This is a genomic window from Ruminococcus bicirculans (ex Wegman et al. 2014), from assembly GCF_000723465.1.
In the GTDB taxonomy this organism is placed as follows: Bacteria; Bacillota; Clostridia; order Oscillospirales; family Ruminococcaceae; genus Hominimerdicola; species Hominimerdicola aceti.
In genome coordinates this window covers 576,714-692,056 of sequence record NZ_HF545617.1, presented here as the reverse complement: position 1 = coordinate 692,056, position 115,343 = coordinate 576,714, and the positions used below count along the sequence as shown (strand labels likewise).

Genomic DNA, 115,343 nt, shown 5'->3' with positions numbered 1-115,343 from the left:
ATGACTTCGGCAAAATCACGCACACGCCTTAAAAAGCGGTTTGCTATTCTCGGCGTTCCTCTTGAACGCTTTGCTATCTCCTCTGCACCGTCATCATCACAAGCCACGCCAAGCAAAACTGCGGAACGCTTTACGATATCGGAAAGCTGTTCTGTATTGTAAAGCTCCAAACGCTGGATAACGCCAAAACGATCTCTCAGCGGTGCAGAAAGCGAGCCTGCTCTGGTGGTCGCTCCGATAAGGGTAAACTTGTTAAGCTCGATTCTTATAGACCTTGCCGCAGGACCTTTGCCCATGATTATATCCAAGGCATAATCTTCAAGGGCAGGATAAAGAACTTCCTCCACCTGTCTTGAAAGGCGGTGAATCTCGTCTATAAAAAGCACGTCGCCTTTTTCAAGGTTTGTGAGCAAAGCCGCAAGGTCTCCCGGCTTTTCAATGGCAGGTCCTGATGTTATCCTGATATTCACTCCCATTTCGTGAGCGATTATGGCAGAAAGAGTGGTCTTGCCCAGACCAGGCGGGCCGTAAAGCAGAACATGGTCAAGGCTGTCGCCCCTGTTTTTTGCCGCTTGTATATATATTTTCAGGTTCTCCTTGACCTTTTCCTGACCGATATACTCGTCAAGTGTTTTAGGTCTAAGGCTCACCTCGAAATCGTCAGTTGTTTCCGCCTGAGTTTCTTTCGGGGTGACTATCCTGTCTATATCAAAATCTCCTTTTTCGATCATTTATGGAGTTCTCCTCTCAAAATTTCGCAAGTCCGATAAGGGCTTTCTTTATAAGCTCTTCAACGCTCAAATTCGGGTCAAGCTTTGATATCACTGACATTGCTTCGCCCTCGGTATATCCAAGCACCACAAGGGCTGTGACAGCTTCTTCGACAGCTTCGCTTGGAACAGCCGCAAAGCCCTGAGCCGCATTTCCTCTGACGGATATGGTATTCTCTTTTGCCACCTTATCCTTAAGCTCGAGGACTATCCTTTGTGCTATCTTTGTACCGATACCCTTTATCTTTGTGAAAGCCTTTGAATCCCCTGTTGCAACCGCAAGCGCAAACTGTGACGGAGTGCAGGCTGAAAGTATGGCAAGACCTGCCTTCGGACCTACTCCGCTGACAGATATGAGCATACGGAAGCTTTTAAGCTCCTCCTTAGTTGCAAAGCCGAAAAGCTCCACCGCGTCCTCCTTTACGGCAAGATGTGTGTAAAGCTTTACTTCGCTTTTTCCTGCAATCTGCTGCAAGGTAGAAAATGTTGTTTTGCAGGCATAGCCAACGCCTGCACATTCTATTACGGCAAGGTCGCTCTCGGTATGAACGAGCTTTCCGCTAAGTGAATATATCATATTATTTCTCCTCAAAATTTTTCATAACACGCCTTGTGTTCACCGAAAGCCCGTGAGTTATAGCGATAGCCACTGCGTCCGCTGTATCATCAGGCTTTGGGATAGCTTTAAGATGAAGCATGGTCTTTGTCATTTCCTGCACCTGCTTTTTCTCGGCACGTCCATAGCCGACTATGGAGCATTTCACCTGCAAAGGCGTATATTCATAGATTGGAATATTTCTTATTATGGCAGGAAGCAGGGTCACTCCCCTTGCCTGTGCAACGTCAATGGCGGTCTTTTCATTGGTATTGAAAAAAAGCTTTTCTATTCCCATTTCATCAGGCTTATAGGTGGTTATTATCTCAGTCATATCATCATAGATGACTTTCAGCCGTCTGTTGAAATCCATATCCGAAGAAGTGGTTATTGCACCGTAGTCAACAACAGTGAATTTTCCGCTGTTGTATTCAAGCACTCCGAATCCCACAATGGCGTAGCCCGGGTCGATACCAAGTATTCTCAAATCCACTCCTCCGTTCAATTTCAACGCTATCCTATAATGACCCTATTATAACAACTAATTATACCATATTTTTCGGTCAAATGCAAGCAAAACGCTGAGTTTTCACCTATTTCTCACAAGGCGAAAATGTAGAAATGCCACTTTGTGAAAAGTCTGTTTTTGGCTAAACTGACTATAGAACAAAACAGCGGTCATCAGGTATGCCCATGACGCCGCTGTTATCTTTTTATGCTGTATTTTCTAAGCGGCGACTTCCACAATCTTTGGAGGATAAGACCATTGAGCGTGCCTGTGAGAATGCCGCTTATTATGAGATAAGGCAAAAGGCTGAACACCGCCCATGTGCCTGATATCACTGCCGCCGCACAAAGCTGACCTATGTTATGGAAAAAGCCACCAAAAACTGATGTCACCCAAAGCTGGTTTTCACCAACTCTCGAAACCGCAATGCACATGGCGAGATACGCTAAAATTCCGCCTGTGAGTGAGAACGCAAAGCTCACCACAGTTCCGTAAAGTCCTGCCGCAAGGATTATCCTCAAAAGCAGTACCAAGCCTGCCTCTTTTCTGCCGATAAAAAGCATTGCTGTCATTGTGACGATATTTGCAAGCCCAAGCTTCATGCCGCCTATGGGCATAACAGGGAATTGTGCCTCCACCATGAAAATGATAAGTGACAAGGCGGTAAAAATTCCTATAAGGGCGATTTTTTGTACTGATATCTTCATGCTTCCACCCCTATATCACAGCGTCGGCAGAGGTCTCACCGACTATTTTTATCACAAGCTTGTGCGGTGCACAAATGACGGTCTGTCCTGCGTGGGATATCTTTCCTGCATGAACACAGGTCTGGTTCGAGCAATCTGCGACAGACACCCAAATGCTTCCCTCGCCAACGGTTATGGTATTAGTGCCGTTTTCTGTTTTTATCTCAAAGGAATACTCCTTATCGGGGGAAAGGTCAGAAATAGTCTTTATGAGCTTGCCGTTTTCATATATCTCGGCAGAATTTTCTCCGCTCTTTCCACCTGTGAGGAAAATAAATATCAGGCACGCAGCGATAACAGCCGCAAAAGCTGCCGCCCATGTGAGATTCTTTCTTTTTACCACTGCCGCACTCCCCTTTTTACAGTATATCTGTTGTTATGAGTATACCACAGCCGTTCTTTTTCGTCAAGACAAACGGCAAGTGTCTGATTTTTTGTACTTAAATATTACACTAAGGTTACAATAAGGTACAAGATTTCGTACAGTTGTAACATTGCTGTAATTATCACCGAAAAAGCTGAAAAAATTGTCGAAAATTTATCAAAATATCCTTATTCACTATTGATTTTTTGAATGGGGTGTGTTAAAATATAAGAGTTGAATATTCTATTGTTAAGAGTATGTGAACATTTGTTCTTTTTATAGACCGCCATAGCCTGCATTATATGGGCAGATTTAACGATTGCTTGGGTGTATGTTAAATGATTTTAACCAAATCGTTGAAATTCTTGCTTTTTGCTTTTATTTTGCCTGTGGCTGTGGTATAATAATCTGAGCGTCGGCAGAGAGAAGCCGACAATCTCGTTAAGGAGTGTGTAAACTTGGAGAAGTTTGTTATACATGGAGGTAAGCCGTTGCATGGTACTGTGCAGATAAGCGGTGCAAAAAACGCTGCTGTTGCATTGGTTGCGGCAACTATCCTGTGCGACGAGCCGTGCGTTCTTGAGAACGTGCCTGAGATAAGCGATATAACTAAGTGCATGAAGATCCTGCGTGAAATGGGCGCAGAGGTCAGACTTTTAGATAAAAATACTATATATTTTGACACAAAGGGCATTGAAAAGCCTGAAGTGCCATATGAGCTTGCAAGAACCATGAGAGCGTCATGCTATTTTCTTGGCACGCTGCTTGGAAGATTTCACGAGGCTTTTGTTCCGATGCCGGGCGGCTGTGATCTTGGCGACAGACCTATAGATCAGCATTTGAAAGCTTTCAAGGCGCTTGGTGCGTCTGACGAGATAGTGAACGGAGCTAATCATGTCACAGCAGACGAGCTTGTGGGCAATCAGATATACTTTGACTTTGTTACAGTTGGCGCAACTATGAATGCAATATTTGCCGCTGTAAAGGCAAAGGGGCTTACTATAATCGAAAATGCGGCAAAAGAGCCTCATATCGTTGACCTTGCGAACTTCCTTAACTCAATGGGTGCTGATATCAGAGGCGCAGGTACAGACGTTATAAAGATAAGAGGCGTTGATTACCTCAAAGGCGTTACCTATGCGACTATCCCTGACCAGATAGAGGCAGGCACTTATATGGTAGCGGCGGCTGCCACAAAGGGCGACGTTGTTATCGCAAATGTTATCCCTAAACACCTTGAGTCTATCACGGCAAAGCTCCGCAAGGTAGGCGTAAACGTTGAGGAAAGCGACGAGAGTGTTCATGTTTGGGTGGACGGTCCGCTCATGAAAACTTCTATAAAAACTATGCCGCACCCTGGCTTCCCTACTGATATGCAGCCGCAGTTCTCAACACTGCTGACGCTTGCAGAGGGTACGAGCATCGTTACAGACGATATTTTTGACAACAGATTCAGATATGTGGCTGAGCTTAGAAGAATGGGCGCTGACATTTCTGTTGACGGCAAGGTGGCTGTTATACAGGGCGTTGGCAAGCTCAAAGGTGCTCCTGTTGTGGCAACTGACCTGAGAGCAGGCGCTGCCATGGTGATAGCAGGACTTGCCGCAGAGGGCACTACTGAAATAGACAATATTTTCTACATCGAAAGAGGATATGAAAAGATAGATGAGAAACTCAGAGGGCTTGGAGCTGACATTCAGCGTGTTTACAAGCCTGACGCTAACGAAATGGAACTTAGCGGCTGATAAATATCGATAACACTGCGGCGGCATATTATTTGCCGCCGTTTTTTACAGCATTTGAGAGGACATGATATGGAGCTTTTTATTTCCGACCTTGACGGAACGTTGCTTAACGGCAATGCAGAGGTGACGGAGTTCACAAGAGACACTTTGAACAGGCTCATGGCAAAGGGGCTTAACTTCACTGCCGCCACTGCAAGGACGCTTGCTTCCGCAGGAAAAATACTTTTAGGGCTTGACCTGAAGCTTCCCATTATACTTATGAACGGCGTGCTTATATATGATATGGCGGAGAAAAAATACGTCAAGATAAACAGCCTTTCCAGTGAGCTTTGCGGTCTTATCATAGGTCTTTCAAAAGGACTTGGTTTAGAGCCTTTTATGTACTCGGTTTCAGATAACCAGCTTTCCACAAGATATGAGAGGCTTATTTCACCTGCAATGAAGAGCTTTTACAAAGAACGCAGAGAGAAATATTACAAGTCTTTCACGCAGGTCAGTGGCCTTTCTCAGTACATCGACAATGTGATATACTTCACATTTATTGCAGAAAAAGAAAAACTTGTACCGCTGTATGACGCTCTTAAAGAAAATGAAAAGCTGAACATCACATACTATTATGATGTTTATGACCCCAAGCTTTGGTATCTTGAAGTGTTCTCTTCGATGGCTTCTAAGGAGCAAGGCGTGAGGTATCTTCGTGAGAATTACGGCTTTGACTTTGTCACGGCTTTTGGCGACAACACCAACGATTTGCCTATGTTCAAGGCGGCTGATAAAAGAGTGGCGGTAAAAAACGCCTGCAAAGAGGTGCTTGAAGGCTGTGACGAGGTGACAGGCACAAATGACGAAGACGGTGTTGCAGAGTATCTTCTGAAAACTTTTGAAAGGAATTAGTTATGGCAAGGATATATCCACTTTTTTCATCAAGCAAGGGCAACAGCTCTTTTATCGGCAACAGTGACGGCGGGATACTTGTTGACGCAGGAGTATCCTGCAAACGTCTTTGTGAGGCTTTGAAAGCTAACGAGATCGACCCTACTGTGATACAGGGAATTTTTATCACACACACACATTCAGACCATGTTTCTGGGCTTAAAGTTCTCACGAAGAAATATCACATCCCTGTATTTGCCCAAAAGACCAATCTTGAGATACTTGTATCTGACGGCAAAATAGACCCAGCCTGTGATGTCAACGAGGTGGACGGCAATGAAGTCTGCATAGGAGATTATGCCGTAAAAGGTTTTACCACATTTCATGATACCCCTGCAAGCTGTGGATATCAGATAAAGACCCCTGACGGCAAGCAGGTATGCGTATGCACCGATCTTGGCACTGTTACAAATGAGGTGGATATGCACCTAAGCGGTTCTGACCTTGTTTTGCTGGAGTCAAATTATGATGAGTCAATGTTAAAAAATGGACCTTATCCATACGAGCTGAAAAGGCGCATTGCTTCAGACCACGGCCACCTTTCAAACTCTGCCTGCGGAGAACAGCTAAAAAAGCTTATGACAGCAGGTACATATAAATTTATTTTAGGGCATTTAAGTCAGGAAAACAACACGCCTTTGCAGGCTGAAAACTCGGCTGTGGGAGCACTTGGGGATTACGAGCGCAACAGCGACTATATTTTACATATAGCAAAGCCTGAGGGCAGCGGAATGGCGGTGGCATTTTGATAAGGATAAATCTTATTACAGTTGGAAAGCTGAAAGAAAAATACTGGCGTGACGCAGCGGCGGAATACTCAAAGCGGCTGGGGGCGTTCTGCAAGCTTGAAATAGTTGAGCTGAACGAGTCGAGGTTATCTGACAACCCATCCGAAAAGGAGATAGCAGCGGCGCTTGAAAACGAGGCGAAAGCCATGAAAGGCTACACTGACATCAAGGGTGCATACAATATTGCAATGTGCATTGAGGGCAAGCAGCTTTCAAGTGAAAAGCTGTCCAAAAAGCTCAGCGAATGCGGTCTAAACGGATTCAGCACAGTGAATTTCATAATAGGCTCGTCATTCGGCATTGCCCCTGAGATAAAGGCGAAAGCTGACCTGCGCTTATCAATGTCAGAAATGACATTTCCACACCAGCTTGCAAGGATAATGCTTTTGGAGCAGGTTTACAGGGCGTTTCAGATAAGTGCTAATACTAGGTATCATAAGTGAATTTCGGATATGACAAAACCGCCCTTTGTGCCTGTCATGTAGTAATGAACATCAAGATCGAACATCTTATTGTAAAGTTCAAACAGCTCACTTTCGGTCTTGCTGGTCAAAAAATCATTGACATTGATCATTTCAAGGACAAGCTTAAAACGGCTGATAAAAATATCGTTCAGCTTGTATGCACAGCTTTTGCTGTCCATAGAATCATCTGTAATTGAAATATGAGGATTTCTTGACTTAGTATAATAATATTATAATTCAGTATGCTGCGGAGGTATAACATGAAAAAAATATCAATGGTAATAAATGCAGACGACAGGCTCGGACATATCTCTCCCGAGATATACGGACATTTTTCCGAGCATCTCGGAAGATGTATCTACAATGGTATATATGTGGGTGAAAATTCACCTATTCCGAATACAGACGGAATAAGGAATGATATCATCGAGGCGCTCAGAAATATAAAAGCTCCCGTTTTCCGCTGGCCCGGCGGCTGCTTTGCAGAAGAATATCACTGGCAAGACGGTATCGGCGAAAAATCTCAGCGCCGAAAGATCGTGAACACGAACTGGGGCGGAGTTACGGAGGATAATTCTTTTGGCACGCACGAATTTATGCACTTCTGTGAGCTTGTTGGCTGCAAGCCTTATATAAACGGCAATGTTGGCAGCGGCAGTGTTCGTGAATTATCCGAATGGATAGAATATATGACCTCAGATGCGGAATCACCTCTCACAGAGCAGAGAAAGAAGAACGGCAGAGCCGAGCCGTGGAAACTCGAATACCTCGGTATCGGCAATGAAAACTGGGGCTGCGGAGGAAATATGCGTCCCGAATATTACGCCGACGTTTATAAAAGGTATCAGACATTCTGCCACAATTATTCGGGAAACAGACTTTACAGAATAGCCTGCGGTTCAAGCTCTGCCGACTATAACTGGACAGAAGTCATGATGAAAAATCTTGACAGCAATAATGTTGATGCTATCGACCTGCATTATTATACGATGCCGGTATGGCCCGAAATGGAGTCTGCCACCGATTTTGACGATGAGCTTTATTATAAAACTATAGCTGCAGCGAACTTTTCCGATGAGCTTATCACAAGACATTCGGAGATAATGAACCGCTATGATCCCGAAAAGAAAATAGGACTTGTAATAGGAGAGTGGGGCTGTTGGCATAAGGTAGAAGAGGGTACGAACCCGGGATTTTTATATCAGCAGAATACAATGCGTGATGCTATCGTTGCTGCAATAGAGCTGAATGTTTTTAACAGACACAGCGACCGTGTTGTAATGGCAAACCTTGCGCAGGCGGTGAATGTTCTCCAATCTGTCATTCTTACAGAGGGCGATAAGATGATAAAAACGCCTACATATCACGTTTTCGACCTTTTTAAAACACACCAAAACAACGAGGCAGTTTACTTCTATACGCAGAACGAAAATATGTCGGAAGGTAAAAATGCTCCGATGATCTCGGTTTCCGCATCGGTGAACGAAAAGAGTATGACCGTTACCGTCGCAAACTGTTCGCTTACGGAAGAGGCTGCTGTTGAATGCAGCATTTTCGGTTTTAAAGCATCATCAGTTTCTTGCAGGATACTTACAAATGAGGCACACAGCTATAACGACTTCGACTGTCCCGACAGAGTGAGCATTACCGAGCATACGGCAGTCATCAAGGACAATGTGTTAAAGCTGAATATTCCGCCTTGTGCTGTTGTGGAATGTGTTGTTGACTAAATATTGTGGCATATTCACAGTGCATTTCGTCTTTATAATAAAAAAATAAGCATAAGAGCTGCGTTTCATTAAAGAAGCGCAGCTCTTTGCTTTATAAAGCCATAATATGTTGGGCATTGTGCTCGCAAAAAAAATAATGCGCAAAAGGGGCTTCTGTTGATAAAATGTGAATGTGTTCACATTTGGGGATTTTCTCCTTATGTGCTGCAATTCAGCAAGGAGGAAACCAAAGGATTTGTCAACATGACAAAACCGCCGCAACCAAACTCGGTTGCGGCGGTAATTTTATCTGCTATGAATTATTGTTCTTGCTGTAATACTCTGTCTGCTTATCGTAGACCACTTTCGGTGTGTAACGCTTTATGGCCTTGTTGTTCACCTTGATGTCAAGCTTTTCTACCCAGCTTGTTAATTTCTTCTGAAATTCATCGCTCTTCATTTCTTTTAGAAGATCTTCATGATTGTCCTTGGCATATTCTGTATCTCTGTCCTTAACATCGCCCTTGATAAGAATGTAATATGCGTTATCGTCCTCATAAGCTGTTGCAACGTCTGTGCTCATACCGCTTACTTCTTTGAGTATCTTGCCGTTTGTAGTGTCTTTCTGTGAATCGTCCATTTCACCATAGTTCACCATTTTCTCATTTGCATATGGGTCTGGCTCTGATGATGAGCTGTCTGTTGACGAGTCACTGTCTGCAGCGGAGCTTGATTCTGCTGTGCTGTCAGATACAGAAGATGTATCATCGGAAGCTGTAGAACTTGTGTCGCTTTCTGCTACAGAAGAAGTGTCGTCAGAAGTCGTGCTGCTGTCTGAGGCTGATGAATCGCTGTCAGTGGCGGAGCTTGAATCTGCGGCTTTCTTTGAAGCAACATAGTCGTTGTACTCGTCTATAATGCTGTCGAAATCGTCAAACGAAACGCCCTGAGCCTTTTCAAGGAACTCATCTCTTTTTGCCTTGGCTTCCTCATTTGCAGCGTCTGCTGAGTCTGTAGAAGAATCGGTGGCTGATGATGAAGAATCAGTTGATGCTTTAGTTTTTGCAAAGGAAATGGATTTATATCTCAGGTAGTTATCATCAAGATACTTCACCATTTCATCGTCTGAAACGGCTTCCTCGCCGCCCTCTGCATAGTAGTGATCAAAAAGCTCTTCCCTCATTTTCGAGCCTTTGAGTGCAAGCTTTACAGATTCCTTTGAGATACCCTCTGACTCGTAAAACTCGCCCTGAGAATCCCATGTGCTGCTTATGCTGTCATTAATGGACTTTATATCCTCATCTGAAAGAGTAAGTCCAAGCTCGTTGAACTTGTCAACTACAGCCGCATACTCCTTAGTTGCAGTGAGAGCATAATCTGAAAGATACTCGTCAAATTCCTTTCCGTCTACCTTCTGATCGAAATAGTCCTTTTTGATGCCTTTCTGATAATACATCATCGTCATTTGATATGACATTTCTGTAAGCTCATTATAAATGTAGATACCTGCGTTTATCTTGCTGTCACCTGCTGTCATCACATAGCTTGTGTCTGAGCAAGAGGTAAGGCTTGCAGTACAAAGCAATGCGGCAGTAAGAGCAGCCGTTATTTTTTTAGCTTTAGCCATTTTATTATCCATTTCCTTTCCGAAAAAATCGTCTTACTAACAGGCAGAAAACCGCCTTAACTTTTACATTATACTACATTTGAGCCTATAAGTCAAGTGGATATGTGTCTCTCACACGCAAAAACGGACGATCACTGACCGTCCGTTGTAATGCACTGATATTTTATCTATTGCTATTTCCTGTTTTTATGTCTTTCCAATTTACTTGCGTACATTATCTTATCCGCCTGTGTAAACATATCTTCAAGCTCGTGGACATCTGTTATATGTTTACAAATACCGCCTATACTAACGCTGACCTCAAACTCGTTACCTGCAAACTTGTTATATACCCTAAGCCGGTCGTTGACCCTTGCAGAAAATCGTTCAGGATAGTTGTCGTTATAGTCGTTACAGCCTATCACCACAAACTCATCGCCGCCTACCCTTGCACATATCTCGTTATTTTTTGTCGATGCCAAAACTGCGTCTGCGATCGCTTTTATTGCAATATCACCGCAGTTATGGCCAAAATTATCATTTATCTTTTTAAGGCAGTCCAGATCGCAGACAGCGATAAAAGCCTTATTTTTCGGATTTGACATTCTGTCAACAACAAACTGGATATTTTTCTCAATGCCTATTCTCGAATAAACACCTGTCATAGCGTCACGGACTGCAAGATTAGCTATGGAGTTTCGTATCCGCATTGATTCCAGAGCATTGCTTACATGATTTGTCCAATTACGATAAGTGATATCTATCGATTTTATTTCGTCACCGTAAGACAATACAGCATAGCCATAGCACCGATCTATAAAATGTACCGGAGTGATAAAGAATGCACAAGGGCTTTCTCTTTCTTCATCCAGATCAGGAAATATCTCTTTGAGTTCAAAAGGATCATGAAGAGTTCTGCTTTTGCCGTCAACATTTCTTATATAAAGCACCATATTTTCTGTATATTCCTTTGGAACAGTGGAGATCTCACCGACTATCTCATGCTCTCCAAGGCAATCCTCATTAAGGCAGAGATAATATCTCTTCTGACCAATGATAAGATAGAGAAAATATTGTATCCTGGCCATCAGATCATCGGGATCTTTAGAGCAAGCCATTATATCGGTCATACTGCTGTCCAAAAAGTCATGATAATTCATCTTGTTCTGAGATGATAAAAGATCACGCTTTGTATAGCTGTAATCCTCATGACAGCCGCAGGAAGCACCTATCTCCACCTTGCCGCCGTCCTCTATAATGCCCTGCGGTTCAACGCCTTTGATCCTTGCCTCAATGGTCATTACTGCGTTCACGCCAGTTTCAAAGATCGGCGGTGAGCAAGAGGTTATAGCTGGCACGCAATGGATAGCCTCGTCTATTGCGTCATAACCTGCAACTATCATATCCTCAGGCACGCTCAAACCGTTTTTCTGATATTCATGTACAACGCCTATAGCCATATAATCTCCACAGCAAACGATAGCGTCAGGCTTTTTACGTCTGCCATAGATGATATTATTTGCCACCTCTGCCGCTTTATCATACCAGAAGCCTCCGTCAAAGCAGACAAAGTCCGGATCATACTCTATGCCATGCTTTTCAAGGGCACGCTTATATCCCGCAAGCCGTTCACGAGTGGTGGCAGTCTCCAGCGCACCGCTCAGAAAAAGTATCTTCCTGCATCCATGGACCTCGATAAGGTGTTCTGTCAATTGCATAAAAGGTATTTCGTCACGGGTATAAATACTTTCATAGTCCTTATAGCTTCCATCTATAAAAACCACAGGAACATGACATTTCTCATCTATATCCCTGCATATTTTGTCAAAAAGCCCAGGCATTTTTAATGTATCTGCCAAAACGATAACGCCATCGAGCTTATCATAATTTATAGCGTCATATATCTGCATTTCTCCAGCAGACACTGCTTTTAAGAATGACACTTTGACAAAGCTTGTGAAGATAAGCACATCATAGTCAAGCTGAAAAGCCTTTGTCATTACGCCTCTCAGCAATCTTTCCTGATAATAGCTTTCTGCCTCAGACAATATCACTCCAATGCGTTTTCTTCCCAAAATGTCTCACCTTCTCTATAATGTCGCATTTAGACGCACTTCACCCTACAGTCATTCAAATATTATACCACATTTGCCTCGAGTTGTCAAAGGCATTTTGTGAATTTTCGTAAACTTTTTAAAGACTTTTTTATTTTTGTGGTAAAATTATTAAGATATTTTCAATATTACCAATACATATATTTGATTAAATTTGTTATAAATCAACCAAATGATTTGCTTAATCGTTTTCGAGATTGCGAAAATTTTCGGTAACATGTTCATATAGAAAATAAAATGAAAACTTTTCAGAATATTGTTAATAAAGCATCGCAGAGAAAACTTTTTTTACACAGTAATTCTGAATAAGAAAAGAACAAAAAAGTTTCAAAAATGTCTTGACAAGTAAAAGATCATATGGTATAATATTAAAGTCGCTTAGATAGTGTGACACATATAAAAAATGATAAACTGGAGAAGTCGCCTAGCCCGGTTTATGGCGCACGACTGGAACTCGTGTATGGGTTAATAGCTCATCGAGGGTTCGAATCCCTCCTTCTCCGCCAAAAAATCTCGTAAACACGTTGTTTGCGAGACTTTTTTATTTTCTAAAGATATGACACGAAAAAAACTTAATAAGCAAAAAAAATCGGACAGCCCGAAGACTGTCCGATTGAATGTTTTTGTGATTATTCTATGGTCGTGATGTCGCTTCCGAACCAAGTTGTTGATATCTCAGCGAGCTTGCCGTCCTGCTTCATTTCGTGAAGGATCTCCTCGATCTTGTCGCAAAGTGCCTGATCACCAAGTCTGAAGCCGATAGCGTACTCCTCTGGGTCAAGGCCGTCAGGAAGCACCTTGTAATCCTTGCCTGATGTGGATATCTCGTAGTTTGCAACTACTGAGTCAAGGAACGCTGCGTCTACCATGTTAAGCTCCAACTGCTGGAGGGCTTCAACATTTGTTGCAAGCTCCGTTGTTGTCGCACCATTTGCTACAACGTCAGATGCAAGAAGTGTTTCCTGTGCTGTTGAGCCGTTCTGCACGGCAATGTTCTTGCCTGCAAGATCAGCCTGTGAAGCAACGTCGCTTGAGCCGTTTACAACGAACACCATTTCATTCTTCATGTAAGGCTCGCTCATGAGCATTACTTTCTTTCTCTCATCGCTGACAGAAAGGCCGTTCCAGATACAATCTATTGTGCCTGCATTAAGATCCTGCTCCTTTGTATCCCAGTTTACAGAGTAAGTTTCAAGTTCTACACCAAGTCTTGAGCAAACTTCCTTTGCAACGTCGATATCAAAGCCTACGATGTTGTCGTTCTCGTCCGTGTAGCCCATTGGCTTGAATGTTGGGTCAAGACCAAGCACAAGCTTGCCTGAATCAAGAACTTTCTGAAGTGAGTTATCCTCGCCTGTTGCAGCGGCTGTGCTGTTTGTGCCTGCTGCTGATGAAGAATCAGATGTGCTTCCGCAGCCTACAGCCAAAAGCATCATGGCAGCAGCGGAAAGTGATGCGATAGTCTTAAAAATAGATCTTTTCATTATTAACTTCCTTTCGGGTATCGTCAAAATACCATTTCATACGTTTTAACACTTTAATATAATAACATATTATAACGTCACTGTCAATTATCATTATTGCCCAAACCTTTGCAGGCTGTGGGTGCTTTTTCATAGAAAATGACCGCAGATAGGCGAAAATCAGCACTTGCCCAGCTTTTTCGCTCTTTCCATAAACCTTGCATACTTGCCTATTACCGCTTCTCCCTGTGTGATACCTGCATTTTTCAGTATCTCCAAAGGCTTTTCGGGATAGTCTGCTGTATATTCAAGCTCCAACTCATAGTCGGTCACGCCGAGATATTCGCTTTTGTCTAGGCATATCTCAACATGGTCGAAATCGGTGCAGAGCTTGCGCTGAGTATGCAAAGAGCCTGTAAGGTCAGCGGCAGGGAAATCTCTCCCCACAAGCTTTGAAAGCTCCTGTGCGGTGAGCTTTTTAGGCAGGCTGTCAAGCTGTTGTTCATACTCTTTTTTCACATGAAGCGCACCATTTTCGGAGATAGGTGCTTTAAGCTGCAAAAAATACTTATCCCCTATTTGTCTTACCCTGATACTTGTCATGCCTGAATCTCTTTGCGGGATATAATAAAAATTGGTCTGCTCTATTATTTTGCCCCACTGAAAAAGCTTTACAGCGGTGTTATATTGTTCTTTTGTGAGAGAAATTTTTATCTCACGCTCTATATTTTCGCTCATGATATCCTCCTGCTTTAATACTTTAGGCAACACCGCACAAAGCCCGCCTGACGGCTTTGCACGCCATCTGCTTGCAGATTTTCCGTCATATCACACAAAAATCCCTTGACATACAACAGTATGCCTGCGGAATTTTTATGCAATCTGACAAAAAATCTGACTACGCATCTGACGCACAATCTTTGTGCGGTATTGCCTTTATTTTATTATAACAATATCACAATATAATGTCAACATGAATATGGTTGACAAATTCCCATAAAAATAGTAGAATTTAATTAGTAATTTGATTATTTTAAGGAGAGTTTGAGATGTCAAGAATATTGACGCCACAGCAGAAGATAGAGCGGAGCATCGTTACTGATTTTCGCAGAGATATATGGAACAAGTTCGTTATGGGATATGAGCGTTACGATATGATAAAGCCGGGGGACAAAATAGCGGTGTGCATATCAGGCGGCAAGGACTCAATGCTCCTTGCTAAGTGTATGCAGCATTTGCAGAAATATCAGGGCATGGATATCGGGCTGGAGTTTATTGTGATGAACCCCGGCTACAGCGACGCAAACAGGCAGAGGATAATCGACAATGCGGCGCTTATGGGAATACCCATAAAGATGTTTGAAACAAAGGTCTTTGACATTGCATACAACACAAAACGCAACCCATGCTATCTTTGTGCAAGAATGAGACGTGGCTGGCTTTACAAATTTGCGCAGGACCTTGGATGCAACAAGATAGCTTTGGGACATCATTTTGATGATGTTATAGAAACCATACTCATGAGCATGGTATACGGAGGACAGATTCAGACTATGATGCCGAAGCTACACTCGAGGAACTACGCAGGCATGGAGCTTATCAGACCACTGTACATGGTGAAAGAGGCGGACATTATCCGCTGGGTGGAGCAGAACGATCTGCATTTTATCCGCTGTGCCTGCCGTTTCACTGAGAGCTACGAGGGGCTAGAGAAAAAAGGTGAAGTATCAAAGCGGCAGGAAATGAAGGAGCTTATAGCAAAGTTTCGTGCCACCAATCCCAACATCGAAAACAATATCTTCAAGAGCGTTTACAACGTCAATCTGCGCACTGTGATACAATACGAATACAAGGGCAAGAAGTACAATTTTATGGACACATATGATGATTACGACCCAAGTGTTCAGGCAGATGACGATGATGATGAGGGAATAGAGTAAAAAAGTTGTGAAAAGGGCTTGACAAAGCGGCAGAGATAGTGTATAATATATTACTGTAATTGGTTTGCTGCTATGGCTCAGTAGGTAGAGCACGTCCTTGGTAAGGACGAGGTCACCGGTTCAAGTCCGGTTAGCAGCTCCATATTGGTGATACCAAATGGATATTCACCTGAAAAAGCCCGTATTTACGGGCTTTTTTGATGTTTAGAAAGCGGAAAATTTTAGTGTAAAACCGTGGATGCTTTTCACCGGTTTTCACGAAAAAAGGGAGTCGAACCCTACACAACAAAAAATATCGAACATAACGGCAGACTTTGAGCAGATTTCGCTCTGAGCCTGCCGATTTGTTATGAAAAAATAATCACAAAGTTTTAAAGGCTGTTTTGTCTATTGTCACGAATTTAAGTGACGATGATAAAACAGCCTTTTTTCATTTCTAAGGAAAGGTTGTGATACCAATGTGGCAGCTATACTATTAAAAAACAAAAAACTATACGAACGGAGGAATGACAATGAATGAAAAACTTGTGATCAATGCAAATCTGCTCCGCAAAGAGCCAGAGTTCGGTACAAGAGTTTGCGTGGTGGAAAAGGCAGAAGCAGTCACCCATGACAAATTTGAACGCCTGAAAAGGCATCCGATGCAGGACAATGATCTGATCGCAGAAAACACAGACCTTATGTTCTGCGACGTAAATAATCAGTATCATTGCCTGCTCATATACGATGACGATCAGGGCGACGGACTGCTGATCGAATCAGAGGGCGCACCTTATGCACGATATGCTCAGTATATTCCAAATGCAAAACTGCTTTACGAAAATCATATGCAAATGCATTTGCAGGAAATGAAATTTTACTGCCCTCTTGAGATCAGCAGATGGGACGATGATGAATACAATGAAATCTCACCCAATGAGGCTTCTGCTTACGAATCGGAGATAAATTATTTTATCAGCGATTTTAATCTGCCTGAGGAAAAAGAGCGAGGTCTGATGCATTGGTACAATAGAGGAAATTCTGTTGACCAAAAGGTGTTTTCGGCATTTATGTCTGTCGAAGAAAATGACGAAGAACTTGTGGGAGTTGTTACAGCAAGCGTTTACGGTCAGCTTACGAAAGATGAACTTGAAGATCTCCGTGAATATTTTATCGGTCAGCTCAGCGACGGTGCAGGAGAGAGTCTGGAACAAAGACCGATAAAAACTCCTGACGGCGAGATCTATGTCAGCTTTTGGAGTTTTGATGACAGCTGGTCATTGCAAACGACGGAGGAAATGGATCGCACTCAATCCAAAGAGCTGACCGAAGAACCTGAAATGACATTGTGAGGTGATTTATGATGTATTACGAAAAGAAAGTAGAATGGCTGAAAGAACGATATCCCGAAGGAACTCGCATCTGCCTTGACAGAATGAATGATGACCCGTTCCCTGTTGAGTCGGGGACTCTTGGCAGGGTCGATCACGTTGATGACATAGGCACTTTGCATTGTGTCTTTGACAATGGCAGAATGCTTGGCGTGCTCCCAGGCGTGGACGATTTTCACGTTATCAGAGAAGAATCGGAACAAACAGAGGGAGAAGAAATGAATATGTCAATGTAACAGTCAAGTTAAGGAAGCTTGGCCGTTTTTTATTGCGGAAAGGAACGTGGTAAATGATAAAATATTTCGATATCTTTGCAGGTATCGGCGGATTTCGCTCAGGGCTTGAAAAAGCAGGCGGATTCAAGTGCGTCGGTTATTGTGAAATAGACAAATATGCAAAGAAAGCATACGAAACGTTGTACGATACAAGAAACGAGGTGTATTACGATGACGCAAGAAAGATCGACCCAAACGAGCTGCCTAATCTCGACCTTATATGCGGAGGCTTCCCTTGCCAAAGCTTTTCAATCGCTGGAAAAAGGGGCGGATTTGACGACGCAAGAGGAACTCTGTTCTTTGAAATTGCCAGAATCGCTGCCGTTAAAAAACCTAAATATCTGCTGCTTGAGAACGTACCCGGATTGTTATCGCATGACTCAGGCAGGACGTTTGCGACCATCCTTGGTTCGCTGGACGAATTGGGGTACGATGTCGCATGGCAGGTGCTTAACAGCGCAAATTTTAGAGTCGCCCAATCCCGAAAAAGAGTGTATATTATCGGATTTCATAGAGAAAAGTGTTCCGGAAAAGTATTGTCTTTCACAGATGCAAATCCAAAAACTCTTGTCAAAAGAATTTCAGGCAGAGAGGGCAACAGAGTATATTCAGCCGACGGACTGAGCATAACCCTTACAAGTCAGGCTGGCGGTTTCGGAGGAAAAACAGGCCTTTATGAGATAATCGGCCTGCCGATAAAATCAAAAACTAAGTCGGGCTATCAGATCGCTCTGCCCGGCGACAGTATTGATCTCGCCTACCCTAACATTAATTCAAGACGAGGACGTGTAGGTCACGATGTAGCACACACGCTGACAACAAGCTGTAATCAGGGATATTACGCTATGTGTATCGATATGAATCCCGAACCGAAAGTTACAGAGCTTGCGAGGTGCATAACGTCAAGGCAGGACAGCGGTATAGGTCACCATAAAGGAGAAAAGTCGGGGGTGATCGTGATTAGCGATCCGATTGCGGTGCTTACTCCCGAAAAGGAGAAAGTTCGTCAGCAAGGGCGAAGATTTAAACTCCCAAACGAACCGATGTTTACGATAACTGTCACCGATAAACACGGGGTGATCTACTGCGGATATATCCGCAGGCTCATGCCTTTGGAATGCTGGCGTTTGCAGGGGTTTACAGACGAGCAGTTCAACAAGGTGGCGGCAACCGGAATGTCCGACGCACAGCTTTACAAGCAGGCAGGAAATGCCGTTACTACGAATGTTATTGAGGCTCTTGCAAGGTTTATTTTAGAAATTGACAAGGAGAATGCAAATGAATAATATGATAAAGATATTTGAAAATGAGGAATTTGGTTCGCTCAGAATTTTAAAGGAAGATAACGGCAGAATCATGTTCTGCGGCAAGGATGTGGCTTCTGCATTGGGCTACAGCAACACAAAGGACGCAATAAGGCGGCATTGCAGGTGGGGCGTGAAACACGACCTACCTCATCCGCAGTCCCCAAGCAAGACCATTAAGATGATTTTTATTCCTGAGGGCGATGTTTACAGACTTGTCGCACACAGCAAACTGCCAAGAGCTGCGGAATTTGAGTCGTGGATATTTGATAAGATCCTGCCTCAAATCAATCAAACAGGCGGCTACGTAGCTAACGAAGATATGTTTATCGATAACTATCTCCCATTCCTCGACGAGCCGTATCAGAATCTTTTCCGTCTGCAGATGATGGCGATAAATCAGCTCAACGAGCGTATCCGCCACGACGAACCGTTGGTGGAGTTTGCGAAACAGGTTTCTGATACAACCAATCTCATTGACATGAACGCTATGGCGAAGCTTGCGAGAGCCGAAAATATCCCTGTCGGCAGAAACAGGCTCTATAGTTGGCTGAAAGGAAAAGGCGTGCTTATGGCAAACAATCTCCCCTATCAGACTTTTATCGACTGCGGATATTTTGCTGTTAAGGAGTCGGTTTTTGAAACTCCGACTATGACAAAGACCTATCAGCAGACGTTTGTTACGGGAAAAGGTCAGCTTTTTATCATAGGTCTGCTGAGAAAATATTACGGAAAGGAGATGTCGTGATGTCCAAAAAGCCAAAATGTCCGCTGATAGGGCAGGACGGAAATATCTTTAATCTTATGGGCATAGCCTCAAAAACGCTGAAAAGGAACGGAATGTATGATGAGGCAAAGGAAATGTGCAGCAGAATAACATCTTCGGGCAGTTACTATGAGGCCTTGAATGTTATCGGCGAGTATGTTGAGATCACGTCGACCGATGATGAACAGACAGAAGATGAGGATATGGAAATGGAGATGATGTAAATGACGTATTTGTTCATTGGAATGATGATAGGTGTTATCATCGGAACAACGATAGGTTCTCTTGCCGTGGCTTTTAAGTCTGCTGAAAAAGAGATCGCACGTCTTGATAAGGAGGTCAAAGATGCACACAAACAGAGTTAAAGCCAAAGTAGACTTCAAGTTCTGTATGGGTAATATTCCTGCAATGCTGAGAGCAACAAAGCCTGTGCTTTCGGAAAAGCAATACAAGGAGCTGTGTAATGAGGTAAACAAAGCCGACGGCTACCTTGAACAGAAACGCATCATATTCAGCTATGTTGACCCGATAATCAAGGGCTGAAAACAGCGTAAAATCTAATATTTATTAAGGTCGTTTTGCCAACAGCAGATCAAAAATCTGGTGCTTGCAAAGCGACTTTTCTGCTGTTGGTTCTAACGGCAGAATAGGAGTAAATTGAAAGCAAAGCTTTCAATTACGAGTTTTGTGCTTTGCACAAAACATCGGAAGGAGGTGTGCCTCCTTTCGGAGGCAAATTATATATGAACAGTTTTATGTCATGGGTAGGGGGAAAGAAGAATCTTCGTGACGAGGTTCTTGCAAGATTTCCACCTTACTATGAAAGGTATATAGAGGTTTTCGGCGGCGCAGGCTGGGTGCTGTTTCACAAGCCGCCCGGTGCAGATTTTGAGGTGTACAATGACTTCAATTCAAATCTTGCAAATCTTTACCGCTGCGTTCGTGACAAGCCTGCAAAGCTGAAATACAAGCTTAGGTATGTGCTTGATTCAAGAGAAGATTTTGAGTATTTAGCCCTACTTCATAAGCGTGGCATTTTGCCAAGACTTTATGACGTTGACAGGGCGGCTAAGTTTTATCAGCTTATACGTTACAGCTATGCAAGCGGTCTTGACAGCTTTGGAAGTCAGCCGCATTCGATATGGTCGGACTTCCCTATGATCGACCTTGCCGCAAGAAGATTGCAGAAAGTAGTTGTTGAGAACAAGGATTTTGAAAAGCTGATTAAGCAGTACGATAGACCAGTAAGTTTTTTCTACTGCGATCCGCCCTACTTTGCTACCGAAAGTTACTACAAGGACGTGGGATTTACGGCAAAGGATCATATCAGACTGCGTGACACACTTTTAGAGATCAAAGGCAAGTTCTTGGTTTCATACAATGACTGTCCGGAGATAAGGGAGATATGGGACAAGCCTAATACCCACATCGAGGAGATAAGCAGACTTAACAACTTAGCACAGCGTTATGACGCAGGCTGTCAGTACGGCGAACTGCTTATCTCAAATTATGACACAAGCGAAAGGGCAAAGGCAGTTCGTCAGCTTTCGCTCTTTGACAATTAAACGATCACGGAGGTTTGATTTATGAAAAATGGTATATGTACAAAAGGATTTATCAATGAGTTGGGAGACATAGAAGTACCCGGTGTGTTCTTTGAAGAGGGAGCGGAGGTGGATCTGAAAATATGGGTCGAGAGAGGAAGATTTGAGATCGCCCTTTTTCCTTCAGAGAATGAGAGTAAGCACCATGACTGCGGCATCTCAGAGGAGGAGATACAGCGTACCTGTGCAATGTTTGATGACTGCGGCGATTGTCCGCTGAAAGAGTATTGTGAAAGTGAGGCAAAAGAATGAGGATACTTGTGTTTGAACCTCTGAAAGAACCGTATGTGAAAGATATCGAGGACGATATCCAGGCAATGCAGGAGGTGGTCGGAGGAAGCATTGAACCTATATATTTTGAGCAGACAAATGACGCACTTTGCTGGTGCAATGATGAGTTTCTGCTGAACGGTTCAAAGCCTAACAGGATAGTTGGAAATACTCTTGTTCACGGCACTTTCTATATTTCTGGCAACTGTCTGAACGAATACGGAGAGTGGGATTCTTGTTCACTTGCTGATAAACAGATAGAAAAGTACAAGCAGCAGTTTGATCATATCATAGTGGATCTGCCCGGTATCGGGCTGGTTGCTGTTAGAGAAACAAGACCTGAAGTGATCGAACCGCTTGAAGAATTTGAAGAGTCACCGGAGATAAGTATGTAGTTTGCTAAAGCTTATGCTGTGCAAATTGTGACAAAGGTAGAACTTCAATAAAAAGTCTGGATTTTAAAGTATTAGTGTGATATATTGCTTGTCAAGGAGCGTGATAATATGAAAAAAGCAATGGTCATATCAATATTCTGTGCGGTATTTTTATCAGCCTGTGGAAATATATCGGAATCCACAGAAAGCGAAAACTCTTCAGTAGCTAGTCAAACTGCGGCCACGGCTATAGTTTCCGCAGAAACATCGGCAAAGGAAGAAATGGATACAAGTGAAACCACAGCGACCATTAAAAAGAGTTCGCAGACGGTATCATCTTCCTCAAAGCCGACAGATACTGAGGTAACTGCGGCTAAGAAATCAAGCACTTCAAATACAGGCGGCAATTCGGTTCAGGGGCAGAATAACGCTGTACAGGGTAATAACCAAGCTGTGCAGAATAATACTCCATCCAACAATTCTCAGGATAATAACTTAGCGGAGCAGAACGCCCAGCCGTCCAATGAGAAGCCTCAGAATGCCACCAAATCAACAACGGCAAAGCCGTCAGCATCGGCAGTACCTACGGTAACAAATCCGCCTGTCGCAAGGACAAAGCCTGAGACTACAACAGTGCCGCAGACTCAACCACCCTCGCCGATGCCTACTGAGGAAGAAAGATATATGGATATCGGCAGAAGCTTATTTCATAACGGCTCTGATTACAGCAAGGCAGAGGCGGTATACAACTGGATGACTGAAAACGGTTCGGGAACTTGTGTGAATTATTCGTGGCAGACCTACTATTTGTGCAAAGGTACAGACCTGGAATGCTATCTTACATGGATGCCGTCAAAACTGTATGGTCATGTAGCAAATGTTGTTAAGGTAAACGGAACATGGTTTGTTCTTGATACGCAGGGACAAGGATTTCTGCTGAATAACGACTGCGGATTCAGCGAAATAATAGATATTGATGAATCATATGTATCAGGGGCGGATTTGATAAGCAACCAAAGATATGATGAAATATATTAAAATGTGCAAACGAAAGAGCTGAAATCCGGCTCTTTTTCTTTGCAAAAATGAAAAGGAGAAATGCACTTTATGTTCAAAAAATCGAAAATATTAAAGAAGCTCGGTGCAGGGTTCATGGCAGGACTCTGTGCTTTTTCTATGTTCGGCTCATCTATGAGCGGAGTTATTACGGCAAATGCCGCAAGTTCATCGACTGAAAACGCAGCATTCCCGTCGGCAGATACGGTGATCGCAAAAGCGGCGAATTTGCTGGGTACGCCGTATACCTATGGAAACAAGGGCTACTGGTATGCGTATGATCAGGGACAGTACACTCCGCTGTCGGTGCAAACGATCAACAACCTCGGTATCGACTGTTCGGGTCTGGTGTACTATACGCTTACACAGCTTGGCTACAGCACTTCGGGATTTTCATGGAACAACCCTGTGCCTGTTGACACAGATCATTGGCTTACAGTCAATGATAACTGCACCATAACTTACGACGGAAAGACTTCAAAGGTTGAAGTCGAAAAGAAAAACATCAAAACAACAGACCGCCCATATTGGGAGTGTGCTGATGGTTCGGTTATTACAGCAGGTTCTGTGGTGGTCGCTCAGAATCCGAGTGGTGAGGATCACGCTTGGATATATATGGGCGAATTTGATTCAAGAAACGATGTGGTAAGCTACCTTAAGTCTATCGGCGTTTCGGAAAGTCTTATCAATTCCAAAACAGTCGGGGACGGCACAGGCGCAGGAGGTACACACTGGAGAATCGAATCAAACGGTTCTGAGGGCGTTGTTATCAACAACAAGACTGACGGTAAGACCGCTACCGCTATGAATATGTCGGCGTTCAGGATCACAAAAAATGATGTGAAATTTGAAATAACCAAGGTTCTTGCTTCGGACAAAACGGTTAAAATTTCAGGTACAAGCAAGGTGGACGGCACGGTTGCAAAATACGGAGTATATACCGATAAGGCTTGTAAAAACAAGGTCGGCGAGATCACTATCGGCAAGGACGGAACAGGCTCCATTCAGTTACCCGAAAAGCAGTATTACGTTAAGGAGATCTCCGCACCGACAGGTTACAGTATCTCTGAAGAAGTGTTCGCATTAAAGGCTGACGAAAATATATTTGTGACCGAAGATTTTACGAGAGGCACAATTAAGGTCAACAAGACCGCCGAAGATGGAATCGTAAGCGGCAGAGAGTTCAAGGTCACAGGAAACGACGGCAGCAGTTACACCAAGAAAACCAATGCAAACGGCGTTGCCGAATTTAACGGATTAAAGGTATACAACACATCTACGGGCAAAGCGATCACCTACACCGTATCCGAGATCAATGTAGATACAAGATACGAAGTTCCTAAGGCTCAGAATGTTACGCTTACAAGCGGAGATGTTGATCTGACTGTGAATGTAAAGTTCAACAATCAACTTAAAACGGGCTCGATAAAGATAAATAAGCAGTCTGAGGATAATCAGAACGGTGATAGGGAGTTCACTATTACGGGCAACGGTAAGACCTACACAATTAAAACAGGTTCGGACGGTGTTGCAATTCTTTCCGATATTCCCGTTTACAACAGCAGAAACGAGAAGATCGTGTACACCATTTCCGAGAAAAATGTTCCAATAAGATATGTAGTTCCTGCGGATCAGACAGCAACTCTTACTGCTGACGCAACCACAACTAAGACATTCAAAAATATCCTCAAGAAATTTACTGTAGAGGTGAAAAAGCAGGATTCCAAAACAGCATCAGCACAGGGCAATGGAACGCTTGCAGGAGCAGTTTACGGACTGTACAAGGACGGCGAGCTCGTAGATACCTATACGACCGATGAAAACGGATATTTCAAGACAAAAGAGTATGTCTGCGGAAACTACACTGTTCAGGAAATTTCGCCAAGCGAGGGCTATCTGCTTGATGAAACAGTTTACTCAGTTGGTGCAGAAGCTGAGAATTATTTCATTGAGCATAACCCACTTTCTATGACAGTGACTGAGGACGTTATCAAGGGAAATATCGCAATGATCAAGCATTCCGATGACGGCTCTACTCAGATAGAAACTCCCGAAGTGGGAGCTGAATTTGAGGTGTATCTGAAATCTTCGGGGTCTTATGCAAATGCTGTTGAAACAGAACGTGATTACCTGACGTGCGATGAAAACGGATTTGCACAAACCAAGGATATGCCATACGGAATTTACACCGTGCATCAGACCAAGGGCTGGGAAGGTACTGAGTTTATGGCTGATTTTGATGTGAAAATTTCGGCTGACGGTCAGACCTATCGCTACCTCATCAACAATGCAGAATTTAAAAGCTATATCAAGGTAGTAAAAGTGGATTCCGAAACGGGAAAAACCATTCCTTACGAGGGTGCAGGCTTTGAGATCTATGATTCAAACGGTCAGAAGATCTCAATGACTTTTGCATACCCTACCCCAACCACAATCGACACTTTCTACACAAACAGCGAGGGCTATCTGATCACTCCCGAAGTTCTTCCCTACGGTGAATATTCGCTTGTTGAGGTTCAGGCTCCTGTGGGTTATGTTCTGGACAGTACGCCTGTGTCTTTCACAGTTTCTGCTGATAACGCAGAGGAAGAAAATGCCCTGACGGTTATTAAAGTCCGCAAAGAAAACACCGCTCAGAAAGGAAAAATCAGCGTTCGGAAAACAGGCGATATTTTCACAAGCGTGGCAACGGCTTCCTCCGCATACACCAATGAAAACGGTGAAATGATCGTGAATCCAACAACTTACACTCCCGTGTTTGCAGACGGAGATCTCAGCGACGCAGTATTTCAGGTGATCGCTGTAGAGGATATCGTTACACTCGACGGTACAACAAGAGCTTATGCAGGAGATGTTGTTTCGGAGATCACGACAGACGAAAACGGCTATGCCGAAACCGAGCCGCTTTATCTCGGCAAGTATGAGGTCAGAGAGACCAAAGCTCCATACGGTTATGTGTTGAACAATAAGCCTAAAGATGTTGAGCTGACATATGCAGGGCAGGAATTTGAGGTGAGAGATACTGTGAATACAGCTTTTGAAAATGAGTATCAGAGCGTGAGGATATCGCTTTCTAAGGTTATGGAAAGTGATGAACTGTTCGGGATCTACGGCAAGGACTACTATACGAGCGTTCGTTTCGGGCTATTCACCGCAGAAGATATTACTGCCGCTGACGGTACGGTTATTCCTGCGGACGGAATGATTTCAGAAGTTTCACTTGATGAAAATATGACCGCAAAATTTGATGTACAGATACCTTTCGGCAGGTATTATGTTCAGGAAATTGCAACCGATGAACACTATGTTCTCAGCGGCGAAAAGTATCTTGTAAACTTCGAATATATGGGACAGGACATTCAGACTGTGGATATTGACTGCGGACAGTTTGTAAATCTTCTCAAGCGTGGCAGGATAGAGGGTCACAAGGTAGATGATAAGAGTGAACCTCTTGAAAATGCTGTGTTCGGGCTGTTTACTGCCGACTGCGTGAAGTTCAGCAGAGATACTGCAATAATGACTGCCGCTTCAGATGAGAATGGCTGTTTTGAGTTTACAGATGTTCCTTTCGGACAGTATATCGTTCGTGAGATAGAAAGTCCGAGTGGATATATTCTTAGCGACAAGGAATATGCTGTCAGCATTTCAGAGGACGGAGAGGTTATTGAGATAACTACGGAAAACAAACCTATTACTGTTGAGATCTCCAAACGTGATGTGTACGGAAACGAACTTGTGGGTGCTGAAATGGTGCTTGAAAATGCTGACGGTGAGAAAGTTGATAAATGGACTTCCGACGGCACAAATCACATTGTTTCAAAGCTTGGTGCAGGTGAATATGTGCTTAAAGAAATTGCCGCACCCGACGGTTATATTATTGCGACAGACATTAAGTTCAACGTTGATGTTTACGGCAATGTTACCGTAGAAAACGTTGATTCAACAGCCGTTTCAGATAACGGCTATCCGCTTATCGTTATGGTGGATGATACCACTAAGGTTCGTATTTCAAAGCGGGACATTACAACAGGTGAGGAACTGCCTGGTGCAACGCTCCAAATCATTGACGAGGACGGAAATGTTGTTGAGGAATGGGTATCCACGGACGAGGCTCACTTCATCGAAGGAAAGCTGATCGCAGGCAAGGAGTACACGCTTCGTGAAACTATCGCTCCCGACGGTTACGAGATTGCAAATGAAATCAAGTTCACGGTAAACGCTGACGGCAGCGTGACCGAAGTCGTTATGTATGACGAGCTTACACCTAAAACCACTACTCCGTATACAGGCGATAACCACAGTGATTTTGCGGCATTTGCACTTATGGGCGCTTCGCTCATAATCTTTCTTGTGCTGATCATTAGCAGAAAGAAAAATGATGACAAGGAGCCTGAAGATCATTCAGCTCTTTGCCCCGAATTTATTGAAATTGATGAGGATTGATCTATGACTAAGAAAACCAAAGCTATTCGCACTATTGCGGCTGTGACCGCAGCCGCCCTCCTCGGAGGGGGAATTTATCTTCTGGTGAAAAACGACGTGGCTCAGAAAATCAATTGGCAGGATATTCTGATCTATGCTCCTACCCCGATAGCGAGAGAAACGCTTGATGAGGCAGTCAACAATAGTTCTGACAAGCCATCGGCGGACAGAGTTCCCGAAGATACAAAAAAGGAGCTTACAGCACAGGTACGGCAGCTTTCCAACGAGCATAGTGACTCCGTGGCCTGGCTGTATATCCCCGGTACAAATATCGATTACCCGGTCATGCAGTCGGAAGATAATGAATATTACGCTCACAGGGCGGCGGACGGAAGCTATCTCTATGCAGGCTCGCTGTTTATGGACTACCGCTGTTCAAGTGATTTTTCGGACTTCAACAGCGTTATTTATGGTCACAATATGGGCAATGGAACGATGTTTGCAGATATTCCGAATTACGAAAACGAGGAATATTTCATGGAACACAGCTACGGCTGGCTGACTACCGATGACAATGTTCGGTTGATAGATTTCTTTGCGGTTGCAAGAACTACAGACACAAGCGGACTTTATCTTGCTGATCCGACCTTTGAAGAGTGGGATTTACAGCTCAGAAACTGCGCGAGTATTTACAAGGAGATCGGCATTTCCGAAGAAGATAACCTGATAACGCTGTCAACTTGTACTTCTGCAGAGGGTAACAGCCGCACAATTCTGGTAGGGAAAATTATCGAAAACAGAGAGGATGATGTGTAATGAGATCAAAAAAGAAAATCATTGCGGCGGCAGTAAGCGCATTTTGTTTTGTGCAGATGATGTCAATAACCGCTTATGCTTCGGGCGATGTTGCGGGGGCGGTGACAAGCACTTGGACTACAGCAAGAGCACAGGTCGTTTCAGTCGTAAACAATGTGGTGTTTCCCGTGATAGACGTTATACTTGCAGTTCTGCTGTTTGTGAAGATAACACTCGCATACCTCGATTATCGCAAACACGGTCAGCTTGAATGGACGCCGATCGCTATCATTTTCGGCTGTTTGATCTTTTCCCTGACCTGTCCGCTGTACATCTGGAGCATAATCTGATAGGGGGGAAAATGAATATGAAAGCAAAAGCATTGACTGCAATTTTAGCAGCGTTTATGCTGACAATGACAGCTTGCGGAACGATCAGTCCGCCGATCCAGAATGCTGTTACGGAAACAACTACTACAACCACAGCCGAGTCCATACACGACTCGGCTGCCTCTTCAGGGGCTGAAAGCAGTTTAGAGGATGAAAAGATAAAGACGGACACCTTTATTGCCGAATTTTTCGATTCCGATATATCCTTTGTGGATACAAGTGAATTGGTAGCGGAAGCTATGAAAGGCTGTTCTTTTGATAATGAAATCGATGATTCAAATGGTGTGCAGAAGATAACGCTTAAAGGCACAAACGGAGGTGGTTCTGTTGAGGTGATGTGTATTGATCTGAGTAAAAGCGGTCTTTCTTACGATATGGAATATATCCTTGAAAATTTAGGGGATCATTACTTCAGGCAGACTGCTGCTCAGATGAACGGTATCACAGCGGACGATTTTGTGTCCGATTACAGAATGACAAGCAGCGTTGTATCAAAGGGAAAATATCAGCGTTATGCGTCAGTCCAGAAAACTGATGGAATGGCGTCGCAGTTTGGATACACTGAGACCTACGCTGTTCTTAGTGAAAACAAGCTGACCGTTGCGTCGGGTGCTTTTCTCAGTTCGGATATGATGGAGAGGCAGAGTTTTTCGCAGCTGATGAGTAAGTTTGCGGAGAATGTCAAGTATTAAGGCGGTGATAAAGTGCCATATATCCCATTTACAGACGAACAAAAAGTCCTTGCCAACAGCGTAGACCTTGAGCAGTTTCTCAGAATGCGAGGAGAAAAGCTTGAACGTGTTGGCAGAGAGCATAAGCTCATTTACTGTGACAGCTCCGGCAGGCACGACAGTATAACTATCCGTGGATCAAAATGGTTCGACCATAAAAATCAGACAGGCGGCGGAGCAATAAAGTTTATGCAGGAGTTTTATGGTATGGACTTTCAGACTGCGGTTCAGGAACTGCTTGGTCGGAGCATATCTCCGCTGTCTAACAGCCCACCGAAAGCGGATAAACAAGAGCAAAAAACAAGAGAATTTAAACTTCCAGAACCGAACAGCGATATGCACAGGGTATACGCCTACCTCATAAAACAGCGGTTTATCTCGGCTGACATCATCACACACTTTGCCAAACAGCATACCCTCTATGAGGATAAAACCCACCACAACGCAGTATTTGTCGGACTTAATGAAAATGGCGAGCCTAAGCAGGCACATAAGCGGTCAACAAACAGCGTTGGAGGTACGTTTCGTATCACTTGCGGCGGTTCTGATACCCGTTACAGCTTTGCACATTTCGGAGAAAATGAACGACTTTATGTATTTGAAGCTCCCATAGATATGCTGAGTTTTCTTACGCTTTATCCGAAAGATTGGCAGAAACACAGCTACATCGCTATGAACGGAGTTTATGAAAATGCTGTTTTGACGGCTTTAAAAAACCATTCTAACCTGTCAGAAGTCATTCTCTGCGTTGATAATGACGAGGGCGGTATCGAGGCTGTTGACCGTTTAAAGGATATTCTAAATGAGAACGGATATTCAAACGTAAAACGCCTTGCGCCTCCGTACAAAGATTGGAACGAGGTACTAAAAGCAAAGAATGGCGTTTATGCTCTTCCTGCTGTCCCTAACCAACATAAAGAAGAATATCATCGTCAGTCGAAAAATTTGCAGTATCTCAAATGCCGTCCGGATAAGCTGACGTCTCAGATCTATGCCACCTTCAAGAACGAACAATACAAATATCTCGCTGAGTATGCGCTGGCTGGCTCGGCATTTTTCATGCCCAAAAGTGAGCGAATTAACAGCGAATGTAAAGCATTTGAAAGGCTCCAACACAAACTCAAGGGTAGTTACAAGCCTTACACCGACAAGGGCAAAAAATCACAGAAACAGAGGAATTTGCAGGAGTGTGTTCAGACAGTGCTAAAGGACTTGCGACAGACCGCCCGTACCCGTGAGCAGTCGGTAAATACGGCAAAATTGCTGTATCAGCTCGCCGACAGCGCTGTAAGACTGTCTGTTGAGGAAACTTTAAATGCTCCTATGCAAGAGAATATTGAATCAGAAGATATAGTTTCAGAACCCGAACCTTGTATGGAATTCAGCTGATCAAGTTTTTTGGTTTTGTAAAGCAAAATTGAGGACATTGTCCTCAAAGAAAAACTTGCAGCAATAGCCGTTTGCGGCTATTGCTATACCCTCCGCCTCACAGCGCAATACCTTGAAGATAACAAACTAACTATCTTATTAAATACAAAAGATAGAATATTCTATGATTGGAAGTGAAAAATTGAATGAAAAACAAATGATTTTAATAGGCGTGCTTGCAGTGATTTTTGTTGCATTTTTAGTAGTTGTAAATCTGCTTGACAACAAGTCGCTTAACGGAATTAAGGCGAAAAAGGTCGGCAATGGACAGCACGGAACTGCGAGGTGGGCGACAAAAGCTGAGATAAAACGTACTTTTATCCCTCTGCCATTCGAGCCTGATAAATGGCGTAAGGGAGAAAATCTTCCGCAAAGCTCTAACGGAGATGTTATTCAGGGAACTGTGGTCGGGTGCAGAGGTTCAGGAAAGAAAACTGTTGCACTTGTGGATACCGGTGATGTCCATACGCTTATGATAGGAGCGGCAGGAGTCGGCAAGACCGCATACTTCTTGTACCCTAACATCGAACTCGCTTGTGCAAGCGGAATGTCGTTTATCTCGACGGATACAAAGGGAGATGTGGCACGAAATTATGGTACTATCGCAAGCAAGTATTACGGCTACAATGTTTCTGTGCTTGATCTGCGTAACCCTACACGCTCAGACGAAAACAATATCCTGCATCTTGTAAACAAGTATATGGACATTTATCTGTCCGATAAAAACAATCTTTCAGCGAAAGCAAAGGCTGAGAAATATGCTAAGATCACAGCAAAAACAATAATCAACATCGGCGGCGGTGACAGCCACAGCTACGGACAAAACGCTTTTTCCTACGATGCGGCTGAGGGTCTGCTTGCTTCCGTTATTCTTTTACTTGCGGAGTTCGGCGAAAAGAACGAACGTCACATCGTTTCGGTGTTCAAGCTGATACAGGACCTTTTGGCAAAGTATCAGCCAGACCCGAAAGCAAAACCTAAAATGTATTTTTCAAAGCTTATGGACAAGCTTCCAAGCGAACACAAAGCCAAATGGCTTGCAGGAGCGGCTCTGAATGCGTCCGACCAGTCTATGCTTTCTGTAATGTCGACTGCACTTTCAAGGCTCAACAGTTTTCTTGATTCTGAACTTGAACAAATGCTGTGTTTTGGAACGGCGATAGACGCCGAGAAGTTCTGCAATGAAAAGTCTGCTATTTTTATTGTTCTTCCCGAAGAAGATACGAGCAAATATTTTATGGTTTCACTTTTGATCCAACAGCTATACCGTGAGATATTAGTCATTGCAGATGAAAACGGCGGAAAGCTTAAAAACAGAGTTATGTTCTACTGCGACGAGTTTGGAACTTTTCCTAAGATAGAGGGTGCTGAATCTATGTTCTCCGCAGGACGTTCAAGAAAAATATCCATTGTGGCGATAATACAGTCCTTTGCACAGCTTGAACAGAACTACGGGAAACAGGGTATGGAGATAATAACTGACAACACTCAGCTTACTGTGTTCGGCGGATTTGCACCAAACAGCCAGAGTGCAGAGGTGCTTTCAAAAGCTTTGGGCGAACAGACTGTATTGAGCGGTTCGGTATCAAACGGCAGGGACAGATCTCAGTCATTGCAGATGATAGGCAGACCGCTTATGACTGTGGACGAACTGAAATCTATGCCGAAAGGACAGTTTATTGTTATGAAAACAGGAACGCACCCGATGATAAGCAAGCTAAAACTGTTCTTCAAATGGGGTATCAAGTTTGAAGAAGAATACAAACTTCCCGATAAGACCGCCCGTGCCGTTTCATACAAAGAGCGTGATGAACTGATAAAAGACGTTGAAGTGAAATATCCGCAGAAGAAAAAAGAGATCACGTTAGAATATGAGGAGCTGACGGCAAAGAAAAAGACAACTGTTAAAACGTAAAGGAGCTGATGCATATTGATATTTCCAAGAAGGATCTACGACTTAGGACTAAGTCACAAGGCGGTGGCTGTGTACTGCTATCTGGCAAACCGTGCGGACAAAAACGGAGAATGTTTTCCCTCTGTACGAAGGATAGCAGAAGATCTGAGCATACACAAAAGCACGGTGTATCGTGCATTTACAGAACTTGAAAACCGTGGATTGTTAGAACGAATACCTCGCTATCATATCCAAGGCGGACGCCGCAGCTCGCTTTACAGAGTAAAGGGCGAGATAACAAAGGCAGGAGGTGGTGCGGATGTTTGAATGGATCTCAGACGCCATTGACTGGATAAGCGACGGTATCTCATCGCTCTGGGACAACACAGTTGGTGCTGCCGCCGATGCGATAAGCGACGCTATTTGGGATATTATGTTTGAATGGATCTTCAATAAGGTGTATGGACTGATAGCGGAACTATTCACATTTATTAATGAGACTGCAACGGATATTTTTGCTCTGTCCTGGGTACAGGTGTTTGTCGGACTGTTTGGCAGTTTTGCGTGGATGCTTTTTGTCTGCGGACTTATCGTAGCTGTGTTCGATACGGCTGTCGCTTATGAATCGGGGCAGGCAAACATCAAGAACACCTGCATAAATGTACTGAAAGGTTTTATGGCAGCAAGTCTTGTGACGGTCGTTCCGCAAAGGCTTTATTCATTCTGCGTCAATATGCAGGGTACCTTTGCAACTGAACTGCTTGGAAATTTCATATCCGGAACGAGCGACACGATGGCGGACACCGGACTTGCGGTCATATTTGCCCTTGCTTCAGATATTTCGCTGTTCAGTCTATTTTTTATGATCTTATTCGGTTACTGCACGGTGAAAGTTGTGTTTGCAAACATCAAGCGTGGCGGCATAATGTTATGCCAGATAGCTGTGGGGAGCTTGTATATGTTCGGAGTTCCGAGGGGCTACACAGACGGATTTTACAGCTGGTGCAAGCAGGTCATAGCAACCTGCCTGACGGCTTTCTTGCAGACAACGATCTTGTATATCGGACTTCTGACTTACACTCAGCACCCATTGCTTGCGGTAGGGATATGTCTGTCGGCTAACGAAGTGCCGAGGATAGCTCAGATGTACGGGCTTGATACCAGCGTTAGAGTCAATATGATGAGTGTTAGTCATACTGTTTCTATGGGGGCTAAGGCGGTGAATATGATCAAGGGAAAAGCTTGATTTTACGTTAAACGTATGATATAATGACATTATTATTTCAAAACAAAAAGTGGTGTACGCTATGTTATTTGTTCAGCAAATTGAAATTGAATACAGAAAAAACGTCAGGTATGCAAATTTTGCACAAGCAAGAAATGCCATAAAGTTCTATCCTGTAAGAATCAATCCTGATGAAATACAACAAAATGTATTGTTTCATTCTGCTTTTTTTATCAGGATACTAACGGGATGCACAATAGAGGTACAAAAAGTCGGCAGTTTACAGAAAGTCAGCTGTATGATGGAAAATTCAATCGTTCTCCCTTTGGTAAAAAGATAGGGGTGAAACCGATCGGTGATAATCAGTACGAAGTTCATTTTTATGGAGGATTTGATAAAACTGCTTTTGTTTTGAGAAAAGATCAATATGGACGGATTGTTTTTAATGAAAGAAACACCTATTATGACACGGGTGAGTGGTACTATCAGTTTTTCGTTTTCAACATTGTCTGTTGTGAAAAAGATAATTTCAAAGAAAAAATCTTCTTCAATAAGAATCCGGACTATGAATTTAATGGTATGAAATATTTAAGATACTGCTAATACAGTCAAGCTAAAGTTTGGCTGTATTTTTATACCCCAAAGGAGGTTTGATAAAAATGAAAACCTACATCTACCCCGAAAACCTGAGAGCAAACGTAAAGCTGTGGTTCTGGAGCGTTCGGGATTTTATCATAATCTGCGGCGGAATAATTCTGTCGGTTGTGATTCTGGTGAACTTCTGGAACGTCCTGCCCTTTGCTGCGACCGCCTGCTTTGCGTTTCTCTCTCTTCGGGTCGACGAAACTTCGATCATAGACTATATTTTTAACGCTGTGAAGTTTTTTCTGACTTCGCAGCAATTGTATTTATGGAGGAAATTTTAAATGACAAAGAACAAAAACAGCGTTCAGGGTCTTATCGGTCTTGAACGCTTTACTCGTTTCGGCGTAAAAACCGACAAAGCTGAGATAACATTTTTCAGCGTAGAGCCGACCAATATTTCCGTGCTGTCTGCGGCTAACATCGACGTGAAGATACATCATCTTATGATGCTGTTAAGCACTATACCTGACCTTGAGATACTTGCTCTTGACTCCTGCGAGTGTTTTGACAGCAATAAAAATCATCTTAGAAAAAGGCTTGAAAAAGAACAGAACGAGGCGGTCAGAAAACTGCTGCAAGCTGACTATGATTTTCTCGACGAGATACAGATTGAGATGTCCACGGCAAGGCAGTTTATGTTTGCGGTGCGTTTCAGACGTGAAAAGGACGAGCAGATATTCAGCACGCTGAATCGTGTAAATAAGGCAATATCGGAGCACGGTTTTGCGGCTAGGAGAATGAGTAAGCCGGAGATCAAGCGTATGCTGGCTTTGTACTTCGGGACAAGCATATCCGGAGATGATATACCCGATATTGAGGGAGAGAATGAATTTGATCTAGAAAAACAAGAGGTGACTGTTAATGAGAAGTAGAAAGCAAAAGAAAAAAGAACTGTCAGAAGAACAGCTTGAAATTATCGATACAAAGGACTTTTTTGACCGCATTGCACCGGGCATTATGCGCTTTTACACAGATCACTACATCTGCGGAAACTTCTACAAGTCCTGCTGGGCGGTGACGGAGTATCCGCCAAGTACGGAAGAAACGGCTATACTTGCTCACCTTGCGGACAGGAACGGTGTAACGCTCCGTATCTACAACCGACTTGTTACAAGCATGGAGCAAAGGAAGATCGTTCAGCAGGCAATGCGTAAGAACCATATGATGACCACCACAAATGACGTCAACGAAAGCATCAAGGCTCAGAACAACATCGACGATGTGGTAGAACTGCTGTCGGAGCTTAGAAGGAACAAAGAGCCGCTCCTGCATACAGCCGTGTTTATCGAGCTAAAAGCAAGTACTGAGGATAAGCTGAAAGAACTGCAGGCTGATATTCAAATGGAACTGACACGTTCCAAAATATCCGTTGACCGTTTGCTTTTACGTCAGAAAGAAGGATTCTTGTCTGTTCATCCTGCGGGCAATAACGTATTCGCAAGTCAGTTTGAACGTGTTCTTCCTGCAAGCTCGGTGGCTGATCTTTATCCCTTGAATTACAGCGGCAAGACCGATGAGAGCGGCTTTTATGTTGGAAGAGATAAGTACGGCACGAATATTCTTGTTGACTTTGACAAGCGAACTGAGGACAAAACAAACTCCAACATTCTTATACTCGGCAACAGCGGTCAGGGTAAGTCGTATCTGATGAAACTGCTTTTATGCAATCAGCGTGAATCAGGCAAATCTATACTTTGCTTAGACCCTGAACACGAATATGAGGATCTGTGCAATAACCTTGGCGGCACTTACATTGATATGATGTCGGGTGAGTTTATGATAAATCCGCTTGAGCCAAAAGCGTGGTCAGAAAATTCTCGCTTTGGAAATCAAGAAAAGGAAACCGATGACAGCCCTGAAACATTCCGAAAAGTAACCCGTTTAAGTCAGCACATCAGCTATTTGAAAGACTTTTTCAGAGCGTACAAGGATTTTAGTGACGCCGAAGTCGATACGATAGAAATTATGCTGATGAAGCTGTACGCAAGATTCGGTATTGATGACTTCACGGATTTCAGTACGCAGAAAAACGAGGATTATCCGATTATGAGCGATCTATACGAACTCATAGAAAAGGAATTTATGGCATTCGATCACGAGAAGAAACATCTCTATACCGAAGAAATGTTACAGAACATCTGTCTTGGACTGCACAGTATGTGCAAAGGAGCAGAGTCGAAGTACTTCAACGGATGCACCAACATCAAGAACGGCGAGTTTATCTGTTTTGGAGTGAAAGGTCTTATGGACACGAACAAAAGGCTGAAAGATACTCTGTTGTTTAATATTCTGTCGTATATGAGCAATCAGCTTTTAGGGTGCGGAAATACTGTTGCGGCAGTTGATGAGCTGTATTTATTCCTCACTAATATGACGGCGATAGAATATATTCGTAACGGTATGAAACGTGTGCGTAAGAAAGAGTCCTCGTTTATTCTGGCAAGTCAGAATATCGAGGACTTTCTGCTGCCTGAGATAAAGGAGTTCACCAAGCCGCTGTTTTCTATTCCGGCACATCATTTTCTGTTCAATCCCGGTAATATCTCTCCGACTGCATTTATTGATACCCTACAGTTGGAGGAATCGGAGTACAGTCTTATCAAGTATCCTGAAAGAGGAACTTGTCTGTATCGGTGTGGTAATGAGAGGTATCTTTTGCAGGTCATTGCTCCTGCCTACAAGGCGGCACTGTTTGGTTCGGCGGGAGGAAGGTGATGTAATGTCGGCGACAGTTGCGGCGGCTCTTAAAAAGGCAGCCGTATATATTCTTGGTGATGAAAAAAAGCGAGGCAAGCTTGTGACTGTGGTGCTTAGTGCTGCGGTGGGTTTGCTCCTTTTGCTGTGTGCTCCTGCGGTGATGCTTTCTTCTCTTGGGGAGGTCGGCGAGGAAGCTCAAGTGCCTGAACTTCACATTAATGCCGATGATTTTTACAGCTCTCTTGACAGTGAAAGCAGGCAAAGGCTCGATGATATCCGATCAGCAGGTAATGACATTGCAAACGCTATGGACGAAAAGGGTGTCAAGGTTCAGACCATAAAGGCTCAGCTGATATATATGTCTTACTTTGAAGATGTTCAGAATTTTAATGCTGAGTCATATGCTGATCTCTTTGCTACTGCTCAGAATGACAGCGATCTGATCTCAGCGATAAACTCGACTTACGGTTTGGATATTGACTATGACGAATTTGTCCGCACATACACTTTTGTAATGAACAGCACCATAAATGCGTTTATGTTTACTGATACAAGCACGAAAAACTGTGCTGATCTTGCGGCTTGGGCTGATAATGCTTACATCTCAGGCTGGGGATATATGAACGGGTTTATCGGTGAAAGAAATGAAACAGACAGGATACGTTATGCGGATAATGCAGGGCTTGTGCTGGGGTATCTAAACTACGATCCTATGGAAAAGGTGTTTGATTCTGCTTACAGCACATTGGTTTATACCGAACAAGGTGGTCTTGATACCATGCCGGAAGTCGCAGGCGTGGGACTGTTCGATGGCAGTAAACACGGGATTTATATCGGCAATAATGAAATGATTTACAGTTCGGAGGCTGTTGGATATATTACAAAAGACTTTGTTTCAAACGGCGGTTGGTCAAGCTGGTGTACCTATGAGGGAGTGGATTATCCGCAGGAGGTGACTGACGCTATTGAAAGTTTGAATGAGGACAGCTCATCAGAAAATTAATTTTATTGGAGTGTGATAGGTTGAAAAAATCAGTTACGGTAAGTGTAAACGAGAAAAAGCTCTCTGCGATAGAGATGTATCTGGAGCAGAAAAACACAACTCTTGCGGCGGAGCTTGAAAAGTATGTGGATCAGCTTTACGGCAAGGTCGTTCCGCAGAATGTGAGAGATTTTATTGATATGATGTCGGACAGAAAGCCTGCGAGAAAGCAGAAGATCACTGCTCCTGCCGAAACGGAAAAGCTGTCCGAGCAGTAACTCGCCACGGTTCGCACCGTGTGCCCTCGTGTGGCGTTTTCAGAGCATGGGTGGGGTAACTTTACCCTAAAGGCAGCTGGGGCGAATTTGGGGCATTTTGTTGCAAAGTTTGAGAATGGCAGGGATCAGATGATTTCGGGTGGGTTTGAGGGAAATTTAATATATTGCAGGTTAAAATTTTGGCGTCAAAGCCGCCAAAATGCTCACAACGGACGAGCAAAGCTCGCCGTGTTTGCGAGAGTTTTGAGAGATCTGAAAAATGGAGTCAGAAAGCGAAGGTTGAGTTTTTTATGGAGTCAAAGAACAGAAGATCAGCAGAAAATAGCGAACGTTCAGGCGTTTGTGATGATGTCAAGGTGAAATTTCCGCTTTATGTTTTCCCAGAGACGATGCAGAAAATTGATATGCTTTATGAGGCTGACAACTGCAAGTCGAAGACGGAGTTTATAGAGAAGGCGATACGTTTTTACTGTGGGTATCTGCTTAACAAGGACAGTGTGGCAGCGGAATATGCCGCTCCTCAGATCACTGCAATAACTGAGGGCATAGTAAAAGGCACGGAGCAGAGGCTGTCCCGTGCCTTATTTAAGGTTGCTGTCGAACTTGGTGCAGTATCACATATGCTTGCGGCGATCAATGATATTGATGATGAAACGATGGTGAAGCTTAGGGCTATGTGTACTGACGAGGTCAGGAAGATAAATGGGGTTATTAATTTTGAAAGGGCGGTGAGGTATCAACGGGCGGACTTATGAATATCATTATAGTTTTATCACAGAATTCGCCAAACGTTTTTCGTTGCCGATTTCTGTAGTATAGTATCGTTGTTCAATTCCGTATATTAATTCTTTTAATTCTTTTTCCGAACCTATGTCAAATGTGTTTTTATCCTCATTTGTTTTAAGATTCTTGCAGTATTTAGAAATGTACTTAACGATTTGTTTCTTTTCTTTCGGATTAAATTTCTTAAGTGTCTCTAATGCCATTGTAATACGTTTTCTATTTGCGGTTTTAACTTCTAAAGTTGAGTATCCACTCGTCAGATTAATAAATGACGAATTGAGGAATTCAGTTGTTTCTTCATCCGTTGCTTCACGATATAGTTCCTCTATACCTTTAAATATTTTCTTTAATTTTGATAGGCTTTGAAAATAAAGTGTGTCATTATTTTTCTGATATATTGCGTCTGGAGTCACATTAATATTAATGCTTTTACTGTTTTCTTCATAAGTAAAATCATCTCCTATATGTATAAATCTACGAGGTTTTAAGTTTGCTTTGCTTATATTTTGAAAATAGAAAATGTCATCTTGTATTGAGCAAAGATAATCAATAGAATCAACTTCAGATTTGCTGAGCTTTTCATAATTAACTGATGAGAAGTCTTCTTTTAGAAGCTCAATACAAAATGTGGTTTTTGAAAATGAAGTAATCATATACCATTCATTTTCTTCGTGTAATGTTGATGACGAATATTCAATTGCATCATCTAAATTAGACGGAAACGAGTATACATCTTTTCCACTAATCATTTTTTTGTAAGTTGGTGTTCTTTTTCTGTCCTTTACTTTAACGATTAGGCATTTCATTTTGTTCCTCCAAATTCTATAAAAGCAGTATCACTAAGTCGCTTAAGATTTTCAGTTTGTAATTCTTTAGCGTTTCGATATGTTTGTCTAGAAATAATCATTATTTTTGTTCCTTTGTCGGTTGTTATGTAATAGTATTTGTAGCCAATTAGTAAAAGCATTGGATTAAAAAACTGTGTCTGTGATGCGAATGTAAATATAAATACGATTATGTATATACAAACTAATGTATGACAATTATCAAGTCCAATGCCAATAAAAAAATAACCAAGATAATTTGCAAGGAAGTCATTATTTACTTCATCAATGTTTTCACAATTAGATACATTATCACTAGAACAGCCAGCCTTTGTGATAATAATCCAAAAAGCAATCAAGATGAAAGGCATAGCAATTAAGCAAACATCTGTAAGAAAAATTGATTGGTTCAGAAAGTTCCATTTTTGATCTATTCCATATATGATTACTATCCATATGGTTGATATAAGAGTAAAAAATAACTTGTGTATGATTTTTATCATAGAGAAAAACTCCTTTATATTGAGATTAATAAATGATAACTCTTTATTATCAACCGTTAGAGGAGGAAGTAAAATGGAAAGATATATAGTATTAATTACGATGCACGCCGATCCGGCAATGGCTCCTGGATATGATGAATGGGGAGGAACTCATACGTACATGAAAGAGTTGCTAGATGAGTTCGGAAAAAGAAAAATTAGGTGTCTGATGTTTACAAGAAGATCCATGCAGTACCTTCCTTACGAAGAACAGTATAATGAATATTGCACAGTCTATCGTTTAACAAATGGTGACAATGAACCAATGAGTAAAACGCTTTTAAAGAAATATCATTCTCAAAACGTGGAACAAATTCTTGAAATAATAAAGAAGCAGGGTAGACTGCCTGAAAAGCTTCATAGTGTATATTGGAACAGTGGAAGAATCGCAGCTGATTTAAGTGAAAAATTAGAAATTCCTTTTGTTCATAGCATCATATCTAATTCAAGGGGAAGAGTAAAGCGTGGAGCTTATGAACCAATGCCCGAGCGTGAATTTTATGAGCAAGAAATTTACGATAAAGCACAATGGCTTATTTGCGTTTCCGATGATGAGGCAGCGGATCTTATGACCCTGTATAATGTTGATAAAGATAAGATCGTAGTTGCGGGACAGTATATTCATGAATCATTTGTTATGCCCTCCCATGATCCAAATGATTTCCCTAGACTCAACTCTACGATTTCACGCGGCAGTCAAATAGCAGCGGCTGAGAAATATAATAAAATTGCTCAGCCCAAATCATACGATACATTCTGGGCGCAAAAAGCGTTTACATATATCGGAAGAATGGATAGGAATAAGGGGTTGAAACACATTTTTTCCTCTTGGAATATGCTGTATAATAAGTATAAAAATCTTTGCCCGCCATTATGGCTAGCTGGAGGTAGTTTGCCGGAAATTGAAATGATCAGAAGTGATTTCAAAGAAATAAATCCTGATTTAACAATACTGGAACAATACGGAAAAATCGTTTGGTGGGGCTGTATTGATCCTTATGGATTAAGTACTGTTCTTCTCAGAACATCGGTATTACTGACACATTCACTGTACGAACCCGGCGGACGTGTTGCTGTTGAAGCGATGTGTGAAGGTGTTCCCGTTATAGGGACACCAAACGGGTTTGCCAAAGATACTATAACCGACTGGTATAATGGTTTTCTTGTTAAATTCGGTGACGTAGCGGAATTAAGCGCTCGCATGGAACATTTCATAAGGCAACCATATTTAAGCAATACATTAGGACAAAATGCGATAGCTGCTGCAAAAGAACTAATGGGTTCATGGCGGTTTATTGAAAAACATTTAAAGTGCTACTTTGATTGTGAATCATCGCCTAAAGATGAAAATAATGCAAAACCTGTACTATCACACAAGAAAATTAATCTTTACCCTTATTGCATCAGCAGATATTCTGATGAAACAATAAAACAGTTTTTCCATAAATGCAGTGGCTGTACTGCAGAACAGCTACATATACTAACAAACCAAAACAACTCGTCAGATGTTTATATGGTAAAATGCAATAACAATCAATATGTTATAAAAAGGACTTACACCCGCCTTGCAATAAGTCCTATGTATAATCCTGTTCGTAAAAATGAGTATGCTCGTAATGCCGGTAAAATGTTTAAAACTGAATTACAGGCTTATAAGAGAATCAATAGCCCATTATTGGTAGGATATGATGAGTTTCATGCTCTTCTCCTGCTAAAAAAAGCAGAACCTTTCTATGTATCAAGTGTTGACAGACTTAAGTTGTGCATAAAAAATGTCCTGAACAACTGTCAGATAAGCAAAGATGAACGAGAAAAATACATTGACATAATATTATTGAATGATACTCCCGACAAAACAATTGAGAAGCTGAACAATGAAATTGAAGATTTCTTTTTTGACCCTTCTTGCCGTTTCTCAGGTAAATTATGTTGGCAAACTGCAGCAGAAATGCTTAATTATAATAGATCAAGCATACCAAGCTGTATCTTCATGGTCTTAATTGATTGCGTAAAACATTTTTCCTCAACTGATGAAGAAAACACTTTGGAAAGGCTATGTGCTGTGAATACCGATCTGACATTTGACCATGTTTATTTCTTCGATGGACAAATCTGCATGATAGATCATGAAAAAACAGCGGTTGGCGAACCCGAAGCCGGTGTAGCCAGGTTAATCCATGATTTTATTATACAGCAAAAATTAGAGAAATCAATGCTGCCGGAATTATTTCTTGCGATGAACGAAATAGATGGGTTAAGAGTCAGAAATTTAATTTCATTTGTTGCTTTTGGCTTTTTTCATGATATAATAGAAAAAAATGTAATCTATTGTACCAATGATACTGAAAATCTCAAAATTTTGCAGGAACTTATGAGGTTGTAAAAATGAATCTTCTTGTAATTGCTCCACATCAAGATGATGAGATTCTAAGCGCATTTTTACTGATGCATAATGTGCTGGAGAAAAATGGAACTGTAAACATACTGTATGCGACAAACGGAGATTACAGGGGAATAGACTATGCATATACACGTTATTATGAAAGTTTGAATGCGCTGTCATTACTTGGTATATGTGAAGATCATATGCTGTACTTAGGATATGCAGATACCGGAATGAGCAAAGAAAAAAGCTTTCTAATGCGCTTAAGAAGCACTCCTGAACAGCAAAATTCTCCTGTATCATCTTGTACATATCATCCGGCGAATAAGGAAACTGTCCATTCTTTGCATACGGAAACTCAAGCTGAATACACAAGTCAGAATTTCCTTGACGACTTGGTATACGCAATAAGATCATGTTCGCCGAGTTTAATCGCAGCCCCGTCAATATTTGATTTGCATGGGGATCATTATGCCTGTGCAATGTATTTATATGATGCACTAAGAATCATTAATCATCCCATAAAAGTTCTTTCTTATTTGATACATACTGAAAATGAAGATGTTTGGCCAAATAGAAAAAGTGATATTTTCCAACCGCCTAAAAATCTTACCACTTTTCACTGGATCTATGTTTATGGAAACAAAGAAGCTGTTTCCGCCAAAAGAAACGCTATTTCAGCTTTTTCTTCTCAATCACCTTCGGCTGATAACTGCTTTTTGTATTCATTTGCAAAGCAAAACGAGCTTTTCCTTTTAGAATCTATCCAATAATAAAAATATCTCCATTATAAATATAAATGCTTTTCAGTTCAAGCTGTTCGTGATGATTAATGAGCTGATTTATTGTCTTGAGGTAATGTTTTTTTATTTTGTCAGGAAATCTGAATTCATCAGCTATTTTTTCAGCCGAGATATAATCTGCTCTTTGACTTGCTTTTGTGTCAAATAATAGCTGGCTGCACTTGCCTACAACAAGAAGCACCAGGTATTCCCTACTGGAGATAAAATCATCACATGATTCAATTAGGTTTTGAACTTTTGTAATTAATCCGGATTTAAAAATGCTGTACGCATCGTATAGCATTTTTATTAATTCTTCTTTGTTTCCAGAAGTGATAAAATAGTTTACATAATTTAGTTTGCTACGCCAACTATAGTGCTTATATCCTGAATACTCCATTATTTCTGTCGCTTCTTTAAAGCATTTTACAGCTTCCGATACTTTGTCAGCCAGTAAAAAAGCGCAGCCTTTTATATTAAGTATTCTTCCAACTTCATCAAATACGCCGTGCGATTCAGCATATTTGATGCCAAGGTCAGAATGAGAGACGGCCTTATTAACCTCTTTCAAAAGCACTTTGCACATAGCCTTGTCCCCATATTCGTGAAAGGGGAAGCAGTAGAAGGTTTGGCTGTTGTTTACTTTTTCTATTATTTTACTGTAATATTCATATGACTTTTGGGGTTCGTATGACAATGAAATGCAGGCAAGATGACTGAGATGTTCAATATACAGGGTCTGGGAATTAGGTAAAGCCTTCAAAGCTGCACCAAAAACTTCCAGTGCCGCAGAATTGCCCTTGGTTTCTTTTATGTAGATTGCGTAATTGCTGCACACCTTTCCAAGATAATCATCCGGATTATCTTTCATTAATCCATCTATGCAGTTTTTAAAGTACTTATAATGTTCATTCAGAAGATCATCTGAAAATGCATAGTCTTTGAGTGCGATAGTACCCTTAAAATAGCAGATTGCTAATTCTGAATAGGATTCATCAAGTAAGTCCAACTGTCCCGAATTCACCAATGTTTGCAAGTGGTCTAATGTCAATCTTGCCTTGTCCAACATAAGTGATTTAATGATTGCATATACTTCAAGCTTTTTTATTAAATAGTTTGACAGTGCGTGAGCATTTTTGTTATTTTCAGAAATAGTTATTGCAAGTTCAATGAATTCCAACATTAACGTGAAATTGCGCTTTTGACCAAGTTCTTTGATTAACAAATCTATTTCTTTTGTAGCTTCCTCCAGTTTGCCTGCGTAAAATAAGCCATATATTATGACATCTTTATATTTTCCAGGATTATGGGTACAGAAATCTAAAATCAATTCGGAAATATTTTGCTCATTTACCAAATCAGACGTTTCTTTCATTACAGCCTGTTTAACAAATTCATTTGAGACAAATATATAGCGATCCTCTCTGACGATGATTCCTTCTTTTAAAAGTGAACTGTATGATAAATTCAAATATGAACACAAATCAATGGGAATGCGACAGTTCAACATTTTTAGCAGATAAAATAGTTTTTTATCTTTTTTCTTACAAGAGTTGATTATTTGCGATGTTATATCGGACAGATCGTTTGGTGTCAACATATCCAATAATTCCATTGCTTTTTCGAAGTTTGGCGTATGCATTCTTCTTTTTAGATTTTGGGAAATGAATTTTATATTATAAAATCGCGTACCTACTCTTTTTACAATTTGATTCGCAGTTTTTTCTGTGATATTCAATTCCTGGATAAACCAAGTTTTTGCTTGCTCTTCAGTGAGAGTGGCAATATCTATAATGGCATATTTATTAATTATTTTGTTATAAGCCATCAGGTTCTGCTTTTGCAGGTCATATTCTGATAAATCATATTCAATTATACATGGAATGTCTTTTTCCGAAAAAAGATTGATCAAATATACAAAGAAATCATTAACTTCCTGATTAGCGGAATGAAAATTATCAAAATATACAACGTACTTTGTTTTAGGATAATGGCGTTTCATTATACATACTAAATATTCACATAATATATAGTTTGCCTCTATTTTTATAGAAAGAGAGGTTTGGTTTAATATGTATTTTATAAATTTACAAGTTTCCATAGAATAATTGTCATTGATAGTACGAGTTATGTAATCAATATCGTCTTCCTCAAACATACCTAAAAAACTATTGTCCGGTAATCCCCAAATATTGCGAATCAAATGAAGAATGACTTGTTCCTGATTCTGACACACATCCGCATTTAACCTTATACACATACAGTCGACAGTGTTTAATATTTTTCTTACAAAAGCACTTTTGCCCATGCCAATATAGCCTTGAACAATAAAGCTTTTATTATTTTTGAGTAGTGAAACGGCTCTATTAAGCTCATTTGAATAAACCTGTGCAATAAAATCTGATTCTTTATTATCAGAATTAACTTGTGGTTTTTCAATAATCTGCTTGCATATATTTTCGGAATCAGTGTTTAAAACAAGTGATGATATATGTTTGTTTTTTCTGCTTTTATTATTATCTTTTAAAAGCTCAGCCAACTCTGTACTTACAGGTATATTGTTATTCTGGATGACATTTTCAATATCTGATCCTATTAATACTTTTATATTCAATTGACTTGAATCTCTAAAACGCAATAATTGTTCTTCAAGTTGTGGAGTGAAATACTGATTAATCATAAAAACTAAGCTGTCGGTACAATTGTTATAGGCAATAATGACGTTCGCTGCAATATCTCGTAAGTTAACATTTTTCCCTCGGAGTTTGCATTCGAATAATACGCTGTACTGTTTATTTTTATATTTTATTGTTGCATCAATATCATATCCTCCATCTTTTGATGGCTGCGTTTTTTTTATTTTATTCAATGAATTTCCTAAAAGTTTTTTAACTATTTTTAAACACAGATCTTCAAAGTTACTTGAATTTTTTTGGAAATCAGACATTTTATTTCTCCTAAGTTGATAATAAAGAGTTATCCTTCAATAACCCTCGTCACATATAACACCATATCACACTTTCCTAAAAAAGTCAATCAACTTTTGAAAACTTTGTAAAAATTCACAAATCGTCTAAATTTGTCGAACTCAAACAACTCTGATATAATATAAGGTAGGTTTAAAAGCAAATTTATTCGTAAGCATTTGTGCTTTTGTGAATGTTGACCAAATTGCTTTGCCTAAGTATTTTTAAGGAGCTGTTTTGATGTTTGAATATAGACCTTTTGTAGACCAATTTCTCGATTACTGCCGTTACCATAAAAAGCTTAGCGAAAAAACTGTGCGTGCATACAAAATCGACCTTTCGCAGTATGCACTGTTTTCCGATACGCTTTCAAAACAAGCATTGTGGGATTATATCGAGTGCCTGAATAAAAAGTACAAGCCGAAAACCGTAAAGCGTAAGCTTGCTACGCTAAAAGCTTTTATCCATTTTCTCCTGTTGCAAGACTACATAGATTTTAACCCATTCGATAAGCTTGAAACTTCGATCAGAGAGCCTGTGCTGCTGCCCAAAACGATACCTCTCGACGTGATCGCTAAGATAATTTCCTTTTCTTATCAGCAGATAGGTTCAGCCCAAAGTGCCTACCAAATGAAATGTGCCGTCAGAAATGCCGCTGTAATTGAATTGCTTTTTGCTACAGGTGCAAGGATAGCTGAGATATGTACTCTTAAACCGGAAAATGTTGATCTTTTAGGACGATCCGTTAAGTTTTACGGCAAAGGTTCAAAAGAACGCCTTATACCCGTGGAAAATATGGCTGTTCTCAGCATACTTAAAAGGTACAGACTTCTTTTTGAAGATAATATCTCCGTGTCAGGGTACTTCTTCGTCAATAAGCTCGGCAGAAGAATGACAGAGCAATCGGTACGAAATATGCTGAGTTCATATTGCAATCAATGCGGTGTTGAAATGCACATAACGCCACATATGTTCCGTCACTCGTTTGCGACTCTGCTTTTGGAAGAGGACGTGGACATTCGTTACATACAAAGAATGTTGGGCCACAGCTCGATAACCACGACTCAGATCTACACGCACGTCACATCATCAAAGCAAAAGGAGATCTTAAAGACTAAGCACCCAAGAAACAAAATGGACTTTCAGTGATATGTTATAACTAATAATATTATATCATATAAGAATACATCGTGCTGTGAAATGTCAAAATTATTTGGTGAAATGTAACTTTGTGGTGCTTATTATCATAAGGAAGGTGTAAAATGTCGCAGCTTATCGTTACGAGCCGTTATCTGAAAAGCGGAAATCAGAAAAATAAAACAAAACGCAGAAATTATACAAAGTATATTGCTACCCGTGAAACTGTCGAGATACGAAGTCAAAAATTTGTTGACAGAAATGCCAATGCAACTAAAAATCAAGAGCAGCTTATTAACGACCTGATAAACGACTTTCCTGAATCCAAAAGATACCTTGAGTATGAGGACTATGAAAGAGAGCCGACCATTGAGAATGCCGGTGAATTGATAAGCACGATAGTAGAACGCAATGCAGACGTGGTTGGAAACCGACAGAATTTTGTCGGATATATGGCTATGCGTCCGGGCGTTGAAAAGAGAGGTTCGCACGGCTTGTTTAACGAAAAGAACGAGCCTATAATTCTGAATCAAGCGGCAAATGAGATAGCTGAACATAAAGGCAATGTTTGGTCACACGTTGTTTCACTTCGCCGTGAGGATGCTGTAAGGCTTGGCTTTGATAATTCAGACGCCTGGCGTGAGCTTGTGAAAAGGCATATTTCAGATATTGCCAAAGCACAGAATATCCCACTTTGCAATTTGAAGTGGTACGCCGCTTACCACGATACTACTCATCATCCTCATATCCATTTGCTTGTTTATTCAACAAATCCAAAGCAAGGCTTTCTGACAAAGGCTGGAATAGATAAAGTGCGTTCGGTATTTGCAAACGATATTTTTCATGATGATCTGCAAAGCATTTATCAGGAACAGACAGTAAGCCGTGATGAATTGAAAGCGGTTTCCAAAAACGAATTTGAAAGCATTGTAAATATGATCGCAAGTAATGATCATACAGATCCACAGCTTGAAGAACTTATCAGAAAACTATATATCCAATTACAGAATGTGAAAGGCAAAAAAGTTTACGGCTATCTTCCAATGGAGATAAAGGAAACCGTCAATAAAATATTTTCAGAGCTTGCAAAAGATGAAAATATACAACAGCTCTATGAGAAATGGTGCGGTCTTGAACGTTTGAAATACAAGACGTATACCCAAAAGGAAACAGAACTTCCAAAACTAGCAGATAACAAAGTTTTTCAGCCGGTGCGGAATATGATAATTCGTACAGTACTTAATATGAAACCATTTGATGCAAATACTGAAATTGAAGGATCTGAACCAAATGATGAATACTTTGATAACACACCTCAGAGTATGTCACCTCTGTTTGATGAAGCAGAACCGTTGGCAGAGACAGAAACAGATGAATCGGCTGCGGCAATAAAATACTATATCAAATGGAACGATCAATACAAAAAAGCCTGCAAGCTTATCTATGGCAAAGACGCTAAGCTCAATGATTTTAAGAAAGCTGAACAACTTTTGTTATCTGAATCACAGCGTGGAAATGTTTTGGCTGTTTACGATCTTGGAAAGCTTTATTCTACCGACAAGCTTGGCGAAAGGAACGAAGAAACGTCTATTGCAAAATACACACGGGCTTTGCAGGGATTTTTGCAAATAGAACCAAACTCAAAGAAAATAAAGCCATATATTCAGTATCGTATAGGTAAAATGTTTTGCTATGGTCTTGGTACGGAGCAGGACTATGAAAAAGCCTTTGAGTGGTTTGAAAGATCGGCAAAACAGAAAAACAAGTTTGCTCAATTTAGCCTTGCAAATCTGTATTACTATGGCAGCGGTGTGGAGAAAGATCTGTCACAGGCTTTTCTTTGGTATCAGAGATCATCCTCTCAGGGTCAGCCCTATGCGGCTTATTCTATTGCTCAAATGTACAGATATGGAGAGTATGTCACCAAAGATAACGATACAGCACAGAGATATTACAAACAAGCTTTGTCGGGATTTTTGAAAATCGAAAACGATGATATGGCGAACGACGATCTATTTTACAAATTAGGGCAAATGTTTAAGTTTGGACTTGGAACAGACTCAGACGTTACAAAAGCGATCGAATACTTCAGACGTTCAGCTGAAATGAATAACAAGAACGGCTTGTTTGAGTATGGCAAAGCACTTTTGATAGGTGAACACATTCCGCAAGATACAGATAGTGCATTAAAAATCCTTGAGAAAGCTGTCAAACTTAAAAACAGCAATGCAAAAAGATTCCTCGCCCTTGAATATATTTCAGGAGAGCATTTGGAACAGGACTTTGAAAAAGGAATAGCCTTGCTTACCGAGTGTGCGGACAGCGGAGATGTCATTGCTAGTTACAGACTAGGCAAAATTTATTTGCAGGGGGAGATAATGCCTCAAAATCTGGACAAAGCAGAAAAGTATTTGCTCTTGGCAGAAGATAGCGAGTATACGCAGTATGCACTTGCAAAGCTGTATTTGCAGGAAGAAAAGTATGATATACAAAAAGCTGTCAATTATTTTGAGAATTGTGCTGCCAAAAATCATTGGGCAAGTTATCAGCTTGGCAGGATCTATCTTTTCGGTGCAGCGGAACTTACAAAGGATAAGGAACAAGCTATCGAATGGTTTACAAAGTCCGCAAACGATGGCAACGAGTATGCACAGGCTATGCTGGACAACATATCGAAGTTTGAGAATGATCTGCTTGCAAATACGATTTTTAGTTTGTTTGTTAGTCTTAGTAGGTGTATTCAGGATAGTTATGACAACGATCATAAGGTCCTACAAAGCAGAGTTGACAGAAAACTGATGAGGGTTATTCGCAAAAAGAAAATGGAGTTGGGAGAGAAAGAAGAAAATCATATGGATATACAATAAAGAAAAACAGCTGATCTGTGCTTGTGAATGCATAGATCAGCTGTTTTTCTTTCGCAAAATCTGCACCTTTGCGAATAAGATTTTTTATAAGTCGTAATTTTTTAACCCAGAAGGAAGTCATATTTGTTTTTTTGTTAAAATTACGATTAATATTGAAAAAGTTAGAATTTTGTGCTAAAATATAATTAGGGGTGTTTTTATGAGAATCGCTATTTGTGATGATGAAAAATCTTACATAGAAAAGATAAAAAAAGATATAAAATCATTTCAAACGCACGAAAATGAATTTGAATTTTCAGAGTTTGAAAGTGGAGAAGAATTTATTGCAGAGTTTTCAAATGATAAATATGATCTGCTCATTCTTGATATTGAGATGAAAGATCTAAATGGTTTACAGACGGCAGAGTTTATAAGACAACTTGATAAAAATGTGATCCTTATTTTTATGACCGGTTATGACAAATTCGTTTATCAAGGCTATGAAGTTAAGGCGTTTAGATATATATTAAAAAATCAACCTGAACCTATTTATTTTAAACAGCTCAGCGATACAATCCAAGAGTATTATAGAAATAAAAAATACATAAAAGTCATTGACGATGGTATTGAAAAGGAACTTCTTACAGTCGATATTTTATATATAGAGGTTTATTCACATCAGATCGTCATCCATACCTTTAACAAAGAATATTATCAGAAAGGTAAATTATCAGATTATGAGAAAATGTTAGAAGAATGTTTATTTGTACGTTCCGATAAAAGCGTTCTGATAAACGTTACTAATATTGACTACATTAAAAAAAATCAAGTATTTATGAAGAACGGCAAAATCTTATATGTCAGCAGAAATCATCTTGAAAAAATCACAAGAGCTTTTTTGAAATTTAGCAGAAACAGGTGGGGATAATGTCCATTAGTGAAGTAATTATAGAAAGTCTGAATTGTCTTGCGGAGAGCATGGTTATAGTTTTCTATTTGTACAATATGATGAAAGAGGATTATAGATTCCGAAAAAAATCATTGGTCCCGGCAGTGATACTCTGTTTTATTTCACTTGATTCGGTAACTTTATTTCTTGAGTATCCATGGGTTCATTTGATTGCTACTTTTATATTGATGATGGCAATTTCAAGCATTATGTTTGAATGTAAATTCGGTACAAAAATATTTTGTTCATTAATATTTTTAATAGTAATACTTGCTTCAGAATCACTTCCCATGGGAATTTTATATATGCTTAATTTTGGAAGTCCTTTGGAGCAGTTAACTTCAGGAGCAGGAAGATATATCGGCATGTTTTGCTCTAAATTGTTTTGCTTTTGGTTTTCAGTTTACATAATAGAATATTCCAAAAACAAGCAGAAAGATATTCCAATCAAAAACTGGCTGTCGATTATACTAATACCTATTTTAAGCGTGTTTATTCTCAATGGTATTTTTGTATCATATGGTTTAAATCACAGACAGACGATAAATTATTTGATTACTGTGATTGGATTACTGGCGCTCAATCTGTTCGTATTTAACTTTTTTGATACATATGCAAACCAACTGAAAATGAAAGTCATGGAGCAAAGGCTAAAATCAGAAGAAGAAAATTATATGCTCATTGAAAACAAGTACAATGAGATAAGGCAGTTAAAGCATGATATAAATAATCAGATATCTGTAGCAAAATCCATGTTTAGTGATGGAAATCCAAAAGAAGCAATAAAGCATCTGGATAAGTTAGCAGACAGCTTATCAGACGCGGGCAGAATATGCTACACAGGTATTTCAGCCGTTGATGCTATTATCAATATGAAATGGCAGGAGGCGTTGAATAAAAACATACAATTTACAACTAAAATTAATGTGTTCGAATCAGTGCCCATAGATAATATGCTGCTTTGCCGGATACTTTCTAATCTTTTTGATAATGCAATTGAGGGAGCTGAACGATGTTCGTATGTCAATAAATATATCTACATTTCATTGATACAAATTGATAATAAACTTAGAATTTGCGTTATGAATTCATCAGATGAGGTTGATACACAAAACCTTAAGTCGAGTAAATCGGGAAACGGATTACACGGTATAGGTGTAAGCAGTATAAAAAAGGCAGTGACTCAGCTTAATGGGGTTACATCTTTCGAGTGGGAGAATGGTATATTTACTGCTGATATATTAATAGAGTATTAACGAAGGTGACATTTAATGTCATAAAAAGTACTTTGGCGCAAAAGCCTTGAAAAAGATAAATAGTATACGCTATACTGAAAACTGGGAACATCCAGTAAAAGTATAGCGTATTTTTTTATCTTGGAGAGTAATTGATCGATGAAGAAACTGAATCAGGAAACAAAACGAGGACTTATTATAACGTTAATTCTCAGTGCAATCTACGGCATAACGACATTAGTAACAGGACAAGCCTGCAGTATAACATATTGTCAGCCGAAAGAGCCTGAGAATTTGCATAAATTTTTTAAAAAGGAAAGGCGGTGAAAAATATGAAGGCAATTAAAAAGCTCATGTTGAAATATGGTTCATCATTGGCGGCACTTGCACTGATGATAGGCGTCAGTTCCAGTTCTCAGGCTTGCTGGTGGTGGTACAATCAGCCAAAAGAGCCTGAAGGTATGAAGAAATTTGTAAAAGAAGACTAATAAAAAAGCGGTAATGGAGCGCTTCGGCGCTCCGATACTGCGGAACGGAGGAGAAGTTATGCAAGGAAAAAACAACTTCAAACGAATACTTTCCGGCATAATGAGTGTAGCTATGGCAGCAACTCTTTTGCCGAGTTTGCCTGCAGTTGCAGAGGATGCAGCAGAAAAGTATCCCTATACAATGTTTGCCGCTTCTGATACAGAAGGAGCTATCACCATTAATGCTAATAATTTCTGTGTGAATGGAAATATAGCGACAAACGGCACAATTGTTTCAAGCGGAAATATGAATGTCAACGGTACGAAAACTGAGAATGCTGACGAAGAAATGATCTACATTCTCAAAAAACTGAACTACTCGTATTTCAGTGGCGATAACGTTGAAACATATGCTGACGATTACAGCTTTGAGGACCTGAACATCAACATTAATAATCCCATGGATGTTAACGGCACTCTAGAACTTACGGGAAATATTAATCTCAATTCAGGAATTAAAGCTGTTGAAGATGTTACCATCAATGGAGAGGTTAAGAATACGAACAATTCTGTTATTTGCTCCGAAACAGGAGATATCAATATCGAAACAAGCAACGTTAATTTCAGCGGCTTGATTTATGCTCCTTACGGAGATATCAACATCGATACAGATAACCTTAACCTCAACAATGTTATCATTATCGGACAAACTATCACCATCGACTGTCCTAGCATTAATGCTAATTACAGCAACAGTATGGCTGAACTTGTCGGAACAGAATCTGACATTGAGGTTGAGCTTTATGCTTTCGGAGAGTATAACAGCGATGCGAACAGCATAGATATGGAGTGGTACACCAATTACAAAAACAGCAGCTATGAGATATGGAGTTCAGATGATAATGTCAACTATACATCCGTAGCTGTCGTTTCGGATGCAACTACCTATCAGTACCCGATCACCGATGACTTTGAAACAAAATACTTCAAGGTTTCCCTTATCACCAATTACGGCGAGAGAATTGAATCAGTACCTTTTGTTGTAACAAAAACAGAAGATGGCTATTCTGTTGATTTTCTTGACAGCGACGGTGACGGGCTTCCGGACATTTATGAGAATATGATCGGTACAGATTTGAATAATCCCGATACTGATGGCGATGGACTGACCGATTATCAGGAAGTATACATAACAGGAACAGATCCTACAAAGTACGATTCAGTAACCGAGGGTGTTTCGGACGCTGATGCAGATTCTGACAGTGACGGATTGACCAATGCCCAGGAAATAGAGCTTGGAACTGATCCAAGAAATGATGATACGGACAATGACGGACTTTCAGATTACGATGAAATTAATATTTACGGAACTGATCCTCTCGTTCCGGACACAGACGGTGATGGCTTAAAAGATGGCGATGAGCCGTATATTGGACTTGACCCGACAAATCCTGAAACATTTGACGTTCCCGATGCGGAATATGTAAGCAATCAGACTATTGCCGAGAACAGCGAGGCTCTTAGGGAGATCAATACTGACGATAGTCCTTACAAAATGTCTATTGAAATTGAATCGACAGGTTATGTTGAGGGTAATTTAAAAGCAAAGGAAACAAGCTACTCAAAAGCAATAAGAAATGACGCCATTCTTGGCATTGCACCGGAGTTAACTTGTGGCAACTCTTGCAATATCAGCAAGGTTGTGTTAAAATTTAATATAGCTGATGAATCCGTAGACAATGAACTTAATCTATTCCCTGATGAGCCGGATTTACAAGGATTAAAACGTCTTACAATCTTCAAATACTTTGAAGATATGAATATGCTTCTGCCCATTGAAACAAAGTATGACCTTGAAAACAATACAATTTACACGGAGGTTGACGAACTTGGCACATACTGTATAATGGACATGGAGAAATGGCTTGCCAACCTTGGAATCGGCATTAACGAAGCTGAACCTATGTTGATGTCCTTTGAGGCTGAAGCGGTAGAAGATATAGCTGCTGAATTCAATGAAGAGTCTACACGTGTAGAATTTTCTGAAGAAACACTCGCTGAAATAAATGACGAGGAAGATACTCTTACTGAAGAAACTTTTGCTCCTGCAATGTTTGCTGCTGCTCAGACCAGAGGCGCTGTTACCGTTCAGACACCCGTTGATATTGCGTTCCTTATTCAGACTTCCGGTCAGCTTGAGGATACATTTAATTCACAATGCGAAATGATTGGTAATTTGATGGATTCCCTAATTGCTCAATACGGGAATGGTAATGTACGTTTCTGTCTTATTACTTATAATTTGAATGGAGCACAAGCTCTGAAATTTACATCTGACGGAAATATATGGTTTACCAACAGTGTGGCTGTTAAAATGGCTCTTAGCGCACAGCAATATGTGTACACTTCAGGTTATACTGATAGAGGTAATGCGTTTAAACTATTACAAAATAATGTTATTTTTAAAGAAACATCGGCAAAATTTATTTTTCAGGTAATGAATGGTTCTACGAATGTTGGTTCAATGTATTTTGATCAAATAAATACATGTGCGAAATTAGGCATAAATTATTCCGAGTTAATGCCGGCAGGTTACAGTTACATTGATCCTTCTTATGGACAGCAGGTAGATAATGCGATAAAGAGTACTGGCGGACTTAATCTAACATATGGTACAAATTCAGAGAGTAGTGTTTATAATCATATTGTGGGTAATGTTGCTCCACCTCATGTTGAATTTAAAGCCGTATTGCCAACAGGTTGGGAAACTATTAACCTAGTCAATGTGTTAGATCCTAATAATGGAGCAAAATCAGATAATGATGATTTAACCGACTGGGAAGAAGTTGACACTGAAAGTGGGCTTATTACATGGGATAACGATGGCAATATTCAGTTGCCTACCTTTGAACAGTGTTTGAATAAAGTTCATGATCAGGGTTTTTCTTATGTGTTGAATGAATACAGTGATTCGATTCCAAGTTATATGCATCGATATTTTTATGGCGTTGAGATTCTTCCAATTAAGTCAAATCCCTGTGAGGAGGATTCGGATGGGGATGGATTAAATGATGGTTACGATCCTAATTCACTTTCAGCAAATAATTATAGTTCACAGATGATTGCTCTTGACAATACTGAAACTGTTACAATTATTCAAAAATGCCTTGAGTATTTGGGATATCTTGATATGCAAAATCAGGCTTACGGTACTTTTGGTGGTTTGTCAATTGCTGCTACACAACTTTTCCAATTAAATCATCGTACATTTTCAGATGGTATTTCGTTTAAAAAAGATTCAAATGATTCATATTTTATTGATCTTAATACATATTATGCTATTTTATTAGAAGCAAAAAATAACGGATTCACAGATTTAGTTGAAGACATAGTATGGTTTAATGAAAATTACACTCCAAAGACAATGCCGTTGGAAGAATTTAATGCAAGTTTAAATCCTAATAATCCAGTGTTTATATCATCTGTTAAACGGAGTGATTTTGATAAGGATAATGTATATAACGATAAGGTGGATATTTATGTATATGATTATACGCCAATATTAAATGGAATTCTCAGATATGGAGCACAGGAATTTCACTTCCATTATTATTCGTGTAATCCTTCACCCGTAGAAAGTCTTAATTATCCTTGTCAAAAATATGATAACACATCCAATAAATGTGCTCGTTTAACAGGAGATTATTCCTGGATGATTAGTCAAGTGAAAAATAATGCTCCATATGATGTAAAAACAAGCGGAAGTTGGAATAATTTCATGAAAACTGTTAATGCGAATATTCGTTTTTCGACCAGTTCATTTCCATTTTTATATTCTGACATAATTATAAATGCTGAGATATTCGGAAACATTCTCTTCGGATATGCAGGACATGCTGGTGGCTTTACGAAAAAAGAATTAGAGAGTGGTGGTAGCTTATATTCATTCGTGACAACGGGAGAATTTGATAATACAGAGGATTCAACATACGTAAGATACGGATATGATCTTTACAATAATGTGATTAAAGATTATGATTACATTCATATTTCACAGTAAGATATATCCGGGGTAATTACTATGAAAAAAAATATATTATTGTGCTGATAGTATTAATTCCTGCTTTGTTTTTCATAATTAGTTTTATTTACAAGGAAAAAGTACATCAAGAGTATGTTAAAAACTGTTATAAGAATAACAAACAATATATGGAATCCATTGTTGATTATTTTGAAAAATATAAATATGATTCAATCCCTATGATTATATATTCACAAGATGACCATATAATCGAGAAGTGTTTAGGGAAAAATAGTGAATATATTGATTGTGGAGAAGAAACTTTTGATAAATATTTCACTTATATGCGGAATAAATACCAAAAAGACAGCCCTTATAATGTGTTTTCCTTTATTCGTGTAAACTATGATAATCAAGGAAATATGCTGATGTACTTTATAGTAAAAAACAGAAAAATTGAGAATGATAAGATACGAAATTATTACCTCGTGTATATTGATAATGAGTATAATGGACATGGTTCAGATTTAGCTATCGACAATTCCACAATCAAAAGCAAACCATTTTCAGGAAATTGGTATCTATGGTCTAAAGATGTTTTAAACGGATAATTTCAGTAATTTATTATTGCAATTAAAAAAAATAATTGCTTAATTATATTCAAAACCAAACAAGTTAAAATCGCCACTATATCTCATATCACAATAGGCACACTCTAACTGTTTAACAGGCTCTCAAAAAAACGATTTGGGAGCCTGCTTTTTAGAGTGATTGTATTTCCCTCATAATCATTGAGAACAGCTCTCTAAGGGCTTCTCCGCTTCTCTGACGGCTATAGTTAAGCAGAAGTCGGCTTGCAATGCCGTTGCGGATTTCATATACACAAAGGCAAATATTCCTTTTTAAGCGATGGATGGTTGATTTTTCGGAAACGATGTGGTATAAGTTTAATGAATTCGAAGAATATAATAGTTATACAACCCAAAATGGAAAATATACTATTTCATTAAGAAATTGCAGTGAAGCAGGTTTATCAGGTTCAATAAGATTAAATGTGTATTTGGTGCATAATGACAATGGATCAATCGAATATATTTGGAAAAAACGTCTTGATTATTACGATGATTTCACTCCATATATTAAATTTGCGGAACTCAATAATGAGGTAATTGTAAAATTTCATAAAAATATTTAACCAGCGAATTAGAAATCAAATAAATCAGAAAGAATCTATATATGAACAAATTATAAAAATAGATGAGCTTTAACGTCAAGAAATGTCATTTGACGTAAAACTATTGAAAAAAATAACTTAAACACGCTATACTAAAAGCGAGGTGATGAAAAATGATTTCAAAACTCGCAAAAGGTACGGCGTGTTTTTTTGTCGACAATAAAATAATAGAAGTGGAAGATTCTGAAGTTTATGCTTATGGAATAGAATTATTGTTATCTACAATCTTCAACTTAATTATAGCTATTATTATTGCTTTAATTTCCAATGAATTTATTCCTTGTGTTATTAATTTGACAGCGTTTGTAACTATAAGAATGTATGCCGGAGGATACCATGCTGATACGCATTGGGGATGTATGCTGACACTTGTGTGTGTACTTTCTGCTTTTATTTTAATAATAAAGACTTTTAGTACAGCTACGATAAGGTTTTTATCTCCGATTCTATGGGTTTTATCAGTATTAATTTTATATAAATTTGCACCGGTTGAACATCCAAACAAACCTATATCAGAGAAAAAGAAGATGAAGTTAAGAAAAAAATCTTTGATTTCATTTTTTATATGGACAATATTCTGCATTATTTTCTATTTTGTTAAAACAGAAGTATGCTTTTATGCAGTAACAGGAATATTTACATTAACTTGTGCAATGGTTGCAGAAAAAATAAAACTACTCATAAAATCATATTCATAACGTTGATTTTCAGTGCGGTCTACGGCATAACGGCAATAGTAACGGGACAAGCCTGCAGTATAACATATTGTCAGCCGAAAGAGCCTGAGAATTTGCATAAATTTTTTAAAAAGGAAAGGCGGTGAAAAATATGAAGGCAATTAAAAAGCTCATGTTGAAATATGGTTCATCATTGGCGGCACTTGCACTGATGATAGGCGTCAGTTCCAGTTCTCAGGCTTGCTGGTGGTGGTACAATCAGCCAAAAGAGCCTGAAGGTATGAAGAAATTTGTAAAAGAAGACTAATAAAAAAGCGGTAATGGAGCGCTTCGGCGCTCCGATACTGCGGAACGGAGGAGAAGTTATGCAAGGAAAAAACAACTTCAAACGAATACTTTCCGGCATAATGAGTGTAGCTATGGCAGCAACTCTTTTGCCGAGTTTGCCTGCAGTTGCAGAGGATGCAGCAGAAAAGTATCCCTATACAATGTTTGCCGCTTCTGATACAGAAGGAGCTATCACCATTAATGCTAATAATTTCTGTGTGAATGGAAATATAGCGACAAACGGCACAATTGTTTCAAGCGGAAATATGAATGTCAACGGTACGAAAACTGAGAATGCTGACGAAGAAATGATCTACATTCTCAAAAAACTGAACTACTCGTATTTCAGTGGCGATAACGTTGAAACATATGCTGACGATTACAGCTTTGAGGACCTGAACATCAACATTAATAATCCCATGGATGTTAACGGCACTCTAGAACTTACGGGAAATATTAATCTCAATTCAGGAATTAAAGCTGTTGAAGATGTTACCATCAATGGAGAGGTTAAGAATACGAACAATTCTGTTATTTGCTCCGAAACAGGAGATATCAATATCGAAACAAGCAACGTTAATTTCAGCGGCTTGATTTATGCTCCTTACGGAGATATCAACATCGATACAGATAACCTTAACCTCAACAATGTTATCATTATCGGACAAACTATCACCATCGACTGTCCTAGCATTAATGCTAATTACAGCAACAGTATGGCTGAACTTGTCGGAACAGAATCTGACATTGAGGTTGAGCTTTATGCTTTCGGAGAGTATAACAGCGATGCGAACAGCATAGATATGGAGTGGTACACCAATTACAAAAACAGCAGCTATGAGATATGGAGTTCAGATGATAATGTCAACTATACATCCGTAGCTGTCGTTTCGGATGCAACTACCTATCAGTACCCGATCACCGATGACTTTGAAACAAAATACTTCAAGGTTTCCCTTATCACCAATTACGGCGAGAGAATTGAATCAGTACCTTTTGTTGTAACAAAAACAGAAGATGGCTATTCTGTTGATTTTCTTGACAGCGACGGTGACGGGCTTCCGGACATTTATGAGAATATGATCGGTACAGATTTGAATAATCCCGATACTGATGGCGATGGACTGACCGATTATCAGGAAGTATACATAACAGGAACAGATCCTACAAAGTACGATTCAGTAACCGAGGGTGTTTCGGACGCTGATGCAGATTCTGACAGTGACGGATTGACCAATGCCCAGGAAATAGAGCTTGGAACTGATCCAAGAAATGATGATACGGACAATGACGGACTTTCAGATTACGATGAAATTAATATTTACGGAACTGATCCTCTCGTTCCGGACACAGACGGTGATGGCTTAAAAGATGGCGATGAGCCGTATATTGGACTTGACCCGACAAATCCTGAAACATTTGACGTTCCCGATGCGGAATATGTAAGCAATCAGACTATTGCCGAGAACAGCGAGGCTCTTAGGGAGATCAATACTGACGATAGTCCTTACAAAATGTCTATTGAAATTGAATCGACAGGTTATGTTGAGGGTAATTTAAAAGCAAAGGAAACAAGCTACTCAAAAGCAATAAGAAATGACGCCATTCTTGGCATTGCACCGGAGTTAACTTGTGGCAACTCTTGCAATATCAGCAAGGTTGTGTTAAAATTTAATATAGCTGATGAATCCGTAGACAATGAACTTAATCTATTCCCTGATGAGCCGGATTTACAAGGATTAAAACGTCTTACAATCTTCAAATACTTTGAAGATATGAATATGCTTCTGCCCATTGAAACAAAGTATGACCTTGAAAACAATACAATTTACACGGAGGTTGACGAACTTGGCACATACTGTATAATGGACATGGAGAAATGGCTTGCCAACCTTGGAATCGGCATTAACGAAGCTGAACCTATGTTGATGTCCTTTGAGGCTGAAGCGGTAGAAGATATAGCTGCTGAATTCAATGAAGAGTCTACACGTGTAGAATTTTCTGAAGAAACACTCGCTGAAATAAATGACGAGGAAGATACTCTTACTGAAGAAACTTTTGCTCCTGCAATGTTTGCTGCTGCTCAGACCAGAGGCGCTGTTACCGTTCAGACACCCGTTGATATTGCGTTCCTTATTCAGACTTCCGGTCAGCTTGAGGATACATTTAATTCACAATGCGAAATGATTGGTAATTTGATGGATTCCCTAATTGCTCAATACGGGAATGGTAATGTACGTTTCTGTCTTATTACTTATAATTTGAATGGAGCACAAGCTCTGAAATTTACATCTGACGGAAATATATGGTTTACCAACAGTGTGGCTGTTAAAATGGCTCTTAGCGCACAGCAATATGTGTACACTTCAGGTTATACTGATAGAGGTAATGCGTTTAAACTATTACAAAATAATGTTATTTTTAAAGAAACATCGGCAAAATTTATTTTTCAGGTAATGAATGGTTCTACGAATGTTGGTTCAATGTATTTTGATCAAATAAATACATGTGCGAAATTAGGCATAAATTATTCCGAGTTAATGCCGGCAGGTTACAGTTACATTGATCCTTCTTATGGACAGCAGGTAGATAATGCGATAAAGAGTACTGGCGGACTTAATCTAACATATGGTACAAATTCAGAGAGTAGTGTTTATAATCATATTGTGGGTAATGTTGCTCCACCTCATGTTGAATTTAAAGCCGTACTGCCAACAAATTGGGAAACGATAACCCTAAAAAATATTTTAGACCCTAATAACGGAGCAAACTCAGATAATGATGATTTAACAGACTGGCAAGAAGTTGATACTGAAAGTGGGCTTATTACATGGGATAACGATGGCAATATTCAGTTGCCAACTTTTAAGGATTGCTTAGAGAAAGCAAGCAATAAATTTTATGTTAGAAATGTTTTAGAGACATATTTAAAATATGCTCCAAGTACAATATGGAAAGTTTTTTTAAACGCTGAAATATTGCCGATTCATTCCAATCCTTGCGATGCAGATACAGATGGTGATGGTCTTTTAGATCACGAAGAAGTGATATATACAGGTTATACCGATCCATTAATACTATATGTATCATCACCATTTTCTAAGGATTCTGATGGAGATGATATTTATGATAAGTATGACTTAGAACCTTGGATTGTAAATGAATCATATGATAGAAATGCCGTATATGATTACATGAAGAAGTGGTCCGGAGATTATGACACAGTTGGTGAAAAGTACAATTATAGTGAGTATCCTAACTTTTCAGAATTAAGCGATAAAATGACTGATTGTACTAATTTTGCTTCTCAATGTTTATGTGCAGGTGGATTTAAAATGAATAATGATTGGTATTTTGGGAAAGCTGAAGGCTTAGCATCGCATATTCATGGATTATTTTCTCATACAGGAACATGGGATTATGGCTGGACTAAATCATGGTCTGTTGTAGTTGATAATTATAACTATTTTCGTTCTGAAGAATACGCGATGTATGAGGTATCTATAGGTAGAGATGAATCTATTGAGGAAGCTATATCCAAATATGATATACGTATGGGAGATTTGATTTACTTTTGTAAAGAAAAAGGACCAACACATACAGCAATAATATCCAGTGTGCAGAAAGATGAGATTCTTTATGCTGGTCATACCAAACCAAGATGGAACAAGAAACTATCAGAAACATTTGACGAAAATGAAGATTATACAAATGTCATCATTGTTTGCTTAAACGGTAGGGTTCCAGCATGAAGAGAAAAAACATAATTTGTGTAGCCTCTAGCATTTTTATTATAATCTTATTGGTATGTGTAATAATCAAATTAACTTGTATCGTTAATCTAGATGATGGTTCATCAACATCGATATCTGATGCTGAATATCTTGAAGTATCGGACTTAAGAAAATTATATATATTTATAGATGACGATGAAAAAAATCTTTTAGAAGAATTAGCAAAAAATATGATTTTGGATTCCTATTATAATAATGGATTTAATGATCAATATACAACCATTGTTTCTAATGATATTTTTAAAAGACTGAATCCAAATAATACAGGAAATAAGTTCGATTTTGAATTAATCAGCGTGGATGTGCAATGCCTATGTAGTGAAGATAAGGCTATTGTATTTTTTACTAAGGATTGTTCTATGCAATCGAGCAGCAATAGAATTGAATGTAAAATAGTTACAGACGGATCCATCCTTGATAGACTATACTTTGAAAAAATTAATGATGAGTGGAAAGTGGTATCTTTTTTACAATCGGCATGATTTTTGACTACCTAAAAATATCATATTAATATGCATAATCATGGGACTGCTGCAGCGTGTGCTCAACAGTCCCATTTTTCTCTCACTTGAAACTAAGAATATTACTGCGAATTTTCATTATTTAATTACAAAAAGAAAATATTAATAAATCAAGAACAAGCCTTACAGTTTACGTCGAATAAATTTATTTCGGGTAAAGAAGTTGAATATATTGTCTTAAAATGGTATGATACAATTGTTAGAGTGTAATAAAACAAAAAAGTGGTGATATATATGTTAAAAGAAATTATGGCACGAATTGCAGGAATAGTGGTAATAATTATTATTGCAATTATAGTAAATTTTGTATTAAAAAGAATTCCAAACGATTCAAACATCAAAAGATTTACGGAAATGGGGTAGAATAATAACCAATGTTGCTACAACAGTAATAACGATTTTAACATTTATATTTCCGTGGATATCTTCTCCGATATTTGATGAAGATACTGAAGAATATTATGACGAACCATCATATTCTGAGGTCGTAACAACATCAAGCACTACTAATAAGACTACCACCGCTTCAACAACGAAAACTACTACCACTACTACTAATAATACCACTACAACTGAACCCCCTACAGAAAAAAGCGGTAATACTTACATTGATGCTATATCGCTGACAATAGGTGAAACATATGAAAAAACTTTTACATATTCAGAGGATAATGATAATTGTGTTTGGTATATTATAAATATTTCCGAAGACGGTTTATTATCATTAACGTTAAATGCTTCTGCTGGAGTGTATTGCAATATTAATTTAATATGTATCAATGGAAATGATAGACTTAATTATGATTGCGGACAGGATCGCATACTAAATCTTAACACGCCTATCCAAGCGGGTGAATATTATATAAAAATATCCTATGAGCAATCAGGTACATATTCTTTAAATAGTCAATTTAGTACAAGCGGATATAGTAAAGATGAGGAAATAAATTCACCATATCAAAATGCTAAACTGATTGAATCCAATACTTTAAATGGCCATATAGGATATAAAAGTAACCAGCCTAACGAAACCGATACTGATGATTTTTATAAACTAATTTTGAATTCTTTTCAATTATATACCTTTAATCTTACTATGGATTCAGATTTAAAAGCAAAGATATTTGTCATTGCTTCTGATGGCGCAACAGAAATATATAGCGATTACGGCAAGAATAAAGAAATTAAGCTTATTTGTCCGCTACAATCAGGAACCTACTATATTCGTATAGAGTGTTTGGAAAACTATGGCGGCTATCAATTGCAGATGAATTCTGTTGAAATAAAAAATTTGGACAGTGAACCTAATAATACATATCAAAATTCAATTGAAACAAAAGCTGATGAAACAATTAATGGTTCTATAGGCTTTGTAAACGATAAAAAAGAATACGATCAATATGATTGGTATATGTTTAATATTAATGAAAGGAAGCATATCATAATAAACACAAATTCACCAGAGCCATTTCAATACGAAATAAGATTGATTGGTACAGATGGAGAGCAAACTCTATCTTATACTACCTGTCGTGGTGAAATAGAAACTATTGAGTACGATTTAGAACCTGGTAGGTACTATATAAGAATTTATTCTTCCAATTATGGGGAATATGAGTTTAGTTATAATTTAAATTATGATTTTAACGATGGCTAACTTATTGGAATAATATAACATGAGGAGTATAACAAAAGCTTTTAAAGCCGAAAGTTATACTCCTTTTTCTTAACAGACCTTTTTGTTTTAAAAGCAGAAAGGTCTTTTTTATGCCCATTTTTAATTATTGGCAATGTTTTATTGCCAAATACCCATAAGCCTTCGTTTTGATTCAGAACGAAAAATCAAAACGGAGGTAAAAATATGAGCTATAATCATGGCTTGGAGGAAAAGAAATTTAAAGAACAGTGGCAGAAAACCGCTGAGGAGTACAGAAAAGCAGGGATGACTGAGAAACAGATAGCGGAAATTTATGAGTTTGACCGTGAGGTTTTCAACTCCAATCGGCGTTACAGAGAAAAAACAGTTGGACTGTTTGATAATTCAAACAGCAGAACGCTGACGGTTTATGATGATTATTCGACAAACAATCGTTATGGCTGGATCGATGAGATTGAGGACATGGAAGTGTATTCGCAGATCATGTCCTTGCCGGAAATCTGGCGTGAAGCTTTTACAATGTACATATTTGACGGGTACACTCAAAATGAAATTTCGTCAATTTTACTAAGAAATCAGTCGAATATATCCCGCGTAATTGATAAAATTGCTGAAATTTTAAGAAGTCAATTTTCAAACGCATAAAAAGGGTGTTCTCATCGGCTACAAGGTGAAAGGGAAAAAGGAGCGATCCAAATCCCTGAGAATCTTGACAACAGAATAACAGCATCGGGAAAACGTTAATCCTGCGGCCGGTATAAAATCTCGGCAGCCGCATGAACCATACGCCACGACCTCAGTTGAGCGAGCGATCAATATGACGTTCAGACCTTTGGACAGCAACCAAAGCAGGCGATGAAACGCAGGAGGATAATGATACTTCCGCCCAGCCACAGACTCAAGCAATGGGGGCGGCTCTATGAGAACCATAGTGGAGTGAGAGGCTCATGAGATGAATAAGCTGTTCATCGTTCCCGATGTTCCGCCGTGACGGGTATCTAGGATAAATATCACGGAAATTCGTCTGAAACTTACGAATCAGACGAAGGCAAAACGAATTAATAAGGCGGTTTGCATTCTTTTGCAGACCGCCTGTTACATATAAAAATAAAAGGTCAGGAGGCTGATATATGAAAGATAACGATATTCCTGAGAAATCAGATTTTTATAAATTTGGAGTAAACATTCCTGTACCAACAGTCAGGTTATCAAACAAACACCCATGTTATGGTTGTGTGTGGTATGACAAGAATGCTGATGTTCTTTTCTGCCCGTTTCATAACTGCGTTAGGAACAAAAAAGGCTTTGAAGTTCCGCAAAAGGTGGCGAAATGAAATGCTGATCAAACGAGGAGATATTTTTTACGCAGATTTAGATCCCGTAGTCGGTTCTGAGCAAGGCGGTGTTCGTCCCGTGCTGGTGGTTCAGAACAATATCGGAAACAGGCATAGTCCCACGCTTGTGGTTCTGCCGCTGTCAACAGTTAAGAAAAACAAGCTTCCTACGCATATCTGCATAAGAAATTCAAAAATACTGCCTAAAGATTCGGTCATTCTTGCCGAGCAGATTAGGACAATAGACCGCAGCAGACTTCGGAGCTATATAGGCTCATTGGACAGCGGGATAATAAATAAAATCGATGAGGCAATGAAAATAAGTATAGGAGTGGATTTTGATGACTAAATTCGGACAAGCAGAATACGGCGATTTTATGGCAAGAATGTTTGCCGATAAGCTTGATGAAATTCTTGAAACTACCGAAAAACAGAATTTCAACCGCAGAAACACAGAAGATATTTACAAAGAATTTGTATCGTCAAAAGATGCAGCTTAAGGAGGTATTAAGATGTTAGGATTTTTTATTGGCTTGTTTGTCGGAGCTTTTATCGGCATGACCGCAATGTGTCTTTGCACAGCGGCAGGGCAAGCAGACAAACATGAAAACTGCACAGATTCGGACAAAGAAATTCATTGAGTTTGATGATACCATTCCTAAAAAATTTGTGGTATCCTTGTTGGTTGAAAGGAGTGTGAGGAAATGCCGACAGTAACGGTAATACAGCCGACAATCACAGAAGAACAAAATACGAAGATCCGTTGTGCCGCATATTGCAGAGTAAGTTCAGACAGCGAAGATCAGCTTAATTCCTTTATGGCTCAGACAAGATACTACAGTCAGTTTTTTGAGAACTCCGAAACGGAAGAACTGATCGATCTGTACGCCGACGAGGGTATAACAGGTACCCGTGAGGACAAGCGTGACGAGTTTCAGAGAATGATAAAAGATTGCCGCAAAGGGAGGATAGACAGGATATACACCAAGTCTATCAGCCGATTTGCCCGAAACACTAAAGATTGTCTGAAAAACGTTCGTGAACTGAAATCTCTTGGTATTACGGTGTTTTTCGAGAAAGAGAATATCGATACAGCTAATATGACCGATGAAATGATGATAACAATAATGGGCGGTCTGGCTCAGGAGGAATCGACTTCGATTTCGCAGAATATGCGGTGGAGCATAAAAAAGCGAATGGAAAACGGCACAATGAAAATGTGCAACTCGGTGTTTGGATATGAACTTGTCAACGGTGAATTGATCTTAAATCAGGATGAAGCCCGGATAGTCAGAAAAATATTTGATTGGTATCTGAACGGATACGGAAGTGAAAAAATCGCTCAGATGTTAAATGAAATGGGAATTGGAAAAAGAGGTAGATCATGCCACTGGACAGGACCTACCGTGAGAGTTATGCTTAAAAATGAAAAATACATCGGAGATCAGCTGTTTCAGAAACGGTTTACAACAACCGTTTTGCCTCGTAAAAATTTGCCGAACAGAGGAGAATTACCTCAGTATTATTACACCGGATGTCATGAAGCCGTCATTTCAAAAGATGTATTTGACAGAGTGCAGGAATTAATACGTCTTCGGGGTGAAAATAAGCGGAATGAAAGCCGCGGTAATATACTGTCCAAGAAAATCAAATGCGGTGAATGCGGAACTACTTTCCGTATGAAAAATTGCAGAGGAAAAATATATTGGGTTTGCAGACTTCATACCGATGAAATAGAAAAGTGCTCGGTAAAACCAATAAATCAAGATAATATCCACTCTGCTTTTATCAGATTATGCAATAAACTTTGGTACAATTACAAACAAATCCTTGTACCTTTTCAAACAGCGCTGCATGATCTGAAACTCCGAAAACTCAGCAGTAAAACTCAGGTAATGGACATTCACAAGCAAACCGCCAAGCTTCGTGAACAGACACACGTCCTTGCAAGACTGAAAACCAAAGGGTTTCTGGACGAGGTAAAATACATTGAGCAGACTACGGAGCTTACAGCAAAAATCAATAAGCTGCAGGCCGAACTGAAAAAGCTTACCCGTTCCGATGACGAGGACGAAACAATTGACCAAATAGAAATGCTGATAGACTTTTTTGAAAAACAAAGTAATCCAATAACAGAATTTGACGAGTCGACGTTTGAGGGCATAGTTGAAAAGATCGTTGTGATAAATCAGCATGAGCTGGAATTTCACTTAATCGGCGGTTTAAAATTTAATGAGAAGATAAAATAGACAATTTCTACATCATAAATTTATTGCCTTTGGATATAGCTATTTCAAAGGCTTTATGGTATTGTTGTTTTCGGAGGTGAAATTAATATGCTCAAAAACAGAGTAATCCCATTCGGCTACTGCATGAAAAACGGCGAAATAACCACCGAGCCTAAAGAGGTTTACGCAGTTGCAACAATTTTCAGCGAATATCTTAATGGCAAAAGTCTTTTGCAGATTGCAAAGCTTATGGAGTCCGAAAAAATCCGATACAACAGTGATTCCGATCATTGGAACAAAAACATGGTCAAGCGGATCATAGAAAATGAAAAGTATCTGGGAACTGACAAATATCCGCAGTTGATCGATGAGGATATCTTCAGACAAGCAAATGAAAAGCGAGTGAGAAAAGCAAATTCACTTTGCACAATTTCAGAAGACCTATCGGAAATCCGAAAGGTTACATACTGCGCCGAATGCGGAGAAAAGGTTTTCAGAAAAACCAACGGCAAGGGTCGTGAATACTGGAATTGTGAAAACCCCGACTGCTTTAAATTTGAATATCGCATGACAGATCAGATGATAATGGGAGCAGTGATCACTGTTCTGAACTCTGCTGCTGCAAACCCAAGTTTAATTGAATGCGGCGGAGAGGTCAGCACATATTCCCCGACATCAGACATAGTCAGTCAGCAGAATGAGATAAATCGGATGACCGATGTATCTCAGATCAATTTTGAAAGAATAAAATCTGAGATCTTCAAGCTTGCCGAAATGAAATACGACTGCTGTACCTACAGCGACAGTCCGCAAAAAACAGAGAAAATCAAGGCTGTTCTTAAAGACCACGAGCAATTAAATACATTAGATATTGGCTTATTCAAAGCGTGTATTTCACGAATCTGGATAAGCCATTTTTGTACCATAGAGGTTGAATTTATCAACGGAGTACACATCAAAAATATCACAGAAAGGAATGACAAAAATGTCCACAGCTCCGAATGTAACGGTAATCCCTGCGAAAGTGCAGACAACGGAAAACCGTGATAAATATCACCAATTAAGAGTTGCCGCATACTGCCGTGTCAGCACAGAACAAGAGGAACAGCAGAATTCATATCAGGTACAGATCGCCTATTACACCGATTTGATCAACCGAAAAAAGGAATGGACGCTTGCCGGAGTTTTTGCCGACGAAGGGATCAGCGGAACTCAGACAAAGAAAAGGACAGAGTTTAACCGAATGATAAGAATGTGCAAAAACAAAAAGATCGACCTTGTGATAACGAAATCAATTTCAAGATTTGCCCGAAATACGGTGGATTGCCTTGAATATGTTCGACAGCTTAAAGACTTGGGTATTGGCGTGATTTTTGAAAAGGAAAACATAAACACGCTGACAATGACAAGCGAGTTTATGATTGCTTTGTACGGTTCATTCGCACAGGCTGAAAGTGAATCCATAAGCAAAAATGTTTCATGGGGAAAGGAAAAAGCCTACCGTGAGGGCAAGGTGTCCTTTCAGTATAAATATCTGCTGGGTTACAAAAAAGGTGCAGACGGCAAGCCGGAGATAGTTCCCAATGAGGCTGAAACTGTACGGTTGATCTTCAGTCTTTATCTTGACGGATATACCTTACATAACATCGCTCAGACCTTAATGAATCAAAAAAGAATTACCGCAACTGGTAAAAGTGAGTGGTCTAAGGGTGAAATTCAGAGAATTCTGAAAAATGAGAAGTATGTGGGAGATGCACTTTTGCAAAAAACTTTCACGGTCGATTGCATTACACACAAAGTTGTGAAAAATAACGGAGAGCGCCCGATGTATCTTATTACAGATCATCATACTCCCATAATCGATCGTGATACCTTTAACCGAGTACAGCAGGAAATTGCAAGGCGAAGTTCAAAAAGAAAAATATCCGATCATACCAAAACAGAGCAAGGAAAATACAGTGGAAAATATGCATTGTCCGAATTGTTGATATGCGGAAATTGCGGAACTCCGTACAGGCGCAGAATATGGACAAAAAACGGGAAAAAGCAAGTGGTCTGGCGGTGTATCAGCCGTCTGGAACACGGTAAAAAATACTGCCCCGATTCGCCTACGATCAAGGAAGAAAACCTGCACCGTGGAATTATTCGTTCGATAAATAACTACTATTCCTGCCGTGACGATATTGTTCGGATATTAAAAGCTAATATCGGATCGGTGTTGGAGTGCCAGGGGCAGGAGGAAATACTTTCGATTGAAAAGCGACTGAAAGAGATCGACCAAGCAAGAACGGATCTGGTCGGACTGATAGTTTCCGGCGGCTGTGACGAGGACAAGCTTGACAGTGAGTTTGCAAAGCTTTATGCCGAGGAACAAGAGTTAAGCGAACGATTGGAAATGCTCAAATCGCAGAATAAAACTTCTGCCGAAACTCAGCAAAAGCTTGATAAGATCACGGACATGATAGAGCATGAAAAATTCGAGTTGGAAACCTTTGATAATGTGTTGATCAGAAAGCTCATCGAATGTGTAAAAGTCTTAAGTAAAACCGAAATACTGGTGATCTTCAAGGGCGGGTATGAAGTCAGAACGGAAATTGAATAATGTGAAAACAGCTTGCGGAGAAATCTGCAGGCTGTTTTTTTCGGAAACGAGGTGAAAATTAAATGGCGAAAAATTTTGAGGGAATAAAAAACCAACGTTACGGAGTTGAAATTGAATGCACCGGCTTAACAAGATCGTCAGCGGCAAAGGCGGTGGCAAAGGTTTTGGGCGGTTCGCCGGAGCATTACGGCGGCAGTTATGACAGATATGATGTTAAAGACAGTAAAAACAGAACATGGAAGATCATGTCCGACGCAAGTATACGATGTACAACGAAGAACGGCTCTTCGGCTTCAAAGCTGTATTCTGTGGAGCTTGTAACTCCGATTCTGGAATACGAGGATATGCCGACGCTTCAGGAGGTCGTTCGTTCTATTCGCCGAAGCGGAGGCATTTGCAACGAGTCCACAGGAATTCATATTCACATTGATTTTTCTCCGTATGACGCGCAAAAGCTTAGAAATCTTGTAAATATTTTTGCAAGCAAGGAGGATATTGTTGCTCGCCACGCAAAATCCGAAAAACGCAAAAATGCGGAATAACTCGGAATTAGCATAGAAAACCCACGAAAGTGGCGCAAATGCGGCGGTTTGAATATGCAAAAAGTTGACGTGCTTTGCGGATAAGAAAATTGAATGTCAAAAAAATAAGGTCTTAAAATGCAATTTTAAAAGCATTTTAAGACCTTTAAATTTTACCTTTTTAGAACGTTTTAGAACTGTTTTCAAATTTTAAAATTGTCACAAAACAGCGTATTTACGCATTTTAAAGCTATAACGTTTATAAAATAGTTTGAATGTTCAATTGAAAAATCTCATTGAAAGATTTCCATATTTTATACGGGAATATAGGAACTAAAAATTCGATTAATGGGAACTAGTTCCCATTAACTTATCAATGTCCCACTGTGCGGCTCGAACAATCACTACAGTCGGAAGATCAAGCACAAGTTGCTTAGTTTCATATTTTTATATCATACAGTTCCAATAACCTTTCCCCGGCAATAGATACTATCATAATCATGCAGCGGAATATCATCATAATCCGGGTTAAGGGAAATCAAGCGATCTCCGCCGAACTTCTTTATAAATCCTTCCCCGTTAAGTATAAAAATGCCTATCTCGCCGATCTCAACAGATGGCTGCGAGGCTATCAGAACTACGTCTCCGTCGTGGAATACAGGCTCCATGCTGTTGCCAGACACTCTTAGAGCAAAATTAGCCTCAAGAGTGAGCTGCGTTTTCTTAACCTCCAACATACCTTTTTCGCAGCCATCCAGATCAACGCCAGTTCCGGCACTGACAGGCAACGAATAGTACTCTATGAAAACACTGTTTTCAAGCTCTTTTAATGGTATTTTTGACTGCTCAAAAAGGACCTTGGCACGTTCGAGGACTTGACCCTTTTTCATTAAATCTAATTCCTTATAATATGTAAGTAACTCCTGCTCATCAGCGGTCAACTGTTCCGCTAGTGAGCTTTTTTCTTTGCCGTAAACAAGGTAATCTATTGAAACATCAAAAAATTCAGCAATTTCAATTAGATATTTTCTATATGATTTGCTTTTCCCAGACTTCCATTCTGAAAAAGCAACATTATTTAATTTCAGGTAATTAGTCAATTCTTTTTGCTCTCGATTGCCTAAAAGCATAGTTATTCTATCCAAAATATCCAAAATTCAATCATCTCCTTTGTTACTTATCACAAAATTAGCGTTTTTCTAATTTCGAGTTAGAATTTCACTTGGCAATTAGAAAAAATCTAGTTATAATTTACTATAGGGTAACCTCTAGGGCATAGTTACCCCATGATAAATTAAGTTTAACACAAAAAGCGTTAAACGTCAATCGAAAAAGGAGGAATTTTAATGAATAAGTATAAGATTAAGGAAACCGATGTGAATATGTATGAGTACAGAGGCTATACGATATCAGGTAACGATAGGATAGGCTATGTTTGCATATCACCTTACGGGGCTTTCTCGCCAAAGGCTTATAATACAATCGAGGATGCTAAGGCAGCAATAGATGATGATCTTGATTGCATAGCTGAAAAATACGGCGAGCAGCAAACAAGGGCGGAACAAACTCCGCCAATAAGAGGATATATAATGAATAAAGCTTTATTCGTAGAAAAAGAGCTCTACTTCCTGCTCCATGCCGCCAATGATGATGTTGATGATATAACTTACTGCGAAGACAACGGAGAAGAGTGGGTGCTTGTAACCATGAAGAACGGTCATGTGTATGATATAGGCATCACAGGAGACAGTCCGCTTGCTGCCGCTAAAGACGTTATCACCGTTATGATGTATAAGTAAGGAGGGTTTATTATGAAAAAACTTACGGACGAGGGAAAGGTGCTTACCATGTTTGCCATTATCATGCTATGGTGTGCCATAACAAGTCTTAGCGGACATTCCGAGTTCTGGATCATACCGTTGCTTACACTATCCGGATTGATCTGTATGCACCTTATCCTCTCTCTTATCAGAGATATATACTTTGCTAAAAGGAGGGAACGCCTTTATGAGCGCAGATATTGGGAAAAGCATAAAGCAGATTAGAGAGCAGCGTGATCTTAATCAGAGAGAGCTTGCTAAGTATGCGGGGATCAGCAATGTGACCGTGTGCAAGATAGAGCAGGGCGTTTTGACGCCCTCTCTTAAGACTACGATCAGGATAGCCAATGTGCTGCAATGCAGTCTTGACGATCTGTGCGGCAGATCACGAAACAGCCGAAACAGCCGACAGTAACTCGGCTGTCTGCCGGGGACGGTCTCCCGGTACTGATGATGGCAGACCAAAATATGCAGGTGCCGTGCTTGCCCGCCATAGGGGATATAGTGAATCACCTGCAGCTTGCAAGCTCAGAGGTAACGACTTAGATCTTGAACCAAGCCTGTCATACAGTCTGTAAACCGAGGACATAAAATATCGGTAGCGTATGACTTAAAAACCACGTGTTCTGGCTACGTGTCGTCGGGTTGAATTAGCCGAGGTACAGGTTTTGTTATAAGGGTTCCGACTTTCCTTAAGGTGCGAACTCGTAAATGCAAGCTGAGAGCGCATGAGCTTAATGTTTGCACCAGCTGGAACGTTTTTTGTATTTTTATAACACAGTCTAAAGACAACATAAAGATACCGCCCGTCTGAGCGTATCAGACCCACTTAGGATAACTTTTTATCCTATCTACCTTGCCGTTTCGGTAATAATCGGGGCGGCTAAATGTTCACGCATGGTGCTAGGTTCGCAAGCGTAAGCCTATCAGGTGCAAGTCCTGATGTGAAAGCCAACTCAATCAACCTAGTCGACAAGGTTGTGCAACGCAGTATAAGTGCGCAGGGTACTCTTTCGGAAGGAGTAGACTTATACATTCCGATTTTTCTAGCCGAAACCGAGCCGCAACAGGCGGTTCGGTCTGCCGGGGACGGTCTCCCGGTACTGATGATGGCAGACCGAGAAAGGAAGTGTAACCAATGAAATACAAGGAATTTAAAACACAAGTACTGTCTCATGCGGTGGGACAAGCCCGGCTTCTGGCTCAGGCAAGCTGCCTTGAGGACATAAAAATAGAGCCTGAACAGCTCCGCAGGAATGTTGCGACCATTCTTGCAGTATTGACCGAAACAGAAGATTTTCTGTCCGACCTCGTAAACAACCGTTCTGGCTCTGATACTTAGTATATCAGAAAACATTAGTTTTGTCAAGTAACTTCGGGAGGTGATGATGTGGAATATTTGACGGTTGCCAAAACTGCTGATCTTAAAGGCTGCAGTGAACGATATATAAAGAAACTGTGCAAGGACGGAAAATTGTCATGCAATATCGAAATCAACGACAGGAACCGTCCTAAATATATGATCCCAATATCATCACTCCCCGAAGGCCTGCAGGCAAAATACTATGCTCAGAAAAGAGCGGAAGCGGGCTTAGAACTTGTTGCACAGCCTGTTAAAAATGCGTTAAAACAGCCCAAAAAGCCTGTGAAAACGTCAATCGAAGAGTTTTCCGAAGATGAGCGTGATGAAATCGCACTCTGGGTAGATATCCTCAGAGACTGGCAGCGTTACCGGGATCAATACCCCGGAAAGAAAACCGAAGTGGATAAGCTTTACGTCGGCAAGTGTCAGCTCGAGCATAATGATATCAAAGTGTCGGTGGATATACTATACCGCAAGTATGCAGCCTACAGAAATAATAATCTGCAGGGGCTTTGTGAAAATCGAGGCGGAGCCAATAAGGGTAAGAGCAGTATCCCACCGGAGCTGTGGGAGCAGTTTTGCTATTTCTATCTTTCCGAAAACAAACCTACCGTTTCGCGTTGTTACGACCTAACGCTTGAATGTGCAAAAGAGTGGTATCCGTCAATGGTATCAAACTTCCCGTCAGACAATACTTTCAGGCGGCATATAAAGTCGGAAATACCACAAGCCGTGCTTACATATATGCGCGACGGCGATAAGGCTATGAAAGATAAATGCCTGCCATATATCAGCCGTATGTACGACGGTCTCCACGCTAACGACGTCTGGATCGCAGATAACCACACGTTCGATATACAGTCCTACGATGAAGATAACGGCACGATCCACAGGCTGTACCTTACAGCCTTTTTGGATGCCAAAAGCGGAGTGCTGGTCGGCTGGAATATATGCGACAGTCCGAACTCCCAGTCAACAATCATCGCATTAAGGCATGGAATTATGCGGTTTGGCATTCCGAAAGCCGTATATTTTGATAACGGTCGAGAGTTTTTGACCCATGACGTTGGCGGAAAAGGTCATCGAAGCAGGAAAACCGATAACCCTGAGATCGAACCACCGACAATACTCCAAAGGCTTGGAATCACGATGCATAACGCAATCGTCCGTAACGCTAAAGCAAAGCCTATTGAGCGTACATTTAGCACGGTCACAATGCAGTTTGCAAGAATGTTTGAAGGTTACTGCGGCGGCACTATTATGCAGCGACCTGAGAGCCTTAAGCGTAGAATTAAAGAAGGCAAGATTCCCTGCGACTTTGAGATTAGAGAATATATTGATATGTATATTGACGGTGATTTTAATATGCAGGAATATGGCGGAGCTGAGACAAAGTACAAAGGAATGAGTCGTATTGACGTATGGAATATGGATATAAAGTCTGTAGGAATACGCAAAGCTCCGGAAGCCGAACTTAATCTTATGCTTATGAGATCAACAAGGGTGCAAAAGATCAAGCGCAACGGCGTATTTGTTGAAATATCCGGCGAAAAGGTCTGGTTTATGGACTATGAAAACACTTACCGTCACCTGGGCGAGGAGGTCTATGTAAGATACGATCCCGCCGATCTTAGAAGCGTAAGGGTTTACGATAAATCGGACCGTTACCTTTGGACTTGGGAATGTGCGGACAAGCTGCTTATAGATTACATCACCGAAAGCAAGGAAGAGATTTCCGATGCAATGGCTTTACAGCGCAGAGTACAACGGTTTATTAAAGCCGAGGCTCAGAATATCACAGATGGCTTAAACTCAGAGCATAAGATCGACCTTATGGAGGCTGCCGCTCTCAAGGCAGCACATGGTAAGCAGAGCTTTAAGATCGTTATGCCGTCCAATGTGATTATGATAAGAGCTGATAATGAACCGGAAAGTATATCAAAGGCTTCCGGAGACGATATTGTGGTCAATATAGATAAAATGAACGAAAACGCCGAGAGGCGGAAGAATAAATGGAGGAGTGATTAATAAATGAAAAAGCTAACAGCTAAACAGGAGTGGGCATTGGAACAGATAAAACAGCTGCAGTACTCGGAAAATCTATCTGCGGCTGCAGTCTGCAAAAAGATTGGTATATCCGATAGCTCATACTCTGCAATTAAGTCAGGTACCTACAACGGCGATGTAGATAAGCAGATGAAAAAAGTAATTGAATACTTTGAAACCAAGCAGGCTGCAGCTGAAATCTATGTCGGCACAGACTATAAGGAAACGTCAATATCGTCTAACGTGTACAAGATCATACGTAACTGTCAGCTTCAGGGCGGTCTTGCCATAGCCTGCGGTGACGCAGGTATAGGCAAAACACAGGCTTGCAGGCAGTATTACCGTGAGCACGGCACAAACTGTACATACATAACGGTAAATCCGTGCATCAAGTCATCAAAATCCGTGCTGGAACTTATCGGTTCTAAGCTGAACGTATCCTCCGGCTCTGTGAGCAGACTCTGGTTGGAAATCTCGTCAAAGCTTTCGGACGGCATGGTGATAATCGTGGACGAAGCCCAGCATCTCACCAGAAATGCCATTGATACTCTCCGAAGCCTTTGCGACTGCTTTGACGAAAAGGGACAGACCCTTGGAATATGCTTTGTCGGCAACGAGACCACGGTAAGCAGACTTGGCGGAAAGCAGAAAGCGGAGTTTGCACAGATACGCAACAGGACGAAGAATACCCGGTTTTACAGCGTTAAGCAGATAAAGAAGAGCGACATCGAAATGCTCTTTCCGGATATCAGAGAGGACGCTGCTGCTGTTGAATTTTTACTGCGTATCGCTCAAAGTCCACAGGCTATCAGAGGAGCGGTCAATCTATACTCCAACGCCCTCGATAACGGCAATGTGACCGCCAAGGGATTGTCTGCAATCGCTAAATATATGGATATGGCGGTATAAAAAGTGAAACGGAGGACAAAAAGAATGAAGCACGGAAAAAATCCCACCAAAGCTCAGAAACGAATAATAGCGTATTACAAGCTTGATCCTGCGGACTGGATGGTTTCGAAGGCGACGGACAAGCAGCTTTGCCTTGTACATAGATATACTGATAAGATACGCTGGATAGACATGGTACGCATCGAGGAGCCGAGGAAAGTAAAGGCGACTAAATATGCATAATAATTTTGAATGTTTTATGAAAGGCAGCGCAGAATGTGCCTTTTTTATGAAAATGTGTTGTGATGACTGTCCGTACTGCGATAAATGCGGCTATTGTGATAATATTTGCAACAGTAACGGAGAATGCAATGAATGCTCAATTGTAGACAAGAAATAATAAGTATCAGAGGGGCTGTGCCCCTCCTGTAATGCAGCCGCCGATCGGCGCAGGTCACAAGCCCTGATAAATGCAGAGTGCAGAAAAACAAGGAGGTAAAAACGCTATGGAAACAAAACATAAAAAGCTTACAAGCAAAGCTGGATTGACGATCCCGAAGGACATCAGACTTGCAGCGGGCTTTGCGGGAGGCATGGCTGTTGACATCGAGAAGACAGCGGACGGTATCATGATTCGCAAGCACAGACCTACCTGTTGCTATTGTGGCAGTGTTGATAATGTGCGCTCTATCAAGGGACGTGATACCTGCAGAAACTGCGCCGAAGAAATCATAGAGGAGGTAAAGACGGCTTATGGATCTGTCTGAAAAGGTAAAACGTTATGCTGAGATCAAGGCGGAAATTTCGGAGCTTAAATCAGAGGCAGACGGCATCGAGGCTGATATCCTTAAGGCTTCGGAAGCCGACCTGCAGGATACAAAGTTTAAATCTGCTGTCTACAGCGACAATGCTGGCAATGCAATCACAGTCACCAACGCCGACAACGTTAAGCTTGTGTACCCAACAATGCTTAAGGAGATCTTTGGTAAAGCGTACGGCGACGTTGTAAAAGAGGACGTAACCTACACCTTGTCAGAATCTGCAAAACGCTTGCTTTCCGCCGTTTACAACAAGGAGTACATAAAGGACGGCAGCGTTGCTAAGATACTGGATGGGCTTGGGCTTGACGATAAGAGCCGCAAAGTTCTGGAGAAAAAGCTTAAGGGTGCGAAATATGAGACCGACGTAAAAAATCTTATGCAGCTTGGCGGTCTGGATGAAAAGGCGGCGCAGGAGAACGCTTATCTGGTATCCGAAGCCGTCGCTTGGCAGAATCTTAAACGTCTGCTTATGATTAATAACGAACAGCTTACCGATGAGATTGTGGAGCGTGCTGTGGATATGATTGACAGCGCGGTTGTAGTTGAAAGAACGCCGAAAACGAAATTCACGGCTAAAAAATAAGGACAGGAGGATTTGGATATGGCAACAAAGGAGCAGATTAAAAGAATTTACGGTCTGGGAGCAGGTCTTGGTATTGTCGGCAAAGATAAAGATGATATGCTGCACGAATTGATCTTTAGCATTACCGGTAAAGATTCGGTAAAACAGCTTGACGATAGCGAATTCAAGGCTGTTCAGGCGGAACTTATCAATCGCATGAAGCTTGCCGATCCAAACCATCTGCTGCATAATACCAAATCTAGAAACAAAAAGAAAGAAGCTGAAGAGATCGGCTGCAACGGTATGGCTACGCCTGAACAGCAGCGGCTGTGCTGGAGATACTGCTACAGGCTCAAGGAACTTGACACTAATCCAGAGTCAGCTGACGTTGGAGACAGGCTAATTGGCGTGATAGGCAAAGTACTGGGCGTTACGGCATCAAAAAAGCAGCCGTTTCGGTGGATAGATCAGGAACAGTGTTCTAAGCTTATCGAACAGCTCAAGCGTTATGTTAATTCGGCAGAGCGGCGGGCGAAAAGGCAAGGTGAGAAATATGCCGGAACTTGATATATACGAAGAAGACCTTACTCCAGAGCAGCGGGATATTTACGACTGCATCGGCTCACAGGCATACGAAAAGCTTGTGCAGCGTTACGGTGGTTTGTCAATTTACATTGCAAAAGCTGATTCTGTTATCCGATCGGCACGTGACGAAAAGATACGCAGGGATTTTAACGGATATAACTTCAAGTTTCTTGTCAATAAATATAATCTGTCTGAGCGCACGATCCGCAGCATAACGGCTGAGATAAGGCAGGAAAAGCAAAACGCTCCTATCGAGGGTCAGATTACCTTTGATGAAATATAATTGCAGAAACTCGCTGAAACGCTTCATCTGTAACACCCCCAATATATATGGTACAGTTATTATAACGGATAACGGTACTAAATATATTGGGGGTGTTTTTATGACAAGTCAGCAGATATTTACGATAGTATTTCAGCTCGTTCTTACAGGCGGTATAGGTATTATAACCTACTTTTTAAAGCGGACTATGGACGACATCGATAAATGCAAAAGCGGTCTGGATAAGGTCAGAGAAAATTACGTCTCTAAAGACGAGTTTGACAAGTGCAAGACCGATATTACCGACGTCAAGCAGAACTATCTTACCAAAGAGGATTTTTACAGAGAACAGCTTAAGACTGAACAGAAGCTGGACAAGATCATGGATATCTTGATGGAAATGAAGGGAGAAAAATAGCATGGATATGGAAAAGCAGATGCAGCTTATCAGAGCAGGCAATTTTAAAGAAAATAACGGCTCTGTTATGCGCACTATAAATATGCTCAGATATCAGTATCATAAGCTTAAGAGCGTTGAGTATGCTCTTCCCGATATAACAAAGGGCGAAATTACCGACAGCGTGAACTATCTTTATGAAGCCGGATACATACATCTGAGGACGGTGTTGTCCAAAGAGCCGTCTACGCTGGCAGACAGCGATTTTGACGATCTCGAGGCAAAGCTTACGGCAAAGGGGATCAGCCTGCTTGCCGGAGGTATCAACGACCCCTGCATAAAGCTGTAGGGGGTGCGGATAATGGCAAGAAAGCGCAGAAAGCACTCTAAAATAGACAAGCTGTCGCCGGAACTTAAAGCAACGGTCGAAGATATGATGAAAGCCGATTTTACATATGCGGAGATCGCAGACTATATAAAGGATCAGACCGATCAGCCCATATCAATATCCTCGGTTTGCAGATACGCCGCAAATCTGAATGAATCTGTTGAGACCCTCAGAATGGCTCAGGAGAATTTCAGGGTCATAATGGAGGAGATAAACAAGTATCCGGCTCTCGATACCAGCGAGGGAATAATCAGGCTGCTGTCGCATAACGTGTTGGAATCTATACAGAACACTCCCGAAGAAAAATGGAAGAACATAGACCCGGAAGCCTTGCTCAAACAGGCTACCAGCCTTGTAAAGGCTGCGGCGTATAAAAAGAATATGGATCTGAAAAACGAGGATATCCTTAACGCGGGCTTTGAACAGGTCAAGTCAATGGTGTTCGAGGCAATGGCAAGGGAACGTCCCGATCTTTACAAGGATGTGGCTAAGTTCCTTGAGGAGAAAAGGAGCGATATATGATCTACGTTATTTATGTTCAGAGCGGCAGAGAGCATGACGTTGTTGCCACTCTCAGAGATAAAAATATTAACGCCTATGCGCCTGCTCACGACCTGTTGGAACGTAAAGGCGGCGTGTGGCGCATGGTACGCCGGATGATATTTCCCACATATGTTTTTGTTAACAGTGAAGGCATCACAGACGAGCTTTACTACACCGTGAAAAATACTGTCGGCGTATTGAGATTTTTGGGCAGACCGCCCACTCCGCTGCCGATGAGCGAGGAAGTCAGACTTCGGTGGATACTTGATGTCGAAAATCTTACCGTCAGCCGTGGTTACATAAACAGCGGAAAGGTGACTATCACAGAGGGACTGCTCAAAGGCAGAGAACACTGCATTGTTAAATACAGCAAGCGGCGTAAACGCTGTACGCTGTACTGTGAGATAAACGGCAGGCGTCATTACTTTGACGTTGCTGCAGAACTGGAAAAGATCTGATCATAAGCGTAAGGTTGATTCGTCCCCTGCGCTTAAGCTCAGATTACATAGCGCCGGACATCAACGGAATTTTGAAACAAAAATATCCGAATGGCGAAGCATTGCTATTTGATTTCATTTTAGCGGCGTTTAACGGCGTTATAGCACGTTTTGAAATAATTCTTAGGATAATTTCACACTTGAAAGAGAAAACCCTTAAAACGGGCGTGTAGTTTGAGTTTGAGCGAACGGAGGTGTTAATGTGAATGTAAAGAGAAAACAGGCTATCGACACGCTGTCGGCAGCTGTAAGCAACATTAATGATGTAAAAATACAGACGGATATACAAAGCCTCGGCGAGCTGTCGGAGGCTTTTATTAATACCTCCGACAAGGCAGAACGGAAAAAGCTTGCCACAGATTATAAAAAGCGGCACAAGGAACTTCAGGATTTTTTGGACGACAATCCTGAACTTGTAAACTCCGAAGTGGAGAGAGCTTTGCTTGCGGCGGCTCTGGGCGGCGAATATGCAGAGGAAGAAGTTAGAGTTGACGCCAGAGGGCGCAAAACGATCAGGCGCAGGGTAAAAAAAGTCGCTCCCAATCCGTCCGCCGCTCTGAGCTATTTGCAGAATAAAGACAAAGAAAACTGGTCACCGAATCCCAAGGCTGATCCTGAGCTGGAGGACACGTCGGAAATTGAGGAGGATATCTATGGCAAGGACAACTAAGCCTGAGAAACGCAAAAAGACCATACCCTACAATTTTGGCGATAAGCATAAGGCATATATCCGAAAGTCACAGGACTGCATGATAAACGTTGCCGAGGGAGCGGTAAGAGCCGGAAAGACAGTGGACAACGTTCTTGCTTTTTGTCACGAGCTTAAGACTACTAAAGACAAGATACATCTTGCATCGGCGTCAACACTCGGCAATGCGAAAATCATTCTTGGCGACTGTAACGGCTTTGGTATTGAGCATTTCTTTCGAGGTCAATGCCGCTGGGGTAAGTACAAGGGCAATGAGGCTCTTATCATAAAGGGCAAGGATACAGGATTTAAAACAAGGATCGTCATCTTTTCCGGCGCTATGCTTGCCAGCAGTTATAAGTCCATACGAGGCAACTCTTATGGTATGTGGATAGGTACTGAGATCAATCTGCATCACAAATCATTTGTGCAGGAGGCTTTTAACAGATCTATCGCCGCAGATAAGCGTAAGATATGGTGGGATCTTAACCCGGACAATCCAAAAAGCTGGATATACACCGAGTACATTGACAAGTACCAGCAGGACGCCGCCGATTGCAAATTCCTCGGCGGATACAACTACGCACATTTTACTATTGACGATAACATAAATATCTCAGATCAGCGTAAGGCTGAGGTAAAATCTCAGTACGATCCGACATCTATCTGGTACAAGCGAGATATACTGGGGTTAAGGATAGCGGCAGAGGGTCTTATCTTCCAGAGCTTTGCCAACGACCCCGAAAAGTATATAATACCCGAATCACAGCTTGACAAAAGCAAGATCACATCAATACAGATAGGTATCGACTTCGGCGGCAACAAGTCAAAGACCACATTCGTGGCTACGGCTTTTATTGAGGGCTTTAAAAAGCTTGTCGTTATTGCAGATCACAAAATAGACGGCGGCAAGGGCGAGGTCGGTCCCGATACTATTTACACTGCTTTTATAAAGTTTGTAAAGACGTTATATATGCGTTTTAATCCGCTTTTAATTAAATTTGCATGGGCGGACAACGAAAACCAAGCGGTAATAAACGGTCTGAGAGTAGCCTGTGCCAGAGCAAGACTGATGGTCAAGATCGTGGACTGCTACAAAGCTCCACGAAACGACAGAATATCTATGCTTACGTCTTTGATGGCTCAGGGCAGATTTTGGGTGCTTGACATTTGCAAAAATGTTATCGGAAGCTTGTCGGAGCAGATATGGGATCCTAAAATTCCGGACAGAGACGAGCGTCTTGACGACGGTACTTGCGATATAGATACCGCTGACGCTCTGGAGTACAGCTTTAGCAAATTTATCAAGCCGCTAACGCTGGCAGGAGGTGAAAACATTTGAACAGTGAGATAATAAACTGGCTGAATAATAACTTCGGCTATAACATTTCGACCAACTATTATAATAATATATCCGTATGGAAAGACTGGTGGAAGGGTTTTCATGAACCATTTCATAGGATAACTTTTGAAAACGGAGAAAAACGCAAGAGTCGTGATATGTATACCATGAAAATGGCCAAAAAGGTGTGCGAGGACTGGGCAAGCATATTAATAAACGACAAAACGTTTGTAAAAGTAGATGATGAATACTCGGAAAAGTTCATCGTTGGCGATACCGACAACGGCGGAGTGTTCGGCAGCAACAACTTCTGGGATCAGGCTAACGACCTCATGGAAAAAATGATGTATTCCGGCACTTGTGCCGTTGTGATACGTCTTAAAAATGCTGTGGTAAGCTCAGACGGCAGACTTCTGCCGTCACCGGACGCATGGATAGATCTAAATTACCTTGAGGCGGATAGGATAATAGTCCTATCATCGGACAACGGCATTATCACCGAAGCAGCGTTTTGCTCCGATATCTGTACAAAAGGCAGCAACAAGCTGTATCTTGAGATACACCGTCTGGAAAAAGGCGAATATGTCATAGAAAATCACATCTTTGGAATAAAAGATAAATCGCTGTTGAGCGAAGAACCTCTGCCGGACGGTGTTGCAAGAATAATGCATACAGGATCAGACAAGTCTTGGTTTACCATATGCAAACCTGCTATCGTTAATCCCATTAACGGCAATAATGGGATGGGCTGTGCGGTTTTTGCCGGAGCGATTGACAACTTGAAGGGAGTTGATCTTGCATATAATAATCTTAACTCTGATTTTTGGTTGGGACAGAAAAAAGTGTTTTTAAACAAAAATATGCTTGAAGATATGTCTGGAGATAAAAAGGTTGCTCCCGATGAGGTAAATCAACAACTGTTTTATTATATCGGCGAGACTATGGACGATGGCACGGGTAAGAGTATGGTGCAGGAGCATAATCCCGATCTGAGAGTTGCAGACAATACGGCGGGTATACAGGCACAGCTTGATTATCTCAGCTTTAAGGTGGGATTTGGTACTAAGCATTATCAGTTTAATGCAGGCTCTATAGTAACTGCTACCCAGTACACAGGCGACAAGCAGGACTTGATCCAAAACGCACACAAGCATTTTATAAAAGTTGAGAGCTTTTTGCATGGTCTTGTTAAAACGCTCCTCTGGATAGGCCACAGCTTTATCGACGCACAGGTCAAGGAGGACGCACATATATCCATAGTCTTTGACCAAAGTCCACTGGTAGACGAAAATGCCGAGCGACAACGTGACAAAGATGATGTCACAGCAGGTTTAATGCAGAAGTGGGAATACCGTGTTAAATGGTACGGCGAATCGGAAGAGGAGGCAAAGGCACGTCTTGCAGACGGTGAACCTACCGACGATGAGCTTATGGGCTTTGAGGACGGTGAGGAGTAATGCTTACCCCTCAGACGTTACAAAAACTGCCAGATGACTTGATTGATCTTGTAAGCGAGGTACAGACTGATATAATCAAGTCTATTGCCAAAAAGCTTGTTAAAGCGGACTATCTTACTCCCTCGGCAGAATGGCAGTTGTACAAAGCAAGCCAGTTGAAGATGTCTACAAAAGAGATCACTGCTATGCTTGCAGAATTTACAGGCAAATCAAAGCGGCAGATATCAAAGCTGTACACCGATGCCTGTAAGGAGGCAATCAACAACGACGCCAAGATATACAGAACTTACGGCAAGGACTGCTCCGCCGCTCTGAGGTCGGTGGCATTATCCAACACGCTTAAGGCAGGCGTTAAAAATGCAAATGGTATGACAAAAAATCTGTGTAAGTCCATGGTAGAGTCCTCGCAGGCAACTGTTACTCATCTTATGGACAAGGCATGGTTAAAGGTACAAAGCGGTGCTTTTACATATCAGGATGCTATTTACGACGCAGTTGTCGAGCTTGCTAAACAAGGTATTGCGACTGTAACTTATCCATCGGGTAAGACCGACTGGGCAGACGTTGCAGTGCGGCGTGCGGTAATGACGGGCATAAGTCAGACCGCAGGTCAGATGCAGCTTGATCTTGCCGCAGAAATGGACTGCGATCTGGTTGAGGTCACCGCACACATGGGCGCGCGTCCCTCACACGCTTTATGGCAAGGCAAGGTTTACAGCATTTCGGGCAAATCTAAAAAATACCCTAAACTCAGCACCGCCACAGGCTACGGAACGGGTGACGGCTTGAAAGGCTGGAACTGCCGACATGATTTTTATCCGTTTTTCGAGGGAATTTCCGAACGTGCTAATCTCCCTGTTGACGTGACCGAAAACAACAGACAGTATGAATTATCGCAGAAACAGCGTGCTATGGAGCGGTCTATACGAGCTACAAAAAGACGTTTAGCTGCATATGACGGTGCTATCTCTGAGACGGAAGACGAGGTGCTTAAACGGAGACTGCAAAATCAGTTTGAACGCCACTCGGCTATACTGAAAACTAAGGAAAAACGGCTGTCTGAGTTTTGCGATACGAACGATCTTTATTCCGAAAAGGACAGAGTTCGGGTTGTTGGATTTAACAAGAGTGTTTCGCAGAAAGCGGTATATGGGAATAATCGTTACTTTGTTAAGCAAATGAAAAGCTACGGCATAGAAAATCCGCCGAAAAGCCTTGACATTTTTGAAAATATGAAGTATAATAACTCTCCTGAGTGCAAATTGATGAATGCATATATTACTTCTGTAAAAAAGGGAAAATTTTCTCCGCTTGTAGGTTACGATCATTATAAGAAGTTGCACAATGAGATTAACAACAGTCTTGTTGGTTTAACTACAACTAACGGTATTGAAATAACTGGGCAATCGGATCATTTCATTGAACGTGTTATTGGTGTAATCAAAGATCCTGATACGGGTAAGAAACGTCTTGGCGTTGAACTTCAAGATATTCAGGATGCTTTGACCAATGGTAAAGCAATGAAACCCAAAATTAGCAGGGATAAAAACGGTAACATTTTATATGATGAAGATGGTAAACCTAAAATATCTCAGCTATTTGTTACAGATAAATGTGCAGTATCCATAAATCCTGAAACGGGCGTGCTTATTCAATGTAATCCAAAGTGAGGTGTATTATTATGATATTCAATTTCAAAAAAGATGAATATGAAATGCTTGTCAAATATGGCGATTTTGAAGATTTGGAATACCCATACAAGCTCTTCCCCGAAACAAGTCAGATAGAAATAAATAATAAAGATGTTTCTATGTTTCAATGCATAATTAGCAACATATCAGTTGTTTATGGCATGGACGAAAATCAGAATAATATGACAGATTTCGGATATAAAGCATTGGATATTTATGATAAGGTTTATTTTCAAATTCATAATGAATAAGCTCCCAGCTACTGGGGGCTTTTAATTTTGCAAAAAGGAGCTGATAATTTATGCTTTCAACCCTCATATTGCTTTACGCCCTCGATACAGGGCAAATCCCCGTTGGCTGTTATGTAGCCGCATGGGTCTTCACAATAATAAAAGGTATTTGTTTGGTTATTAAATGCCTTGTAGATTTATCAGATGATTAAAACTGCATTTTAACGATAGTAAAACGCTCTTTCAAGGGCGTTTTATTTATCCTCGTTTTTGCGGAGCAAAAATCCGAGCCGCTTGCGAGGAGATAAATTTTATACTCAAAATTAAGGAGGAAAAATCCCTATGGAACTGAAAGATTTAACAGCTCTCGGTATTACCGAGGAGCAGGCAAACAAGGTGCTTGAACAGCACACAGCGGAGCTGACCGCAGAACAGCAGAAGTACACAGACCTTAACGCAGAACTGGAAACGGCAAAAGGCACGATCTCAGAGCTTACTGATAAGGTCAAAGCATTTGACGGCGAGGACATTGAAGGACTTAAGAAAGCGGCGTCCGACTGGGAAAGCAAGTACAATGCAGATATTGCCGCACTTAAGCTTGACAAGGCTCTGGAACTGTCCCTTGCCGGAGCAAAAGCAAGAGATGTGGACATTGTCAAGTCTCAGCTTGACTCGTCGCTCCTCAAGCTTGACGATGACGGCAAGATCACAGGTCTTACCGAACAGCTTGACAAGCTTAAGGCCGACAAAGCATTTCTCTTTGCGGATGGTGATGAGCCTACCGCAAGGATAGACACCGGTCTTGACCACGGTTCGGCAACAGAAACAACATCAGACGCACAGGCAAGAGCCGTAATGGGTCTGCCTGCGACTAAGTAATTTTACGGAGGTAAAATATTATGGCAAACGCAATTACAAAATTTAAAACCTACATCGCACTGCTTGACGAGGTTTACAAGCAGGCATCTTTGACCGCCGATCTCGACAGCGATCCTACTCTTGTTAAAGCGGGCGCAAACGCAAATGAGATCATAATCCCTAAGATCTCTATGGACGGTCTGGCGGACTACTCCAGAAACAGTGGCTATGTAAAGGGCGACGTTACTCTTACAAACGAGACTGTTACCTTTAATTACGACAGAGGTCGTAAATTCAGCGTTGACAATATGGACAATGAGGAGACTGCAGGACTTGCTTTCGGCAGACTGTCCTCAGAGTTTATCCGCGTCAAGGTTGCTCCCGAACAGGACGCATTCAGGTTCGCGACCTATGCAGGTACAACAGGCATATCTAAGGTTTCTGCAGGAGCAACACTTTCATCGGGTAATGATGTCCTTACCGCTCTGATCACTGCACAGAACAAAATGGACGAAGACGAAGTATTGCCGGAAAACCGTATTCTGTACATCACTCCTACTCTGTATAACCTTGCTATCAATGTGGACACCACAAAGTCAAAGGCTGTACTTGACGGCTTTGCTAAGATCGTAAAAGTGCCTCAGAGCAGATTTTACACTGCGATCGATCTTAAGGACGGCACGACAAAATCAGAGGGCGTCGATGAAACGGCAGGCGGTTTTGCTAAGGCGACAACCGCAAAGGATATAAACTTTATGATAATCCAGAAGTCGGCGGTTATCCAGTATCCTAAGCACACGGTAAACAAGGTCGTTACGCCGGAGGAAAATCAGACGGATGACAGCTGGCTGTTCTTCTTCCGTGCTTATGGTCTGGCTGATGTGTACGAAAACAAGGCGGCAGGTATTTATCTGCACCACAAGGCATAGGAGGTGTCGTTATGGCAAAGACAGTAGGATTGACTTTTAACGAGAAGCCAATAACAATAGAACCGCCTGCCGACTATTGCGAAAATGAAAATGTCATTGATTATAAGAGCATGACAGTCCCTGAACTAAAAGCTTATGCCGCCGAACTTGGCATTGACCTCGGGTCGGCAAGCAAGAAGGACGCAATCATTCAGGAAATCGTCGATGCAGTTGCGGTAGAGGATACGACAAGCGAAACGGAGGTGTAGGCTATGGCTTATGCTGATTACACGTTTTACACTGCTGATTTTCATGGCAATAAGATTTCCGAAACGGATTATCCTTATTTTGCGGAGCGTGCATCGGAATATCTCGACAATCTGAGCTTTGCCGAGACCGACGAGATCAGCCTTGCCAAAGCCTGCTGTGCTTGTGCAGAGATCATGTACTCCGCACAGCCGGATAAACAGATAGCCTCCGAAAAGGTCGGAGATTATTCGATAAGTTATTCGACCACTCAGACTGCTGTCGCCGATGAGCTGATCAAGACCGCCTCCAGATACCTTAATCTCAGGTCTGTGGGGTGGATATAAATGAGATATAATACAAAATGCACCGTCTGGCACAAACAGCCCGACGGTGCATTTATTACACAGCATTATCCGTGCTGGTGGCAGGACACCGAAGCCGAAAACATTGCAAAGACGGGCAAGACCGATGTTGACCGGGCGTTGATACATCTGCCGTTGTTGGCTGTAGTCGATAAGTCCGACTATATTGCAAAGGGCGATATTGATTTTGACGTGACAGCCTCTGTGGCAGAGTTGCTTAAGGCTGTAAGCCCGCTCAAAATCAGTACTGTAGAGCGCAAGGATTACGGCAGTCCCATAATGCGGCACACGGAGGTGACGGCTAAATGAGTAATAACAGTATTAAAGTAACTCTCACGGTCGCTCCCGAAAATGAACTGTTTGCGAGGCGTGGTCTGCAAAAAGGCGGCCGAGTACAGAAGTATATCGACAGCGAAGTATTACGTTGCTGTGATAGTTATGTGCCAATGCTTACCGGTAAGCTTAAACAGTCCGGTATTACATCAACGGTAGTTGGATCAGGCATGGTGCATTACAACACACCATACGCCCGCAAAAATTATTACGATAACAAAGGTATGGGCAAGCAGGGGCTTAACCTTGGGGGCAAGCGAGGCAGACTATGGTTTGAGCGTATGAAACCCGATCATCTGTCCGGAATAATCAAAGGAGTGAAACGAATTGCCGGAGCAAAATAAAAGCCTTTTGGAGGCTATGAAAGAATATGTGTTACAGTATCCCAATCTTGGAGATATTGATCTGCACATAGACCAGACTGAGTCTGAACCTGTTAATTACAGTATACAGACATCAGGTCTTGTAAAACTCAGTGAGGACGTGTGCGGAAATCAGATATGGCAGTACAATGCTTTGCTCCAGAGCAGAGAGTACACAGCCGATGATCTGTCAAGGCTCAATGCATCAGCTTTTACGGAGGATTTTATCTTCTGGATTGAAAAACAGAACAGTAGCCGGAATTATCCAGAACTTGCAGGAAATTTTGAACCTATCAGTATATCCGCTGATAATGGCATACTGCTTGCTCTGGATGAGGACGGAGACAGAGGATTGTATCAGATACAGATACATTTTACATTTGAGGAGGAAATATAAATGGCAGCTACAGGAATAAAAAAGCTTAAAAGAAGTCATCTTATGCATTTGTTGGATTCCACTTTTGGCGGAGAAACTCCGTCATGGTTCCTGATCGGCAAAAACATTGAGGATATGTCTATGGATTTGGGACCGGATACCGCGACTGTTAAGAATATCCTTGATGAAACAGATGTAAATGACAACGGTTACGAACCTAGTTTGTCTGTTGAAACCTACTACGCAAATACAGAAGATGCGATTTACGAAAAGATCAAATCTATTGCGTTGGATCGTCTTGTTGGCGACGACTGCAAGAGCAAATATCTTGAGGTGCTTATCGATAAGACCGAAGGTCCTTACGATGCATGGATGGAAGATTGCATCGTTAAGCCGCAGTCATATGGCGGACCGCAGGGCGGTGTCAACATACCGTTTAATATCCAACCCTGCGGCAATCGTATTAAGGGTACTGTAACAATCGCAAATAAAGTGGTGACATTTACGCCGCTGGCTGAAGGATAATTTGAGGGGCGACTAAGCCCCTCTTTTCTAAGGAGTGTTTTTTATGTCAGAAACAATTAAGCTTAGTTTTGACGACGGATACAAAAATATCGAATTAAATGGGAATCCGGATAAAATAATCCGTATTAATCCAACAGATACTCAGTTTATTAACCGAATTTCAGGCTTTGATGAGAAATATGAGAATATACGCAGTAGATACGGAGATATCGATATGAACTCTATCAATGATCTGCAGAATCTTGATGAGAATAATCCGGACTTTGAAAAGCTGAAACTTGCCGCTGATAGTGTGGACAAACTTGATATGGCGGTGAAGGATCTTATAAATGATATCTTTGGTTATGATATTTCATTAATAGTATTCGGAACTGATTCATGTCTTTCGCCTGCCGGAGGTCAACCAATATTTATGAATTTTATGCAGTGCATCTTCGCGTACATAAATGAATGTTCTGTGGAGGAAAGAAAGAAATCACAGGAGAAACTTAATTCCTATGCGGCACAGCGCAATACCATTGTTAGTGAAACAAAATGATAGGTGCATTGCCTAAAGCTTTGACAGTCAACGGTAAAATATATTCAATATATAGTGATTATCGCGTAGCTTTGCTGATTTTTTCTATGTGCAATGACGATACGCTTAATGACAAAGCCAAAACATATGGATGTATACAACTGTTGTACAAGCATCACGATCAGATACCTAACTCGGATCTTTACGAAGCGGCAGAACAAGCCAAATGGTTTCTTGACGGCGGAGATATGCCAAAATCTAAACGTCAACCTAAACCGTTGATAAACTGGGATCAGGATGAAGGGATTATTTTTCCAGCTCTCAATAAGGTAGCAGGAAAGGAAATTCGTGAAATTGATTATATGCATTGGTGGACGGTTTTAGGCCTTTTTAATGAGATTGGTGAGGGTTTATACAGTAATGTTATAAATATACGCTATAAGCTTGCACACAATAAAAAACTTAGTAAAGGAGAACAGGACTTTTACCGGAACAACAAAGAACTTATTGATATTAAGGTGAAGCTTACAGCAGAGGAACAGGATGAACTTGATTTTATAAATAATCTGTTATAAAAAAAGTCAGCCCGTTTGGACTGACTTTTTTATTACGCCCACCACTGATTACCGCAGTTAAGGCAAGTTATACGAACTTTTTTTGCTCCTTTGTTTCCGGAAACAAGACCTATTGGACCGGCAACAGCAGTTCCTATGACTGCTTTTCCGACTCCAAAGCCTTTTTTGTTTGCCGTAAGCGAAGTACTTCCACATTTAGGACAGCAAGCAATACCGTTTTTCTTGTTTTCCTTTATACGCTGACGTTTTGATAACGTTTTTTCTTCATGTTGTGTTTCGCCTGTTTGTGATGAAGTTGATGTGGTTACTTCCATCGGTATAAAAGTATTATTGCTAAGTGCGGAGAAGTAACCACATAACTCAGCAATTTTTTTATTATTGTTAAAGAAAAACATTACGTTATATGATTTTCCGTTTGCTGTTATAAACAAGCGACCGTTCTCGGAAGGAGTTCCGGCTGTATATCTAATATCTGATATGTCGGATACTTTTATAGTTTCGCTTTTGAGCCCACTTTTGTATGAGATCTCCGTTTCCGAAACTATTATAGTTGACACAAAAGCCGATTTTATTGTGGCATTCATAGGTATAGTTGAAATCGAGTTGACTTCTTCAATTTCGGTTTTATTGTGATGCAGAATTTCAGTTCCACATTTCATGCAGAAATCTGATTCATCGGATATTTCTGCGCCGCATTTAAAGCAAAACATAACATTTCCTCCCATTATGTATTTTTTTCATTATACAGCGTATGGAGGATTTTGTCAAGAAAGGAGGCTGATATAATTGGCAATTGACGGCAGACTTAATTTCGATACAAAAATAGATACAAAAGGATTTTCCAAAGGTATAAACAGTTTAGGTAACCAGCTTAATAATCTCCAAAATATAGTTTTAAAAATGGGTGCAGCACTTGGTACTGTGTTCAGTGGAAAAGAAGCTCTTGAAGCTGCTGCAGATATAAATGCTGCAAATTCTCAAATGCAACAGACTTTTGGAACTTTAAAATCTGCTGCAGATAATGCTATGAAAAGTGTAGCTGATAACAGTAGCATTCTTCAGACAAGACTTCAAAATGTAGGCACATCTATTTATGCTTTTGCTAAAACTACGGGTATGGATTCAGTTAGTGCTCTAAAAATGATGGAAGAAGCGTTGCAGGTAACAGCAGACAGTGCGGCATATTACGATCGAAGCCTTGAAGATACTGCAGAAAGCCTAAAATCGTTCTTGAAAGGCAACTTTGAAAACGATGCTGCTTTGGGTTTGAGTTGTACAGAAACTACGCGAAACACAGCGGCTAATAAACTCTATGGAAAATCATTTATGGAATTATCCGAAGCTCAGAAGCAACTTACACTATTGCAAATGGTCAAGGATGCAAATGCTCTTTCTGGAGCGGAGGGACAAGCCGCGCGAGAAGCAGACGGCTGGGAAAATGTCATCGGTAATCTGAAAGAGTCTTGGAAACAGTTGCTTGCTGTAATAGGACAGCCTGTTCTTTCTGGTGCTGTAACAGTTGTAAAAAACATAACAGCGGAATTGCAAAGTTTGACAGCTGTTGCTAATTCAGCAGTTAAAGCACTTTCTGAGGTGTTTGGAATTAAACTGATGAATACAACAGATGGAGTTGCTGAAAGTTCTTCGCAGGCGGCGGAAAATTATTCCGATATGGCAACATCGGCTGAAGCTACTGTCGAGGCTCAAGAAAATGCACTTGCAAGCTTTGATCAGATAAATAAGCTGGCGGACAACAGTTCCTCATCTGATACAAATGCATCGCCAGTGGTCGGTACTCTAAGCGGCAATACGATCTCCACTACTGTAGATGTTGATACATCTGATGCCGATAAAAAGCTTAAAGATTTTTTTTATTGGGTAAAATCATCTTTTAATACTATTTTTACGCCATTTAAACAAGCTTGGGATAAAAATGGAGTCAAGGTAACAGATAGTATGAGATTTGCTTTCGAGGGTGTATGGAGTATTATCAAAAGCATAGGCGGATCATTCACCGATGTTTGGAGTAACGGAACGGGCGAGCAAGTTTCTGAACATTTACTCGGTATATGGACAAACATTAATAATACAATCGGATATGTGTCACGCAATTTTTCCTCCGCTTGGTCTGATAGCAGTGGTACAAAAATTATTCAGGACATTCTTGATATTTTTAATGATATACTCGACACAATTGAAAACATAACGGCAGACACTGTTGAATGGGCGCAGAACATTGACTTCTCACCGCTCATTACATCATTTGAAAATGTAACATCCGCATTAAAGCCTTTAACTGCCGACATATTTGACGGTATCGAATGGTTCTGGGATAATATTTTGCTCCCTATGGCATCATGGACTATAAGTACTTTGATACCAACATTTCTTAATTTGCTGGCGGCAGCTATAAAAGTTCTTGATTCAGCAATTTCAGCGTTAAAACCTATGGGTAAATGGCTGTGGGATAAATTTTTGAAGCCTATTGCAACATGGACCGGAGGTATTATAGTAGGCGCGTTGAAAGGTATTACATCAGCCTTAAATGGGGTTAGTGACTGGATAAAGAATCATCAGACTGCTGTCGAAAATTTTGTTGTTGTAGTTGGGACTTTGGGATCGGCATTTGCAATATCCGGAATAATTCAAGGCGTAGTAAGTGCATTTGCCGCATTGGCGGCAGGAACAAGTGTATTGACACCGTTAATTACTGCACTTGGTGTAGCAGTTAATTTTTTGACGAGTCCAATCACACTTGTATGTCTAGGAATCGGTGCGCTTATCGCTATCGGCGTACTGCTGTACAAAAATTGGGAAACAGTAAAACAGTTTTTTATTGATTTGTGGGACAGCTTTAAAATGACCATACAGCAATTTGTAGACTGGGTAACAGAGGTCTGGACATCAATTAAAGACTTTTTCGCCGGAATATGGCAAGGCATAAAAGATGTATTTGCTGTCGTGGCAGAATGGTTTACGGGAATTTTCCAAGCAGCTTGGGACGGTATTTTGTCTGTCTGGAATGCCGTTATAGGTTGGTTCTCAAATCTGTGGACAGGAATCAAAGACATTTTTTCTGCAGCAGGAAGTTGGTTTGGAGATATATTTACAACTGCGTGGACAAATATAAAATCGGCGTTTTCGGCTACAGCACAATTTTTCAGGGATTTGTGGACTGCAATAAAATCACCGTTTATTAAGGTAGCTGATTGGTTTAAAGATATATTTTCAAAGGCTTGGCAAGCAGTTAAGGACGTATTTTCGACTGGTGGCAAAATTTTTGACGGTATCAAAGAGGGTATAACAGGAGTATTCACAACGGTTGTAAACGGCATAATTGGCGGAATAAATAAAGTTATTTCTACTCCACTGGATTTTCTTAATGGCATACTTAATGATATTCGTGATATTGAAATAGCAGGCTTTACACCATTTGATGAGTTTTGGGACTATGACCCTATACCAGTTCCTCAGATTCCAATGCTCGCCACCGGCGCGGTAATTCCGCCGAACTCCGAGTTTCTTGCGGTTCTCGGCGACCAGAAACGCGGCACAAACATCGAAGCTCCGCTGGATACGATCAAGCAGGCTTTGTTTGAGGCGCTTGCTGTTTACGGCGGAGCTGTAGGCAATCAGAAAATAAGCGTAACGATACCGATCGAAGTAAAGGGCAGAGTGCTGTCACAGATCGTTATTGACGATATAAATGATTTTATCAAGCGCAACGGCAAATCGCCGATAAAAGTATAGGAGGGATACTATGAAATCAAATGGATTGAAATTTGAAGAAGAAACGGTAGCCACTCCTGCTGAAATTACTTTTTGTAACAATAAAATCTGGTCGGGCAATGCAGGGCGCACCGCTAATTGTCTTATGGTCGGAGACATCAGGGCTATAAAGAAAACGGTCACTATTAAATGGTATCATCTCACAGGCGAGCAGACTGCACAGATAAATAAGTATATCTCAAATGTTGATAGCCCATTTTTTAACGCCACACTTTTGGACGAGACTTTTAATGAAATCAAAATAAGAGTCTATGCAGGAGATCCAAGCTATGAAATATTCGGCTGGGACGAAAAGCGGCAGTTTTGCAAAGGCGTTGCTGTTGACCTTATCATGCAGTAGGAGGCGGATATATGTATACAACAAGTACAACCGTCTCCTCACGCATCGAAAGCTACTGCCGCACATGGCGTATGTGGCTTGAAAACGACGAGAGCGTAATAATGGGGGACAACATAATGTCCGCTACCAGTGACGTGCAGTCAACGAGCCTCAGTGACGACATAGAGCTTGGTGCAGTGTGCTCGCAGTCGTGGGCATTACAGATAAACGATGCTGAAACACGTTTCCTCGGCAGCGAGTATGACCTTTCCTTGTACCTTGCGGACCTCACAGGCGTGACCACCTACTCCACCCTAGAATCCTACACCTACGCAGAACTTTCAAAGCTGACAGTGGAGCAGATAAGTAAGCTTGGAGAGGTGCTTGGCGGCGAAAGAATACCCCTGGGGCGGTTCACCTGCGTGAAGTCGAAAAAGTCGGGCGGAAATACTGAGGTCACTTTTGCGGATAGGCTTTACTTCTCCGACAAGACCTATGTGCCAAAGGTCAAGCTACCTGCGTGGTCAAAGGCTGTTGAGGATGACATATGCAAGCAGCTTGGACTGCAAAACGGCAACGACTACACCATCCCTGCAAAGCTCCGTGTAAAGGGCGGTGCAAGGCTTTACGGCAAGGGTCATATCAGATTAAAGACCGCAAACTTCGACTTCAAAATATCGAGCATACCAAAAGACACCACAATGCGGCAAATGCTCAGTTACATAGCTTCGGCACAAGGCGAGTTCGGTTTTGTTGACCGATACGGCAGATACGTCCGCAAATGGTACGGCTCGAGCGTGAAGATACTGGACAACAACACTATCGACCTGCCAACACTGGGAGAACGTCCGAATGTTTTGGCAGGCATTGTCTGTAAGGTCAGCGACAGCGAAACTCTGCGGCTGGGCAACACCACAGGCTCGGCAGGGCGTGTGTTGGAGTTTGAAAATCCATATATGACAATGTCGCTGCTGCGGTCATTGTGGCATAGGATAGGCGGCTTTTCGTGGTATACAACGGAGCTTTTTCACCGCCTTGGCGACCCCCGATTTGACGTTGGTGACGTGATAACATACGTCAGCGAAAGCGGCGAAAGCTACGATATACCAATAACTAACATAGGATTCAATTTTGACGGCGGACTTTCAGCAGACATTTCTGCGGTGGGTCTGTCGGTGGAAGAACAGCTTTAGGAGGCGAGATAATGGACGAAAATGAGATAACAACTGTGGCTGATACGCAGGCGGAGAATACTGCCGATACAGCGGACACAGGTCAGACAACGCCCACCACCGAGGAGCTTATCCAGCAGCTCACGGCGAGGGTGGCAGCTCTTGAAGAAATAGTGGGCGAGGAGGAGTATGAGCTGCGGTACTCGGGCGAACAGACGGACGAGCTTTTAGACGGCGGTACAGCGGTGTTTCGTGCAAAGACAGCGGCACAGATAGTAAGCCTTGTGAACAGGCTCTACCCACTGTATATGCGGTGGGGGTCTTTCACGGTGAATATGAAGGTCAACGCTGACAACGGTTCCCAGTGGTCATACAATACACGCACAGGAATGATACCCTCGGGGGTCACTAACCCTGCGGTGTTTATGGTGTGCGACTGGGGCAAAAAGCACTTCAAGTCGCAGAGTTTTCAATACAAAGTCGCAAGCAACGGCAGGGACATCGACTGGGAGGCATACCTTGAGCACACCTCTGACCAGGGCGGCACATACGCTTTCAAGGTATACTATCTCATAGTCGGCAAAAATGCGGAAGGGGGAAGTATAGTTGGCTAGTTTCACGGAAAATCTCGGACTTAAAAAGCCCGACAGGTCGGACAGGTTCAGCATCGAGGACTTCAACGGCAATATGGATATTATCGACACTATACCGATATGGCGAGCGGACAGAGCCTTGTGGGTGTGTCAGTGGGAGAAGCGTACGGAAATATAGGTATAACAGGCATAGCGGAGGCGGTCGAAGATGAAAATATATGAGGGAACAGACGGACTAAGAGGATTAGTCAAGAAGCTTATCGAGGTCTATGACTTTAAGAAAGTTGTGTTCGAGGGCGATAATGCGAGTATTGATACACAAAATGCCACCTTTCAGCTTTGGGTAACAGATGAACTGTTTTTAAGGGGTCAATTTACTGATACTGCGGCACACGGTTGGTGTGACCTAAGAACTGAAGCATTGACTTGCCCGTGTGTTAGCATAACAAATTATAAAAGCGATAAAAGAAGATGGATTATTTATAAGCAAAGTGATTTAGTTGCTATAGGTATAGACAATAACACAGCTAGTAGACCTAATATAAATATAATAATTGGCGAAATAACTAATTATGAAACAGGAGAAACTGAAATAGGCATGACAACAAGTTGTGCTACTAATACTATTGACAAATATGCTGTTTTTACAAACGGAATGTCCGTACTGTCTACACCTTATAGGTATTTTTGTCAACAAAAGTCAGTAACATCACTTACTCCTGTAGTTTCTACCAGTCAAAACAAAGGTTTTACAAATGTATATCATATACTTTCTCATATACAGGGTATATCAGATAGCAATACTTATTGTGACTACGCTGTACCTACACAAACTATACTGCTCAATAATAAGAAATATCTGTTAAGCAGATTTGCTTTTGAGATAAAGGAGTAAGCAAGATATGAAACAGAAATTTGCAAAGCTTATAGACGTCAAGTCTATCGTGACGATATTGTTGACAGCGGTGTTTTGCGTGCTGGCACTGCGCCGCACGATTTCAGCAGAGCAGTTCATCACGGTGTTTACTGTGGTGATATCGTTCTATTTCGGCACGCAGTATCAGAAAAACTATAAAAATAACAAGGAGGATAATTATCATGGCAGCGACAATTAAAGGCATTGATGTTTCTATGTATCAGACAAACGTAGATTTCGCAAAGGTCAAAGCGGCGGGCTACAGTTTTGTTATTATCAGATGCAATAACTGGGATCACACGAAGAACTGTGTAGTAAAAGACCCGCTTTTTGAAACGCATTACAAAAATGCAAAGGCAGCTGGGCTTGACGTCGGTGCATATTACTATACATGGCAGACAACGGTATCCGGTGCGAAACAGGACGCAGTTCTTTGTCTCGATTACATCAAGGGCAAAACTTTTGAATACCCGATTTACTTTGATCTGGAGTGGCAGAAAGCTTTTGCACGCGGTAAAACGGTATGCTCCGACATGGTAAAAACTTTTTGCACTGCGCTGGAGGAAGCAGGCTACTTCGCAGGTCTGTATATCAGCCGCAGTCCGCTCCAGACTTACATAACAAATGATGTCGCAAGACGCTATGCACTGTGGATTGCAGAATACAACAGCAAGTGCAACTACGGCGGCACATACGGTATGTGGCAGTACAGTTCAACGGGCAAGGTCAGCGGTGTTTCCGTGCCGGTAGACATGGATTACTGCTATGTGGATTACCCATCTGTGATAAAGGCTAAGGGGCTTAACGGGTTTAAGGCTACTAACACAAGCACGTCTAAGGTACTTGACAGTTCGGGCTTTAAGAAAGGTGATAAATCCGATGGAGTTCTTGCACTGAAACAGCTCCTTATGCTGGCAGGGTACAAACTTGACAACAACGGCACGTTCGGAGACGGTACCCTAAAGGCGGTCAATGCTCTGTTGAAAAAGTGGGGCTATACTCAGAACGGTATTGCGGGGACTAAATTTATTAAAAAGCTGTCTGCAACGATAAAGTAAAGGAGTAGCTTATGGATACAAAAGAAACATCATACAGCCAAATGGTGACAGTCACTAGGCTTAATTACAGGAGCGATTGCAACTTCACCGCCGGAACGATCGTTGGCGTTCTCGAAGATAATACTCCGGTAAAAGTCGCTGATGATTTTTATGAATTTCATCACGGTCACTACTGGAGAAAAATCAAGCTTGGTCGCAAGCATTATTATGTTGTTGCTGATTGGCTTAAAAAGATTTAAAAGTAACAGCTCCGGGCAATCCGCTCGGAGCTGTATACTATATTAAAAGGAGGTCATATTTATGAAAAGTCCAATACCATGGATTGGTGGAAAGAGCCAGCTTAAAAGTAAGATCATCAAGTCTTTCCCGCCTACTGAAAGCTACAACAGATTTATCGATGTATTCGGCGGAGGCGGGTCTATACTTTTTGCAAAAGGCAAACACGCTGATCTAGAGATCTATAATGACGCCAACAGTGATTTGGTCAACTTTTTCAGATGCTTAAAATATCATTCTGATGAGCTTAAAAAGGAGATAAAATACTATTTAAACAGCCGGGAAATGTTCCTTGACTGCCGTGAGCGCATATCTGTAACCGGATTTACAGACATTCAGCGGGCTGCTATGTTCTATGTGCTTGTCAAGACAGGCTTCGGAGCAAGTCTGAGAACGTTCGGCTGCAACAAAAAGCGGCTTAACACAGATAATTTCGCAGATATCGAGGCAAGACTGGATGGAGTAGTGATCGAAAACAAAGATTTTGAGGATCTTATCAAGGTATACGACCGTGAGAAAGCTTTATTCTACTGCGACCCTCCATACCACAAGACAGAGCGGCATTACACTGTTAAATTTACCGAGGATGACCATGAGCGGCTCTGCAGAGTTCTTCACCAGATCAAGGGCAGATTTGTACTGTCGTACAACGATGACAAGTATGTGAGAGACCTGTATAAAGACTACAATATTCAGGCGGTCACCCGCAATAACAGTCTTTCATCAGGTGATTTCAAAGAGGTAATAATCACAAATTTCTAGTATTTTTTTTAGAGAATAAATAACGGATTTCGTTATTTATGTTGTAAAAAACATACCGGAGGTAATCATGAGAGTAAAATTAAGGGCTTTGCTTAATTCCAGGGGCATTACTCAGGCTGAACTTGCGCAGGCGACAGGCATCAGACCGTCCACAATCTCACAGCTTTGCAATAACATCGCTGTCGGTTTCAAATTTTCACATCTTGAGCTGATTTGCAGATTTTTAAAATGCGATTTAAATGACATTTTAGAGCTGTAAAAAATACGTTTCAAAAATTCTCGATAATTCAAAAAAAGTGATGAGTGTTTCGTTTTGTTGAAACATTTCATCACTTTTTTGCGTTTTGCTTGTCAGTTTTTTGGATTTTGCTTGTCAAACATCAGATATGCTGTATCAGGCTTTACAGGTAGATTCAAACCGTGAACGGAATTATTGCAAAAAGGTAGATAAGCACTTTCTTGAAGAATTGAACAGAAGAAAGCCGACGAGTTTACAGACCATAAAACGGCTTTGGTACGGAGATGACGCCGATTATCACTCACATTACGATCCGTCACGGTACAGGTGTTTAAATTTACATCCCGTCTTTACGGATAACAATATTGAAGTGAGAGCTTTCAACAGCTGCCTGAATGCAGGCGTGCTCAGGGCGTATATTTCGCTGGTTCTGGCGGTCAGCAATCAGGCGTTAACGCAGAAATCTGCAAGCCCACGGGTAACGCAAAGTGAAAATCCTCGTTATACGTTCAGAACATGGCTTATCCGGATAGGACTGAACGGACAGGAATTCAAGAACTGCCGCAAACACTTGCTTTCTCATCTTGAGGGCAATATTGCTTGGAAAAATCCCGAGCAAGCCATAGCTCAGCGAGAAAGGCTCAGACAGGAGCGTATCGCCGCCCGTGAGCAGCGTGTTGAGCCTGTAAGCGAGATTCGGGAGTTAAACGAAAATGTACCCGATGAGATTTCTGAGCCGACAGAGAGCGAATGTGAGGGCTTTGAAGAAGATCAAGATTTAGACATAGAAATGGCTATGTAGATCGGAGGTCGAAGATGAAAAACAAACAGTTATATATTGCATACGGCAGCAACATTAATTTGCAACAGATGGCATACAGATGTCCGCATTCAAGGGTTGCGGGAACATCTGAGATTAAGGATTTTGAGTTGGAATTCAGAGGCGTTGCGACTATTGTTCCGAAAAAAGGAGCAAGCGTTCCTGTTCTGATCTGGGAGCTTGACGACAGAGATTTGCCAGCTTTAAATCGCTATGAGGGTTATCCGAGACTTTACAGGCAAGAAAAAATGTCTTTTGAGCTGGACGGCAAAGAAGTTGAGGGTATGGCGTATCTGATGAACCAAGGAGAGATCGCTCCTCCGAGTAGACAGTATTACAATACGATTTTGCAGGGGTATAGAGAAAACGGTTTAGATAAAAGTTATCTTCAGACAGCTTTGGAAAATTCACTGCAGATTGAACATATGGTAAATGATGAATTTGACGAAGAATATTGTGCGGAAGATTATGATGGATATTACGACATTGATGATTTTCAGATGAAATTTTAAGGAGGTTTGCGGTTTGAAATACAAAGGGTTTCATGTAAAAATAACTCCCGACAGTGATCTGCTTCGGGAGGATAAGGATGGAAATGATGTCCGTTGTGAGGGTTTTACTATTGAAGTTTTTGCAGATGAGTCCGAACAGCTTGAGATAGATATTTTTTCGGCTACTGTGGATTTTGAACTGCTGGAAAACAGTCTCGAAGAAGCGGAGCAGTTCGCTAAGGATTATATTGACTGCGAGGAAAAAGAGTACTGCAGAATGATAGATGAGTATAACGAAGATTGATTGGCAGCGTAAAATTGGATGTTTGAACTGAGCATCCATTTGGTATCAGCAAGACAGCAGGGACGTGTCCCTGCACCCAAATCCGCTATCATTTATGGTAGCGGATTTTTTTGTCGCCGCCCATGGGTACGATACCCTACACACAAAAAACACCGCCCGAACTCCTCGGACGGTGTTATATTTTTATCTCGTATTACAGATTTGTATACTCCATAAGGCTCTTATCCACCTCACGGGCAACATCTCTGCCCTCTCTGATAGCCCATACTACAAGTGACTGTCCTCTGCGCACGTCGCCTGCGGCAAAGACGTTCTTCACGTTCGTCTGATGTGTGCCGTCGGCTGTTGCGATATTCGTTCTGCCGTCTACCTCAACGCCAAAAGCCTTTGTGAGATAGCTTTCAGATCCCAGAAAGCCTGCCGCAATAAGAACAAGCTCGGCTTCTACCTTGTATTCGCTGCCCTCAACAGGCTTCATTATCGTTCTGCCTGACTTAGGGTCTTTCTCCGGAGAGAGCTTTACAAGCACTGCACCCTTAAGATTGCCCTTTTTGTCTTTGAGAAACTCCTTGACAGTTGTCTGATAAACTCTCGGGTCATGACCGAACACACCGATAGCTTCCTCCTGACCATAATCTGTCTTGCAGACCATTGGCCACTGCGGCCATGGGTTGTTCTCGGCTCTCGTGTCAGGAAGCTTTGGCATCATTTCAAGCTGCAAAACGCTCTTTGCGCCATGTCTTACGCTTGTACCAACGCAGTCATTTCCTGTATCTCCGCCACCTATTACCATGACGTTCTTGCCCTTTGCGGAAATGTGGTTTTTATCCGTAAGACCGCCGTTCAGCAGCGCCTTAGTTGTGGATTTCAGAAAATCCACTGCAAAATAGATACCCTTTGCATCTCTGCCCTCGGCTTTGATATCTCTAGGGTTTGAAGCACCACAACAAAGTATTACTCTGTCGAAGTCCTTGAGAAGCTCAGCCGCTGTGATATCCTTGCCCACATTAACGCCTGTGCGGAACTCGATGCCCTCTTCTTTCATTATGTTTATCTTGCGCTCGATTATCTGCTTTTCAAGCTTCATGTTCGGTATGCCGTACATAAGCAGACCGCCCACTCTGTCCTCACGCTCGAAAACTGTTACACTGTGACCTCTCTGATTGAGCTGGTCAGCGGCAGCAAGACCTGATGGGCCTGAGCCTATAACAGCGATAGTCTTTCCTGTTCTTACCTTTGGCACTCTTGCTGAAGCATATCCGCAGGCATAGGCATTTTCGATAATGCCGTATTCGTTAGCCTTTGTGGTAACAGCGTCGCCATTAGCTCCGCAGGTGCAGGCTTTTTCGCAAAGTGCAGGACAAACTCTTGATGTGAACTCAGGAAAATTGTTCGTCATATGAAGTCTGTAATATGCCTGCTCCCAGTTGCCCTTGTATATAAGGTCGTTCCATTCAGGGATAAGATTGTTAAGCGGACAGCCTGAAAATGCGTTGCCTATCTTCATTCCTGCCTGACAGAACGGCACACCGCAGTCCATACATCTTGCACCCTGCTTTTGCTGCTCCTCCTTTGAAAGAGGAGTGTGAAATTCATTAAAATTCTTTATACGTTCCTCAACGGAGAACGCTGCTGCGTCCTCACGCTTATAGTCCATAAAACCAGTTGGCTTTCCCATATCTCAACTATACTTGCTTTCACGGCAAGTATATCCTCCTTTCGATTTTAAAAGTACAATATCTCTCATGTGCGCAGGCTTACTGCTTGCCGTTGATGATCTGATAGAATGCTTCTATCTGCGCCTGATCGCTGCTCATACCCTTTTCTTCCATTGAAGCTATAGCAGACATCATCTTCTTGTAATCGTGAGGGATTATCTTCTTGAACTTAGGCAGATATTCCTCAAAGTTATCAAGAATACGCTTGCCCTTTTCAGAGCCTGTTGCGTCAACGTGCTGCTGGATAAGGTCTTTGAGCTGAATGATATCGTACTTCTCCTTGACCTCAGAGAAAAGTACCATTTCCTTGTTGAGTCTTGTGTAAAGGTGTCTGTCCTCGTCAAGAACGTAAGCTACACCGCCCGACATACCTGCCGCAAAGTTTTTGCCCGTCTTGCCGATAACTACCACACAGCCGCCTGTCATATACTCACAGCCGTGGTCGCCAACACCCTCGACAACTGCCACTGCGCCTGAGTTTCTTACGCAGAAACGCTCGCCTGCAACACCGTCGATGAACGCCTTACCGCTTGTTGCGCCGTAAAGTGCAACGTTACCGATAATGATATTGTCCTCGGCTTTGAAAGTGGAATCCTTCGGAGGATAAACAACGAGCTTACCGCCTGAAAGTCCCTTGCCGAAATAATCGTTAGAGTCGCCCACAAGCTCGAGGGTCAAGCCGTTCGGGATAAATGCGCCGAAGCTCTGTCCGCCTGAGCCGTTGCAGACTATCTTGTATGTATCGTCAGCAAGTGTGTTATAATACTTTCTTGTTATCTCTGAGCCGAAGATAGTACCGAATGAACGGTCTGTGTTCTTGACATTTACTGTGATAGACTTCTTCTCACCACTCTTAAGATTTTTCTCGAACTCCTTCATGAGTACCTTTTCATCAAGAGTGTTTTCAAGCTTGAAGTCATACTTGGATTTCTTGTTGTATTCTACCTTTTCTGAAACGTAATCAGAGTTGATGATATTAGAAAGGTCAACTTGTGCCGCAGTGCCTGTGATACCAGCCTTTGGCTTGATAAGGTCAATTCTTCCCACAAGCTCGTCAACTGTTCTTACGCCAAGCTTTGACATATATTCTCTAAGCTCGGAAGCCACAAATATCATAAAGTTCATTACATATTCAGGCTTGCCAGGGAACTTCTTTCTAAGCTCTGGGTTCTGTGTTGCAACACCAAATGGGCAAGTATCAAGATTACATACTCTCATCATTGCACAGCCGAGTGTTATCAGCGGAGCTGTTGCAAAGCCGAACTCCTCTGCGCCAAGGATCGCTGCGATAACAACGTCACGGCCTGTCATGAGCTTGCCGTCTGTTTCGATAACGACCTTGTTTCTAAGACCGTTCTTGATAAGGGTCTGATGTGCTTCTGCAAGTCCAAGCTCCCATGGAAGTCCTGCATTGTAGATAGAGTTTCTCGGAGCCGCACCTGTACCGCCGTCATAGCCTGAGATAAGGATAACACCTGCGCCTGCCTTTGCAACGCCTGCTGCAACTGTACCAACACCGCACTCAGAAACGAGCTTTACAGAAATTCTTGCGTTCTTGTTTGCGTTTTTCAGGTCATAGATAAGCTGAGCCAAGTCCTCGATAGAGTAGATATCGTGGTGTGGCGGAGGTGAGATAAGCGACACGCCAGGTGTGGAGTGTCTTGTTTTAGCTATCCATGGATAAACCTTTTTGCCAGGGAGATGACCGCCCTCGCCAGGCTTTGCGCCCTGTGCCATTTTTATCTGTATCTCATCAGCAGATGTGAGGTATCTTGAAGTTACACCGAAACGTCCCGAAGCCACCTGCTTGATAGCTGAACATCTGTCCTCAGAAGTACCCTTTGTGAGAAGTCTGTCAAGGCTCTCACCGCCCTCGCCTGAGTTTGACTTGCCGTGAAGTCTGTTCATTGCGATAGCAAGTGCTTCATGAGCTTCCTGCGAGATAGAGCCGTATGACATAGCGCCCGTCTTAAATCTTCTTACAATAGAGTCAACGCTCTCAACTTCCTCCAGCGGAACAGGATTCTCAGCAAAGTTGAAATCCATAAGACCTCTGATGTTCACAGGATCCATTTCCTCAGAGATAAGCTTTGAATACTTCTTGTATGTTTCATAGTCACCAGTCCTTGCAGCCTGCTGGAGCAGATAGATAGACTGAGGATTGTAGAGATGCTCCTCCTTACCGCTTCTGAACTTGTGGCTTCCTCTTGATTCAAGCTCTGTGTCTGTGCCAAGTCCAAGAGGGTCAAAGGCTGATGTATGAAGTCTGTCAACGTTCTTTTCAATATCAGAGATAGTGATACCGCCTATTCTGCTGACTGTACCTGTGAAATACTTGTTTATAACATCCTGACCGATACCGATAGCCTCGAATATCTGTGAGCCTTGATATGACTGTATAGTAGAGATACCCATTTTTGAAGCTATCTTTACGATACCATGGAGAACAGCCGCATTATAATCGTCAACAGCGGCATAGTAATCCTTGTCGAGAAGGTCGTCAGCAATAAGCTCGTGGATAGTTTCCTGAGCAAGATAAGGGTTGATAGCGGAAGCACCATAGCCAAGCAGTGTTGCAAAGTGATGAACTTCTCTAGGCTCACCGCTTTCGAGGATAATAGCAAGAGATGTTCTCTTCTTTGTAACAACAAGGTGCTGATGAATCGCTGATACTGCAAGCAGTGACGGGATAGCAAGGTGGTTCTCGTCAACTCCCCTGTCTGAAAGGATAAGGATATTTGCGCCCTCGCTGAACGCCTTGTCTGCTTCTATATAAAGTCTGTTTATAGCCTTTTCAAGTCTTGTGTTCTTATAATAAAGTATAGGGATAACAGCTACCTTAAAGCCGGGAATGTGCATATTCTTTATTTTAAGGATATCTGTTGAGGTAAGGATAGGGTCGTGTATCTTCATTACCTTGCAATTTTCAGGCTTTTCTTCAAGAATGTTGCCGTCCTCACCGATATAGACAGTTGTGGAGGTGACTATTTCCTCTCTGATAGCGTCTATAGGCGGATTTGTTACCTGTGCAAAGAGCTGTTTGAAGTAGTTGAACAGTGGCTGAGGCTCTTTTGAAAGCACTGCAAGCGGGCTGTCTGTACCCATAGCGGCAATAGACTCAGAGCCGTTCTTTGCCATTGGCAGGATAGATGTCATAACGTCCTCATAGGTATAGCCAAAAGCTTTCTGAAGTCTTTGTCTTTCCTCGTAGCCGTGTTCCTCTACCTTGATGTTTGGTATCTTAAGGTCTTTAAGTCTGACTAGGTTGCTGTCAAGCCACTCGCCGTAAGGCTGCTTTGAAGCATAGTATTCCTTAAGCTCGTCATCGTCGATAACTCTGCCCTGAACAGTATCAACAAGAAGCATTTTGCCCGGGCGAAGTCTCTCCTTTTCAACGATATTGTCTGACGGGATAGGAAGTGCGCCAACCTCAGATGAAAGGATAAGATTGCCGTCCTTTGTGATATAATATCTTGACGGACGCAGACCGTTTCTGTCAAGGACTGCACCCATGATATCTCCGTCAGAGAAAAGGATAGAAGCAGGTCCGTCCCATGGCTCCATCATAGTTGCGTAATACTGATAGAAGTCTTTCTTAGCCTGACTCATCGTGCCATTGTTATCCCATGGCTCAGGGATCGTTATCATGACAGCCAGCGGCAGATCCATTCCACTCATGACCAAAAATTCAAGCGTGTTGTCGAGCATTGCAGAGTCAGAGCCTTCTGTGTTTACAACAGGTGTGACCTTATCGAGGTCGCCCTTCAAATGCTCAGACTTCATCGTTTCCTCACGGGCGAGCATTTTATCAGCATTGCCTCTGATAGTGTTTATCTCACCGTTGTGAACGATCATTCTGTTAGGATGCGCCCTCTGCCAGCTTGGGTTTGTGTTGGTAGAAAATCTTGAATGTACCATAGCGATAGCAGACTCGTAGTCCTTATCCTGAAGGTCAGGGAAGAACTTTCTAAGATCCTGCACAAGGAACATTCCTTTATATACTATAGTTCTGCTTGAAAGTGATACAACGTAGGTGTCCTCATTCGACTGCTCGAACACACGTCTTGCAACATATAGCTTGCGGTCAAAGTCAAGGCCCTTTTTAACGCCCTTTGGACGCTTGATGAAGCACTGCATTATGGCAGGCATACACTCTACAGCTCTCTTGCCAAGCACCTCAGGCTTTGCAGGAACGACTCTCCAGCCAAGGATCTCCAGACCCTCTTTTTCGGCGATTATCTCAAACATCTTCTTTGCCTGATTTCTCGCAAGCTCGTTCTGTGGGAAGAAGAACATACCAACAGCATAATCTCTCTCCTCGCCAAGCGTGATCCCAAGCTCAGCGGCGGCGATCTTCTTGAAGAATTTATGTGAGATCTGAAGCAGGATACCTACTCCGTCACCTGTTTTGCCCTCTGCGTCCTTACCAGCACGATGCTCAAGCGTTTCAACGATAGTCAGCGCATTTGCAACAGTATCGTGGCTCTTTTTGCCCTTAATGTTCACAACAGCACCTATTCCGCAGTTATCATGCTCGAATTTCGGTGAATACAGGCTTTTTACATTAGTCATATCCTCCATGCGTTCCATTTTTATCACCCTTTCCTGCCAAACTGTAAAAAAAATTATAGCTTATCGTTCAGCAACGTATGTTATTTCACGGCTCATAGCCGATTTTTAGCTGTTTTTAACAAAAAAATTGCAGGAAGAAATTAAAATCCTGCAATCCTGCATAAGCGCAAGTAAACCCAAAGCGTGGTTTTTCGCACAAATGCAAGAAAATAGCCTTTTGCCGTCTTTTTTGACGGCTTAATCATTATAACACACATTACAGCAAAATGCAAGAGCGAATGATAAAACTTGCATAAATTCATTATTAATTTTTAGTTAATCGGTATACATATATAACTTATGATTTCATATCGCTTTCCTAGGCAAACCTTGTAAACTAACGTAACAACGCTCTTTTCAGCTTGTTTACAGCCATTTTCAGCGGAGAATCGTACTCTTTGTAAAAATGCTGATAATCCTTAGAATTGTTCCAGTCACCACCCCATTTCCAGCCATGACGTCTGAAAATGCAATAGCAAAGGTCTGTTCTGTCAATCTTGTGTTCAAAAGCCTTGTCACGGTCTGCATACTCTGTAGCATTGGCAGGCATGACCTTATTCCCCACTATATAAGGATTTATAAGAGGGTTTATGTCTATCGCCCTGCCGTAGCTGTGAGCCGAGATAGTGTTGGTACCAGCCACCACCCTATAGTTGAAGGCAGAGGAATTGTTATCCGCCATTGACCTTTCATCATCAGCGTCATACTCGTCCACGAGCCTGATTTTTTCTATCTCATAACCGCCCTCGAAAAGCTCATATAAGATATCCAGAACCTCCTGCGCAAGCTTCCTCGCCACGATAAGCTCCCCCGACTGCACCTTATGCTCAAAGTCATAATATCTCACACGCAGATAGGCAAGGTCGCCCAGCTTCACATGGGGATTTTCCTTATAGGAAACGCCTTTGATACGCTCTATCACCTCGTTTGGAAGCTCCTCAGCCGTAAAGCCCTCTCTGTATAATATCTTTTCCATAAAAAAACACTCCTTACAAAAAGCGGTCAAGGCATGATACCTTGACCGTCCTTATTATTTATCCGCAGACTTGTAGTACATAACAACAGGTGTACCGTAAGGCACGTTGTCATAAACATATTTAGCGTCGTCATAGCTCATATTTATACAGCCGTGAGAGCCGTTGTATTTGTATATCTCACCGCCGAAATATCCGCCTCGCCACGTTGAATCGTGAAGACCTATTCCGCAGAGAGAAACATTGTTCCAGAAGTTGCACTTTGTATCCCACTCGTCACCGTCGGCATTTGTGTCTTTCATGCGCTTGTTGGTCTCCTTTGACCACAGCTTATAAACACCAGGGAGAGTTGTTCTCGCCTCAGATGTGGTCTGACCTGAAACTATATAGGTATCGAGCTTTTTCTTGCCCTTTTCATAATACCACAAGTGCTGGTCGGTAAGGTCTATCTCAATATAAGTGTCGCCTATATCATCGTCCTTGCTTCTCGCAGACTCAACGCCTGTAAAGTCAAAATAACCGGTACTGTAATAGATAGGGTCTACCTTGTCAACGCTCTCGCCCTTTTCAAGCATATCCACAAGATCGTCACAAGTCTTTTCCTGATCTATCCACCAGCCGTATTTAGCATCAGAGCTTGTCGGCACGATTATGTCGCCCTGCAAAGTGGCGTGGAATTTTCTCTTAGTATTATATGTATCATATTTCTTTGCGAGCTTTTCCACATACTCCATGGCTTTCTTTCTATCCACAGTGTAGCTTCCGTCATCTTTGAGCTTTATGATCTTCATAAGCTCCTCGCCCGTGAGAGTTTCTGTGGTGTAGTCAAAATCGTATGTGACAGAAAGCTGGAAAACATCATTTCGTTTCTTGCAATCGTCCTCAAGGTCTGCGCTCTTCACCTTTGGAAGAGAATAACAACCTGTGTCCTTGTCAAGCTCAACGCTAAGCTCACCTGCCGCCACGCTTTGCGTAACATAAGCTTCAAGCTTTTTCATATCGGTTATCTTGTTTCCCTGCACCTCAGGGGTGATAACATAAGCCGTCTTATCCTCGTTAAGGCCAAGCTTTGCATCAGCAGTTTCAACATCGCCCCAGTTTGCTTTCTCCACAAGCTTCTGAAGCTTCTCAACATCAAATGTGATGTCCTCATTAAAACTATAGGTGGAGTTCTGTATAAATCCAGAGAACCATGTTTTTCTGTTCACGCTGTCATAGATCTTCTGAAGCTCGTCCTTGCCGCTTAGTCTGTAATCAAAATCAGCCGTCTTGAAAACAACAGGCGTGCCGTCGATAGTTTTGACCGTAAGCTCATAAGGCATATCGTTCACCCCGAGCAGGTCGCAAGCCTGTTCAAATGTCCTTCCGCCCACGTCAATGCCATTCACTGTTGTGCCGCTCAGAAATCTGTTGCTATAGTAAGCTCTTCCAATGAAATATCCTCCGCCCACAACTATTATGATAGCCGCTGCTGCAGTGCCGCAGATAATGCCGATATTGTTGCGTTTTTTCTTTCTTTTCTTATTCTTTGACGAACCTTTGACAGAGCTGTTTTTCTTCACAGATGTCGCAGGCTTTTTCGTTATCTTTGTGGAATTTTCCGTCATCAATTATCCTCCTGTACAAAATGACGTTCGGCATTTGCCGACAATGTATCAAGAATAATTATATCACGCTTTTTTCCTTTTGTCTATAGGATAGGCTGAAAAATTTGTCACAAAAAGAATGCCGGATATTCTCATTTAATGTACAAATAAACGTACTGCAAACAAACTACACGCAAACACCGTAAAAAAATATCGGGCAGATAACTCCACCCGATACAATATCAGTCTTTTATATACTTGTTCTTGACCTCACTGTAGGTCTTGCAGAAGCGGTCATGGGAGATATACGCTCCCCAGCTCATGTTATCGTCCACCTGAGGGTCCATAACATATACCTGACCGTTTATCGTTACCTCCACCCACATATGATAGCCATAACCGCCTGCCGCCATAGCGGTCTTGCCGTCAACGGTCTTTGCGTCAAAGCCTATGTAGTTGAGCATTGCAGCGTAAACGTAAGAATATTCTGTGCAAGTGCCGTAACCGTCCTCAAGAACAGCCTTGACAGGATTTGCCCAGCCGCCGTAATCGTAGACCGTGTTCTTTATAATATAATCGTAGCAAGCCACAGCCTTTTCGTAGTTTGTCATATCATCTGATATTATCTTATGGAGATATTTCAGAAGTATCTTTTCTTCCTTTGCGCTGAGCGTCGCCTTTGGATCAAGCACTGCAGAATTAAGTCGCTGTGCAGGGGTCTTGCCGTTGTCGACAACAGGCGCAGTGATTGTAGTTGTAACAGGCTTTTTAGTTGTTGTCACCTTAGCGGTGGTGGTCTTTTTCTTGGTAGTAGTCACCCCAGGCGTTGTGGTCGTAACAGGGGCAGTTGTTGTTTTTGCAGTGGTAGTAGTTTTTGCAGTAGTAGTTTTCACTGTTGTAGTCTTTTTTGTAGCCTTTGAAGCAACAGTATCGCTGTCAGTAGTGCTGACAGGGACGGAAGTAACAGCAGAAACCTTTGTTTCAGACTTTGAAGCCTGCTGAGTTTTCTTTGTCACAAGGCTTACTGATATGCTAAGCTTTGTGTCAGCGGAAGTCACGCTCTGCACTGCGGTCACTGACGCTGGCTTCTGTGATATTACAGAGGTCGTTACGCTCTCTGATCTCAAAGCTGTTTCGGAAGCTGACTTTGTTGTTTCGCTTTTTGCAATTTTTACAGCCTTTACAGCCTCGGTCTGAGAATTTTTCGCAGTTTCCTTGACGGCTGATGTTGTAAGAACAGTTGTGATATCCCCGATCTGCTCAGATGTTTTCTTGTCAGAAACAGCAGAAATGACCTTTGCATTTTCAGGCGGCATGACTGCACATGGCTGGATAACGTTTTTATCAAGTGTCGCAAAAGTCACAGCAGATACTGTCACAACTCCGCAGGCAGAAAGCACAGCCACACAGCGGGATATTCCCGACTTCAAATAACCCAATTCAGAACGCTCCTTTCAAATGTGATAAACTAAACCATATTATAATGAATAAGGTTACAAAAGTCAAGGGGCATTGTAATCAAATTGTAATTTTCAAGCCGATTTTTCGTTCGTTTATGAAGTTTATATGAACGTTAAGTTACAACCATTGTACACTTTATATCCCAGGAACGACAATAAGGGTTCTATTTTTATCACTTTTAACAAATTTCGCAAAACTTTTATTAATAATACCGAAAAACGGACACCTGCGATACAAAAGCCCATATTTTCCACGATATTTTACATATCTATCCACAAAATCACCCACGCAAAAAAAGAACGCAGGCACAAGCCAGCGTTCCCTTTTTGAAGTATATGAAGTATATATGGAGAAAAAGTATATGTGTAAATTTCATCTTTTTGTCTTTCTCTTACTGTATTTATATGATACTCCGCCAATGTGACAGTTTTATGATAGTGTGCTGAAAACTAATACACAAAAAAATAAGTGCAAAAAAACGCCTGCCATATGACAGACGTTTTCTCTTAGTTTAAGTAAATTACTCAGCCTGAGGTGCTCCTACAGGGCAAGTACCTGCGCAAGAACCGCAGTCGATGCACTCGTCAGCGTTAATAGCACACTTACCGTCAGCCTCGGAGATAGCTCCTACTGGACATGCGTCCATGCAAGCGCCGCAGCCGATGCACTCATCACTAATCTTATAAGCCATTTTCACAGACCTCCTTGCATAAATTCTACAAGTATCATATCAAATACTATACTTATATAATAACACATTTTCTGAAAAAATCAAGAGGTTTTCGGCATTTCATAAAAATTTCACATAGATTTTAAGTGATTTTTCAGTTAGTATTTACTAATCAGCTAAATGCTTGCCAATTCCTGCTGTGAGATAAGTGCAAATCCTGCTTCACTCAAAGCTTCCAGAGCGGCTGTAACGTTCTCCACTCTAAGGATAAGATAAGCCGTGTTTTCCTTAGTGTTTATGAATGCAGAATACATATACTCAACGCTGATGTTGTCATTGTAGAGAGCTTTCATTGCTTCTGAAAGTCCGCCTGGGCGGTCATTTATCTCCACTGCAAGCACCTGAGTGGTAGTAACGGAAAAGCCCTCTGTCTTCAAGGCTGAAACTGCTTTTTCAAAATCGTCAACGATAAGTCTGAGAATACCGAAATCCTTTGTGTCAGCAAGGGACATTGCACGGATATTCACATCATTATCCCCAAGTATTTTTGTAACGGCAGACAATCTGCCAGGTCTGTTTTCAATAAAAACCGAAAGCTGTTTTACTGTCATAAAATTACCCCCTGTCTTTTAGACAAGCTTTCTCTTGTCGATAACTCTTACTGCCTTGCCCTCAGAACGTGGAATGCTCTTTGGCTCAACAAGTCTTATCTTCGCCTTGATGCCAAGGATATTATGGATATCGTTTGATATCTTCTTTTCAAGATCCTCGATAGACTTGACAGTATCAGAGAACATATCGTCATTAAGCTCGACTCTTATCTCGAAAGTATCAGAATTGTTCACCCTGTCAACGACTAT

122 protein-coding genes, 2 tRNA genes, 2 other RNA genes and 1 pseudogene (2 of these 127 cut by a window edge) are annotated in these 115,343 nt (G+C 41.4%); 105 read left to right on the top strand and 22 right to left on the bottom strand.

Annotation, left to right across the window (positions count from 1 at the left end; all coding sequences use genetic code 11):
* The 5 genes from ruvB to RBI_RS13625 all read right to left on the bottom strand — a co-directional run.
* Nucleotides 1-731, bottom strand: partial view of a Holliday junction branch migration DNA helicase RuvB gene (ruvB, locus tag RBI_RS13645; protein ID WP_022287457.1) — the 5' portion only. The gene continues 307 nt to the left of window position 1, outside the view; the window shows 731 of its 1,038 coding nt (coding positions 1-731); the start codon lies at nt 729-731; the stop codon falls past the left edge of the window.
* Nucleotides 732-747: 16 nt separating this feature from the next.
* The gene (gene ruvA / locus RBI_RS13640) at nt 748-1,347 is read right to left on the bottom strand and encodes a Holliday junction branch migration protein RuvA (RefSeq protein WP_041337605.1); all 600 of its coding nucleotides are present in this window, start codon (nt 1,345-1,347) and stop codon (nt 748-750) included.
* Between the two features lies 1 nt (nt 1,348).
* Nucleotides 1,349-1,852, bottom strand: coding sequence for a crossover junction endodeoxyribonuclease RuvC (gene ruvC / locus RBI_RS13635; protein ID WP_022287459.1), 504 nt, complete (start codon nt 1,850-1,852; stop codon nt 1,349-1,351).
* Nucleotides 1,853-2,070: 218 nt separating this feature from the next.
* A complete protein-coding gene (locus RBI_RS13630) occupies nt 2,071-2,580 on the bottom strand; it encodes a Gx transporter family protein (protein WP_041337603.1) in 510 nt (169 codons plus the stop codon).
* A gap of 10 nt (nt 2,581-2,590) precedes the next feature.
* Nucleotides 2,591-2,962 carry a NusG domain II-containing protein gene (locus RBI_RS13625; RefSeq protein ID WP_051706990.1) on the bottom strand — a complete coding sequence of 124 codons (372 nt, stop codon included), beginning with the start codon at nt 2,960-2,962 and terminating at the stop codon, nt 2,591-2,593.
* A gap of 479 nt (nt 2,963-3,441) precedes the next feature.
* Here RBI_RS13625 and RBI_RS13620 point away from each other — a divergent pair, with 479 nt between their 5' ends.
* The 6 genes from RBI_RS13620 (at nt 3,442) to RBI_RS13595 (ending at nt 8,643) form a co-directional block, all read left to right on the top strand.
* A complete protein-coding gene (locus RBI_RS13620) occupies nt 3,442-4,728 on the top strand; it encodes a UDP-N-acetylglucosamine 1-carboxyvinyltransferase (RefSeq protein WP_041337601.1) in 1,287 nt (428 codons plus the stop codon).
* A 69-nt stretch (nt 4,729-4,797) separates the two neighbouring features.
* Nucleotides 4,798-5,622, top strand: a complete 825-nt coding sequence (locus tag RBI_RS13615) for a Cof-type HAD-IIB family hydrolase (protein ID WP_041337599.1) — start codon at nt 4,798-4,800, stop codon at nt 5,620-5,622.
* Nucleotides 5,623-5,624: 2 nt separating this feature from the next.
* Nucleotides 5,625-6,410: an MBL fold metallo-hydrolase gene (locus RBI_RS13610; RefSeq protein ID WP_041337597.1), complete on the top strand. Its 786-nt coding sequence runs from the start codon at nt 5,625-5,627 to the stop codon at nt 6,408-6,410.
* Nucleotides 6,407-6,892 (top strand): 23S rRNA (pseudouridine(1915)-N(3))-methyltransferase RlmH, encoded by a 486-nt coding sequence (gene rlmH, locus RBI_RS13605; protein WP_022287465.1) that lies wholly within the window; start codon nt 6,407-6,409, stop codon nt 6,890-6,892. Before RBI_RS13610 ends, rlmH begins: the two co-directional genes overlap by 4 nt.
* Complete coding sequence (locus RBI_RS15130) at nt 6,889-7,110, top strand: hypothetical protein (RefSeq protein ID WP_207640610.1); 222 nt, start codon at nt 6,889-6,891, stop codon at nt 7,108-7,110. The genes rlmH and RBI_RS15130 overlap by 4 nt, the downstream gene beginning before the upstream one ends.
* A gap of 63 nt (nt 7,111-7,173) precedes the next feature.
* The gene (locus tag RBI_RS13595) at nt 7,174-8,643 is read left to right on the top strand and encodes an alpha-N-arabinofuranosidase (RefSeq protein WP_041337593.1); all 1,470 of its coding nucleotides are present in this window, start codon (nt 7,174-7,176) and stop codon (nt 8,641-8,643) included.
* A gap of 292 nt (nt 8,644-8,935) precedes the next feature.
* Here RBI_RS13595 and RBI_RS13590 read toward each other — a convergent pair whose 3' ends face one another.
* Both RBI_RS13590 and RBI_RS13585 read right to left on the bottom strand, forming a co-directional pair.
* A complete protein-coding gene (locus RBI_RS13590) occupies nt 8,936-10,249 on the bottom strand; it encodes a hypothetical protein (protein ID WP_041337591.1) in 1,314 nt (437 codons plus the stop codon).
* 173 nt (nt 10,250-10,422) lie between these two features.
* Nucleotides 10,423-12,303 (bottom strand): GGDEF domain-containing protein, encoded by a 1,881-nt coding sequence (locus RBI_RS13585; protein ID WP_081856075.1) that lies wholly within the window; start codon nt 12,301-12,303, stop codon nt 10,423-10,425.
* Between the two features lie 452 nt (nt 12,304-12,755).
* Here RBI_RS13585 and RBI_RS13580 point away from each other — a divergent pair.
* Nucleotides 12,756-12,848: transfer RNA gene (locus RBI_RS13580), tRNA-Ser, on the top strand.
* A 123-nt stretch (nt 12,849-12,971) separates the two neighbouring features.
* Here RBI_RS13580 and RBI_RS13575 read toward each other — a convergent pair.
* Both RBI_RS13575 and RBI_RS14370 read right to left on the bottom strand, forming a co-directional pair.
* Complete coding sequence (locus RBI_RS13575; RefSeq protein WP_022287469.1) at nt 12,972-13,826, bottom strand: amino acid ABC transporter substrate-binding protein; 855 nt, start codon at nt 13,824-13,826, stop codon at nt 12,972-12,974.
* A gap of 159 nt (nt 13,827-13,985) precedes the next feature.
* A complete protein-coding gene (locus RBI_RS14370; RefSeq protein WP_022287470.1) occupies nt 13,986-14,543 on the bottom strand; it encodes a CYTH domain-containing protein in 558 nt (185 codons plus the stop codon).
* A gap of 311 nt (nt 14,544-14,854) precedes the next feature.
* Here RBI_RS14370 and RBI_RS13565 point away from each other — a divergent pair, with 311 nt between their 5' ends.
* The 28 genes from RBI_RS13565 to RBI_RS13435 all read left to right on the top strand — a co-directional run bounded on the left by RBI_RS13565 (nt 14,855) and on the right by RBI_RS13435 (nt 39,005).
* Nucleotides 14,855-15,745: a tRNA lysidine(34) synthetase gene (locus RBI_RS13565; RefSeq protein ID WP_041337587.1), complete on the top strand. Its 891-nt coding sequence runs from the start codon at nt 14,855-14,857 to the stop codon at nt 15,743-15,745.
* Nucleotides 15,746-15,811: 66 nt separating this feature from the next.
* Nucleotides 15,812-15,887, top strand: a tRNA-Thr gene (locus RBI_RS13560).
* A 370-nt stretch (nt 15,888-16,257) separates the two neighbouring features.
* Complete coding sequence (locus RBI_RS14365) at nt 16,258-17,076, top strand: DUF6329 domain-containing protein (RefSeq protein WP_051706988.1); 819 nt, start codon at nt 16,258-16,260, stop codon at nt 17,074-17,076.
* An 8-nt stretch (nt 17,077-17,084) separates the two neighbouring features.
* On the top strand, nt 17,085-17,351 hold the full coding sequence (locus RBI_RS13550; RefSeq protein ID WP_041337585.1) for a DUF4314 domain-containing protein: 267 nt from the start codon (nt 17,085-17,087) through the stop codon (nt 17,349-17,351).
* A 53-nt stretch (nt 17,352-17,404) separates the two neighbouring features.
* Entirely contained in the window at nt 17,405-18,676 is a 1,272-nt protein-coding gene (gene dcm / locus RBI_RS13545) for a DNA (cytosine-5-)-methyltransferase (protein WP_041337583.1), read from the top strand.
* Complete coding sequence (locus tag RBI_RS13540; RefSeq protein ID WP_041337581.1) at nt 18,669-19,442, top strand: phage antirepressor KilAC domain-containing protein; 774 nt, start codon at nt 18,669-18,671, stop codon at nt 19,440-19,442. Before dcm ends, RBI_RS13540 begins: the two co-directional genes overlap by 8 nt.
* Nucleotides 19,442-19,684 carry a hypothetical protein gene (locus RBI_RS13535; protein ID WP_041337579.1) on the top strand — a complete coding sequence of 81 codons (243 nt, stop codon included), beginning with the start codon at nt 19,442-19,444 and terminating at the stop codon, nt 19,682-19,684. Before RBI_RS13540 ends, RBI_RS13535 begins: the two co-directional genes overlap by 1 nt.
* Nucleotides 19,685-19,825 (top strand): hypothetical protein, encoded by a 141-nt coding sequence (locus RBI_RS14995; protein WP_158455166.1) that lies wholly within the window; start codon nt 19,685-19,687, stop codon nt 19,823-19,825. It begins immediately after the preceding gene.
* Nucleotides 19,806-20,003, top strand: coding sequence for a hypothetical protein (locus tag RBI_RS13530; RefSeq protein WP_022288247.1), 198 nt, complete (start codon nt 19,806-19,808; stop codon nt 20,001-20,003). Before RBI_RS14995 ends, RBI_RS13530 begins: the two co-directional genes overlap by 20 nt.
* Nucleotides 20,004-20,215: 212 nt before the next feature.
* On the top strand, nt 20,216-21,025 hold the full coding sequence (locus RBI_RS13525) for a DNA adenine methylase (protein WP_041337816.1): 810 nt from the start codon (nt 20,216-20,218) through the stop codon (nt 21,023-21,025).
* Nucleotides 21,026-21,046: 21 nt separating this feature from the next.
* Nucleotides 21,047-21,316: a hypothetical protein gene (locus RBI_RS13520; RefSeq protein WP_041337578.1), complete on the top strand. Its 270-nt coding sequence runs from the start codon at nt 21,047-21,049 to the stop codon at nt 21,314-21,316.
* Nucleotides 21,313-21,729 carry a DUF3846 domain-containing protein gene (locus tag RBI_RS13515; RefSeq protein WP_051706986.1) on the top strand — a complete coding sequence of 139 codons (417 nt, stop codon included), beginning with the start codon at nt 21,313-21,315 and terminating at the stop codon, nt 21,727-21,729. Before RBI_RS13520 ends, RBI_RS13515 begins: the two co-directional genes overlap by 4 nt.
* Before the next feature lie 108 nt (nt 21,730-21,837).
* On the top strand, nt 21,838-22,746 hold the full coding sequence (locus RBI_RS13510; RefSeq protein WP_041337576.1) for a hypothetical protein: 909 nt from the start codon (nt 21,838-21,840) through the stop codon (nt 22,744-22,746).
* Nucleotides 22,747-22,815: 69 nt separating this feature from the next.
* Nucleotides 22,816-27,207, top strand: coding sequence for a SpaA isopeptide-forming pilin-related protein (locus tag RBI_RS13505; protein ID WP_051706984.1), 4,392 nt, complete (start codon nt 22,816-22,818; stop codon nt 27,205-27,207).
* 3 nt (nt 27,208-27,210) lie between these two features.
* Nucleotides 27,211-28,002 (top strand): class B sortase, encoded by a 792-nt coding sequence (locus RBI_RS13500; protein ID WP_051706983.1) that lies wholly within the window; start codon nt 27,211-27,213, stop codon nt 28,000-28,002.
* A complete protein-coding gene (locus RBI_RS13495; protein WP_041337574.1) occupies nt 28,002-28,331 on the top strand; it encodes a DUF3852 domain-containing protein in 330 nt (109 codons plus the stop codon). Before RBI_RS13500 ends, RBI_RS13495 begins: the two co-directional genes overlap by 1 nt.
* Nucleotides 28,332-28,348: 17 nt before the next feature.
* Nucleotides 28,349-29,062 carry a hypothetical protein gene (locus RBI_RS13490; RefSeq protein ID WP_041337572.1) on the top strand — a complete coding sequence of 238 codons (714 nt, stop codon included), beginning with the start codon at nt 28,349-28,351 and terminating at the stop codon, nt 29,060-29,062.
* A 12-nt stretch (nt 29,063-29,074) separates the two neighbouring features.
* The gene (locus RBI_RS13485; protein WP_051706981.1) at nt 29,075-30,490 is read left to right on the top strand and encodes a DUF3991 and toprim domain-containing protein; all 1,416 of its coding nucleotides are present in this window, start codon (nt 29,075-29,077) and stop codon (nt 30,488-30,490) included.
* Nucleotides 30,491-30,686: 196 nt separating this feature from the next.
* Nucleotides 30,687-32,444, top strand: coding sequence for a VirD4-like conjugal transfer protein, CD1115 family (locus RBI_RS13480; protein ID WP_081856087.1), 1,758 nt, complete (start codon nt 30,687-30,689; stop codon nt 32,442-32,444).
* Between the two features lie 15 nt (nt 32,445-32,459).
* On the top strand, nt 32,460-32,750 hold the full coding sequence (locus RBI_RS13475; RefSeq protein ID WP_041337570.1) for a helix-turn-helix domain-containing protein: 291 nt from the start codon (nt 32,460-32,462) through the stop codon (nt 32,748-32,750).
* Nucleotides 32,743-33,669 (top strand): conjugal transfer protein TrbL family protein, encoded by a 927-nt coding sequence (locus RBI_RS13470; protein WP_051706979.1) that lies wholly within the window; start codon nt 32,743-32,745, stop codon nt 33,667-33,669. Before RBI_RS13475 ends, RBI_RS13470 begins: the two co-directional genes overlap by 8 nt.
* A gap of 228 nt (nt 33,670-33,897) precedes the next feature.
* Nucleotides 33,898-34,251 carry a hypothetical protein gene (locus tag RBI_RS13465; RefSeq protein ID WP_041337569.1) on the top strand — a complete coding sequence of 118 codons (354 nt, stop codon included), beginning with the start codon at nt 33,898-33,900 and terminating at the stop codon, nt 34,249-34,251.
* A gap of 56 nt (nt 34,252-34,307) precedes the next feature.
* Nucleotides 34,308-34,574, top strand: a complete 267-nt coding sequence (locus tag RBI_RS13460) for a hypothetical protein (RefSeq protein ID WP_041337568.1) — start codon at nt 34,308-34,310, stop codon at nt 34,572-34,574.
* The gene (locus RBI_RS13455) at nt 34,575-35,165 is read left to right on the top strand and encodes a hypothetical protein (RefSeq protein WP_051706977.1); all 591 of its coding nucleotides are present in this window, start codon (nt 34,575-34,577) and stop codon (nt 35,163-35,165) included. It abuts the gene before it with no gap.
* Nucleotides 35,155-37,008 carry a VirB4 family type IV secretion system protein gene (locus RBI_RS13450; RefSeq protein ID WP_041337567.1) on the top strand — a complete coding sequence of 618 codons (1,854 nt, stop codon included), beginning with the start codon at nt 35,155-35,157 and terminating at the stop codon, nt 37,006-37,008. Before RBI_RS13455 ends, RBI_RS13450 begins: the two co-directional genes overlap by 11 nt.
* Before the next feature lie 4 nt (nt 37,009-37,012).
* Nucleotides 37,013-37,993 carry a hypothetical protein gene (locus RBI_RS13445; RefSeq protein WP_041337566.1) on the top strand — a complete coding sequence of 327 codons (981 nt, stop codon included), beginning with the start codon at nt 37,013-37,015 and terminating at the stop codon, nt 37,991-37,993.
* Nucleotides 37,994-38,013: 20 nt separating this feature from the next.
* Entirely contained in the window at nt 38,014-38,250 is a 237-nt protein-coding gene (locus RBI_RS13440) for a DUF6103 family protein (RefSeq protein ID WP_041337565.1), read from the top strand.
* Nucleotides 38,251-38,540: 290 nt separating this feature from the next.
* Nucleotides 38,541-39,005: a hypothetical protein gene (locus tag RBI_RS13435; protein ID WP_051706975.1), complete on the top strand. Its 465-nt coding sequence runs from the start codon at nt 38,541-38,543 to the stop codon at nt 39,003-39,005.
* A 6-nt stretch (nt 39,006-39,011) separates the two neighbouring features.
* Here the strand turns inward: RBI_RS13435 and RBI_RS13430 are convergent, their stop codons facing one another.
* Together RBI_RS13430 and RBI_RS14360 are read right to left on the bottom strand one after the other, a co-directional pair.
* Nucleotides 39,012-39,839, bottom strand: a complete 828-nt coding sequence (locus tag RBI_RS13430) for a hypothetical protein (RefSeq protein WP_041337564.1) — start codon at nt 39,837-39,839, stop codon at nt 39,012-39,014.
* Complete coding sequence (locus RBI_RS14360) at nt 39,836-40,360, bottom strand: hypothetical protein (protein WP_051706973.1); 525 nt, start codon at nt 40,358-40,360, stop codon at nt 39,836-39,838. The genes RBI_RS13430 and RBI_RS14360 overlap by 4 nt, the downstream gene beginning before the upstream one ends.
* Before the next feature lie 73 nt (nt 40,361-40,433).
* On the opposite strand from RBI_RS14360, the gene RBI_RS13420 reads away from it, so the two are divergent.
* Both RBI_RS13420 and RBI_RS13415 read left to right on the top strand, forming a co-directional pair.
* Nucleotides 40,434-42,782, top strand: coding sequence for a glycosyltransferase (locus RBI_RS13420; protein WP_041337563.1), 2,349 nt, complete (start codon nt 40,434-40,436; stop codon nt 42,780-42,782).
* A 2-nt stretch (nt 42,783-42,784) separates the two neighbouring features.
* Nucleotides 42,785-43,555 carry a PIG-L deacetylase family protein gene (locus tag RBI_RS13415; RefSeq protein WP_041337562.1) on the top strand — a complete coding sequence of 257 codons (771 nt, stop codon included), beginning with the start codon at nt 42,785-42,787 and terminating at the stop codon, nt 43,553-43,555.
* Here RBI_RS13415 and RBI_RS13410 read toward each other — a convergent pair.
* The gene (locus tag RBI_RS13410; protein WP_041337561.1) at nt 43,545-46,511 is read right to left on the bottom strand and encodes a restriction endonuclease; all 2,967 of its coding nucleotides are present in this window, start codon (nt 46,509-46,511) and stop codon (nt 43,545-43,547) included. The two genes, RBI_RS13415 and RBI_RS13410, sit on opposite strands and share 11 nt — an antisense overlap.
* Nucleotides 46,512-46,770: 259 nt before the next feature.
* Between RBI_RS13410 and RBI_RS13405 the strand changes: the two genes are divergently transcribed.
* From RBI_RS13405 to RBI_RS13320, 22 genes are all read left to right on the top strand, one after another.
* The gene (locus RBI_RS13405; RefSeq protein WP_041337560.1) at nt 46,771-47,679 is read left to right on the top strand and encodes a tyrosine-type recombinase/integrase; all 909 of its coding nucleotides are present in this window, start codon (nt 46,771-46,773) and stop codon (nt 47,677-47,679) included.
* A gap of 113 nt (nt 47,680-47,792) precedes the next feature.
* Entirely contained in the window at nt 47,793-50,534 is a 2,742-nt protein-coding gene (gene mobP3 / locus RBI_RS13400; RefSeq protein ID WP_051706971.1) for a MobP3 family relaxase, read from the top strand.
* Nucleotides 50,535-50,733: 199 nt separating this feature from the next.
* On the top strand, nt 50,734-51,441 hold the full coding sequence (locus RBI_RS13395; RefSeq protein ID WP_041337559.1) for a LytR/AlgR family response regulator transcription factor: 708 nt from the start codon (nt 50,734-50,736) through the stop codon (nt 51,439-51,441).
* Complete coding sequence (locus RBI_RS13390) at nt 51,441-52,718, top strand: sensor histidine kinase (RefSeq protein ID WP_041337558.1); 1,278 nt, start codon at nt 51,441-51,443, stop codon at nt 52,716-52,718. Before RBI_RS13395 ends, RBI_RS13390 begins: the two co-directional genes overlap by 1 nt.
* A 311-nt stretch (nt 52,719-53,029) precedes the next feature.
* Entirely contained in the window at nt 53,030-53,185 is a 156-nt protein-coding gene (locus tag RBI_RS14685) for a cyclic lactone autoinducer peptide (RefSeq protein ID WP_081856071.1), read from the top strand.
* 58 nt (nt 53,186-53,243) lie between these two features.
* Entirely contained in the window at nt 53,244-57,224 is a 3,981-nt protein-coding gene (locus RBI_RS14355) for a polymorphic toxin type 44 domain-containing protein (RefSeq protein ID WP_051706969.1), read from the top strand.
* Between the two features lie 41 nt (nt 57,225-57,265).
* Entirely contained in the window at nt 57,266-57,796 is a 531-nt protein-coding gene (locus RBI_RS13380; protein ID WP_041337557.1) for a hypothetical protein, read from the top strand.
* Nucleotides 57,797-58,532: 736 nt separating this feature from the next.
* A complete protein-coding gene (locus RBI_RS13370) occupies nt 58,533-59,117 on the top strand; it encodes an accessory gene regulator ArgB-like protein (RefSeq protein ID WP_041337555.1) in 585 nt (194 codons plus the stop codon).
* A gap of 130 nt (nt 59,118-59,247) precedes the next feature.
* Nucleotides 59,248-59,403 (top strand): cyclic lactone autoinducer peptide, encoded by a 156-nt coding sequence (locus tag RBI_RS14680; RefSeq protein WP_081856071.1) that lies wholly within the window; start codon nt 59,248-59,250, stop codon nt 59,401-59,403.
* A gap of 58 nt (nt 59,404-59,461) precedes the next feature.
* Nucleotides 59,462-63,175 carry an amidase domain-containing protein gene (locus RBI_RS14350; protein ID WP_051706968.1) on the top strand — a complete coding sequence of 1,238 codons (3,714 nt, stop codon included), beginning with the start codon at nt 59,462-59,464 and terminating at the stop codon, nt 63,173-63,175.
* Nucleotides 63,172-63,699: a hypothetical protein gene (locus RBI_RS13360; protein ID WP_022126883.1), complete on the top strand. Its 528-nt coding sequence runs from the start codon at nt 63,172-63,174 to the stop codon at nt 63,697-63,699. The genes RBI_RS14350 and RBI_RS13360 overlap by 4 nt, the downstream gene beginning before the upstream one ends.
* A gap of 273 nt (nt 63,700-63,972) precedes the next feature.
* Nucleotides 63,973-64,101, top strand: a complete 129-nt coding sequence (locus RBI_RS15470; protein ID WP_272481058.1) for a hypothetical protein — start codon at nt 63,973-63,975, stop codon at nt 64,099-64,101.
* A gap of 385 nt (nt 64,102-64,486) precedes the next feature.
* A complete protein-coding gene (locus RBI_RS13355; protein WP_041337554.1) occupies nt 64,487-65,395 on the top strand; it encodes a hypothetical protein in 909 nt (302 codons plus the stop codon).
* Between the two features lie 204 nt (nt 65,396-65,599).
* Complete coding sequence (locus RBI_RS13350) at nt 65,600-66,040, top strand: DNA-directed RNA polymerase sigma-70 factor (protein WP_022126884.1); 441 nt, start codon at nt 65,600-65,602, stop codon at nt 66,038-66,040.
* 485 nt (nt 66,041-66,525) lie between these two features.
* On the top strand, nt 66,526-66,729 hold the full coding sequence (locus tag RBI_RS13345; RefSeq protein ID WP_022126885.1) for a hypothetical protein: 204 nt from the start codon (nt 66,526-66,528) through the stop codon (nt 66,727-66,729).
* 1 nt (nt 66,730) lies between these two features.
* Nucleotides 66,731-67,078, top strand: a complete 348-nt coding sequence (locus tag RBI_RS13340; protein WP_041337553.1) for a type II toxin-antitoxin system PemK/MazF family toxin — start codon at nt 66,731-66,733, stop codon at nt 67,076-67,078.
* The gene (locus RBI_RS14990; protein ID WP_022126887.1) at nt 67,071-67,229 is read left to right on the top strand and encodes a hypothetical protein; all 159 of its coding nucleotides are present in this window, start codon (nt 67,071-67,073) and stop codon (nt 67,227-67,229) included. The genes RBI_RS13340 and RBI_RS14990 overlap by 8 nt, the downstream gene beginning before the upstream one ends.
* Before the next feature lie 12 nt (nt 67,230-67,241).
* A complete protein-coding gene (locus RBI_RS14675; protein ID WP_022126888.1) occupies nt 67,242-67,370 on the top strand; it encodes a DUF3789 domain-containing protein in 129 nt (42 codons plus the stop codon).
* Nucleotides 67,371-67,433: 63 nt separating this feature from the next.
* Complete coding sequence (locus tag RBI_RS13335) at nt 67,434-68,978, top strand: recombinase family protein (RefSeq protein WP_022126889.1); 1,545 nt, start codon at nt 67,434-67,436, stop codon at nt 68,976-68,978.
* 87 nt (nt 68,979-69,065) lie between these two features.
* Nucleotides 69,066-70,004 (top strand): recombinase family protein, encoded by a 939-nt coding sequence (locus RBI_RS13330; protein ID WP_022126890.1) that lies wholly within the window; start codon nt 69,066-69,068, stop codon nt 70,002-70,004.
* The gene (locus RBI_RS13325; RefSeq protein ID WP_022126891.1) at nt 69,943-71,559 is read left to right on the top strand and encodes a recombinase family protein; all 1,617 of its coding nucleotides are present in this window, start codon (nt 69,943-69,945) and stop codon (nt 71,557-71,559) included. Before RBI_RS13330 ends, RBI_RS13325 begins: the two co-directional genes overlap by 62 nt.
* Before the next feature lie 62 nt (nt 71,560-71,621).
* Nucleotides 71,622-72,101 carry an amidoligase family protein gene (locus RBI_RS13320; RefSeq protein ID WP_051706965.1) on the top strand — a complete coding sequence of 160 codons (480 nt, stop codon included), beginning with the start codon at nt 71,622-71,624 and terminating at the stop codon, nt 72,099-72,101.
* A 431-nt stretch (nt 72,102-72,532) separates the two neighbouring features.
* Here the strand turns inward: RBI_RS13320 and RBI_RS14345 are convergent, their stop codons facing one another.
* On the bottom strand, nt 72,533-73,234 hold the full coding sequence (locus tag RBI_RS14345; RefSeq protein ID WP_051706962.1) for a LexA family transcriptional regulator: 702 nt from the start codon (nt 73,232-73,234) through the stop codon (nt 72,533-72,535).
* Between the two features lie 192 nt (nt 73,235-73,426).
* On the opposite strand from RBI_RS14345, the gene RBI_RS13310 reads away from it, so the two are divergent.
* The 32 genes and pseudogenes from RBI_RS13310 (at nt 73,427) to RBI_RS13160 (ending at nt 92,725) form a co-directional block, all read left to right on the top strand.
* Nucleotides 73,427-73,879: a hypothetical protein gene (locus RBI_RS13310; protein ID WP_041337551.1), complete on the top strand. Its 453-nt coding sequence runs from the start codon at nt 73,427-73,429 to the stop codon at nt 73,877-73,879.
* Between the two features lie 12 nt (nt 73,880-73,891).
* Nucleotides 73,892-74,125, top strand: a complete 234-nt coding sequence (locus RBI_RS13305; RefSeq protein ID WP_041337550.1) for a hypothetical protein — start codon at nt 73,892-73,894, stop codon at nt 74,123-74,125.
* Nucleotides 74,088-74,222: pseudogene (locus tag RBI_RS15610) on the top strand (helix-turn-helix transcriptional regulator); the annotation flags it as partial. The gene RBI_RS13305 and the pseudogene RBI_RS15610, both read left to right, overlap by 38 nt.
* A gap of 72 nt (nt 74,223-74,294) precedes the next feature.
* An RNA gene (locus RBI_RS14670) (hammerhead ribozyme type II) lies at nt 74,295-74,366 on the top strand.
* A 582-nt stretch (nt 74,367-74,948) separates the two neighbouring features.
* Nucleotides 74,949-75,022, top strand: an RNA gene (locus RBI_RS14665) — hammerhead ribozyme type II.
* Nucleotides 75,023-75,038: 16 nt separating this feature from the next.
* On the top strand, nt 75,039-75,242 hold the full coding sequence (locus tag RBI_RS13290; RefSeq protein ID WP_041337548.1) for a hypothetical protein: 204 nt from the start codon (nt 75,039-75,041) through the stop codon (nt 75,240-75,242).
* Between the two features lie 48 nt (nt 75,243-75,290).
* The gene (locus RBI_RS13285; protein WP_041337547.1) at nt 75,291-77,291 is read left to right on the top strand and encodes a DNA-binding domain-containing protein; all 2,001 of its coding nucleotides are present in this window, start codon (nt 75,291-75,293) and stop codon (nt 77,289-77,291) included.
* 3 nt (nt 77,292-77,294) lie between these two features.
* On the top strand, nt 77,295-78,218 hold the full coding sequence (locus RBI_RS13280; RefSeq protein WP_041337546.1) for an AAA family ATPase: 924 nt from the start codon (nt 77,295-77,297) through the stop codon (nt 78,216-78,218).
* A 24-nt stretch (nt 78,219-78,242) separates the two neighbouring features.
* Entirely contained in the window at nt 78,243-78,440 is a 198-nt protein-coding gene (locus RBI_RS13275) for a DUF6906 family protein (protein WP_041337545.1), read from the top strand.
* 263 nt (nt 78,441-78,703) lie between these two features.
* Nucleotides 78,704-78,964, top strand: a complete 261-nt coding sequence (locus RBI_RS13270; RefSeq protein WP_041337544.1) for an AbrB/MazE/SpoVT family DNA-binding domain-containing protein — start codon at nt 78,704-78,706, stop codon at nt 78,962-78,964.
* The gene (locus tag RBI_RS13265) at nt 78,951-79,601 is read left to right on the top strand and encodes a hypothetical protein (RefSeq protein ID WP_041337543.1); all 651 of its coding nucleotides are present in this window, start codon (nt 78,951-78,953) and stop codon (nt 79,599-79,601) included. The genes RBI_RS13270 and RBI_RS13265 overlap by 14 nt, the downstream gene beginning before the upstream one ends.
* An 18-nt stretch (nt 79,602-79,619) precedes the next feature.
* Complete coding sequence (locus tag RBI_RS13260) at nt 79,620-80,147, top strand: phage protein GemA/Gp16 family protein (RefSeq protein ID WP_051706958.1); 528 nt, start codon at nt 79,620-79,622, stop codon at nt 80,145-80,147.
* Nucleotides 80,134-80,448 (top strand): Mor transcription activator family protein, encoded by a 315-nt coding sequence (locus RBI_RS13255; RefSeq protein ID WP_041337542.1) that lies wholly within the window; start codon nt 80,134-80,136, stop codon nt 80,446-80,448. The genes RBI_RS13260 and RBI_RS13255 overlap by 14 nt, the downstream gene beginning before the upstream one ends.
* Nucleotides 80,449-80,548: 100 nt before the next feature.
* On the top strand, nt 80,549-80,845 hold the full coding sequence (locus tag RBI_RS13250) for a hypothetical protein (RefSeq protein WP_041337541.1): 297 nt from the start codon (nt 80,549-80,551) through the stop codon (nt 80,843-80,845).
* 1 nt (nt 80,846) lies between these two features.
* A complete protein-coding gene (locus RBI_RS13245) occupies nt 80,847-81,173 on the top strand; it encodes a hypothetical protein (RefSeq protein WP_041337540.1) in 327 nt (108 codons plus the stop codon).
* Between the two features lie 12 nt (nt 81,174-81,185).
* Complete coding sequence (locus RBI_RS13240) at nt 81,186-81,734, top strand: phage protein Gp27 family protein (protein ID WP_041337539.1); 549 nt, start codon at nt 81,186-81,188, stop codon at nt 81,732-81,734.
* Complete coding sequence (locus RBI_RS13235) at nt 81,731-82,213, top strand: transcription termination/antitermination NusG family protein (protein ID WP_041337538.1); 483 nt, start codon at nt 81,731-81,733, stop codon at nt 82,211-82,213. Before RBI_RS13240 ends, RBI_RS13235 begins: the two co-directional genes overlap by 4 nt.
* A 241-nt stretch (nt 82,214-82,454) precedes the next feature.
* Entirely contained in the window at nt 82,455-82,922 is a 468-nt protein-coding gene (locus tag RBI_RS13230; RefSeq protein WP_041337537.1) for a hypothetical protein, read from the top strand.
* Nucleotides 82,906-84,282 carry a phage portal protein gene (locus tag RBI_RS13225; RefSeq protein WP_041337536.1) on the top strand — a complete coding sequence of 459 codons (1,377 nt, stop codon included), beginning with the start codon at nt 82,906-82,908 and terminating at the stop codon, nt 84,280-84,282. Before RBI_RS13230 ends, RBI_RS13225 begins: the two co-directional genes overlap by 17 nt.
* Nucleotides 84,279-85,739 carry a hypothetical protein gene (locus RBI_RS13220; protein ID WP_041337535.1) on the top strand — a complete coding sequence of 487 codons (1,461 nt, stop codon included), beginning with the start codon at nt 84,279-84,281 and terminating at the stop codon, nt 85,737-85,739. The genes RBI_RS13225 and RBI_RS13220 overlap by 4 nt, the downstream gene beginning before the upstream one ends.
* A complete protein-coding gene (locus tag RBI_RS14340; protein ID WP_051706956.1) occupies nt 85,739-87,409 on the top strand; it encodes a phage minor capsid protein in 1,671 nt (556 codons plus the stop codon). Before RBI_RS13220 ends, RBI_RS14340 begins: the two co-directional genes overlap by 1 nt.
* An 11-nt stretch (nt 87,410-87,420) precedes the next feature.
* Nucleotides 87,421-87,681, top strand: a complete 261-nt coding sequence (locus RBI_RS13210) for a hypothetical protein (RefSeq protein WP_041337534.1) — start codon at nt 87,421-87,423, stop codon at nt 87,679-87,681.
* 321 nt (nt 87,682-88,002) lie between these two features.
* Nucleotides 88,003-88,539 carry a phage scaffolding protein gene (locus RBI_RS13205; protein ID WP_041337533.1) on the top strand — a complete coding sequence of 179 codons (537 nt, stop codon included), beginning with the start codon at nt 88,003-88,005 and terminating at the stop codon, nt 88,537-88,539.
* Between the two features lie 20 nt (nt 88,540-88,559).
* Nucleotides 88,560-89,447 (top strand): hypothetical protein, encoded by an 888-nt coding sequence (locus RBI_RS13200; protein ID WP_041337532.1) that lies wholly within the window; start codon nt 88,560-88,562, stop codon nt 89,445-89,447.
* A gap of 11 nt (nt 89,448-89,458) precedes the next feature.
* Nucleotides 89,459-89,695 carry a Rho termination factor N-terminal domain-containing protein gene (locus RBI_RS13195; RefSeq protein ID WP_041337531.1) on the top strand — a complete coding sequence of 79 codons (237 nt, stop codon included), beginning with the start codon at nt 89,459-89,461 and terminating at the stop codon, nt 89,693-89,695.
* Between the two features lie 3 nt (nt 89,696-89,698).
* Nucleotides 89,699-90,019: a hypothetical protein gene (locus tag RBI_RS13190; RefSeq protein ID WP_041337530.1), complete on the top strand. Its 321-nt coding sequence runs from the start codon at nt 89,699-89,701 to the stop codon at nt 90,017-90,019.
* The gene (locus RBI_RS13185) at nt 90,020-90,346 is read left to right on the top strand and encodes a DUF6751 family protein (protein ID WP_041337529.1); all 327 of its coding nucleotides are present in this window, start codon (nt 90,020-90,022) and stop codon (nt 90,344-90,346) included.
* Nucleotides 90,343-90,714 carry a minor capsid protein gene (locus tag RBI_RS13180; RefSeq protein WP_081856069.1) on the top strand — a complete coding sequence of 124 codons (372 nt, stop codon included), beginning with the start codon at nt 90,343-90,345 and terminating at the stop codon, nt 90,712-90,714. The genes RBI_RS13185 and RBI_RS13180 overlap by 4 nt, the downstream gene beginning before the upstream one ends.
* Nucleotides 90,698-91,129 carry a hypothetical protein gene (locus RBI_RS13175; protein ID WP_041337528.1) on the top strand — a complete coding sequence of 144 codons (432 nt, stop codon included), beginning with the start codon at nt 90,698-90,700 and terminating at the stop codon, nt 91,127-91,129. The genes RBI_RS13180 and RBI_RS13175 overlap by 17 nt, the downstream gene beginning before the upstream one ends.
* Entirely contained in the window at nt 91,130-91,633 is a 504-nt protein-coding gene (locus tag RBI_RS13170) for a hypothetical protein (RefSeq protein WP_041337527.1), read from the top strand. It begins immediately after the preceding gene.
* 43 nt (nt 91,634-91,676) lie between these two features.
* Nucleotides 91,677-92,171 carry a hypothetical protein gene (locus RBI_RS13165; RefSeq protein ID WP_041337526.1) on the top strand — a complete coding sequence of 165 codons (495 nt, stop codon included), beginning with the start codon at nt 91,677-91,679 and terminating at the stop codon, nt 92,169-92,171.
* Complete coding sequence (locus RBI_RS13160) at nt 92,168-92,725, top strand: Gp15 family bacteriophage protein (RefSeq protein WP_041337525.1); 558 nt, start codon at nt 92,168-92,170, stop codon at nt 92,723-92,725. Before RBI_RS13165 ends, RBI_RS13160 begins: the two co-directional genes overlap by 4 nt.
* A gap of 32 nt (nt 92,726-92,757) precedes the next feature.
* On the opposite strand, the gene RBI_RS14660 is transcribed toward RBI_RS13160, so the two are convergent.
* Nucleotides 92,758-93,435, bottom strand: coding sequence for a zinc ribbon domain-containing protein (locus tag RBI_RS14660; RefSeq protein WP_158455163.1), 678 nt, complete (start codon nt 93,433-93,435; stop codon nt 92,758-92,760).
* A 76-nt stretch (nt 93,436-93,511) separates the two neighbouring features.
* On the opposite strand from RBI_RS14660, the gene RBI_RS13150 reads away from it, so the two are divergent.
* The 14 genes from RBI_RS13150 (at nt 93,512) to RBI_RS13090 (ending at nt 103,463) form a co-directional block, all read left to right on the top strand.
* Nucleotides 93,512-96,475, top strand: a complete 2,964-nt coding sequence (locus tag RBI_RS13150) for a hypothetical protein (protein WP_041337524.1) — start codon at nt 93,512-93,514, stop codon at nt 96,473-96,475.
* Nucleotides 96,476-96,485: 10 nt separating this feature from the next.
* The gene (locus RBI_RS13145; protein ID WP_041337523.1) at nt 96,486-96,854 is read left to right on the top strand and encodes a hypothetical protein; all 369 of its coding nucleotides are present in this window, start codon (nt 96,486-96,488) and stop codon (nt 96,852-96,854) included.
* Between the two features lie 11 nt (nt 96,855-96,865).
* The gene (locus tag RBI_RS13140; protein WP_041337522.1) at nt 96,866-98,026 is read left to right on the top strand and encodes a hypothetical protein; all 1,161 of its coding nucleotides are present in this window, start codon (nt 96,866-96,868) and stop codon (nt 98,024-98,026) included.
* Nucleotides 98,027-98,037: 11 nt separating this feature from the next.
* Complete coding sequence (locus RBI_RS13135; RefSeq protein ID WP_041337521.1) at nt 98,038-98,619, top strand: hypothetical protein; 582 nt, start codon at nt 98,038-98,040, stop codon at nt 98,617-98,619.
* Nucleotides 98,612-98,776, top strand: coding sequence for a hypothetical protein (locus RBI_RS14985; protein WP_158455160.1), 165 nt, complete (start codon nt 98,612-98,614; stop codon nt 98,774-98,776). Before RBI_RS13135 ends, RBI_RS14985 begins: the two co-directional genes overlap by 8 nt.
* A 30-nt stretch (nt 98,777-98,806) precedes the next feature.
* Entirely contained in the window at nt 98,807-99,493 is a 687-nt protein-coding gene (locus RBI_RS13130; protein WP_041337520.1) for a hypothetical protein, read from the top strand.
* 7 nt (nt 99,494-99,500) lie between these two features.
* Complete coding sequence (locus tag RBI_RS13125) at nt 99,501-99,713, top strand: hypothetical protein (RefSeq protein WP_041337519.1); 213 nt, start codon at nt 99,501-99,503, stop codon at nt 99,711-99,713.
* Complete coding sequence (locus tag RBI_RS13120; protein WP_041337518.1) at nt 99,697-100,572, top strand: glycoside hydrolase family 25 protein; 876 nt, start codon at nt 99,697-99,699, stop codon at nt 100,570-100,572. Before RBI_RS13125 ends, RBI_RS13120 begins: the two co-directional genes overlap by 17 nt.
* 11 nt (nt 100,573-100,583) lie before the next feature.
* Nucleotides 100,584-100,811 carry a hypothetical protein gene (locus RBI_RS13115; RefSeq protein ID WP_041337517.1) on the top strand — a complete coding sequence of 76 codons (228 nt, stop codon included), beginning with the start codon at nt 100,584-100,586 and terminating at the stop codon, nt 100,809-100,811.
* Nucleotides 100,812-100,872: 61 nt separating this feature from the next.
* On the top strand, nt 100,873-101,610 hold the full coding sequence (locus RBI_RS13110) for a DNA adenine methylase (RefSeq protein WP_041337516.1): 738 nt from the start codon (nt 100,873-100,875) through the stop codon (nt 101,608-101,610).
* 67 nt (nt 101,611-101,677) lie between these two features.
* Nucleotides 101,678-101,869 (top strand): helix-turn-helix domain-containing protein, encoded by a 192-nt coding sequence (locus tag RBI_RS13105; RefSeq protein WP_041337515.1) that lies wholly within the window; start codon nt 101,678-101,680, stop codon nt 101,867-101,869.
* A gap of 85 nt (nt 101,870-101,954) precedes the next feature.
* Nucleotides 101,955-102,650, top strand: a complete 696-nt coding sequence (locus tag RBI_RS13100; protein WP_367576875.1) for an amidoligase family protein — start codon at nt 101,955-101,957, stop codon at nt 102,648-102,650.
* A 14-nt stretch (nt 102,651-102,664) separates the two neighbouring features.
* On the top strand, nt 102,665-103,180 hold the full coding sequence (locus RBI_RS13095) for a gamma-glutamylcyclotransferase family protein (RefSeq protein WP_022126893.1): 516 nt from the start codon (nt 102,665-102,667) through the stop codon (nt 103,178-103,180).
* A 13-nt stretch (nt 103,181-103,193) separates the two neighbouring features.
* A complete protein-coding gene (locus RBI_RS13090; protein WP_022126894.1) occupies nt 103,194-103,463 on the top strand; it encodes a hypothetical protein in 270 nt (89 codons plus the stop codon).
* Nucleotides 103,464-103,656: 193 nt separating this feature from the next.
* On the opposite strand, the gene RBI_RS13085 is transcribed toward RBI_RS13090, so the two are convergent.
* The 8 genes from RBI_RS13085 to RBI_RS13050 all read right to left on the bottom strand — a co-directional run.
* A complete protein-coding gene (locus tag RBI_RS13085; RefSeq protein WP_041337514.1) occupies nt 103,657-105,141 on the bottom strand; it encodes a glutamate synthase subunit beta in 1,485 nt (494 codons plus the stop codon).
* 79 nt (nt 105,142-105,220) lie between these two features.
* A complete protein-coding gene (gene gltB / locus RBI_RS13080) occupies nt 105,221-109,771 on the bottom strand; it encodes a glutamate synthase large subunit (protein WP_148303627.1) in 4,551 nt (1,516 codons plus the stop codon).
* Nucleotides 109,772-110,129: 358 nt separating this feature from the next.
* Entirely contained in the window at nt 110,130-110,768 is a 639-nt protein-coding gene (locus RBI_RS13075; RefSeq protein WP_041337513.1) for a M15 family metallopeptidase, read from the bottom strand.
* A 54-nt stretch (nt 110,769-110,822) separates the two neighbouring features.
* Nucleotides 110,823-112,373, bottom strand: a complete 1,551-nt coding sequence (locus tag RBI_RS13070; RefSeq protein ID WP_081856067.1) for a L,D-transpeptidase family protein — start codon at nt 112,371-112,373, stop codon at nt 110,823-110,825.
* A 221-nt stretch (nt 112,374-112,594) separates the two neighbouring features.
* Nucleotides 112,595-113,791 (bottom strand): transglutaminase-like domain-containing protein, encoded by a 1,197-nt coding sequence (locus tag RBI_RS13065; RefSeq protein ID WP_041337512.1) that lies wholly within the window; start codon nt 113,789-113,791, stop codon nt 112,595-112,597.
* A gap of 542 nt (nt 113,792-114,333) precedes the next feature.
* Entirely contained in the window at nt 114,334-114,504 is a 171-nt protein-coding gene (locus tag RBI_RS13060) for a DUF362 domain-containing protein (RefSeq protein WP_022287477.1), read from the bottom strand.
* A gap of 155 nt (nt 114,505-114,659) precedes the next feature.
* Nucleotides 114,660-115,094, bottom strand: coding sequence for an ACT domain-containing protein (locus RBI_RS13055; protein WP_022287478.1), 435 nt, complete (start codon nt 115,092-115,094; stop codon nt 114,660-114,662).
* Between the two features lie 18 nt (nt 115,095-115,112).
* Nucleotides 115,113-115,343, bottom strand: partial view of a phenylacetate--CoA ligase family protein gene (locus tag RBI_RS13050; RefSeq protein WP_041337511.1) — the final stretch only. It continues 1,077 nt past the right edge of the window; the window shows 231 of its 1,308 coding nt (coding positions 1,078-1,308); its start codon lies off the right edge, out of view — the gene reads right to left on this strand; its stop codon occupies nt 115,113-115,115.

Excerpts from the sequence above, each read along its gene's own strand:
- RBI_RS13190 (WP_041337530.1), top strand. The coding sequence starts at position 89,699 with ATGGCTTATGCTGATTACACGTTTTACACTGCTGATTTTCATGGCAAT.
- gltB (WP_148303627.1), bottom strand. The coding sequence starts at position 109,771 with ATGGAACGCATGGAGGATATGACTAATGTAAAAAGCCTGTATTCACCG.
- RBI_RS13565 (WP_041337587.1), top strand. The coding sequence starts at position 14,855 with ATGTCAAGAATATTGACGCCACAGCAGAAGATAGAGCGGAGCATCGTT.
- RBI_RS13505 (WP_051706984.1), top strand. The coding sequence starts at position 22,816 with ATGTTCAAAAAATCGAAAATATTAAAGAAGCTCGGTGCAGGGTTCATG.
- RBI_RS13185 (WP_041337529.1), top strand. The coding sequence starts at position 90,020 with ATGAGATATAATACAAAATGCACCGTCTGGCACAAACAGCCCGACGGT.
- RBI_RS13470 (WP_051706979.1), top strand. The coding sequence starts at position 32,743 with ATGTTTGAATGGATCTCAGACGCCATTGACTGGATAAGCGACGGTATC.
- RBI_RS13410 (WP_041337561.1), bottom strand. The coding sequence starts at position 46,511 with ATGTCTGATTTCCAAAAAAATTCAAGTAACTTTGAAGATCTGTGTTTA.
- RBI_RS13630 (WP_041337603.1), bottom strand. The coding sequence starts at position 2,580 with ATGAAGATATCAGTACAAAAAATCGCCCTTATAGGAATTTTTACCGCC.
- RBI_RS13140 (WP_041337522.1), top strand. The coding sequence starts at position 96,866 with ATGTATACAACAAGTACAACCGTCTCCTCACGCATCGAAAGCTACTGC.
- RBI_RS13405 (WP_041337560.1), top strand. The coding sequence starts at position 46,771 with ATGTTTGAATATAGACCTTTTGTAGACCAATTTCTCGATTACTGCCGT.
- RBI_RS13170 (WP_041337527.1), top strand. The coding sequence starts at position 91,130 with ATGGCAGCTACAGGAATAAAAAAGCTTAAAAGAAGTCATCTTATGCAT.
- RBI_RS13250 (WP_041337541.1), top strand. The coding sequence starts at position 80,549 with ATGACAAGTCAGCAGATATTTACGATAGTATTTCAGCTCGTTCTTACA.
- RBI_RS13550 (WP_041337585.1), top strand. The coding sequence starts at position 17,085 with ATGATGTATTACGAAAAGAAAGTAGAATGGCTGAAAGAACGATATCCC.
- RBI_RS13070 (WP_081856067.1), bottom strand. The coding sequence starts at position 112,373 with ATGACGGAAAATTCCACAAAGATAACGAAAAAGCCTGCGACATCTGTG.
- RBI_RS13095 (WP_022126893.1), top strand. The coding sequence starts at position 102,665 with ATGAAAAACAAACAGTTATATATTGCATACGGCAGCAACATTAATTTG.
- RBI_RS13455 (WP_051706977.1), top strand. The coding sequence starts at position 34,575 with ATGACAAAGAACAAAAACAGCGTTCAGGGTCTTATCGGTCTTGAACGC.
- RBI_RS13270 (WP_041337544.1), top strand. The coding sequence starts at position 78,704 with ATGGAAACAAAACATAAAAAGCTTACAAGCAAAGCTGGATTGACGATC.
- RBI_RS13325 (WP_022126891.1), top strand. The coding sequence starts at position 69,943 with ATGTCCACAGCTCCGAATGTAACGGTAATCCCTGCGAAAGTGCAGACA.
- RBI_RS13165 (WP_041337526.1), top strand. The coding sequence starts at position 91,677 with ATGTCAGAAACAATTAAGCTTAGTTTTGACGACGGATACAAAAATATC.
- RBI_RS13205 (WP_041337533.1), top strand. The coding sequence starts at position 88,003 with ATGGAACTGAAAGATTTAACAGCTCTCGGTATTACCGAGGAGCAGGCA.
- RBI_RS14360 (WP_051706973.1), bottom strand. The coding sequence starts at position 40,360 with ATGATAAAAATCATACACAAGTTATTTTTTACTCTTATATCAACCATA.
- RBI_RS13510 (WP_041337576.1), top strand. The coding sequence starts at position 21,838 with ATGAAAAAAGCAATGGTCATATCAATATTCTGTGCGGTATTTTTATCA.
- RBI_RS13520 (WP_041337578.1), top strand. The coding sequence starts at position 21,047 with ATGAAAAATGGTATATGTACAAAAGGATTTATCAATGAGTTGGGAGAC.
- RBI_RS13595 (WP_041337593.1), top strand. The coding sequence starts at position 7,174 with ATGAAAAAAATATCAATGGTAATAAATGCAGACGACAGGCTCGGACAT.
- RBI_RS13195 (WP_041337531.1), top strand. The coding sequence starts at position 89,459 with ATGGCAAAGACAGTAGGATTGACTTTTAACGAGAAGCCAATAACAATA.
- RBI_RS13120 (WP_041337518.1), top strand. The coding sequence starts at position 99,697 with ATGGCAGCGACAATTAAAGGCATTGATGTTTCTATGTATCAGACAAAC.
- RBI_RS13460 (WP_041337568.1), top strand. The coding sequence starts at position 34,308 with ATGAAAACCTACATCTACCCCGAAAACCTGAGAGCAAACGTAAAGCTG.
- RBI_RS13495 (WP_041337574.1), top strand. The coding sequence starts at position 28,002 with ATGAGATCAAAAAAGAAAATCATTGCGGCGGCAGTAAGCGCATTTTGT.
- RBI_RS13490 (WP_041337572.1), top strand. The coding sequence starts at position 28,349 with ATGAAAGCAAAAGCATTGACTGCAATTTTAGCAGCGTTTATGCTGACA.
- RBI_RS14370 (WP_022287470.1), bottom strand. The coding sequence starts at position 14,543 with ATGAGCGAAAATATAGAGCGTGAGATAAAAATTTCTCTCACAAAAGAA.
- RBI_RS13430 (WP_041337564.1), bottom strand. The coding sequence starts at position 39,839 with ATGAAATGCCTAATCGTTAAAGTAAAGGACAGAAAAAGAACACCAACT.
- RBI_RS13445 (WP_041337566.1), top strand. The coding sequence starts at position 37,013 with ATGTCGGCGACAGTTGCGGCGGCTCTTAAAAAGGCAGCCGTATATATT.
- RBI_RS13395 (WP_041337559.1), top strand. The coding sequence starts at position 50,734 with ATGAGAATCGCTATTTGTGATGATGAAAAATCTTACATAGAAAAGATA.
- RBI_RS14660 (WP_158455163.1), bottom strand. The coding sequence starts at position 93,435 with ATGTTTTGCTTTAAATGCGGCGCAGAAATATCCGATGAATCAGATTTC.
- RBI_RS13125 (WP_041337519.1), top strand. The coding sequence starts at position 99,501 with ATGAAACAGAAATTTGCAAAGCTTATAGACGTCAAGTCTATCGTGACG.
- RBI_RS13345 (WP_022126885.1), top strand. The coding sequence starts at position 66,526 with ATGAAAGATAACGATATTCCTGAGAAATCAGATTTTTATAAATTTGGA.
- RBI_RS13525 (WP_041337816.1), top strand. The coding sequence starts at position 20,216 with ATGTCATGGGTAGGGGGAAAGAAGAATCTTCGTGACGAGGTTCTTGCA.
- RBI_RS13515 (WP_051706986.1), top strand. The coding sequence starts at position 21,313 with ATGAGGATACTTGTGTTTGAACCTCTGAAAGAACCGTATGTGAAAGAT.
- RBI_RS14350 (WP_051706968.1), top strand. The coding sequence starts at position 59,462 with ATGCAAGGAAAAAACAACTTCAAACGAATACTTTCCGGCATAATGAGT.
- RBI_RS13415 (WP_041337562.1), top strand. The coding sequence starts at position 42,785 with ATGAATCTTCTTGTAATTGCTCCACATCAAGATGATGAGATTCTAAGC.
- RBI_RS13260 (WP_051706958.1), top strand. The coding sequence starts at position 79,620 with ATGGCAACAAAGGAGCAGATTAAAAGAATTTACGGTCTGGGAGCAGGT.
- RBI_RS13305 (WP_041337550.1), top strand. The coding sequence starts at position 73,892 with ATGAAAAAACTTACGGACGAGGGAAAGGTGCTTACCATGTTTGCCATT.
- RBI_RS14675 (WP_022126888.1), top strand. The coding sequence starts at position 67,242 with ATGTTAGGATTTTTTATTGGCTTGTTTGTCGGAGCTTTTATCGGCATG.
- RBI_RS13610 (WP_041337597.1), top strand. The coding sequence starts at position 5,625 with ATGGCAAGGATATATCCACTTTTTTCATCAAGCAAGGGCAACAGCTCT.
- RBI_RS13615 (WP_041337599.1), top strand. The coding sequence starts at position 4,798 with ATGGAGCTTTTTATTTCCGACCTTGACGGAACGTTGCTTAACGGCAAT.
- RBI_RS13330 (WP_022126890.1), top strand. The coding sequence starts at position 69,066 with ATGCTCAAAAACAGAGTAATCCCATTCGGCTACTGCATGAAAAACGGC.
- RBI_RS13350 (WP_022126884.1), top strand. The coding sequence starts at position 65,600 with ATGAGCTATAATCATGGCTTGGAGGAAAAGAAATTTAAAGAACAGTGG.
- RBI_RS13075 (WP_041337513.1), bottom strand. The coding sequence starts at position 110,768 with ATGGAAAAGATATTATACAGAGAGGGCTTTACGGCTGAGGAGCTTCCA.
- RBI_RS13535 (WP_041337579.1), top strand. The coding sequence starts at position 19,442 with ATGTCCAAAAAGCCAAAATGTCCGCTGATAGGGCAGGACGGAAATATC.
- RBI_RS13320 (WP_051706965.1), top strand. The coding sequence starts at position 71,622 with ATGGCGAAAAATTTTGAGGGAATAAAAAACCAACGTTACGGAGTTGAA.
- RBI_RS13390 (WP_041337558.1), top strand. The coding sequence starts at position 51,441 with ATGTCCATTAGTGAAGTAATTATAGAAAGTCTGAATTGTCTTGCGGAG.
- RBI_RS13310 (WP_041337551.1), top strand. The coding sequence starts at position 73,427 with ATGAATAAGTATAAGATTAAGGAAACCGATGTGAATATGTATGAGTAC.
- RBI_RS13540 (WP_041337581.1), top strand. The coding sequence starts at position 18,669 with ATGAATAATATGATAAAGATATTTGAAAATGAGGAATTTGGTTCGCTC.
- RBI_RS13590 (WP_041337591.1), bottom strand. The coding sequence starts at position 10,249 with ATGGCTAAAGCTAAAAAAATAACGGCTGCTCTTACTGCCGCATTGCTT.
- RBI_RS13480 (WP_081856087.1), top strand. The coding sequence starts at position 30,687 with ATGATTTTAATAGGCGTGCTTGCAGTGATTTTTGTTGCATTTTTAGTA.
- RBI_RS13530 (WP_022288247.1), top strand. The coding sequence starts at position 19,806 with ATGCACACAAACAGAGTTAAAGCCAAAGTAGACTTCAAGTTCTGTATG.
- RBI_RS13435 (WP_051706975.1), top strand. The coding sequence starts at position 38,541 with ATGGAGTCAAAGAACAGAAGATCAGCAGAAAATAGCGAACGTTCAGGC.
- RBI_RS13180 (WP_081856069.1), top strand. The coding sequence starts at position 90,343 with ATGAGTAATAACAGTATTAAAGTAACTCTCACGGTCGCTCCCGAAAAT.
- RBI_RS13210 (WP_041337534.1), top strand. The coding sequence starts at position 87,421 with ATGATATTCAATTTCAAAAAAGATGAATATGAAATGCTTGTCAAATAT.
- RBI_RS13235 (WP_041337538.1), top strand. The coding sequence starts at position 81,731 with ATGATCTACGTTATTTATGTTCAGAGCGGCAGAGAGCATGACGTTGTT.
- RBI_RS13280 (WP_041337546.1), top strand. The coding sequence starts at position 77,295 with ATGAAAAAGCTAACAGCTAAACAGGAGTGGGCATTGGAACAGATAAAA.
- RBI_RS13240 (WP_041337539.1), top strand. The coding sequence starts at position 81,186 with ATGGCAAGAAAGCGCAGAAAGCACTCTAAAATAGACAAGCTGTCGCCG.
- RBI_RS13105 (WP_041337515.1), top strand. The coding sequence starts at position 101,678 with ATGAGAGTAAAATTAAGGGCTTTGCTTAATTCCAGGGGCATTACTCAG.
- RBI_RS13500 (WP_051706983.1), top strand. The coding sequence starts at position 27,211 with ATGACTAAGAAAACCAAAGCTATTCGCACTATTGCGGCTGTGACCGCA.
- RBI_RS14680 (WP_081856071.1), top strand. The coding sequence starts at position 59,248 with ATGAAGGCAATTAAAAAGCTCATGTTGAAATATGGTTCATCATTGGCG.
- RBI_RS13255 (WP_041337542.1), top strand. The coding sequence starts at position 80,134 with ATGCCGGAACTTGATATATACGAAGAAGACCTTACTCCAGAGCAGCGG.
- RBI_RS13225 (WP_041337536.1), top strand. The coding sequence starts at position 82,906 with ATGGCAAGGACAACTAAGCCTGAGAAACGCAAAAAGACCATACCCTAC.
- RBI_RS13290 (WP_041337548.1), top strand. The coding sequence starts at position 75,039 with ATGAAATACAAGGAATTTAAAACACAAGTACTGTCTCATGCGGTGGGA.
- RBI_RS13360 (WP_022126883.1), top strand. The coding sequence starts at position 63,172 with ATGAAGAGAAAAAACATAATTTGTGTAGCCTCTAGCATTTTTATTATA.
- RBI_RS13420 (WP_041337563.1), top strand. The coding sequence starts at position 40,434 with ATGGAAAGATATATAGTATTAATTACGATGCACGCCGATCCGGCAATG.
- RBI_RS15470 (WP_272481058.1), top strand. The coding sequence starts at position 63,973 with ATGTTAAAAGAAATTATGGCACGAATTGCAGGAATAGTGGTAATAATT.
- RBI_RS13160 (WP_041337525.1), top strand. The coding sequence starts at position 92,168 with ATGATAGGTGCATTGCCTAAAGCTTTGACAGTCAACGGTAAAATATAT.
- RBI_RS13130 (WP_041337520.1), top strand. The coding sequence starts at position 98,807 with ATGAAAATATATGAGGGAACAGACGGACTAAGAGGATTAGTCAAGAAG.
- RBI_RS14995 (WP_158455166.1), top strand. The coding sequence starts at position 19,685 with ATGACGTATTTGTTCATTGGAATGATGATAGGTGTTATCATCGGAACA.
- RBI_RS14365 (WP_051706988.1), top strand. The coding sequence starts at position 16,258 with ATGAATGAAAAACTTGTGATCAATGCAAATCTGCTCCGCAAAGAGCCA.
- ruvA (WP_041337605.1), bottom strand. The coding sequence starts at position 1,347 with ATGATATATTCACTTAGCGGAAAGCTCGTTCATACCGAGAGCGACCTT.
- RBI_RS13135 (WP_041337521.1), top strand. The coding sequence starts at position 98,038 with ATGGACGAAAATGAGATAACAACTGTGGCTGATACGCAGGCGGAGAAT.
- RBI_RS13145 (WP_041337523.1), top strand. The coding sequence starts at position 96,486 with ATGAAATCAAATGGATTGAAATTTGAAGAAGAAACGGTAGCCACTCCT.
- RBI_RS13200 (WP_041337532.1), top strand. The coding sequence starts at position 88,560 with ATGGCAAACGCAATTACAAAATTTAAAACCTACATCGCACTGCTTGAC.
- RBI_RS14990 (WP_022126887.1), top strand. The coding sequence starts at position 67,071 with ATGACTAAATTCGGACAAGCAGAATACGGCGATTTTATGGCAAGAATG.
- RBI_RS13275 (WP_041337545.1), top strand. The coding sequence starts at position 78,243 with ATGAAGCACGGAAAAAATCCCACCAAAGCTCAGAAACGAATAATAGCG.
- RBI_RS13115 (WP_041337517.1), top strand. The coding sequence starts at position 100,584 with ATGGATACAAAAGAAACATCATACAGCCAAATGGTGACAGTCACTAGG.
- dcm (WP_041337583.1), top strand. The coding sequence starts at position 17,405 with ATGATAAAATATTTCGATATCTTTGCAGGTATCGGCGGATTTCGCTCA.
- RBI_RS13055 (WP_022287478.1), bottom strand. The coding sequence starts at position 115,094 with ATGACAGTAAAACAGCTTTCGGTTTTTATTGAAAACAGACCTGGCAGA.
- RBI_RS13575 (WP_022287469.1), bottom strand. The coding sequence starts at position 13,826 with ATGAAAAGATCTATTTTTAAGACTATCGCATCACTTTCCGCTGCTGCC.
- RBI_RS13245 (WP_041337540.1), top strand. The coding sequence starts at position 80,847 with ATGGATATGGAAAAGCAGATGCAGCTTATCAGAGCAGGCAATTTTAAA.
- RBI_RS13265 (WP_041337543.1), top strand. The coding sequence starts at position 78,951 with ATGGATCTGTCTGAAAAGGTAAAACGTTATGCTGAGATCAAGGCGGAA.
- RBI_RS13110 (WP_041337516.1), top strand. The coding sequence starts at position 100,873 with ATGAAAAGTCCAATACCATGGATTGGTGGAAAGAGCCAGCTTAAAAGT.
- RBI_RS13085 (WP_041337514.1), bottom strand. The coding sequence starts at position 105,141 with ATGGGAAAGCCAACTGGTTTTATGGACTATAAGCGTGAGGACGCAGCA.
- RBI_RS13465 (WP_041337569.1), top strand. The coding sequence starts at position 33,898 with ATGCACAATAGAGGTACAAAAAGTCGGCAGTTTACAGAAAGTCAGCTG.
- RBI_RS13060 (WP_022287477.1), bottom strand. The coding sequence starts at position 114,504 with ATGGCTTATAAGATTAGTGATGAGTGCATCGGCTGCGGCGCTTGCATG.
- RBI_RS14340 (WP_051706956.1), top strand. The coding sequence starts at position 85,739 with ATGCTTACCCCTCAGACGTTACAAAAACTGCCAGATGACTTGATTGAT.
- mobP3 (WP_051706971.1), top strand. The coding sequence starts at position 47,793 with ATGTCGCAGCTTATCGTTACGAGCCGTTATCTGAAAAGCGGAAATCAG.
- RBI_RS13450 (WP_041337567.1), top strand. The coding sequence starts at position 35,155 with ATGAGAAGTAGAAAGCAAAAGAAAAAAGAACTGTCAGAAGAACAGCTT.
- RBI_RS14355 (WP_051706969.1), top strand. The coding sequence starts at position 53,244 with ATGCAAGGAAAAAACAACTTCAAACGAATACTTTCCGGCATAATGAGT.
- RBI_RS14685 (WP_081856071.1), top strand. The coding sequence starts at position 53,030 with ATGAAGGCAATTAAAAAGCTCATGTTGAAATATGGTTCATCATTGGCG.
- RBI_RS13335 (WP_022126889.1), top strand. The coding sequence starts at position 67,434 with ATGCCGACAGTAACGGTAATACAGCCGACAATCACAGAAGAACAAAAT.
- RBI_RS13370 (WP_041337555.1), top strand. The coding sequence starts at position 58,533 with ATGATTTCAAAACTCGCAAAAGGTACGGCGTGTTTTTTTGTCGACAAT.
- RBI_RS13340 (WP_041337553.1), top strand. The coding sequence starts at position 66,731 with ATGCTGATCAAACGAGGAGATATTTTTTACGCAGATTTAGATCCCGTA.